This window comes from Nonomuraea sp. NPDC049714 (genome assembly GCF_044465295.1).
GTDB lineage: Bacteria > Actinomycetota > Actinomycetes > Streptosporangiales > Streptosporangiaceae > Nonomuraea.
In genome coordinates this window covers 216800-328866 of sequence record NZ_JBITLM010000001.1, presented here as the reverse complement: position 1 = coordinate 328866, position 112067 = coordinate 216800, and the positions used below count along the sequence as shown (strand labels likewise).

The window sequence follows — 112067 nt, the reverse complement described above, 5'->3', positions numbered from 1 at the left end:
CGAGGCTGTTCGACCAGGCGGGCGAGGCCCGTGAGTACGTCGCGGAGCGGCTCAGGGAGTCCCTGTGAGCTACGCGCGGCTCAAGACCGACGTCCCCGCCGACGGGGTGCTCAGGATCACCATCAGCGAGCCGCGCAAGCGCAACGCGGTCGACATGACCGGCCACCGCGAGCTGGCCGAGATCTGGCGCGACGTCGACCGCGACGACTCCGTCAGGGCCGTCGTCGTCAGGGGCGAGGGCGAGGCGTTCTCGGCGGGCGGCGACCTGTCGATGATCGAGGAGATGACCCGCGACCACGCCACCCGGCTGCGCGTTTTCGCCGAGGCCCGCGACATCGTGTACAACGTCCTCAACTGCGCCAAGCCCGTCGTCTCCGCCATCCAGGGCCCCGCCGTCGGCGCGGGCCTGGCCGTCGCCCTGCTGGCCGACATCTCCGTCGCCGGGCGCACCGCCCGCATCATCGACGGCCACACCCGGCTCGGCGTCGCCGCCGGCGACCACGCGGCCATCATCTGGCCGCTGCTGTGCGGCATGGCCAAGGCCAAATATCACCTGCTGCTCTGCGAGCCGGTCAGCGGCGAGCAGGCCGAGCGGATGGGCCTGGTCAGCCTCTGCGTCGACGACGACCAGGTGCACGACACCGCCATGGAGATCGCCGTGAAGCTCGCCGCCGGCTCCCAGGAGGCGATCAGGCTGACGAAGTACGCGCTCAACAACTGGCTGCGGATGGCGGGGCCCGCCTTCGACGCCTCGCTGGCGATGGAGTTCCTCGGCTTCACCGGCCCCGACGTGGCCGAAGGTGTGCGCGCCCTGCGCGAGAAGCGGCCTCCCACCTTCTCCTGAGCAGTGGTTTCGCCCGTGTGCCCAGGGTAGGCGCAAGCCCATGCAGGACAGAGAAGTGGCTGGTCACCAAGGGCGCCGGCACGCGCACGCAGCGGGCCTGTCAGCCGAGGTCGAGAACGCTGCCCCGGGGGACGAAGCAGCGGCCCGACGGCGCCCGGCCGGCCACCCGAACGCAGAGGAGGTCGTGCATCCCTCCACGCGGAGGTAGGTAGACCAGGCCGAGGCCGAGGAGGCGCGCGAGGGATTCCCCTCCGGCCGAGGCGTGAAGACCGGCGACGACGGGCGGCGGGCGTGCAGGGGTGACGGTCAGAAACTGCGGGGCAGGCCCAGCACCTGGGTCGCGAGGAAGTTGAGCAGCAGCTCCTCCGTCACAGGTGCGACCTTCCCGATCCGGGCGTCGGTGAGCAGTCTGGCAACGGGGTATTCCAGTGAGTACGCCATGCCACCGTGCGTCTGGAACGCCGCGTCGGCCGCCTCCCACGCCGCCTGCGAGGCCGTCAGCTTGGCGATGTTGGCCTCGGTGCCGCACGGCAGGCGCCGGTCGAACGACCACGCCGCCTTGTAGATCATCAGCCGGGCCAGCTCGATCTTGGCCTTCACCTGGGCCAGCGGGAACGCGATGGCCTGGTTCGCGCCGATCGGGCGGCCGAACACCTCGCGCTCCTTGGCGTACGCGACGCCCACCCGCAACGCCACCTCCGCCCCGCCCAGCGCGGAGGCCGCCAGCAGGATCCGCTCCGGGTTGAGGATGTCCCACAGCACCGCCGCGCCCTGGTCGACCTGCCCGACCACGCGGGAGGCGGGCACCCTCAGGTCGTCGATGAAGACCATGTTGGACGGCGTGGTGTTGGCGCCCATCTTCGGGATCGGCTGATAGGACAGCCGCCCGGCCGCCACCGCCTCCGGCACGTTGACCAGGAAGACCGTCAGCCCGCTGGTGCGCGGCTCGGCCTCGGCCGCCGGGATCGTCCTGGTGACCAGGAGCATCCAGGTGGCCCGCTGCACGCCGGTGATCCAGATCTTCTGCCCGTTGATCACATAGTCGCCGCCGTCGCGGCGGGCCGATGTGGTGATCGCCAGCGAGTTGGACCCGGCGTCCGGCTCGGTCAGCGCGAAGCAGGTCTCCACCTCGCCGGTGGCCAGCCGCGGCAGCAGCTCCGCCTGCTGCTCCGGGGTGCCGTGCCTGGCCAGGGTCAGCGCGCCGAATCCGGGCGTGAGCACGTACGTGAAAGCCGAACCGCCCGCCGCGCCCGAGGCCGCGATCGTCTCGGTGGCCACGGCGAGCTCCAGCAGCCCCTGCCCGCCGCCGCCGAACTCCTCCGGCACGGCCAGGCCCAGCCAGCCGCCCTTGCCGAGCTCCGCCCAGACCTCCTCGGGCCAGCGCTTGTCACTCTCGCAGCGCTGCCAGTAGTCCAGGTCGTATCGGGAGCAGATGTCGCCGATGCCGCGCCGCACCGCGAGGGCGCTCTCGGGGAGGGTGAAGTCCATCAGATCATCGTAGAAGCTCTGCCGCCGGTCGAGGGCGGCGCGCGTGGAAGACGAACGCCGGCGGCGCGTTCCGCCACACCGTCCGCCCGGCCACGACCTCCTCGAACCGGTCCGCCAGCAGCGCACGGAAGCGGCGGGCCCGCGCCAGCGGGATCGCGTGCACGTAGGAGAACGTGGTGAAAGCGCCCGACGGGTTCATCGCCGAGGTCACCGCGCCCAGCAGCCCGCGCTGCAACTCACTGGGGAAGGCCGCCCACGGCAGGCCGCTGACCACCACGTCCGCCTGGCGCAGTCCCCGCTCCGCGAGCAGCTTGGTCAGCTCGGCGGCGTCCCCGTGCACCACGTCCACCTTGGGGAACCGCTCGGCCAGGATCTTCGCCATCGGCTCGTTGAGCTCCACCGCCAGGTGATGACCACGGCCGGCCAGCCTGCGCTGGATCTCCTGCGTGAACGGGCCTGTGCCGGGCCCGAGCTCGACCACGGTCGGCTCACCGCGCTCGGGCAACGGCGCGCAGACGGCCGCCGCCAGACGTTGGGAGCTGGGGGCGATGGCGCCGATGCTGGCCGGCGCCCGCAGGAACTGGCCGAGGAACAGTGCGCTGTCGTTCGACATGTCATTGACGGTATGGGTAAAGATCTGATGCTGCGTCCATCTTAGGGGCGGAGATCCGGCCACAAGGAGGAGGCGGCATCCACCGCACGGAGGACTGTCCCGGGTCTTGACCTGGATACCTTTACCCCATGAGTTGGCGTTGGCGCGGCGTGCCTTTCGACCTGCTCCTCGCCGCGGCCGGTGTCAGCCTGGACCTGCTGATGTCCGCTGAGGCGCGGACAGGAGACCTGCCGCCGCATCTCACGGTCCTGCCGCTGGCCCTGCTGGTCGGCGCGCCCATGGGCTTCGTACGGCGCCGGCCGCTGCCGACCGCGCTGTGGCTGTCGGCGGCCCTGGTCCTCACCGACCAGATCGAGGCGTTCAGCTCCAACACGGCGCAGATGCTGCTGCTCGTGGCCGTCGGCGTCACCGCCTACGGCGGGGGCCGGCGCTCGATCGCGGTCGCCATGGGAGCGAGCGGAATCGCCACCGGGATCAACCTGGCCGATCCCGCCTTCGCCACCAACGTGTGGCTGTACGCCGCCGGCATCACCCTGTTCCCCGCGATCGTCGGGGGCTACCTGCGCGGATCGGTGGGCGAGCTGAAGCACCGCGACGTCACCCCGGACGTGCTCCTGGCCGCGGGCGGCGTCGCGCACACCGTGCTCAGCACCTGGACCAGCTGGCACAGCGGAGGCCAGCCCGCCTGGGTCATCGGGCTGCTCGCCGTGGCGGCCGGCCTGTCGCTCGGCGTCGCCAGGCGGCTGCCCGGGCTGGTCTTCCTGTTCCAGGCCATCCTGCTGGTAACCGCCGACGGCTACCTCAACGAGGTGGTCAGCACCTGCCTGGTCCTGACCCTCATCGCGCTCGGCGTCTTCGCCATGCGGATCGCCTCCTGGATCTGGACGTCCATCGCCTACCTCGCCACCTGCCTGCTCGCCGCCCTCGCGGTCGTCGGGCCCGGCACCGAGGTCACCGCGTTCGGCGCCGCCGTGCTGTGCGCCCTGGTGATCACGCCGGTCGCGATCGGCCGCTACCTGGGCGTCAAGCAGACCGCCACCGCGGCCGAACGGCTGCGGGCGAGCGAGTCGACCAGGCTCACCGTGGCGCAGCTCCGCGCCGATCAGCTCGCCGAGCGCGAGCGCATCGCCCGCGACGTGCACGACATCGTCGCCCACCACGTCGGCGCCATGGTGCTGCGGGCCAGCGCCGCCCGCTACACCGCGCCGGACGGCCCGGTCGCCGACGCGCTGACCGACATCCGCGAGACCGGCCACCAGGTGCTGCAGGACCTGCGCGGGCTGATCGACCTGCTGCGCGACCCCGACCGCCAGCCCGGCCTGCTCGCCGACCCCGCCGACGTGGTGCGCGAGTCCGCCGAGCGGATGGCGGCCGCCGGACTCGTGGTGGACTTGACCCTCGATCCTGACACCGACCACGCCTCGCTCATCGCCCGGACCTCCGCGGCCCGCATCGTCCAGGAAGGCCTCACGAACGTGCTCAAACACGCAGGACCAGGGACGAAGGTCCGCGTCTGCGTCTGCTCCGACGGCGACGGCCTGGCCGTCGAGATCCGTAACGGCCGCCCGCCCACCACCATCGAGCGCCTGCCCTCCTCAGGCCGCGGCCTGGCGGGCATGCGCGAGCGGGTCAGAGCGCTCGGCGGCACCCTCACCGCCGGCCCCGACGAGGACGGCGGCTGGCTGCTGGCCGCAACCCTGCCTGCCACCCTGCCGGCCACGCATCCCACCACGCATCCCACCACGCGGGCCACCAGGGGCACCGCGTGATCCGCGTGCTCATCGCCGACGACCAGGTCCTGGTCCGGGCGGGCGTGCGGATGCTGCTGCAGGCCAACAGCGACATGGAGGTGGTCGGCGAGGCCGACGACGGCGCCGAGGCGGTGCGGCTGGCCGAGCGGCACCTGCCCGACGTCATCCTGATGGACCTGCGTATGCCCAGGGTCGACGGCCTGGAGGCGATCCGGCGCGTGCTCGCCGCCCGGCCCGGCACCAGGATCGTGGTGCTGACCACGTTCGCCGAGGACGCCAACGTGTACGCGGCCCTGCGCGCCGGCGCCGTCGGCTTCCTGGTCAAGGATGACGAGCCGGAGCGCATGGTCGACGCCGTGCGCCGGGCCCACGCCGGTGAGCAGCTGCTGGCGCCCTCCGTGCTGCGCCGCGTCGTCGAGCGCTTCCTCGACGCCGAGGAGCGGGCCGCCGTGCCCGGCCCCCGCGGGCTCACCGAGCGCGAGATGGAGGTGCTCGCCCTGGTCGGCACCGGCCTGTCCAACGCGGAGATCGCCGAGCGGCTGCACGTCGGCGTCACCACCGTCAAGACCCACATCGCGGCCGCGATGGAGAAACTCGGCCTGCGCAACCGCATCCAGGCGGCGGTGGTCGCGCACCGCAGCGGCCTGGTCGACGCCTCCTTCCGCCCGGTGCGTCCACCGCGTGGCGGACCGCCGAATAGCCCGCGAGGCTGACGACCCGCGGCGGGCGCGGCGACGATCCTGTTGGTCCTCATCGCGAGATCGGAAGGACCACACGATGTACGACACCGCCCCGCAGGCCGCCCGGCCCGAGACCGCCCCCGCCAAGCCGGTGTCCGCCGGCCTGCTGTACACCCTGCGCGTCGTCATCGTCGCCCAGGCGGTGACCCTCGTGGTGACGGCCTCGCTGGCCGGCCAGTCGGTGGCCACCGACGGCGCGATGGGCGAGGCGCACGTGATGGCCGGGATGCTCGTCCACCTCGTCGCGCTGGTGCAGATCGTCTGCGCCGTGCTCTTCTGGCGGCCCGGCCGCGGCGCCGGCTGGCCCGCCCTGGTCAGTTTCGGCCTGTTCGTCGTCGGGATGGCCCAGCACTTCACCTGGGACCTGCTCAGCGCCCACGTGCCCAACGGCGTCATCCTGTTCGGCCTCATCACCGCGATGCTGCTGTGGGCCTGGTCGCCGGGGGCTTCCCGGCGCCGCTAGGGTCGAGGCTGTGTACGTGAAGATCTGCGGGCTGAGCGAGCCCGAGCACGTGGCCGCCGCCGTCGAGGCGGGCGCCGACGCCATCGGGTTCGTGCTGACGGCGAGCCCCCGCAAGGTGAGCCCGGAGCGCGCGGCCGAGCTGGCGGCCCTGGTCCCCGACCGCGTGCTGACCGTCGGCGTCTTCCGCGGCGAGGAGCCCGCCACCGTGCGGGCCGCCGCCCTCACCGCCGGGGTGCGCGGCATTCAGCTGCACGGCAAGCACCCGCACGGCGACTTCACCGCGCTCAAGGACCTCGGCCGGACCCTCGTCAGAGCCGTCGACGCGAGCGCCGACCTGCGCTGCGGCGCCTTCGACGAGAGCCTGCTGATCGTCGACGCGCCGCGCCCCGGCTCGGGGGAGCCCTGGGACTGGGCGGCGGTGCGCGGCCGCCCCACCGGCCGATGGCTGCTGGCGGGCGGCCTCGACCCGGACAACGTGACCGAGGCCGTCGCCGCGGCCGGTCCGTGGGGGGTCGACGTGTCCAGCGGGGTCGAGACCGCGCCGGGGGTCAAGGACCCCGCCCTCATCGCCCGCTTCCTCAAGGCGGCCCGCGATGCCGCCGCCTGATACGCGCTCATGTCACGGCGGCTCATGGTGTCGCCTGAGCTGACGCGAGCGCTCGCTTTCCAGTGGGGGTTCGCCCGCCGCAGGGCGCCCAGGGCCGTGGACGTGCCCGGAGGCTTCGCCGTGTTCGACGACCGCTACCCGGGCTCCCACGACGACAACAAGCTCATCCTCTGGGACGCCGGCGATCCCGCCACGGTGCTGCGGACGGCCGACGAGGTCCTGGCCGGGTGCGCGCACCGTCTCGTCCACGTGGACGACGACGAGCTCGGCGCGGCCCTGACGCCCGCGTTCACCGCGGCCGGCTACCAGCCCGCCGTCAACCTCGTCATGGCCTTCCGCGGCGACCCGCCCGTGGGCGAGCCCGCGGCCGAGCACCTCGACCTGGAGACGCTGCTGCCCGTACTGCGCCGGCACTGGCGCGAGAGCCTGCCGGACGCCCCGGACCGGACGGTCGAGCAGCTCGCCCGCCGGGTCGAGACCCGGCTGCGCGGCGCCGACCTGGTCGGCTTCCGCGGCGTGCGCGCCCCTGGCGGTGAGCTCGCCGCCAGAGCCGACCTGTACGTGCACGACGGTGTCGCCCAGATCGAGGACGTCTACACCGCTCCCCGCCACCGGGGCCAGGGCCATGCCCGCGCGCTCCTGAGATCGCTGCTGGCGGAGGCGGCGGGTGCGGAGCTGGTCTTCCTGGTCGCCGATGCCGCCGACTGGCCCAGGGAGTTCTACGCCCGGCACGGATTCGCCGACCTCGGCCGCACCCACTCCTTCCTCCGGACCTGAGCCGCCCCCACCTGCTTCTTCCTTCGGACATCAGCTACGTGCTCCCCCCTCCTGGCCTGAATGGTCTGATCGGGAGGGGGACGTGAAAGTTCCGCTCGGGGCGTGGGCGTACCGGAAAGGGGCGGGCCCGGTGGCTCGGGGCGGGCGTGGGTGTACCTGAGAAGGTTCGGTCGGGGAGGGCCGGTGGGTCGGTGGCGGGCGGGCATGAAGGGTCCCTTCGGTGAGGGGGAGGACCTGATGGGCTCCGGTAGGGGGAGGGGTGGGGCCGGCGGGCCGGGGTCGGGGAGGGTGGGGGCGGAAGGCGGGGTCGCGGGGATCGCCTTTCTGGGAGGCCGGGAGTGCTGATCGTGGGGTGGTCGGATCGGGCGGATACAGGGCCGCTGCGCTGGAAGTTCACGCAGTAGGGTCTGCTGCGTGACTGAAACTTCCGCCGAGGACCGAATCTGGACGGTTCCGAACCTGCTGAGCTTCCTGCGACTCCTCGGCGTACCCGTGTTCCTCTGGCTGGTTCTGGGCCCGAGGGCGGACGGGTGGGCCATCGCCGTGCTGGCGGTCGCCGGGTTCACCGACTGGCTCGACGGCAAGATCGCCAGGGCGTTCAATCAGGTCAGCAAGCTCGGGCGGATCATCGATCCGGCGGCGGACAAGCTCTACGTGTTCGCCACGATCGCGGCGCTGCTGGTGCGGGAGGTCATCCCGTGGTGGCTGGCGGCGATCATCCTGGGCCGGGAACTCTTCGTCGCGTGTTTCATCCCCGTACTTCGCAAACACGGATATAGGGCGCTTCAGGTGCATTTCCTGGGCAAGGCCGCCATGTTCAACCTCATGTACGCCTTCCCCCTGCTCTTCCTTGCCTCCCACTCGGGGTGGTATGCCGATATAGCGCGCATTGTCGGGTGGGCTTTCGCGCTCTGGGGAACAGGCCTGTACTGGTGGGCGGGTGCGCTGTACGTGATACAGGTGCGCCGGCTCACCGCCGCGACCACGAAGGAGTGACCGGTGAAGGCGGTCGTCATGGCGGGCGGTGAGGGCACTCGGCTGCGTCCGATGACGGCCAACCAGCCCAAACCCCTGCTCCCCGTGGTCAACCGTCCGATCATGGAGCACGTCCTGCGCCTGCTCAAGCGGCACGGGATCACCGAGACCGTGGTGACCGTCCAGTTCCTGGCCGCGCTGGTGCGCAACTACTTCGGCGACGGCGACGAGCTGGGCATGCGCCTGGAGTACGCCACCGAGGACATCCCGCTGGGCACGGCGGGCAGCGTGAAGAACGCCGCCGCCCGCCTGCACGACGCCCCCTTCCTGGTCATCTCAGGCGACGCTCTGACGGATATCGATTTATCGGACATGATCCGGTTCCATCAGGAAAATTCGGCTCTTGTCACCATTGGTCTGAAGCGGGTTCCCAACCCGCTCGAATTCGGCATCATCATCGTCGACGAACTCGGCCGGGTGCAGCGCTTCCTGGAGAAGCCCACCTGGGGCCAGGTCTTCTCCGACACCGTCAACACCGGCATCTACATCATGGAGCCGGAGGTGCTGGACGAGGTGGCCGCCGGAGAGTCCGTCGACTGGGCCTCCGACGTCTTCCCCGCCCTCCTCGAACGCGGGGCCCCCATCTACGGCTACGTCGCCGACGGCTACTGGGAGGACGTCGGCACCCACGAGAGCTACCGCAAGGCCCAGGCCGACGCCCTGTCCGGCCAGGTCAGGCTGGACATCGGCGGCTTCGAGCTGTCACCCGGCGTCTGGGTGGCCGGGTCGGCCTCCGTCGAGCCGGACGCGGTGCTCAAGGGCCCGCTGTTCATCGGCGAGTACGCCAAGGTCGAGGGCGGCGCCGAGCTGCGCGAATACACCGTCCTGGGCAACAACGCCGTGGTCCGCGAGGGCGCCTTCCTGCACCGCGCGATCGTCCACAGCAACGTCTACCTCGGCCCCGGCACCCACCTGCGCGGTTGTGTGATCGGCAAGAGCACCGACGTGATGCGCGGCGCCCGTATCGAGGAGAACGCCGTCATCGGCGACGAATGCGTCATCGAGGCGGAGGCGTACGTCTCCAGCGGCGTGCGGGTCTACCCGTTCAAGACCATCGAGGCGGGCGCCGTCGTCAACACCAGCGTCATCTGGGAGTCGCGCGGCCAGCGCAGCCTGTTCGGCAGGCGGGGCGTCAGCGGACTGGTCAACGTGGAGATCACCCCCGAGCTGTGCGTACGGCTGGCCAGCGCCTACGCCACCACCCTGAAGAAGGGCGAGCGCGTCGTCACCTCCCGTGACGCCTCCCTGGCCGCCAGGGCGCTGAAGCGGGCCGTGATCAGCGCGCTCACCGCCAGCGCCATCAACGTGCTCGACCTGGAGGCCGCGCCGCTGCCGGTGGCCCGCTTCCACTCCTCGCGGGGGACGGCCGCGGGCGGCATCGCGCTGCGCACGACCGCCGGGGACCCGCAGAGCGTCGACATCGTCATCATGGACGACCGGGGCGCTGACCTGTCGCCGGCCGCCCAGCGCAAGCTGGAACGCGTCTTCTCGCGCCAGGAGTTCCGGCGCGCCTTCCCCGGCGAGATCGCCGAGCTCACCTACCCGTCCAGAGCCGTCGAGGACTACACCCACGAGCTGCTGCGCCGGGTGGACATGACCGGCGTCAGGGACATGAAGGTCGTGGTGGACTGCGCGGGCGGCACCTCCTCGCTGGTGCTGCCCAGGCTGCTCGGCCGGGTGGGCATCGAGGTGCTCACCGTCAACGCCGTCCTGGACGACCTGTCGCCCACGGAGACGCTCGCCGAGCGCCGCCGCGACCTGCAGCGGCTGTCGGAGCTGGTCAGCTCCTCACGCGCGGCCTTCGGCGTCCGCTTCGACCCGGTCGGCGAGCGGGTGGCGCTGGTGGACGAGATGGGGCAGTTCATCAGCGAGGAACGCGCCCTGCTCGTGGTGCTCGACCTGGTGGCCGCCGAGCGCCGGGCCGGCCGGGTGGCGCTGCCGATCACCACCACCAGGGTCGCCGAGCAGGTCTGCCGCTTCCACGGCGTGCAGGTGCAGTGGACCTCCACGGCGGTCGACGCCCTCACCTCCGCCGCCGCCGGACCGGGCATGATCTTCGCCGGTGACGGCAGGGGCGGCTTCGTGGTGCCCGAGTTCAGCCCCGCGCTCGACGGTCCCGCCGCGTTCATGCGCCTGCTGGGGCTGGTCGCCCGCACCCGGCTCTCGCTCAGTCAGATCGACGCCAGGATCCCCGAGGCGAAGCTGCTCAAGCGGGCGATCCCGACGCAGTGGAAGGCCAAGGGCGCGGTGATGCGCTCGGTCATCGAGGCGGCCGAGTCCGCCCCCGAGGGCTACCACATCGACACCACCGACGGGGTCCGGGTGGTGGGGGAGGACGGCAGCTGGGTGCTCATCCTGCCCGCCGCGACCGAGCCCGTCACCGACCTGTGGGCCGAGGCCTCCGACGTCGACACCGCCCAGCTCCTGCTGGAGCGGTGGGCCACCGTGGTCGAGCAGGCCGCCATGTGACCGCCCGGGACCGCGCCACGACCTCGGGGCGACGGTGATTTGTCGTATGGGGTGCAAGATCGTAATGTTAGAAGGCGCGGCGGCATGGACCTTCAGGCAGGGGCGGCGGTAACTTTGTCAGCGTCCGAACCTGTCGTCCAGCGCCCCGCCTTGACCTTTGCCGCTGATCAGCGTAAGTTGCGGCATTCGCAAACTTGAGAGCGAAGCGAGGCGCGCCCCGAGCACCGTTGCCGCGTCTTCGCGGTAGGAGGCCGAGCCGATCGATGCCGAGCGTCTACTGCACGCAGTGCGGGCACGCCAACCCCGAGGATGCCCGTTTCTGTTCTCGCTGTGGGTCACCGTTGACCAGACCGGAGGTCTCAGGGGACACCACTTCGACGATCTCCGTCGCGGGAATCGAGGCGTACGAGGCAGAGACCGGTGACATGCTGCTGGCCGAACGGGCGCTGGTCGAACAGCTCCCGCCGGGCGCGGCGTTGCTGACCGTGACCAGGGGGCCCAACCAGGGCAGCCGTTTCCGGCTCGACAAGGACCTCACCACCACCGGGCGCCATCCGGAGAGTGACATCTTCCTCGACGACATCACCGTCTCCCGCCGGCACGTCGAGTTCTACCGCCAGCGCGGCGGCCTGTTCTCCGTGCGTGACGTGGGCAGCCTCAACGGCACCTACGTCAACAGGGAGCGCATCGAGGAGGTCCCGCTGCACTCCGGCGACGAGGTGCAGATCGGAAAGTTCCGGCTGCTGTTCCTGATGCGGACACCCGCCGGCACATGACCTCGCAGGCGGCACGCTCGCACATGAGCATCGGGGAGGTGCTCGCCCTTCTGCAGGGCGAGTTCCCCGATGTCACCGTCTCCAAGATCCGTTTCTTGGAGGGGGAGGGGCTCATCGAGCCGGAGCGCACCCCGTCGGGCTTTCGCAAGTTCACCCACCTGCACGTCCAGCAGCTCCGCTACATCCTCACCGAGCAACGGGACCATTACCTGCCGCTGAGGGTGATCAAGGACAAGATGGCGGAGAGCTTCGCCCGCCCCCGCGCCGTGCAGGACAAGCAGGAGGTGCGCCTCAGCCGTGCCGAGCTGCTGGAGGCGGCCGGGCTCGACGAGGAGACGCTCACCGAGCTGGAGGACTACGGCCTGCTCGCGCCCAAGGCCAGGCGTTATGACGAGGACGCGCTCAAGGTGGCGCGCAGCGTCGGCGCGCTGGCCCGCTTCGGGCTGCACGCCCGCCACCTGCGGGCGGTCAAGGCGGCGGCCGAACGGGAGGCCGGTCTGGTCGAGCAGACCGTGGCGCCGATCCTGAAACGGCGGGCGCCAGGCGCGATCGGCGAGGCCGACGAGACGGCCAGGGAGCTGTCCACGCTCCTGCTCGACCTGCACGAGGCCCTGCTGCGTACGGGCGTGCGGAGCGTTCTCGGGCGATGAGCGGCCCGAGGGACATTCAGGGCCCCCCGGGTGTTACGTTGAATTGCAGAAGCGGACCAGCAATGAGCTGTGCCGGGTCGCCGGCCAGTCGAATATGGAGCAGCCCGTGTTGCAGATGGAGGTCGTGGGTGTTCGCGTAGAAATGCCCACAAATCAGCCGATCGTCTTGCTCAAGGAGGCACACGGGGAACGGTTCCTGCCCATCTGGATCGGCATGACCGAAGCGACGGCCATCGCCCTGGCCCAGGCGGAGGAGCCGCCGCCCAGGCCGCTCACGCACGACCTGTTCCGGGACGTGCTGAGCGCCCTCGGCGTGGGCCTGCGTGCCGTCAACATCGTCGCCCTCCGTGACGGGATCTTCTTCGCCGACCTGGTGTTCTCCAACGGCGTGGAGGTGAGCGCCAGGCCGTCCGACTCCATCGCGCTGGCGCTGCGCACCGGGGCACGCATCTTCGCCAGTGAGGAGGTCGTCCAAGAGGCCGGAGTGATCATCCCCGACGACCAGGAGGACGAGGTGGAGAAGTTCAGGGAGTTCCTTGACACGATCTCTCCCGAAGACTTTGGCAGGGCGGGGTAGGTATTTCAGTGCATTTACGCTTCACGACGCGCCGAGCCGGATCGTTGACTGAGCATGGTCACGGTCCTACGGTGCAAGTGAAACCCGTGGCCGCCTTTTTACGAACCCCCAGATCAGGCCGCGGGATGAGAGAAAGCCGGAGGTCCGCGTGGCGGTCAGCAGCGGCGAGGGAAAGACGGCCGGCCAGGAAGATCCGGTACGGCGTGAGAGCGCGCGGCAGCGTGCCGGAGAGCAGGGCCTGCTCTTCGACGAGCAGCCCGCGACGGTGCCGGACGACATCGGATACCGTGGCCCGACGGCGTGCGCGGCAGCCGGCATCACCTACAGGCAGCTGGACTACTGGGCGCGCACCGGCCTGGTCGAGCCCACGATAAGAGCAGCGCAAGGTTCGGGTTCCCAACGGCTCTACTGTTTCCGCGACATCCTGGTGCTCAAGGTCGTCAAGCGACTGCTCGACACCGGGGTCTCCCTCCAGCAGATCCGCACGGCCGTACAGCATCTGCGTGATCGCGGGGTGGCCGACCTCGCGCAGATCACGCTGATGAGCGACGGTGTGAGCGTTTACGAATGCACCTCGGCGGACGAGGTGATAGACCTTCTCCAGGGTGGTCAGGGCGTGTTCGGCATCGCGCTCGGCCGGGTCTGGCGCGAGGTCGAGGGATCCCTCGCGGAGCTGCCGGGGGAACGGGCGGCGGTCGCGGACACCGTCCCGGCCGACCATCCCGCTGACGAACTGGCCCAACGGCGACGGGCGCGCCGAATTGGGTAGTAATCTAGGACATGTCGACGACCCCGTGCGGGAGAGTCCCCGGCTGGACCGGGGCGCCGAAGGAGCAACCTCCCCGGAATCTCTCAGGCAACCGGTACCGCTCGGGTGAGGCAACTCTGGAAAGCAGGCGCGCTCGCCAGGCGCGCTTCACCGACGGTGCAAGCCCCGCGGGGTGAAGCTCTCAGGTCGCGTAGACAGCGGTGACAGAGGGGGAGACCTGGCATACGCCCGCGCTCTGCGCCGGTCTCCATCGCCTCGGGAGGCATCTCCATGACCGACCTGTCACCACCGCCGTTCTCCGCCCGGCACATCGGGCCGTCGCAGAGCCAGCAGCAGCGCATGCTCGAGGCCGTGGGCTTCGAGTCCGTGGCGGATCTGGTGGCCGTGGCCGTCCCCGAGGCGATCAGGAGCAAGGACCGCCTCAAGCTGCCCGCCGCCGCGACCGAGGCCGAGGCCATCGCCGAGCTGCGGGCCCTGGCTGACCGCAACCAGGTGCTCACCTCCATGATCGGCCTGGGCTACCACGACACCGTCACGCCCGCGGTGATCCGCCGCAACCTGCTGGAGAACCCGGGCTGGTACACCGCCTACACGCCGTACCAGCCGGAGATCTCGCAGGGCCGCCTGGAGGCGCTGCTCAACTTCCAGACCGTGGTGTCCGACCTCACCGCCCTGCCCGTGGCGGGCGCGTCCCTGCTGGACGAGAGCACCGCCGCGGCCGAGGCCATGACGCTGGCCCGGCGGACCGGCAAGAGCAAGAGCGACGTGTTCGTGATCGACGCCGACACGCTGCCCCAGACGAAGGCGGTGCTGGCCACCCGCGCCGAGCCGCTCGGCATCACGCTCGTGGAGAGCGACCTGGCGGGCGGGCTGCCGGCGTGCTTCGGCGTGCTCGTGCAGTATCCGGGCGCCTCCGGCCGGCTGCGTGACTTCCGTGACGTCGCCGAGCGGGCGCACGCCGCCGGCGCGCTCGTCGTGGCCGCCGCCGACCTGCTCGCGCTCACACTGGTCGCCGCCCCCGGCGAGCTCGGCGCCGACATCGCCATCGGCTCCTCGCAGCGGTTCGGCGTGCCGTTCGGCTTCGGCGGCCCGCACGCCGCCTACATGTCCGTACGTGAGGGCCTGCAGCGGCAGATGCCCGGGCGCCTCGTGGGCGTGTCCGTGGACGTCGACGGCGACCCCGCCTACCGGCTGGCCCTGCAGACCCGCGAGCAGCACATCCGCCGCGAGAAGGCCACCAGCAACATCTGCACCGCCCAGGTCCTGCTGGCCGTGATCGCCGGCATGTACGCCGTCTACCACGGGCCCGAAGGGCTGCGCCGGATCGCCGCCCGCGTGCACCGGCACGCCGTGGTCCTGGCCGACGGCCTGCGACAGGGCGGCGTCGAGGTCGTACACCAGGAGTTCTTCGACACCGTGCTGGCCCGTGTGCCCGGCCGCGCGGCCGGGATCGTCGCCGCAGCCGCCGAGCGGGGCGTCAACCTCTGGCAGGCCGACGCCGACCACGTCTCCGTCGCCTGCGACGAGAAGACCGGCGCCGCCGAGGTCGCCAAGGTGTGGGCCGCGTTCGGCGTCGAGCGCGACGGCGTCACCCTCGACGACCCGCGGGTGCACGACGTGGTGCCCGCCTCGCTGGTGCGCGAGTCCGGCTACCTGACCCACCCGGTCTTCCACGACCACCACTCCGAGACCGCGATGCTGCGCTACCTGCGCAGGCTCCAGGACAGGGACATCGCGCTCGACCGTTCCATGATCCCGCTCGGCTCCTGCACGATGAAGCTGAACGCGACCACCGAGATGGAGCCCATCACCTGGCCCGAGTTCGCCGCCATCCACCCCTACGCCCCCGAGGCGCAGGCGGCCGGCTACGTCGACCTCATCGAGACGCTGGAAGGCTGGCTGGCCGAGGTCACCGGCTACGACGCCGTCTCCATCCAGCCGAACGCCGGCTCCCAGGGCGAGTTCGCCGGGCTGCTCGCCATCCGCGCCTACCACCGCGAGCGCGGCGAAGGCGAGCGCGACGTCTGCCTCATCCCCTCCTCGGCGCACGGCACCAACGCGGCCAGCGCCGTCATGGCGGGCATGCGGGTCGTGGTCGTGGCCTGCGACACCGGCGGCAACGTGGACCTGGCCGACCTCGACGCCAAGATCGACAAGCACCGCGACCGGCTCGCCGCCATCATGATCACCTACCCCTCCACGCACGGGGTCTACGAGGAGACCATCACCGAGATCTGCGCCAAGGTGCACGGCGCCGGCGGCCAGGTGTACGTCGACGGGGCCAACCTCAACGCGCTCGTCGGCCTGGCCAAGCCGGGCGAGTTCGGCGCCGACGTGTCCCACCTGAACCTGCACAAGACGTTCTGCATCCCGCACGGCGGCGGCGGCCCCGGCGTCGGGCCCGTCGCGGTCCGCGCGCACCTCGCCGCCTACCTGCCGGGCCACCCGCTGCGGGACGGCACCCCCGTCGGTCCCGTCTCGGCCGCCCCGTACGGCTCCGCCGGGATCCTGCCGATCTCCTGGGCGTACATCAGGATGATGGGCGCCGACGGCCTCACCGCGGCCACCGAGCAGGCCATCCTGTCGGCCAACTACCTCGCGCGCCGCCTGGCTCCGCACTACCCGGTCCTGTACACCGGGCGGGGCGGGCTCGTCGCCCACGAGTGCATCATCGACCTGCGGCAGATCACCAAGGAGACCGGCGTCACCGTCGACGACGTGGCCAAGCGGCTCATCGACTACGGCTTCCACGCGCCGACCATGTCGTTCCCGGTCGCGGGCACGCTCATGATCGAGCCTACGGAGAGCGAGGACCTGGCCGAACTGGACCGGTTCGCCGACGCGATGATCGCCATCCGCGGCGAGATCGCCAAGGTGGGCTCCGGCGACTACGACAAGACGGACAACCCCCTGCGGAACGCCCCGCACACCGCCGAGGCGCTCACCGCCGACGAGTGGCCCCACCCGTACACCCGCACCGAGGCGGCCTACCCGGTGCCCTCGCTGCGCGACGACAAGTACTGGGTGCCGGTGCGCCGCATCGACCAGGCGTACGGGGACCGCAACCTGGTCTGCTCCTGCCCGCCGCTGGAGGCGTACGAGGACTGACCCGGGCCCCCACCCGGGCCGCACCACGGCCCTACCCTGATCCCACCCCGATCCCATCCCGGCCCGCCACCCGGCGGGCCGGGGGCGTCCGACGTCAGCGACCCGAGGGCCGCGCTCGGAGCCCTTCGGGACCGCGACGGCGGCCTTCCACGCAGAACCGGTTGCCCTCGGGATCGGCGAGCACCACGAACGCGGGGACTTCCGGCCGCGGGTTCTCGGGATGGCGAGACCGGTCGACACGTCGCGCACCCAGGGCGGCCGGCCGGTCGGCCTCATCGTCGAGATCGCGATCCTCCGCGCTGAGGTCGAGATGTGTCCGGGGGAAATCCTCGGCGCGAGTCTCGCTCACGTCCATCGCGGGCGCGAGGCCGGCCCTGCCGGGCGGGGGCTCCAGGACGATCCAGTCATCGCCCTCGAACCGTGGCGGCCGCCGCACGTATCCGAGCGCCCGGCGCCAGAACTCCCCGGCCCGGACATCGTCCGTGACGCCCAACGAGATCTGCCCGATCGTGGTCATCCGCCGAAGCCACAAGCCGTCGTCCCGCGACCACGATCATGCCGCGTCATCCCGGACCTGGCCCTTATCCCGCCGCTCGCGCCCTCGGGGTGCCCGCTCCAGCGCCGGCCGGACGGGGGCGCATGTTGGTGTCGAGCCGCCGCGAACTGCCTGAATCAGCTGAAATGTGCACCTGCCATGCCTACGGTCGCAAGTGAGCAGACATGATCGCCAGAAGTCGTTAGGCTCGGTGCGATCGTCGCCGAAGGAGCTCTCTTGACGTCCTCAGAGCTGGAGACCCCGCCGCTGGACATCGCCCGCCGCCTGGCCGAGGACGGTGATCTCGATGGTGCGGCCGCCATACTCGCGGAGCTCGCCTCCACCCCCGGCGGCCCCGACGTGGCCCAGGCCGCCGTCGGCCTCGCCGTGGTCCTCGACCAGCGTGGCGACGTCGACGGAGCCCGTGCCGCCGCCAGGGCCGCGCTCGCGACCGGGCACCCCGAGTTCGCCGCCCAGGCCGCCTGCCACCTGGCCCAGGGGTTCGAACGCGAGGGCCGCTACGGGCAGGCGAGGGGCGCCTGGCAGGCGGTGCTGGGGGTCGGCACCCCGGCCTACGTCCCGCTCGCCCACCTCGCGCTCGCCAGGCTCGCCGTGGAGACCGGAGAGTACGACGAGGCGGAAACCGAGCTCCGCGCCGCCATCGACACCGGCCACGCGCCCCCGACCGGCCAAGGCGCCGCCGACAACGCACCCGCGACCGGCGGTCGCCACGTCCCCGATGACGCGCAGGCGCGTGCGGGCGGGGCGATGGGCACCGCGAACGGCGGGCGAAACGGCGCCCCCGGCCACGCCGACGGCACGGGCGCGGCAGAGGACGCGCGTGGGCCCGGCCACGCGGCGGGAGACACAGGCGCGTACGGCCACGCGGCGGGGGGTGCGGGTGGGCATGGGGGTGCGGATGTGCGGGTGCACGCGAGCCAGCAGCTTGCCGACCTGCTCATGGAGCGTGGCGAGCCGGGGGAGGCGGCGGAGGTGCTGCTCGACGCCCTGGAGGACGCCTCGGGTGACGACGCGGCCCGGCTGCGCGTGCAGCTCGGCATCGCACACCTGGAGCTGGCCTGCGCCGAGTTCGCCGGTGCCGTGGAGGACGGCGGCGAGGGCCAGACCACCGCCCTCGCGATCGAGCTGCTGGCCCGCACGCTCCCCCTGCGGGGACGCGCCGACGATGCCGACCATGTGTGGGCGTACGGCCTAAATCATGACGATGAGACGCTCGCGTCCGAGGTGCGCCTGCGCTACGACCGTGACTGACCGCGCGCGGCGACCTGCCAGCGATCGGAGGGCAGGCTCCAAGGCGCGCGTGACCTGGTCGTGCGCCCCTCGCCGTCTCGTCGTACAACGCTGTACCGGGGGCTGAAGGGGAGATCGGCGGAGCTGGTCGTGGTGGAGTGGCGGGACGGTGGCCGGTGTCCGGGTCGACGCGGACCCGGAGGCCGGGCTGGACAGCCTGCGGCTGGACGAGATCATGCCGCATGAGCATGGCTGCGGCCACGAGTCGGTGTTTCTCACCGGCACGGTGCGGGTGGTCTGCTCCGACCTTGAGGCGATCTGGGAACCGGCCCGTCCCGGAAACGCGGGCTGAGGCACGGCTGCTCCTCCGGCCCGCACCGGCCGCGCGCCTACGCCGTGTGCGCGGCTTGGCCGCCGGGTCAGGGGCGGCGCATGATGACCACCGCGGACGCCACGTTGATCACCACGATGGCCATCCAGGCCGCCAGGAGTCCCACCAGGCCGACGCTGCTGGCAATGGCCGTGAGCGGGATGCCGATCCCCATCGAGCCCAAGGCGATGGGGATCATGGCCGAGCCACTGGCGCGCTGCTTGGGGGACCGCACGCCGCGCAGGTGGAGCTCGGCGTCGACCCGGGCGGCGATGGTGGCGTCCAGGCGCTCGACCAGCGAGTCGACCAGAGCGGGCTCGTACTCGGGACCGAGGTCGCGACGGGCGTCCAGCGTCGCCTGCAGGTCCTCGCGCAAGGGTCTCGTGTCTCGCATAGGGGTAATCCTGCATCCCCGAAGGGCGCGCCGTCATCACACCTGAGAGCGATGTCGAACTCATCCCCAGGTACGGTGCTGCCATGGAGATCATGACCCCTCGGGGCCCTGCGCTGGTCGAGGTCGACGAGGTGGAGCGGGCCCGGATGCTGCTGGTGCTGACGCACGGGTCGGCCGGGGGAGTGGACGCGCCCGATCTCCTGGCGGTGCGCGACGCGGCGCTCGGCGTGGGGGCGAGCGTGGCCAGGGTGACGCAGGCGTTCCGGGTGGCCGGCGCGCGAGCGCCGGGGACGCCGGCCCGGCAGGACGAGGCGTGGCAGGTCGTGCTGGGCGAGCTGCGTACGCGGTGGCCCGAGGTGCCGTTGGTGCAGGGCGGTCGGAGCAACGGCGCGCGGGTGGCCTGCCGGACCGCCAAGGCGGTGGGGGCGGCCTCGGTGGTGGCGCTCGCCTTCCCGCTGCATCCGCCGGGCAGGCCGGAACGGTCCAGGGCCGACGAGCTGCGCGGGGCCGGGGTGGACGTGCTGGTGGTCAGCGGGGACAGGGACCCGTTCGGGCTCCCGGATCCGGCGGACGCGACGCGGATGGTGGTGCTGCCGGGGGAGGGCCATGACCTGAAGAAGAACCCGGCCCGCGTGGGCGAGGTGGTGGCCGAGTGGCTCGAACGCCACTGGAGCTGACGGCCGGCGATCCAGCGGGACGGCGGGCGCCTGTTTCAGGAGACCGCCCGGTGGAGGGGATGCTGGTCCCGCAACCTGCTGGAGGTTGCGGGGTCGCCGCCTGGGCCGGTCGGCTGTGCTGCGGCCCTTCGGTCGCTGGGTCCGTCCTGGCGGTCGAGGCTTCGCCGTCCCGCCGACTTCACGGGCGGGACGTGGGTGACCGGCCCGCGTTCGCTGCGGGCGGCCGGGTGTGGGTCAGGCCGCGCCGACCAAGGGGTCGGGGCGGTGCGGGGCGATGGCGGTGCCGCCGGGCAGAAGCTCCCCGGTGTCCTCGAACAGGACTACGCCGTTGCACAGCAGGCTCCACCCCTGTTCGGGGTGGCAGGCCAGGGTGCGTGCGGCCTCGCGGTCGGGCGCCTCGGCAGACGGACAGACCGGGTCGTGCGGGCACATCGGCGTGCCTCCGATATCTCGTGGGTGCTCCCGGAAGAGGGGTGGGAGCGCTCGGGTTTTCGTTTGCAGCAAGTGTGCGTTGTGTGTCACACGTTCCGACATAGCCCGTTAGGACTGTTAGAGGAGGATGCCCCGATCGTGTGACCTTCGACACAGCGTGCCTTATGCAGGATAACGGGCCAAGCTCGACACGCACACTAGATTTGGAGCCCTCGGAGCAAAGCTTCGAGTCCGCGCTCGAAGTCCGCGTCGGCCCGTTCGTCGCGCCGGGTCCACTCGTCCACCTCAGGGTCGGCCCATCCCGACTGCTGGACCTCGACGGCGACGCTGCCGAAGACGAACGCCCGCAGCGACCGTACGGCGTCGGCCGCGTCCGGCAGGCCACCGTCGGTGAGCTGTTCGACCTGCTCGCCGATGGCCAGGGCGGTGCCGCCCTTCGGCGGCTTGGTGAGGGCGAGCGCGAGCACGCCGGGGTGGTCGCGCAGCACCTCGCGGCTGGCCCGGCACCAGGCCCTGGCGGTCTCCTGCCAGGTGGCCGCCTGCTCCACGCGGACGGCGGTGACGTGCTCGGCCAGCGCGTCCATCAGCGCCTCCTTGCCCCGGGGCAGGTGGTGGTAGATGGCCATGGCCTCCACCTCCAGGGCGTCGCCCAGCCTGCGCATCGTGAGCCTGCGCAGGCCCTGGCTGTCGGCGATGTGCAGCGCGGCCTCGATGATGCGCTCGCGGGACAGGGGGACGGGCGGTCGCTTGGCGGGCATGCAAAAGATCTTACTATGTAAAGGCGTCGGGCGCGTGGATCCGGTTACTGGGCGTGGCGCGTCACCGCGTACCCTGGTCGCTGGTAAGAGCCGACAGTTCGAAGGGCAGAGTCGATGGCGTTTTTCCGTCCGCGGGTGAGCCGCGAGGCCGAGGTCCGCTTCCACGCGGATCAGGAGATCTCCAAGAGCTTCCCCGAGCTGCTGGACAAGGCGAGGATGGCCGAGCGGACGCTGCGCGAGCTGCGCGCCGCCAGCGCCGACGACATCGAGCTGCGGGCCGCGGGAGTGGCGTTCGACAAGGCGCTGACCGAGGCGCTGCGCGCGGCCGAGGCGGGGCAGCGGGCCACGTTCGGCGTCAAGGCCTACGACGACCGCATCGCCCGGCGCAAGGCGAAGGCCACGCCCGCGGGCGTCATGTGGACCGCCGAGGTGGACCGGCTGCGCACGCTGCGCGAGGACAACCGGATGTGGGGCATCCCGCGCACGCCGCGCCCGGTGCCCGCCGCCCGCTGAGGGTGCTGACCGAAGACGCCCTGGTCCGGGAGATCTTCCGGACCAGGGCGTCCGCGCGCTCGGCGGGGGAGAGGCGTGACCTGCCTGCCTCTGAGGCGCGCTCGTACGGGCCTCAGAGCCCCGGAGGGCTCAGCTGGCCCAGTCGAGCAGGGGGCGGGTGTTGCTCGGGTGGCGCAGCTTGGACAGCGACTCCTTCTCGAGCTGGCGGATGCGCTCACGGGTGAGTCCCATGTGCTTGCCGATCTCGTCGAGGGTGTGCGGCTTGCCGTCCACCAGGCCGAACCGCAGCGCCATGATCTTGGCCTCCCTCGGTGAGAGGTTGCGCAGCACGCCCCGCAGCTGGTCGCCCAGCAGCTGACGGTCGACGATCTCCGACGCCTCCGGCGAGTCGACGTCCTCGATTAGGTCGCCGATCGTGGTCTCGCCGTCCTCGCCGATCGTCGCGTTCAGCGAGATGGGCTGCCGGCTGGTGCGCAGCAGCTCCTCGATCTGGTCGGGGGTCTTGTCCAGCTCGACGGCCAGCTCCTCGGGCGTGGGCTCGCGGCCCAGCCGCTGGTGCATGTCGCGCTCGATGCGCGACAGCTTCGACAACATCTCCAGTACGTGGACCGGCAGCCGGATGGTGCGGGCCGAGTCGGCGAAGCCGCGCTGGATGGCCTGGCGGATCCACCACATGGCGTAGGTGGAGAACTTGAAGCCCTTGGTGTAGTCGAACTTCTCCACGGCCCTGATCAGGCCCAGGTTGCCCTCCTGGACGACGTCCAGCAGGGACATGCCGCGGTCGGTGTACTTCTTGGCGACCGACACGACCAGCCGGAGGTTGGCCTCCAGCATGTGGTCCTTGGCCGCCTTGCCGTCCTGCGCCACGAGCATCAGGTCGGCGCGCCGGGCCGCGGTCAGGTCGGGCGTGCTCTCCAGCTTGTACTCCGCGTACAGGCCGGCCTCGATGCGCCTGGCCAGCTCGACCTCCTGCGCCGCGGTGAGCAGCGTGCGGCGGCCGATGGACTTGAGGTAGGTGTGGACGGAGTCGCCCATCACGGACTGGTTGTCGTCCAGGTCGAGCGGCTCGTTCTCGGCGTCGACCTCCTCCGCGACCTCGGCGGAGATCTCCAGCGCCAGGTCGTCGGGGCCGTCCTCGTCGTCAGCCTTCGTGGTCTTGTTTTTTGCTTTCGCGGCCTTCGAGTCGGTAGTCTCGGTACTCGAAGCCTTCCTGGTGGGGCGCTTGGTCTTCTTGGCGGACCTGGCCAGTGCGGGCTCGTCCTCGGCGGCCAGGCTCACGCCGGCGTCGCTGAGTTCGCGCAAGATGGATCGGCCCTGGGCCGGGCTGATGCCGGCCTGGGCGAATGCGTCACGCAGCTCTGCCAGAGAAAGGTGACCTTGGTTTCGCCCTCGGTCAATGAGCTGCTCGAGGTCTGCGGGCGGGGTCGCGGTCGCCACGGCGGTTCGGGGCATGAGGACACCTCCTCCATACGGAGCGGAAACGATCTAGGCGGGTTTCATGGTGGGGCGGCCCGTCCGGCCGCGCGACTCACCAGTATCCATAACGCCGTCGGCCGTTATTTGTTCCCGTGAGGTGGAAAAAAGGGCGGAACCCCCCATGCGGCCCGCCCTGACGGTCCTACTCGGGCAGGACGAGCTCGCCCGGCTTCACCTCGGGCATCGGCATCGGCTGCGCCTCCTGCAGACGGTCGTCCGTCCAGTAGCCGACGACTCCGTCCGGGTCGGACTCGAGCTGCTCGGAGACCACGATGCCGTCCTCGACGCGGTCGGTGGCGTCCGGGGTCGGCGGCGGGCTGAACGTGGGGTCCTCCTGCACCACGGCCCTGGTCTCCCGGGCCTGGTCGAGCCTGCCCGCCGAGGCGGCCGCCGCGACCGAGACGCCGCCGACGAGGATCACGCCGACAACCGCCGCAGAGGCCCACGTCTTGCGGGACTGGTTCATGAGGCTCCCTCCTTCTCCCCACTATGACGCATCCAACAAGTCATCAGGTTCCGGACTTTAGCCGCATGAGATCTGTTTTCCCATTTGCCAGCAAGGGCAAGCGGGGCATCAGGCGCAACTCCCGTGGCGCGGCGAAGGGCGGCAGCCGATCGGCGCAGTAGGCCCGGAGCTGGGACAACGTGGGCGGATTGGCCGGGTCGGCGGGGACCGCGACGGCCACCACGGCCTCGCCCCACTCGGGGTCCGGCCGGCCCACCACCGCCACCTCGGCGATCCCGGGGTGGGCGCCGAGCACGGCCGCCACGGTGGCGGCCACCACCTTCTCGCCGCCGGTGTTGATGACGTCGTCGGCCCTGCCGAGGACGCGGAGCCTGCCGCCGGACAGTTCGCCGAGGTCGGAGGTGACGAACCAGCCGCCGTCCAGGGGCGGCTCGCCGCCGAAGCGGTAGCCGGAGAACAGCACGGGCCCGGCCAGGCGGATCCTGCCGTCGTCGCCGATTTTGCAATCTACATTGTAAAGGGGGCGGCCGTCGTACACGCACCCGCCGCTGGTCTCGCTCATCCCGTACGTCGTGACCACCCGGGCACCGAGCGCCGCGGCCTCCGCCAGCAGCCCCGGCCGGGGCGCCGCGCCGCCGAGCAGGACGGTGCGGAACCGCGACAGGTCCGCCCGGAGCCCGACCAGCCGGTGCAACTGCGTCGGGACCAGCGAGACGTGCGCGGCGCCCGACTCCAGCACCGCCTCGGGATCGAAGCGCTCGTGCATCACCGGCTCGCTCTCGCTGAGCAGCGATCGGACCAGCACCTGCAGGCCGGACACGTGGGAGACGGGCAGGCAGCACAGCCACCGCTCGCCCTTGGCCGCCTCCACCCGGCGCAGCGAAGCGGCCGCGGAGGCGCGCAGGGCGCTCGCCGAGAGCATCACGCCCTTGGGGGTGCCCGTGCTGCCGCTGGTGGCGATGACGACCGCCACGTCACCGGGCACGCCGGCACCGTCCGCCCGTCGTACACCGTCCACGTGGGTGGGGCGCAGCGCCGCGAGCGCGGCGCCCTCCTGACCGGGGGTCAGAGGCAGCACGGCGGGTCCGTCGCCGGACAGCGCGTCGCGGATCGCGGCGAACAACCGGGGGCCCGCCGGCTGCACCACGGCGTGCAGCGGACGGTCCGGATGCGACGGGTTCCTCCACATGCTCGTAAGGTTAATGGCGTCAGATCGGGCAGCGGCGCAGGGAGGGTCGTGACGCGTTCTCCCGTGGTTTTCCGGATTCCGATGCGCACCAGGTTCCGGGGACAGACCTTCAGAGAAGGGGTGCTGCTGCACGGGCCGGCGGGATGGGGCGAGTTCTCGCCGTTCCCCGAGTACGGGCCGCGCGAATGCGCCCGGTGGCTCGCGTGCGCGCGCGAGGCCGCCTTCGAGGGATGGCCCGCGCCGGTCCGCGACGCGGTCCCGGTCAACGCCACCGTGCCCGCCGTCGGGCCCGAGCAGGCCCACGAGATCGTCCGGCGCTCCGGCTGCGGCACGGCCAAGGTCAAGGTGGCCGAGCGCGGGCAGGGTTTCGCCGAGGACCTGGCCAGGGTGGAGGCCGTGCGTGACGCGCTCGGCCCGTCCGGCAGGCTGCGCGTGGACGTCAACGGCGCCTGGGAGGTGGACGAGGCGGTCCGGCGGCTCAAGGAGCTCGACCGGTTCGACCTGGAGTACGTCGAGCAGCCCTGCGCCACGCTGGCGGAGCTGGCGGCGGTGCGGCGGGCCTGCGACGTGCCCGTGGCGGCCGACGAGTCCATCCGGCGGGCCGAGGATCCGCTGCGGGTGCGGGCCGCCGAGGCGGCCGACATCGCGGTGGTCAAGGTGCAGCCGCTGGGCGGCGTGCGGGCGGCGCTGCGGGTGGTGGAGGCGTGCGGGCTGCCGGCCGTGGTGTCGAGCGCCGTGGAGACCTCCGTGGGGCTGGCGGCGGGGCTGGCGCTGGCCGCCGCGCTGCCGGAGCTGCCGTACGCGTGCGGGCTCGCGACGATGGCGCTGTTGTCGGGCGATGTGGTGGAGGATTCGCTGGTGCCCCTGGACGGGATGCTCGCCGTACGTCATCCTGAGGTGAATTTTCAGCATTTGTCGGATATGTCGAGATTTGAGATTGATTCTCCGTCGTGGCTACGCCGGATGCAGGAGGCGTCACTGTGAATCCCGCTACCGCGCTGGCCACGGTCCTGGTCGACGAGCTGGTGCGCTGCGGCCTCACCGACGTCGTGATCGCGCCCGGCTCCCGCTCCGCCCCCCTGGCGCTGGCGCTGCACGCCGAGTCACGGGTGCGGCTGCACGTCCGGATCGACGAGCGCTCGGCGTCCTTCCTGGCGCTCGGGCTGGCCAGGCGGGCGGAGCGGCCCGTCGCGCTGATCTGCTCCTCCGGCACCGCCGCCGCCAACTTCCACCCCGCCGTCATCGAGGCGAGCGAGTCCGGCGTGCCGCTGCTCGTGCTCACCGCCGACCGCCCGCCCGAGCTGCGCGGCACCGGCGCCAACCAGACGATCGACCAGCTCAAGCTGTACGGCTCGACGGTCCGCTGGTTCGCCGAGATCGGCACGCCCGAGGACCGGCCCGGCCAGGTGGCCTACTGGCGATCGCTGGCCTGCCGCGCCTACCAGCGCGCCGTCGGCCCCGACGATCCGGGCCCGGTGCACCTGAACGTGCCCTTCAGGGAGCCGCTGATCCCCGACGGTGACCTCTCGTGGTGCGAGCCGCTGGACGGCCGCGCCGGCGGGCCGTGGGTCCGCTCCCGGGTCGCGCCGCCGCCCATCGCCCTGCACATCCCGGCCACCCGGCGCGGCGTGCTCGTGGTCGGCGACGGCGCGCCGAACGTACGCCGGTACGTCGCCGCGGCCGGCATGGCGGGCTGGCCGGTGCTGTCGGAGCCGAACGGCGGCGCCCGTTACGGCGACCACGCCATCTCCACCTACCACCACCTGCTAGGCGTACCGGACTTCGCCGGCGCCTACCGGCCGGACGTGGTGGTCACCCTGGGCCGTCCCGGCCTGTCCCGGCCGTTGCTGTCCTGGCTGGAGCGTGCCGACGAGCACATCGTGGTCGCTCCCGACCTGGACCGCTGGCCCGACCCGACCCGCTCGGCCAGCCAGGTGGCGCAGGCGGTGGAGATCCCGGTGGCCTCGGGCGACGACAGCTGGCTGCACTCCTGGCGGCAGGCCGACGCGGCCGCCAGGGCGGCGCTGGACGAGGTGCTGGACACCTCGGGGCTGAGCGAGCCCCGGCTGGCCCGCGACCTGGTGGACATGCTGCCCAACAACGCCTTGCTGTTCTGCGGCTCCTCGATGCCGATCAGGGACCTGGACCAGGCGATGCGGCCCCGGCGCGGGCTCAAGCTGCTGGCCAACCGCGGCGCCTCCGGCATCGACGGGCTGGTGTCCACGGCCATGGGCGCGGCGCTGGCGCACAACGGGCCCGCCTACGCGCTCATGGGCGACCTGTCGTTCCTGCACGACCAGAACGGCCTGATCCTCGGCCCCCGGGAGCCCCGGCCGGACCTGTGCCTGGTGGTGGTCAACAACGACGGGGGCGGCATCTTCTCGCTGCTGCCCCAGGCGGCGCTGCGCGACCCGTTCGAGCGCGTCTTCGGCACGCCGCACGGCGTGGACCTCGGTTACGCCACCGCCGCGACCGGCACCCCGTACACGCAGGTGCAGGACCCGTCCGAGCTGTCCAAGGCGCTGCGCGGCGAGGGGCCGAGAGTGGTGGAGGTGCGCACCGACCGCGCGGCGAACGCGGTGGTGCACGCGCGGCTGCGCGACGCCACCGAGGCGGCGATCACGGCCTTCCTTCAGGACTCCCGGGACTCTGCCGCCTCAGGGTGAGGAAGTGGCCGTCCAGGCCGGTGATCCGCAGCAGCCGCGCCATCGGCGCGGGGACGCCGGCCAGGAGCAGTTCCGTGCGGTGCAGCCGGGCCTGCCCGCGCAGGGCGACCAGCGCGCCGAGCCCGGCCGCGTCGATGAACGACAGCCCGCTCAGCTCCAGCACCACCTCGCCGCCGGCCCGTTCGAGGACCTGGAGCAGGTGGGTGCGCAGCACGTCGACGGTGGCGATGTCGAGCTCGCCGGCGACCGAGACGGTCACGGTGCCGACCGCCGTGGCAGCCGCAGTGTCCGCCACGGTGTCAGCGTGGTCCCTGGTCGTCAGGTGAAGTGGTGCCATAGCCCGGATGCCGTCCCCAAAGCCGTAAGAAGCGCCGGTCCCGGGCGCGCCACACCGTGCCCCCACGGGCGTGGCGGATCCGAGCGGTCGGCGCGAGGAATGTGTGACGCGGGGTTCGGGCGGCACGGTGAAGCCATCTGCGACTGCTTGCTTCCAAGCTGGAGTGTAGCCGGACAGACCGTCGGTTCGCCGGAAGATACGGGAGTCTCGTTCCCGGCGGGTCAGCGCTCGATGAGGGTGACCTCCAGGGAGTAGTGGGAGGCCCGGTAGATGTGCGAGCCGTGCTCGACGGCCCGGCCCTGGTCGTCGTAGGTGGTGCGGATCATGGTCAGCAGGGGGGCACCGCGCCGCTCCTCCAGCAGTTTCGCCTCGGTCTGGGTGGCGGCTCGGGCGCCGATGCGCTGATTGGCGACGCGCATCCGCACGCCGGAGCCGCGCAGCAGCTCGTACAGGCCACGGCCTTCGAGGTCGGCGGCGGTGAGCTGGGCCAGCCCCAGCGGCAGCCAGTTGTGCAGCACGGCCAGCGGCTCGCCCGCGGCGAAGCGCAGCCGTTCCAGGTAGAGGACGTCGGTGCCGGGCTCGACGCCGAGGATCGCGGCGATCGCCTCCTCGACCTGGCGCGGCTCCAGCGTGAGCACCTGGGTGGCCGGCTCCTGGCCGGAGCGGCGCAGGTCGTCGTAGAGGCTGGTCAGCTCCACCGAGCGTTTGACCTGCCCGTGCACCACCTGGGTGCCGACGCCGCGCTTGCGGACCAGCAGGCCCTTGTCGACGAGGTATTGGATCGCCTGGCGAATCGTGGGCCTGGACAGCCCCAGTTTGTCGGCGAGCAGGATCTCGTTGTCCAGCCGGGAGCCGGGGGTCAGGTCGCCGCGCCGGATGGCTTCGGCGATCTGCTCGGCCACCTGGAAGTAGAGCGGCACGGGGCTGGATCGGTCCAGGTCGATCGCCAGATTCGCGGTCATGCTGATCAGATTATCCGAGGTCAGAATGTCCTGACAAATAGCACTTGTTAAGCTTCAGGTCGTGTCGCTTGTTCATCCTGAGGTAACTATGTCCTGTCATAGTCATCCCGGATGAAGGGCCGCCGGCGAGCTCACTGGGGGAACGCATGGACATGACCGGACTGCTGGACACCGCCACCGAAGCGGCCAGGGCCGTGGGCCCCCGGCTGCGCGAGGCCTTCAGGTCCCGGCCGCAGATCACCACCAAACGTGACTTCCACGACCCGGTGACCGAGCACGACCGGGCCGCGGAGGAGACCATCCGCGCCGTCATCACCGCGCGGTGGCCCGACAGCGCCATCGTGGGGGAGGAGGGCGGCGAGACCGGCTCGGGCGACCTGTGCTGGTACGTCGACCCGATCGACGGCACCGCCAACTTCGCCGCCGGCCTGCCGTTCTTCTGCGTCTCCATCGCCGCCGCCGTGCGCGGCGAACTGGTCGCGGGCGTGGTGTACGACCCGGTACGCGAGGACGAGTTCACCGCCTCCACCGAGGGGGCCTGGTGCAACGGCAGCCCGATCCGCAGCAAGGGGGCCGCCCGTGACCGTGAGGCCATGCTGCTGTCCAGCTATCCGACGCCGCTCGACCTGGAGGCCGAGGGGGAGGAGGCGCTGCGCCGCTACGGCCGCTTCGTCGACTCCTTCTCCGCCGTGCGCCGGCCCGGCAGTGCCGCGCTGAAGCTCGCCCACGTCGCCGCCGGGTGGTCGGACGCCGCCTACGGCACCCGCTCCCACCCGTGGGACGTGGCGGCCGGGGCCCTGCTGGTGCGGCAGGCCGGCGGCGTCTATCGGGGCGACCCGCTGGTCAAGGGCGATTACCTGGCCCACGTGGGCGGCTTCGACCTGCAGGGATCGGCACTGGCCGAGGTGCTGCCCGGCTGATTCCGGCCGGTGCTCAGGCGCGGCCGACCAGCGGGGGGAGCTCGGCCAGGGTGGTGATCCTCGGGAAGCCCGGTGGAGCGGCCTCGACGCCGAGCCTGTCCAGCCAGACCGAGCGCATCCCGGCGGCGGCCGGACCGGTGACGTCCTTGTCCACGTCGTCGCCCACCAGCAGCACCTCCCCGGGAGTCAGCCCGAGAGCGGCGGCCGCGCCGGTGTAGCAGGCGGGGACCGGTTTGTAGCAGCCGTCCAGCACCTCGCCCGTCAGCACGGGGCCGACCAGCCCGGCCAGCCCGATCGCGCGTACCTTCGCCTCCTGCATCTCCTGGATGCCGTTGGTGAGCACGCCCAGCCGGAACCCGCCGAGGGCGGCCACGGCGTCCGCCGCGTCGGGAAAGGCGGTCCACCCGTCGCGGTAGTGGGCGGCGAACGCGGCGAAGGCGGCGTCCAGGTCGCCGGGCGTCTCCAGCGCCAGCTCCCGGCAGAGCGCCCGCATGCGGCGGCGGCGCTGCTCCTCCCACGAGCACTCGCCCGCGTGCCACGCCTCCAGGTGCGGCCCTTCCAGCGCGGCCCAGAGCCCGGCCGCCTCGCCGAGCCGGGGGTGGCCCGGCGCGCGGGCCGACACCCAGGCGGTGATCCCGGCGTCGGCGGCGGCGCGGTGATCGAGCAGGGTGCCGTCGAGGTCGAACAGGATGCCCTTGATCATGAGGTCATCCTGCCAGCGGGTCCGTGCTGCTTGCGATAGTCGCCGGCCTGCCGGACGTGCTCGATCATCAGCAGCTCGGCCCGCGTGCCGTCGCCTCCGGCCAGGGCGGCCAGGATCCCCGCGTGCGCGTCGAGCTGCCGTCGGACCTGGGCCGGGTCCAGCCACAGCGACGCGGCGGCGGGCACCGGGAAGCTGTTGCGCACCGCCCTGGCGTGCTGGCCGAGGAAGGCGGGCCCGCCGATGTCGGCGATGCGCAGGTGGAAGTGCCTGCTCTGCTCGCCGAGCCGGTCGTTGCCGCCCTCCTCGGCGTCGCGGACCATCGCGGCGTGCAGCTCGTGCAGCCGGGCCAGCTCCTCGCCGGTGATCCGGGCCGCCGCCAGCCGCGCGCCGAGGCCCTCGACCACCGCGCGCAGCCCGTAGAACTCCTCCAGCGCGTCGTCGCCGAGGTCGACCACGGTCGCGCCGTGGTGGGCCTCGTAACTGATCAGCCGGTCCTTCTCCAGCCTGCGCAGCGCCTCGCGCACCGGGGTGACCGAGACGCCCAGCCGCCGGGCGACGGCTCCGGCGCGCAGGGCGGTGCCGCCGGGGATCTGGGCCGTGCGGATCTCGTCCAGCAGGACGCTGTAGACGTACTCGGCCTTGCTCATGGGCGGCCGCGGCTGGCTGGTCATGACTCCTAGTGTCTCCCAAAGTTGACCTATGACATATTTCTTATAAGTTGCATAACTATGACAAGCCTCGCCGACCTCAGGGTCATCGACGCCGCGACGCTGTTCGCCGGACCCTCGGCCGCGATGATGCTCGGCGACTTCGGCGCCGACGTGATCAAGATCGAACACCCCCGGCGCGGCGACCCGTCACGCGGGCACGGCGCCTCGGTGGACGGCGTGGGGCTGTGGTGGAAGTCGCTGTCGCGCAACAAGCGCGCGGCGGCCGTCGACCTGTCGCGCGAGGAGGGGCAGGAGATCCTGCGCCTCTTGGCGGAGCGGTCCGACGTGCTCGTGGAGAACTTCCGCCCCGGCACGCTGGAGCGCTGGGGCCTGGCGCCCGCCGACCTGATGGAGCTCAACCCGCGGCTGATCGTGGCGCGGATGACCGGTTTCGGGCAGTCCGGCCCGATGGCGAGGCAGCCCGGATTCGGCACCCTCGCCGAGGCGATGAGCGGGTTCGCCGCGATGACCGGCCAGCCGGACGGGCCGCCGACGCTGCCGCCGCTGGCCCTGGCCGACGGCATCGCCGGCCTGGCCATGTCCTACGCCGTCATGGTCGCCCTGCACGCCCGTGAGCGGACCGGGCGCGGCCAGGTCATCGACATGGCGATCATCGAGCCCATCGTCGGCCTGCTCGGCCCGCAGATGACCGCGTACAAGGCCCTCGGCGTGGTGCCGGAGCGCACCGGCAACCGCTCCAGCAGCAACGCGCCGCGCAACACCTACCGCACCCGTGACGGCCGCTGGCTGGCCGTCTCCACCAGCGCCCAGCCCATCGCCGAGCGGGTGGTCACCCTGGTGGGCCGCGCCGACCTGGTCGAGCAGCCCTGGTTCAGCAGTGGCAGCGGCCGGGTGCGGCACGCCGACGAGCTGGACGAGGCCGTCGCCGCCTGGATCGCCGAACGGGACGCCGAGGAGGTCATCGCCCGCTTCGTGGAGGTGCAGGCCGCCGTCGCCCCCATCTACGACGTGACCGACATCGCGCGGGATCCGCAGTACGCGGCCCTCGGCACCTTCGTCGAGGTGCCCGACGAGGAGCTCGGCTCGGTCACCATGCAGAACGTGCTGTTCCGCCTGTCGGAGACGCCGGGTGAGGTCCGCTGGTCCGGGCGGGTCCTCGGCCGCGACACCGACGAGGTGCTCGGCGAGCTGACCTACACCCCCGAGCGGATCGCCGCGCTGCGCGACAGCGGGGTGATCGCGTGAACCTCCCCGTCACCTGGCTGTACGTGCCCGGCGACCGGCCCGAGCGGTTCGCCAAGGCGGTCGGCTCCGGCGCCGACGTGGTCATCATCGACCTTGAGGACGCGGTCGCGCCCGCCCGCAAGGAGGAGGCCCGCGAGCACGCCGCCGCCTTCCTGCGCGAACGGCCGGCGGCGGCCCGTGAGCGGACGCCCGTCCACGTGCGGGTCAACGATGTGGCCACCCAGCGCGGGCTGGACGACCTGGACGCGCTCGGCGCGCTGGCCGACGCCGTACGACTGCCCAAGGTCGAGTCGGCCGGCACGCTGGACCTGCTGGAGAGGTTCGGCGTGCGGGCGTACGCGCTGCTGGAGTCGGCCGCCGGGATCATGGACGCGCGGGCCATCGCCGCCCACCCGTGTGTCGACGGGATCGCGCTCGGCGAGCAGGACCTGGCCGCCGAGCTGTCCATCACCGGCGAGAGCGCCGTGACCCACCTCAGGCTGCAGGCCGTGCTCGCCGCCGCGGCGGCGGGACTGCCGCCGGTGCCCATGGCCGTCTACCCTGACCTGCGGGACGAGACCGGGCTGATGGCCTCGTGCGCGGCGGGCCGGGCGCTGGGCATGTTCGGCAGGACCGCCATCCATCCGCGGCAGATCCCGCTGATCAGGGCGGCCTTCCGGCCGACGGAGGAGGAGGCGGTCAAGGCCGCGGAGATCGTCCAGGCGGCGGAGGTCGCGGGAGCGGGCGCCCTCGCCCTGCCGGACGGCAGGTTCGTGGACGCCCCGATCGTGGCCAGGGCACGCCGTACGCTGGCCCTGTTCACGCGACTGGCCGACGGCGCCTAACTCCCGGGGGTCCAGCGGCCCGACAGCTCCACGTCCTCCGGAGCGGGGCCCGGCAGCGGGCGGTGGGCGGGCGGCTGCCGCAGGGAGTCGAGCATCAGCGCCAGGTAACGGTGGCGGAGCTCACCGGTCCGCTGCTCGTCGCCCAGCCGCATCGAGGCGAGCTGCTCGAACATCAGGGCTATGTCGGCGGTCGTGACGTCCGGCCGGAGCACGCCCGCCTCGACCGCCCGCGCGTGGAGCCGGGTCGCCAGCTCGGAGGCCCTGGTGGCGTACTGGTAGAGCTCCTGCGTGGGATGGAAGGTGCCCGCCAGCTTGATCGTGAGCGAGTTGGTGTCGGCGTCGACGATCCCGCGCATGTAGCCGGCGAACTCCTCCCACGGGTCGTCATGGTCCCGCATCGCCTGCTCCGAGACGGCGATGTAGAGCTGGAGCCCGTCGCCGCAGAGCTTCTGCAGCAGGGCCTCCTTACTGGGGTAACGCCGGTAGAGGGCGCTGATCCCGACGCCCGCCCGCTCGGCCACGGCCGCGATGGGGGCGCCCGGGTCGGCGGTGAAGACGGCGCGCGCCGCCGCGAGGATCAACTCGTCGTTCCGCGCGGCCTGGGCCTTGCGGCCGCTCATGGGTGCAGTGGTCATGGTCACAGCATACGGGAACGTATAATTCCGTTCTACTAGGAACAGGCGAGCTCCTGCCGGTAGGCCTTGAGGATCAGGCCATGAAAATGGTGGACCGCATGCTCCGACAGCCCGGACCCGTCCGAGTCGTAAACGATCTTGCCCTGGGTGAACGCGGGGGCGGGCCAGGGGTGGCCCCCCTGGGCCATGTGGCTGGATTGAACTCCTCTCCGGCCGGAAGGCCGGAGATTCTCCCGTCGCGTCGCGGGTTAGGCGGCGCGCGGGGGTTGACGCTTCGCGGACCGGGTAGCCCCGTGGTCTCCACGTCCTGACACCGCAGTTCCTGCGGCGTTGCGTATGTTGATCGCGGCGTTGGTGTCGGCATGGCCGATCCACCCGCACGCCAGGTCGGTGCACGAGAACCGGGTGCCGTCACGGGCGGCCGGATCCCGGTGCCCGCACCGGTGGCAGGTCTGCGAGGTGCCCGCCGGGGAAACCTTCGCCACCTGCCCGCCGCGGTCACGGGTCTTGTACTCCAGCAGGGTGACCGTGCGGCCCCACGCCTGGCCGGTGATGGCACGGTTCAGCCCGGCCTTCTGCCGCACGTTGCGGCCAGGTCGTTCGATCGTGCCCTTGGCGGAGCGGACCATGTTGATGATCTTCAGGTCTTCCACCACGATCATGCTGAAGGTGGCGGCGAGTTCGGTGGTGGTCTGGTGCTGCCAGTCGACGGCTCGGCGCTTGGCTGTCGCGCGGAGCCTGGCCATCTGGTCATAGGTGCGGGCCAGCCGATGAGAGGTCGGCTGTCCGTGGGTGTGGGTGGCGCGCTGGCGGGCGGATTTCTTCTCCAGGCGGCGCAGGTGTTCGCGCTCACCGCCGCTCAGCCAGGGGCCGTGCTCGCGTGTGGTCTGGTCCGACAGCGCCAAGGCGACGGTGATGCCCCGGTCGATCCCCACAGGCGGACCGGGATGGGTACCGGCGATCGGGACGGCCTTGGTGATCTCGGTGCGGAACACGATCTGCCAGCCGAAGGCGTCCTTGACCAGCCGGGCTCCGGTGATCCGCCCGGCCGGGCCGCCCTGGGTGACGCCGGGCAGGTCCCTGGTCCAGCGGAACCGCACCCGCCCGGCCTTGGGCAGGTTGACCGCGCCCCACCGCCGGTTGATGCGCTTGATCTGCAGGTCGCGGGCCTGGGGCACATCGACGGCCGGGCGGGATCGGAGCCGGGCCTTGAACGTCGGACGGCCAGCGGGATGGTCAGGGTTGAAGAAGTTCGCCCACGCCTGCCGGTAGGTCTTCAGCACCGCCTGAGCCGCCTGGGCGGGCAGTTGGCGCATCCAGTCGATCTCACGCCGGGCGGTCCGGATCGCGTCGTCGCATTGCTTCAGGGTCGCGAGGCGGCCCTGCCGGAAGGTGACGTACGCGTGCAGCAGGTTCCACAGCGCGCGGGCGGTGTGCGCCTGGCCCTCCAGCACCGCCGCCTGGGCCGCGCTCAACTCCAGACGGGCCACCTGCGCCCGCGCTTGCTTCACCTTCTGCACACCGTGATCATATCATTTGGTTCATGTCACCGAGATGGGAACCGAACCCCGACGTCCGCGCCGGACGACACGTCGAATGCCACCTTCATGCCCATTTGGTATTCCTCACCAAATACTGGCGGGGAGCCCTCACCGGCCCGATGCTGTCCCGCTGCGAGGAGATCATGCGCGAGGTGTGCGCCGACTTCGAGGTCGTACTCCGCGAGTTCAACGGCGAGGACGACCACGTCCACCTGCTGGTCCACTATCCGCCCAAAGTCGCCCTGTCCAAACTGGTCAACTCACTGAAGGGGGTATCGGCTCGGATGCTCCGCAAAGAGTTCGGCGCCCACGTCCGCGACCACCAGACGGGTGACCGTTTCTGGTCTGGCTCCTACTTCGCCGCCTCGGTCGGCGGCCCCCCGCTGACCGTACTCAAGCAGTACATCGAGCAACAGAAACGACCGTTCTGATCGAGGCGGACACCGGTTCACCTGGCAGCGAATCGGCTGTTCTTTTACGGGACACGATGCCGCGCCGGGCCTCAGAGCCGGACAGAAGTTCGTGCGCCCGGTGCTTGCACACGTTGTAGAACGCCCGCAGAACGCCGGTCTGTCCCGTACAGCGATCCGGCTGAGATGTGGGCGAACGAGTCGGGTGTCACCGTGCCTCCTATGCCCGGCCGACCTGTGAGAGGGGATGGGGCTTTCCATGAGCCTCATCCGCAACCTCCGCCAGGTGCGTGACGTCGTCATTAGTCCGCATGTCTATACATACAGATGATATTGAGGTACAACCGGGGGCAGCCCGTTGCTCTTGGAGGTGTCGGATGAGACGAATTCCGGTGGTGCTGGCCATGATGAGCGTCCTGGCGTTGGGCGGGTGCTCCTCCCCGGGCGAACAGACCCCGCAGAGTGCCCCCGCGGAGGGCTCGGCCCCGGCCGCGACGGGCGCCGGCACCTACGCCGTGATCACCCACGGCGCGCCGGGCGACTCCTTCTGGGACGTCGTCAAGAACGGCGCCGAGGCCGCGGGCACGGAGTACGGCGCGCAGGTCACCTACCAGGGCGACGGCGACCCCGCCAAGCAGTCGCAGCTCATCGACCAGGCGGTCTCCAGCAAGGTCGACGGCATCGTGGTCTCCATGGCCAACCCCGACGCGCTGCGCGAGGCCATCGGCAAGGCCGTCGCCGCGAAGATCCCCGTCGTCACCATCAACTCCGGCGCCGATTCCGCCAAGGAGCTCGGCGCGATCACGCACGTCGGCCAGTCCGAGGACGTGGCCGGACGCGGCGCGGGCGAGCAGCTCAAGGCGGCCGGCGTCACCAAGCTGCTGTGCGTCATCCACGAGGCCGGCAACATCGGCCTCGACCAGCGCTGCAAGGGCGCCGAGGAGACGCTCGGCGGCACCGTCGAGCGGCTGCAGGTGGACGTGAGCAACCTGGCCGACGTGAGCTCCAAAGTCACCGCGAAGCTCCAGACCGACAAGGCCGTCAACGGCGTGCTCGCGCTCAACCCCGCGGTCGCGGTCGCCGCCAGGGACGCCATCGCCGACGCCGGCTCACAGGCCAAGCTGGCCACCTTCGACCTGTCGGCCGACGTGGTCACCGCCATCCAGGGCGACGAGATCCTGTTCGCCGTCGACCAGCAGCAGTATCTGCAGGGCTACCTGCCCATCACCTTCCTCCACCTGTACAAGAACAACCTCAACACCGTCGGCGGCGGCCTGCCCGTCAACACCGGGCCCGGCTTCGTCACCAAGGACAACGCCGAGCAGGTCGCCAAGATGGCCGAGGCGGGCACGCGATGAGCGGGGAGGCGCCGTGATGAGCAGGGAGGCACCGTGACGGCCGCCGCCGCCGACGAGCGGCTCGCGCGGGTGGGGCTGCTGCGCCGCCTGCTGATCCGGCCCGAACTGGGCGCGGTCGTCGGGGCGGTGGTGGTTTTCACCTTCTTCGCGACCCAGTCGGCGGTGTTCAGGTCATCCGAGGGCATCGCGAACTGGCTGGACCCGGCCGCCACCCTCGGCATCATGGCGGTGGCCATCGCCCTGCTGATGATCGGCGGCGAGTTCGACCTGTCGGCGGGTGTGCTGACCGGCACGACCGGGCTCATCCTGGTCACCCTGGCCACCCGCTACGGCCTGAACGTGTGGCTGGCCATGTTCGTCAGCCTCGTCGTGGCGCTCGGCGTCGGGCTGCTCAACGGCCTGATCGTGACCAGGACGCGGCTGCCCAGCTTCATCGTGACGCTCGGCACCTTCCTCATGCTGCAGGGTGTCAACCTCGGTGTCACCAAGGCGCTGACCGGCACCGTACAGGTCAGCGGGCTGCGCAGGTCGGAGGGCTTCGAGGCGGCGCGGACCGTCTTCGCGGGCACGATCCAGATCGGCGGCACCTCCTTCCGGGTGGCGATCCTGTGGTGGCTGCTGGTCACCGCGCTGGCCACCTGGGTGCTGATGCGCTCACGGGTGGGCAACTGGATCTTCGCGGTCGGCGGCAGCGAGCCGGCCGCGCGGGCGGTCGGGGTGCCGGCCGCCCGGACGAAGATCGCGCTGTTCATGACGACGGCGGTCGCGGCCTGGCTGGTCGGCTCGATCATGGCGCTGCGCTACACGTCCGTGCAGGCCAACATCGGCATCGGGCAGGAGTTCATCTACATCATCGCCGCCGTGATCGGCGGCTGCCTGCTCACGGGCGGGTACGGCTCCGCGATCGGCGCGGCCATCGGCGCGGTGATCTTCGGCATGGCCGACAAGGGCATCGTCTTCCTGGGCTGGGACGCCGACTGGTTCAAGTTCTTCCTGGGGGCCATGCTGCTGCTGGCCACGCTGGCCAATCGCCTGGTCAGGCGCTATGCCGAGGAGGTGAAGCATTGATACTCGAGACCCGGGACATCGGCAAGTCGTTCGGCTCGGTGCTGGCGTTGCGCGAGGTGTCGATGGGGGTGGAGGCGGGCCGGGTCACCTGCGTGCTCGGTGACAACGGCGCGGGCAAGTCCACCCTCATCAAGATCCTCGCGGGCGTGCACCAGCATGACACCGGGACCCTGCTCGTGGACGGCGCGGAGGTCCGGCTGAGCAGTCCCAGGGACGCGCTCGACCGCGGCATCGCCACCGTCTACCAGGACCTGGCGATGATCCCGCTGATGTCGGTCTGGCGGAACTTCTTCCTCGGCTCGGAGCCGCGCAAGGGCCTGCTCGCCGCCGCCTTCGACGTGCGCACCGCCAAGCGGGTCGCCGGCGAGGAACTGCGCGCCATGGGCATCGACATCCGGGACGTGGACCAGCCGGTCGGCACCCTGTCGGGCGGTGAGCGGCAGTCGGTGGCGATCGCCAGGGCGGTCTACTTCGGTGCCCGCGTGCTCATCCTGGACGAGCCGACCTCGGCCCTCGGCGTCAAGCAGGCCGGGGTGGTGCTGCGCTACATCGCCCGAGCCCGCGACCGAGGGCTCGGCGTGGTGTTCATCACGCACAACCCGCACCACGCCTACCCCGTGGGCGACCGGTTCCTGCTGCTGAACCGGGGGACGAGCATGGGCGAGTACGCCAAGGCCGACATCACCCGCGAGAAGCTCACCTCCCTGATGGCCGGCGACGCGGAACTGGAGGAACTCGCCCACGAGCTGGAACGAGAGTGAGGACCCGCCCCCCTACGGGGTCGATCGGACGGGGTGGCAGGGTCAGCGGCCGGTGAAGAAGGCGCGGACGTCGGTGACGAACGCCTCCGGCTCCTCCAGCGCCGCGAACGTGCCGCCGCGCTCGTGCTCCACCCAGCCGACGATGTTGTTGTCCCGTTCGGCGAAGCGGCGGATGGGGCGCAGGATGTCCTTGGGGAAGACGGAGATCGAGGTCGGCACGGTGGCCGCCGTGAGCTCCCACTCGACGCTGGTGTCCTGGTCGGTGTCGGGCGTCTCGACGAAGGAGCGGGCGGCCGAGCCGGCGGTGCCGGTCAGCCAGTAGAGCATCGTGGTGGTGAGCAGGCGGTCGGGGTCGATCTCCCTGTCGCTCCATTCGTGATAGACGCTCGCGAACCAGGACAGCAGGGCCACGGGGGAGTCGGTCATGCCGTAGGCGAAGGTCTGCGGCCTGGCCGACTGGATGAGCTTGTAGCCGTACTGCTCGGTCAGATAGGCGTCGCGGAAGGCCAGGCGCTCCTGCTCGGTCTCGGTCAGGCCGTCGAGCTCGCCGGAGGCCCCGATGGGGAAGCAGATGATGCCGTTGCCGTGCATCCCGGCGACCCGCTCGGGGGCGAGCACGCCGACCTCGCGGGAGATCCAGCTGCCCCAGTCGCCGCCCTGCACGCCGAAGCGGTCGTAGCCGAGCCTGGTCATGAGCTCCAGCCACGCCTTGGCGATGCGGGTGGAGCCCCAGCCCGTCTCCGTGGTGGGGCCGGACAGGCCGTAGCCGGGCAGGGACGGGATGACGAGGTGGAAGTCGCGGCTGAGCGGCTCGATCACGTCGAGGTACTCCACCGGGCTGCTCGGCCAGCCGTGCGTGATCAGCAGCGGAAGCGCGTCCTGATTCGCTGAGCGCACGTGCAGGAGATGCACCCGCTGGCCGTCGATCTCGGTCACGAACTGGTCGTGCCGGTTGAGCTCGGCCTCGGCGCGCCGCCAGTCGTAGCCGTCGCGCCAGTGGCCGACGAGCCGTTTCATGTGCGGGAGCGGAACTCCGTACCGCCAGCCGAGGCCGGGGACCTCGTCGGGCCAGCGCACCCGGTCGAGCCGCGTGCGCAGGTCGTCCAGGTCGGCCTGGGCGATTTCGAGCCGGAAGGGCCGGACGTCGTTCAAACTGGTCCTCCATCATGGTCAGTACGCCGTACCGTACGCCATACGGTTGGGCGGGCGCAACTCCGGCAGGCGCTAGCCTGATGCGGTGTCAGCGCCGTACCTCACCCTGAAGACCCCCGTCGAGCACGAGACCGAGGCCCGCCGCTCGCGCTTCGTCAGCGCGCTGGCACCCGTGCAGAGCGCGGAGGAGGCCGCCGCGTTCATCGCCGAGCGCCGCCGCCTGCACGCCTCGGCCAGCCACAACTGCACCGCCTACGTCGTCGCCGGGCTGCAGAAGGGCGACGACGACGGCGAGCCGGGCGGCACCGCGGGCACCCCCATGGTGCAGGCGCTGGTCGGCCGGGGCTTCGACCACGTGGTCGCGGTGGTGACCCGCTACTTCGGCGGCATCCTGCTGGGCGCGGGCGGCCTGGTGCGCGCCTACGGCTCGGCGGTGACCGAGACGCTGGACCGGGTGGAGCCGGTCAGGATGGTGCCCGCCAGGCTGGTGCACGTGGCGGTGGCCCACGACCAGGCCGGACGGGTGGAGAACGACCTCAGAGCCTCCCGCTACGCGGTGCGCGAGGTCGGCTACGGCTCGGCGGTCGACTTCGTGGTGGCGGTGGGCGTGGACGAGGTGGACGCCTTCCGGGACTGGGCGGCCGCGTTGACGGCGGGACGGGCCAGGGTCGAGCTGGGCCGCGACGTACACGTACCGCAATGAGACCGGCTCAGCCACCCGCAGCCGGCCGCGTGGGGGTGAGCCGCCGGTCGGTCACCGTGCGGTCGGCCGCTCGGGGGCGAGCGGCCGTCAGCCCTCCAGCGCGTACTGCATGACGCGGAACTTCGCCTGTGCCTCCGCGAGCTCGGAGGCGGGGTCGGAGTCGCCCATGATGCCGCCCCCGGCGAACAGGCGGGCCCGGCGGCCTTCCACGATGCCGGATCTGAGCGCGATGCCCCATTCGCCGTCGCCGTGGGCGTCGATCCAGCCGACCGGGCCGGCGTAACCCGCGCGGTCCATGCCTTCGAGCTCGCGGATGACGTCGATGGCCTTGTGGGTCGGGGTGCCGCCGACGGCCGCGGTGGGATGCATGGCGGCCACCACGTCGAGGACCGAGGCGCCGTCGGCGAGCCGGCCGCTGACGTGGCTGGCGAGGTGCTGGACGTTGGGCAGGACGAGCAGCTCCGGCTCGTCGGGGGTGTGCAACTGGGCGCAGAGCGGCGCGAGGGTGTGCCGGACGGAGGCGATGGCGCACTCGTGCTCGTGCCGGTCCTTCGCGGAGGCGAGCAGGGCGGCGCCGCGTCTGAGGTCGTCGGCGGGGCCGGTGCCCCGGGGGGTGGTGCCCGCCAGGACGAGGGACTGGATCTCCTGGCCGGTGCGGCGGATGAGGAGCTCGGGGGTGGCTCCGACGAGGCCGGCGACGGAGAAGGTGTAGCACTCGGGATAGCGGCGGGCCAGGCGCAGGAGCAGCAGCCGGATGTCGATGGGGTGCTCGGCGGTGGCGAGCAGGTCACGGGCTAGGACCACCTTCTCCAGCTCGCCGCGGCGGATGCGGCGGGCGGCGCGGGCCACGACGTGCTCCCAGGCGGGGGCGGTCAGGCTGCCGTCGCCGTAGCTGATGTGCCCCGGGTCGACCAGCGGGGTGAAGGTCTCGTGCGGGGCGTCGCCGATGGTGGTGAGCCAGGCGCGGCCGTTCCTGCGGGCGAGGATGGTCTGGGGGACGACGAGGGTGGAGCCGGCGGAGTTCTCGTCGAAGGTGAACGTGCCGAAGGCGACGGGGCCGCTGCCGGGGATCTGGACGGTGTCGTCGTCGTGGGCGTCGGCGAACACCGCGGCGAGCCACTCACGGGCCCAGGCGAAGCGGTCCGGGCCTGGGGGAATGTCCGCACGGGCGGCCTGGCCCCAGCCGACGAGGCCTTCGCCGTGCCTGATCCAGGCGTACGGCGCGGTCCGGGGGAGGGATGCCAGCAGATTACCGGGGTCGCGGATGGGGGTGGTGCGAACCGGTAGCGGGCGGGTTGTTCCGAGCGCGACACTCACCCGAGACACTCTATGCGGGAACTGAACACGTTCGACTGGGACCCCCGTGTCTGACCGGTTGTGGTTCATGCTTCCGGATAAGGACGGATATTGCGCTGCTTTTGGTGCAACCCGATCGGCTGGGGCTCGTCAAGTGGCGATATGAAGTCGGTCCTGAGATGGCAGACGTTGCCCCGAGGTCACGGTGGGGCGGCGACGCGCTCCCTACCTTTGGGCCATGATCGCTCGCCGTCTGGGGCCCCTCATGGCCGCCGTCGTTGTCCTCGCCGGTTCCGGCACTGCTCAGGCCGCCGCTCCGGAGCCGGTGCCGGAGGTCATGGCGGCGCTCGGAGACTCGATCTCGTCGGGATTCAACAGCTGCGGCTGGTACGTGTCCTGCCCGTCACGGTCATGGTCCGCCGGAGATCGCGCGAGCGTGAACAGTCACTACCTGCGGCTGCTGCGGCTGGGGTCGCCGATCGAGGGGCACAACCGTGCCTTCGCGGTGCCGGGCGCGACGAGCGCGGACCTGCTGGACCAGGTGCGGCAGGCGGTCGGGGCCAAGGCGGACTACGTGACGATTCTCATAGGGGCCCAGGACGCCTGCAAGCTCGAGGAGCGGCAGATGACCCCGGTGGAGGTCTACCGGCGGCGGCTGGACCAGGCGCTGTCGGAGCTGCGGGCCGGGTTGCCGCAGGCCCGGGTGTTCGTGTCGAGCATCCCCGACCTGCACCGGCTCTGGCAGGTGGGCAAGGGCAACCCGCTGGCGCGGACATTCTGGACGGTGGGCCGGATCTGCCAGACGATGCTCGCCCGGCCGTCGTCGGTGAAGCCGGCCGACAGGCAGCGGCGGGCCCGGGTGCGGGAACGGGTGATGGCCTACAACCGGGAGGCGGCGCGGGCCTGCGCGGCGCTCGGAACGTCGTGCCGCACCGACGCGGGCGCGGTCTTCGCCTACCCGTTCACGCTGGCACATGTGAGCCGGTGGGACTACTTCCACCCGAACGAGGCCGGGCAGCGGGTGCTCGCGGAGCGGACCTTCCGCAACGGCTTCGAGTGGGTCGATCCGCGCTGAGCCGTCATCGGCACTGGGTGAGCATGGCCTTCCTGTCGGCTCGGGTGACCGGCAGCCCGTACTTCGTGGCGACCTGGGCGAAGCGGGTGACGTAGGCACAGCGGATGCGGCGTTGCGGGGGGAGCCAGCCGGACGGGCCGGAGGCGTCCTTCTGCTCGTTGGCGCGGCCGAGCACGGGCAGCAGGTTGAGCGGGTCGTTGGCGAAGTCGACGCGTTTGGTCATGCTCCAGCGCCGGGTGCCCATGCGCCAGCCGTAGGCGAGCGGGACGACATGGTCGACCTGGACCTCGTCGGCGTCGCTCTTGTGCCAGTCGATGATCTGGCCGGTGTAGGGGTCGTGCAGGTCCATGGCGACGACCTCGCAGGTGGAGCCCTTGCGGTAGCGGATGTTGCGCCCGTCGCGGGCGAGGAGGTCGTCGCGGGTACGGCAGCCGTTGCGCGCGTACGGGACCCCGGTGGCGCTGTCGGCCCAGTTGTCGCCGTAGCGGGTGCGTCTGTAGCCGGCGCTGGAGCCGCGGGCGGCGACGCGCAGGTCCTTGATGAGCGCGCGGGCGGCTTTCCTGTCGGGTCCGGTGGTGACGGGGGCCAGGCCGGGCAGGGTGCCGCTGGCGTTGCCGAGCGGGCTGGCGGCTTCGGCGGCGGTGGTGGGCCTGGTGCCGTTGACCAGGGCGGCGAGGACAGCGGCTGCTGCGAGGATGGCGACGGCGTCCTTTGCGCTCAAGCACGCCTCCCGGGTGCCGTTCGGGGGTTCTCTAGAGAGATTCCCGCAGTGGGCGATGTTGACACGGTAAGGGGTATGAAGCGGTTCCGTGAGAGGTTCATGGCCGGCCGTCCTGTTGATCCGGGTGGCGGGTCATGGCCGTCAGCCGGCGCCGAGGCAGGTGAACGACCACCCGGTGGCGGTGGCGACGGGATCGCCGGCCGTGTCCAGGCGGGCGTCCCGCAGCGCGGTAGCCAGGCCCGCGCCGGTACGGAGCCGCCGGTGAAGCGCGACCATGAGCGGGACCGCGGCGAGGTCGTTGACCAGCACCACACCGGCGACGATGGCGGTGGTGCCGAGCTGGATGAGCGAGCTGGCCAGGCCGAGGAGCTCGTCCGCGCCGGTGGCGGCGGTCAGGCCGGAGTCGCAGCTCGACAGGATGACCTGGTGGGGCGCCCGGGTGAGCCGTTCGAGGTCGTAGACCGTGAGGGGGCCGTCGTCGACGCGCAGGGCGGAGAACAGCGGGCTGTCGGCGCGGAAGGTGCCGTGCGCGGCGACGTGGGTGAGGCGGGCGCCGTCCATGGCGCGCAGGATGCGGCCGACGGTCGCGCTGCCTTCGCCGAGGACGACGGGAGCGGCGTACCCTGCGGTCACCTCCCGCACCTCCGCGCCCTGCGAGGCCAGGCCGGGGCCGCGGACCAGGACGACGCGGCCGTGGGCGGGGGCGCCGGCGCGGCGGGCGCGCAACCAGGATCTGGCCGACGGGGCGACGCTGACGGCACGGTGACGTAGCGAGGGGAGCAGCGCCCAGGGGACGGCGTGCAGGCGGCCCGGCGGGACGATGGCGACGTGCCGGTCGCCGAGATGCTGGGCGGCGTCGCCGAGCAGGACGCGCTGGAGGGTGTGGCCGATGGTCTCCAGCTGGGCGAGGAGTTCGGCGGGTGACAGGGTGGAGCGGCCGTGGGCGAGCCGGGACAGGCTGAAGCGGGCCAGGTCGACGTGGCGGGCCGCCTCCTCGGTGCGTCCCGCGCGATGGCGGCGGACGGTGCCCGAGCCGCAGACCAGGACGTGCAGGTGGCCGTCGACGTCCACGAGTTCGAGCAGCCGGTCGTCCGCGACCTCGTCGAGGAGGGCGTCGATGTCGACGCCGGGGGCGGCCGCGTCCTCGTGAGCGTGGGCGTGGTGATGCCTGTGATCGTGGCCGTGGGCGTGCAGGGCCCTGGCGCGGGCGGCCCGCTCCAGGCGGAGCTGTTCGGCCGACAGGTGCGCGGTGGGCAGGCCCTTGGCGCGGGCCTGGGCCAGGCGGCTGGTCAGGGCGCGGATGGCGGCCAGCTCCGCCTGGAGGCGTTCGTCGTCGGGCGGGCGGACGGCGGGGACCGCCAGGGCGGTGGCGCGCCAGCGTTCGCTCCACGACAGCAGCAGCCGGGGCCGGTCGAGGCGCAGGGCGTGCCGCTGGCCGAGCGCGGCGAGCTCGGCGCCGTGCGCGCTGGCCTGGGCGCGCAGCTCGCTGGAGCCGAGGGTGGCGCGGTGCTGGTCGAGGACACGCAGGCCACGGCGGCAGGCCCGCATGAGCCGGGCGGAGTCGTGGCCGGCCTCGGCGCGCAGGGCTTCGGCGAGCCAGGCGGCGGCACGGGAGAGCGCGGGGCCGCGGCGGCGACCGCGTGCGGCGGTGGCGAGGTGACCGCTGGCGCGTGCGGTGTCGCCGAGGGCGAGGGCGAGCCGGCCGGCGATGAGGTGGCCGAGTGACAGGTCGGGCGAGGAGAGGGCGGCCAGTTCGCGGGCGCACTCCTCGGCTTCCCGCAGCAGGGCGGCGTCGGTGGTGCCGGTGGCGAGCTGGGCGCGTACCTTGACCAGGCGGGCGTGCGCCCGCCACCAGTGGCGGTGCTGGCGGCCGAAGAGGTCGGTGGCGTCGGCGGCGTGGTCGAGCGCGTCGGCCGGCCGGCGGGCGGCCAGGGCGCAGTTGGCGGCGGTGAGCAGCAGCTCGGCCTTCTTGACGGGCTGGCCGTGGATGCGGTCGAGCCGGTCGAGGGCGGCGTGGGCCTCGGTGAGGGCGTCCTGGGGCAGGCCGGCGGCCAGGAGCGCGGCGCAGCGCTCGATGCTGAGACTGGGATCGGGGGTGCCGAGCCGGTCGAAACGTTCGGCGGCCTGGTCGAAGCAGAGCAGCGAGGCGGGCAGGTCGCCGATGCGCAGGGCCAGGACGCCGCGGTGCACGATGGCGTCGGCCGACTCGAGCTCCTGACCGGTGGCGTTGAAGAGTTCCTCGGCGCGGGCCAGGTCGGTGGCCGCCTTGGTGATGGAGCCGAGCGCCAGGTTGCAGGTGGCGCGTTCGCTGCGGGCGCGGGCCTCCCAGATGGCGTCACCGGCGGCGCGCAGGGCGGTGACGGCGTTGTTGAGGTCGGCCAGGGCGTCGTGATGGTGGCCCAGGATGAGCAGCACGCCGCCTCTGCGCAGCAGGATGCGCCCGTTCAGCGGCCCGGTGGACCGCTGGACGGCGGCGTCGAGCGCGGCGCGGCCCGCCGTGGTGCGACCGGCGAAGGCGAGGGCTACCCCGAGCGTCGCCTGGACGTCGGCTTCGCGCTCGGCGCAGCCGGCCTGGTGGGCGAGGCGGCCCGCGGCTTCGAGCTCCGCCACGGCGGCGTCGATGTCGCCGAACTCGCGCAGCACGATGCCGATCGCCTGCCTGGCCATGGACGCGGCCAGCGGCGGCGGGTCGCCGGCGAGCAGGTCACGGGCCCTGTCGAGGGCCTCGTGAGGGCGCGACAGGGCCAAGGGGAGCAACTCCGCCGTGGCGGTCGAGGAGGGTACGGGGTCCGCCGGCATGTACCGAGCGTTGACGATCGGCTGTAGCGCCCGCAACCCCATGTCGATATAGGTGTGAAAAGTGTGATCATTCGCTACGCCAGGGAGAGGAATCCATGGACGCGGTGTTCGACGCTCAGTTCCGGATCGTCAAGAACGCGTTTGCGGCGCGGGGGATCCGGGTGGAGGTGGCCTACACCCCGGCGGGCGAGGTCGACTACCTGTACGAGGCGGGCCGCCTGCTGACCCTGAACCGGGGGGAGAACGTCCAGCGGATCGAGGCCGCGCTGCCGGGCGCACGCCGCCTGGAGACCCGGGGGCGGGGTGATCTGGTGGTGCTGTCGCTGGACGCCGGGGCGGATGCCGGGGTGGACGCCGGGGCGGACGGCGCGCTGACGGTGCCGGAGGCGCTGGAGCTCATCGAGCGGCGGGTGCCACGCCGGCGGGAGGACGACCCGCGGCTGCCGCTGGCCTCGCCCGTGCACGTCCTGCACGTGAGCAGGCTGTGCCCCGGCACGGAGCCGGAGGTGCCCGCCGGGTCGCCGGATCGGCCCTGGCCGCCGCCGTGCCCGGAGGGCGACGTGGTGCGCGAGGCGCGGATCGGCGTCAGCGACACCGGCTGGCTCGGGCTGGACCCGGCCGCCTACCCGTGGCTGGGCGGGGTGGACGGCGACCTGGAGCCCCTGGACCCGCCGTCGCCGGTGAGCGGGCTGCCGCGGATCCCGCCCTTCGCCGGGCACGGCACGTTCGTCGCCGGGATCGCCAAGTGCATGGCGCCGTCGGCCGAGTTGGTGGTCGTCGACCACTTCTCCGCCTCTGGCGCGGAGCTGGAGGACGTGATGATCGCCAAGCTGGAGGAGCTGGTCGGGCGGACGCCCGCGCCGGACGTGGTCAACCTGTCGGCGGGCACCTACACGCGCGGCAACTGGTCCTCGCTCGGCTTCGAGGCGTTCCAGGGGGCGCACCCGGACGTGGTGCTGGTGGCGGCGGCCGGCAACGACGCCACGGACCGGCCGTTCTACCCGGCCGCCTACGACTGGGTGGTGTCGGTCGGGGCGCTCGGTCCCGACCAGGCACACCGGGCGTGGTTCAGCAACCACGGCGACTGGGTGCGGGTGTACGCCCTCGGCGAGGGGCACGTCAACGCCTACGCCACCGGCGAGTACACCTACCGGGAGCCGCCCAAGATGCCCGCGGTGCAGAACTTCTCCGGGATGGCCAGATGGGCCGGCACGTCGTTCGCGGCGCCGCTGGTGGCGGGGCTGATCGCGGCCCGGATGGCGCGCACGGGGGAGTCGGCCCAGGACGCGAAGGAGGCGGTGCTGGCCTCGGCAAGGGAGGTGGACGGCGTGGGCATGGTCCTGTCCCCGTGCGGCGAGAGCTGACGCCTCGCCGGGTGAGGTATCAGGGCGCGATCCGGCCGCTCCGTCCGGGTGACCATCGTCACCGAGCAGTGAAGAGACGACATGGCCCAGCCGCCGCCTGTTCGTACGCTGAAGCGTCCTGCCTGGACGCACCGCGTATCCGCGTTCACTCTTGCTGGGTGGGCCGTGCCGGGAAGGGAGCACACGGACATGCGTGACGATCCATCGGTCGTCGCCTTGGTGGTGCGGGCGAGGGGCGGTGACAGGGACGCCTGGGACGAGATCGTCGAGCGGTACGCGTCGCTGGTCTGGTCGATCTGCAAGGCCTTCCGGCTGAGCCGGGCCGATGCCGACGACGTGGGGCAGTCGGTGTGGCTGTCGCTGGTGGAGCAGTTGCCCCGGCTGCGTGAGCCGGCGGCGCTGCCGGGCTGGCTGGCGACGGCGACCAGGCGCGAGTGTCTCCGGTGTGCCCAGGCGGCCGAGCGTCAGCAGCGCCTCAGACTGCAGGTGGACGCCGACGTGCTGGTGGACGTGCGGGCGCCGGCGCCGGATCAGGGCCTGATCGACGCCGAGCGGAACGCGGCGCTGGCCGCGGGGTTCCGGCAGCTGGACGGGCGCTGCCAGGAGCTGCTGTCGATGCTGATGTGCCAGCCGCCCGTGCCGTACACCGACATCAGCGCGAAGCTGTCCATGCCGGTGGGCGCGATCGGGCCGACGCGGGCGCGGTGCCTGGAGAAGCTGCGCCGCACGCCGGCCGTGGCCGCTCTGATCAGGTCCGAACGGGACGACCAGGGGAGAGGGTGACGGGGTATGGACACGCCGTGGTGGAGTGACGACGACCGGTTCCTGGCCGCTGTACGGCAGGCGCGCGCGGCGGCGCGGGAGGTGCCGGAGGAGTTCGTGGCGGCCGGCAAGGCGCTGTTCGCCTGGCATGACATCGACGCCGAGCTGGCGGCGCTCACCTATGACTCGGCGGTGGACGAGGCGGGGGCGGCGACGCGGGGCGCCGAGCACGCGACGTTGCGGGCGCTGATCTTCGCGACGCCGGAGCTGACGATCGAGCTGGAGGTGGGCCCCGAGGCGCTGCTGGGCCAGGTGGTGCCGGCCCGGCCGGGGACGGCGTACACGCATCTGGTGACGGGGGATGTGGTCACGTCGGTGATCGACGAGTCGGGGTGCTTCGTGTTCAGACCGGCGCCGGCGCAGGCGTTCAGGCTGCAGTGCCGGCCGAGCAGCGGCGGCAACGTGGTGACGGACTGGATCGCGCTGTGACGCGTTATGGAGTAATGATGTAAGCATCCCCTTCGAGGAGGCTCTCACATGGACTCCTACTCGCAGATCGTCTCCTCCGTCGCGGCCGAGCTGCAGCCCAAGGTCGCCGGTGTGCGGGCCGGGCGGGGCAGCGGGTCGGCGGTGGTGTTCACCGCCGACGGCTTCCTGCTGACGAACGCGCACGTCATCGGCTCCGCCAGGTCGGGCACGCTGGCGTTCGCCGACGGCTCCTCCGGCGGGTTCACCGTCGTCGGCCGCGACCCGCTGTCGGACCTGGCGGTGATCAGGTCACAGGTGCCCACCCCCGAGCCCGCCGTGCTCGGCGACAGCGACGACCTCGTGGTGGGCCAGCTCGTGGTGGCCGTCGGCAACCCGCTCGGCCTGGCCGGGTCGGTGACGGCCGGGGTGGTGTCGGGGCTGGGCCGGTCGCTGCCCGCGCGCAGCGGCTCCGCCGTACGGCTGATCGAGGACGTGATCCAGACCGACGCGGCGCTGAATCCCGGCAACTCCGGCGGGGCGCTGGCGGACTCGCGGGCGCGGGTGGTCGGGGTCAACACGGCGGTGGCCGGGGTGGGAGTGGGCCTCGCCGTGCCGGTGAACGGTACGACCAGGGGCATCATCGCGGCGCTGATCAGGGACGGCAGGGTGCGGCGGGCGTTCCTGGGGCTGGTCACCTCGCCCGCGCCGCTGGCCGGGGCGCTGCGGCAGCGCACCGGGCGGACCGGCGCGCTGCGGGTGGTGGAGGTGATCCCCGGCTCGCCCGCGGCACGGGCCGGACTGCGGGCCGGTGATCTGGTGCTGAGCGCCGGCCGCGCCCCGGTGGACGACGCGCAGAGCCTGCAGCGGCTGATGTTCGCCGACGCGATCGGGCGGCCGCTGCCGATCACCGTCTACCGCAACGGCGCGCTGGTCGACGTCATCGCGGAGCCGGTGGAGCTGACGGGGTCGGAGGTGTGAGCGGGACGGCCCGCGCTTCGGCCGCCTGCGGGGTGCGGCGGGCGAGCAGGCCGTCGAGGAGGGTGTCCCAGCGGGCGCCGATGGTGGCGACGTCGTAGGCGCGGACGGTCTGCAGCCCTCCGGCGGCCAGGCGGTGGCGCAGCGGCTCGTCCTCGATCACCCGCAGGATGGCCGCGGCCAGGTTGTCGTTGGTGCGCGGCTTGACGAGCAGCGCGTCGACCTCGTCGGTGAGCATCTCCTTGGGGCCGTGCGGGCTGTTGAAGCTGACGATGGCCAGCCCCTTGGCCATGGCCTCCAGGATGGTCATGGAGAAGCCCTCATGACGGGAGCTGAGGACGTACAAGGAGGCATTCTCCAGCTCCGCGCCCACGTCGGCGGTGGGGCCCGGCAGCACCACCGTGCCGTCGAGACCCGCCTCGCTGATCTGGGCGCGCAGCGCCTCCTCCTGAGGGCCCGCGCCGATGATGCGCAGCGTCCAGTCGGGATGCGCCTCGGCCACCTGCTGCCAGGCGGTGATCAGCCGGTGGAAGCCCTTGATGCGGGTCAGCCTGCCGACGGCGACGGCGACCTTCGCGTCCAGCTTGGCGACCTCGCCGCTCATGGGCGGCACCGCGTTGGGGATCCGCACCAGCTTGCCGGGCTTCTTGGGCAGGGCGTCACGGTAGTCCTGCAGATCGGCCTTGGTGAGGGTGACGAGGGCGTCCAGCCGGCGGTAGCGCCACTTGATCAGCTTCTGGACCGGCTCCGGCTGGGTGCGCAGGGCGACGTGCTCCTGGCCGATGGTGATGACGCTGGGCAGCGCTAACTGGGCCGCGGTGAGAACCAGGCCGGGGCGAGTGGCGATGAGCACCCCGGTGTTCATCGAGCGGATGAACCGGGCCAGCTTCAGGTCGGTCCACAGGTTGAAGCGGTGGTAGGCCGTCTCCTCCTTGGGGATGAGCTTGCTGGGCAGCTTCGACAGCATCGCCCGTATCGGGTCGGCGCCGGGGTTGAGCCGGTCGTCCAGATAGCGGAACCGCACGCGCGGGTCGATCGGGAAGAACGGCTCCTCGGCCTCCTTCAGGATGCTGACGATCTCCACGTCATGCCGGTCGGCCAGGTGACCGGCGAGGTTGAACACGGTTCTGATCGTGCCGCCCATGCCGTTGGCGTGCAGCAGCAGGATCTTCACCTGGTGGGTGGAGGCCGGTGGTGCCTGCCTGGCTTTGCGCCGGTTGTATCCCCGGTACAGCCGGACCACCGCTGACTTGCCCCTACGCGTCAGTGCCCGCACCTGAAAGATCCCCCTGCCGTCTGGATGACCATGACAAGCAGCCGGTGGTGAGAGGACTTTCTCACCACCGGCGTGCCGTGGAGCTTGGAGTGGTGTGCGCCGTCCATCCCCGTGGCGCTATCCACTTCTATGATCTTTAGACGCCTTAGAGGTAACTAAGGTTGCATGCGCGGCCTATGCGAAAGATCGGGAGTATGTACGGGTTTGCTGCCTAGCAGGTCAAGCGCCACCTCGATCGCCTTCTCCAACTGCGCGTCCACGCCGGAGGCGTAGTCCTGCGGGGTGATGTCGACCTCGATGTCGGGATCGGTGCCGTAGTTCTCCACCTGCCAGCCGACATCGTCGAAGGCGAAGGAGAACTCCGGCTGCGTCGTCACCGTGCCGTCGGCCAGCCGGTGGCGCGGCCAGATGCCGATCACGCCGCCCCAGGTGCGCCTGCCCACCAGCGGGCCGAGCTTCAGCACCTTGAAGGTGTGGCTGAAGATGTCACCGTCGGAGCCCGCCCACTCGTTGGTGATCGCCACCAGCGGCCCGCGCGGCGACTCGGGAGGATACGGCTCCGGGGCGCCCCAGCGCGGGTAGTCGTAGCCCAGCCGGCGGCGGGCCAGCTTCTCCAGCAGCAGCGCCGAGACGTTGCCGCCGCCGTTGAAGCGCACGTCCACGATCAGCGCGTGCCGGTCGTACTCGGCCAGGAAACCCCGATGGAACTCCGCGAACCCCTCCGGCCCCATGTCGGGAATGTGCAGATAGCCGATCCGGCCCGCCGAACGCTGGTGGCACAGGGCGCGGTTGAGGTTCACCCAGTCGCGGTAGCGGCCCGGCGCCTCGTCGGCGATCGTCCGCACCGTGACGGCGAACACCCGCCCCTCCCGGCGCAGCGTCAGCTCCACCTCCTCACCCGCCTGGTTCACCAGCCGCTCGTTCGGGGTGGCAGCGGCCCCGATCTGCGCGCCGTTGATCGCCAGCACCGCGTCGCCCGGCCGCACGTCCAGGCCCAGCCGGTTCAGCGGTGAGGTGGCCCGCGGATCCCACGGGTCGCCGTGGACGATCGCGCCGACGTGGTAGACGCCGTCGCGGTACTCCCAGTCGACGCCCAGCTTGCCCTGGGTGTAGTCGGGGCCCGGCCGGTATTCGCCGCCGCTCTCGTACGCGTGGCTCGTGGCGAGCTCGCCGTGCAGCTCCCACAGCAGGTCGGAGAACTCGCCCCGGGTGGTGACCCGCTCCACCAGCGGCCGGTAGCGGTCGTAGACGGCGGGCCAGTCGACGCCCGCCATGTCCTCGGTCCAGAAGTGCTCCCGCTGCAGCCGCCACGCCTCCCGGAACATCTGCCGCCACTCCGTCTCCGGGCACACCGACACCTTGACCCGCGACAGGTCGATCCAGCCGCTGTCACGCCCCGGCGGATCGTCGCCACCGTCCGGCGGCTCGCCGGCCTTCACCACCCGCAGCCGGTCGCCGGCGCGGTAGAGGAGTGTTCGGCCGTCCCGGCCGAGCTCGAAGTCGGTGACCCGCTCGGCGAAGGTGTCGTCGTCGCCCTTGGCGAAGTCGAACAGGCGCAGGGTGCTCTCCCCCTCCAGCGGGCTGGCCAGGATGAGCGCCTTGCCCTTCAGCCCGGCGACCCGCTCGTAGCGGCCCTCCGGCAGGGGGAAGGCGGTGATGCGGCGGATCAGGCCCGCCTCGTCGACCCGCACCGGCTCCGGCTCGCCGTCGTCGTCCTCCTCGTCCTTGTCGTGCACGGGGCGCTGCCGGGGGACGAACGGGTCCGGGACGTCGGCGCGCAGCGCGACGGCGTACGGGCGGGTACCGAGCGGGAAGCACAGGTCGAACTGGAGCTGGTCGTAGGCGGGGGAGAAGACCCGCTGGCCGATGAAGTACAGGTAGCGGCCCTGCGGGTCGAAGGCCGGGCGGGCGTCGCGCAGGAGGGGCTCGGTGGCGGCCACGGTCCGGCTCGTCCCGGGGTGGTGGAGCTTGATGGCGGTGGTCCGGGAGTTGAGCGGGCTCGCGTAGGCGAGCCACTGTCCGTCGTGCGACCAGGCGGGGTCTTCGGGCGAGTCGTACGGGTTCGCCTCGACGAGCACGGCCTGACCGGTGGACAGATCGACGAGGTGCAGCTCGTGGCGGTGGTTGGTGACGGCCACCCGATCATGGGCCGGATCCGGCACCAGCGCCGTGATCCGCCCCAGCCGCGCCACCACCTGCACCTTCCCGACACCCTCCACCCCAGGGCCGTCACCCTCGGTGCTCTCACGCCGGGGGTTGTCAGCCTGGGGGTTATCAGGCTGGGGGTTGTCCGTATTGGGGGTGTCACCCTGGGGGCTGTCAGCTCCGGAGGCGTCGTTCTCCGGGCTGGGTCTCTGGCAGCCGTGCAGGATGACCAAGGACTCCTCGTCGTCGTCGCCCGAGGCTGCGGCGATCAGCCGGCGGCCGTCGTTCAGCCAGGTCAGCAAGCGGTAGCGGACGCCGTCAGGGGCGCCGTACTGGCGGACCGGCCCCTCCCACCCCGCCATGCCGTACGCCTTGCCCCGGGCGGTGATGGCCAGCGCGCTGCCGTCAGGGCTGAGCGTGGCGCTGTCGAGGTAGTCGTCGGCGTCCACGAACCGGCGGTTGCGCTGCGTGCGCGAGCTGGCCAGCCGGACCTCCAGCTTGCGCGGCCGCTCGCCGGGATCCAGCAGGTAGAGGTCCGCGCCGGCGTGGTAGACCAGCCGGTGGCCGTCACCGGACAGGTTGCGCGCGTAGTAGTCGTCGTGGTGGGTGTGCCGGCGCAGGTCGTCGCCGTCCGGCGTGCAGGAGTAGACGTTGCCGACACCCTCGTGGTCGGACAGGAAGCACACCCGCCCGCCGCTCCAGCAGGGCGAGGCCAGATTGCCCGGCAGCCGCAGGAGCCGCCGGAACTCGCCGCCGCCCTCGCGATCGATCCACAGGTCGCCGACCGTGCCGCCCCGATACCGCTTCCACCGCGCCGGGTCGGCGGTGTTGCGCCCCAGCACGATCATGCCCTCGGGCCCGTAGGCGATGGAGTTCGCGGGCCCGTACGGCAGCCGTTCCGGCACTTTTCCCGGCTCCACCCGATGCAGCCACTTGCGTCCCTCGAACGGCTGCGACTCGTCGCTCGCGTACAGGATGCGCCCCGCTGGATCCCACCCGGTGACGGTGCACCGGGCGCCGTGGAACGTGACCCGCCGGGCGGCGCCCCCGTCCGCCGGCATCACGTACACCTCTTCCGGCCCCTCGTCACGCCCGACGAACGCGAGCTGATCGCCGCGCGGCGAGATGCGCGGATAGCCCGCCTCCGCGACTCCCGCCGTCAGCCGGAACGCACGCCCTCCCTGCGCGGACACCATCCATAGATCGTCCTCTGCGGCGAACACCACAACATCCCGGAACACGGCGGGGAAGCGCAGGTAACCCGACATGGGCCCTCCACGATCGACCAGACAGCCGGGGACCTGCCCTCGGCTGTCTGATCATGTCACCCGGCTACGCCTCTTCGGGTTTCGTGGTGGTCTCCTTCTTGCTCTCCTTGGCCTGCCGGTTGGACTTGATGGCCTGCTTCTTCGCCTTGCCGGACTTGCTGCCGGGTTTCTTCTTCGTGTCAGCCATTGGTCTCTCCCCCTGTGCGGACAGATGTGCCAGATTGGCGCACCAAGGCCCTTAATACCCATCTGTCACCAAAACCCGACATAGCGTTATCTGTGCACGTCATGGACGGCCGGACTTCCGGTGCCGCCGGGGTCTCGGGTGGGTGCCGTTCGCGGGAGGGAGCGGTCAGAGCAAGGTCAGCTGCTCGGGGGCCTCCTGTCCCGGAGCGGGTGGCGGCGGGAGGCGGCGGGCCATGGCGGGCGTGGCGCGGCCGACGCCGTGACGGGCGGCCAGCTCCCTGACCTGTGCGGCGATGCGCTGCTGGTAGGGCTTGGGAGCGTAGGCGCCTCTGCCGTACAGCTCCAGATAGCGCGGCACGAGCCGCGGGTGCTCGCGCGACAGCCACGCCAGCCACCACTCCCGCGCCCCGGGCCGCAGGTGCAGGACGATGGGGGTCAGGTGGGTGGCGCCCGCCTGGGCGATCTCCCGCACGGTGCGGTCGAGCTCGGCGGGGGAGTCGGTGAGGTAGGGGAGGATGGGCGCCATCAGCACGCCGCAGGCGATGCCGTTGTCGTTGAGGGTGGCGCAGGTCTCCAGGCGTCTGCGCGGGTCGGGGGTGCCGGGCTCGACCGAGCGCCACACGCCGGAGTCGACGAAGCCCACCGACACGGCCGCGCTCACCTCCGCGCGGTCGGCGGCCTCGGTGAGCAGGTCGAGGTCGCGCAGGATCAAGGTGCCCTTGGTGAGGATCGAGAACGGGTTGGCCGCGTCGCGCAGCGCCGCGAGGATGCCGCGCATGAGCCGATAGCGGCCCTCGGCCCGCTGGTAGCAGTCGACGTTGGTGCCCATGGCCACGTGGTGGCCGCGCCAGCCCGGTGCGGCGAGCTCCTTGCGGGCCAGCTCCGCGGCGTTGACCTTGACCACGATCTTGGAGTCGAAATCCGCGCCGGAGTCCAGGTCAAGGTACTGATGTGTCTTTCGGGCGAAGCAGTAGACGCAGCGGTGGCCGCAGCCCCGATAGGGGTTGATCGTGTATTCGAACGGCACCCGGCTGGCGGCCGGCACCCGGTTGATGATCGATCGGGCCTGGATCTCGTAGAAGGTCATCCCCCGGAACTCGGGGGTGTCGAACGTGCGGGTGACCGCGTCGCGGGCGAACAGCGGCACGGCCGGATCGTCCCGGCCGGCGTCGGCCAGGCGCAGGTTGTCCCAGCGCATGCCTTGATTAGAACAAAGGTTCGACGATGATCGCAAACCGAAAGACGTCGCAATTACATGGTCAGCTGGAGGCTAATGATCTTCATGGTTGGGCAGGAAACCCCGCACAGAGCTTGCGTTCCGGAGGTGCAACCATGGCCTGGTCGCAGGATGAGGAGCGAATGCTGGCCCAGATCGAGCAGCACCTCGTCGACGACGATCCGAGACTCGTCTCCCGGCTTGAGTCGTTCAACGAGCGGGTGCGCCGCAGCGAGGCGAGAGCCGGCGGTGAGTCGGTCGGTGGTCGCAGGTTCCAACGTTCTACGGTCATCATCCTGATCAGCTGGCTGCTCATCGCCACACTGGTCGCCGCCCTTTTGATCATGGTCCTCCAACACGAAACCGCCGCCGCCCTCGCCCTGGCCGCCGCCTTCTGACCCCGGCCCTTTCCCGCTGACTGCCGCCTTCGGCTCGACCGGTCGCGCATCTCAGCCGGTCGACGGCTTCGCCATGCCGGCAACCCGCACGGAGTGCGGCCCGCCGCCGGTTCTCCCCGTGAGGCAGGACACGGGCGGCTCTCGTTGCGGCGGAACGGGCGGCGCGTCCTGGTGGGGCGTACGGGCGGCGCGTGAGGACGGCGTGCGTGTCGCGTCGTGGTGGGGTGGCGTGGCGGGCGTGGCGGGCGTGGCGGGCGTGGCCTCCGGTCGTTCGAGCGCGTTCCTCTCAGCCGTTCGCGTGGGGCGCTGTGACGTGCGGTTCGTGGCGTACGGGGAAGTTGACCGAACTGGCGATGAAGCAGGCCGTGTGGGCGTCGGCGTGCAGGCGGGTGGCGGCCTCCACCATGTCCGGCGACCCCACCGTGACCCGCGGCCGCAGCACCACCTCGGTGAAGTGGCCGCCGCCGGCGGTCTCGGCCATGGTGCCCCCGGCGTGGTCCACGTACTCGGTGACCACGATCCCGGCGACGGCGCACAGATGCAGGTACGACAGCATGTGGCACTCCGAGAGCGAGCCCACCAGCAACAGCTCCGGATTCCACCGCGCGGCGTCCCCGCGGAAGGCGGGGTCCGAACTCGCCAGGATGGCCTCGCGTCCGTCAGCGGTCAGCGTGTGGCCGCGGGCGTAGTCGCGGTATCCGCTCGTGCCGGTGCCCTGGTTGCCGGTCCAGGTCGTGGTCGTGGCGTAGGTGTGCAGGCGTGACATGTCAGGCTTCCTTACTCGTGATCATGGAGCGGCGCTGAGGCGAGGGGTGTGGTCACCGCTGTTCGCCTGGCTGTTGTGCGGTGGTGCGGGTGTCGAGGACGTGGCGGCGGGCGATCCGGCCCGCGTCCTCCGCCCGCCCGTCGGTGATCGCCGTGAGGAGGTCGTCGTGCTGCGCGGAGACGTGCGCGTGGCGGACCACCGGCTTGAGCGAGCGCAGGGTGGACACCTGGATCTGGTCCCAGACCCGGTCCAGCGTCTGCGACGCGATCCGGTTGCCGGCCAGTTCGGCGATCCGCCGGTGGAAGCGGCGGTTGAGCTCGACGGCCTCCATCAGGCGGCCCTCGCTCGTGGCCGCGGCGGTGACGTCGGCCAGGGCCCGCAGGGCCGCCAGGTCCGCGGGCGCGATGCGGCCGTCACGCTGGCGGGTGGCGGCGGTCTCGGCGGTGAGCGCTTCGAGCGCGGCCCGTACCTGGTAGGCGTCCTCCAGGTCGCCCGGATCGAGGGCGACCACGACGACGCCCCGCCCGGTGGCGCGGACCAGCCCGTCGGCGGCCAGCGCGCGTAGCGCCTCGCGCACCGGCGTCCGGCTCATCTCCAGCGCCGCCGCCGCGTCCACCTCGGTGAGCCGCACTCCCGGCGCGTACGTCCCGTCCAGGATCAGCTCCCGCAGCCGCCGATGTGCCACATCGTTCTGCATGACGGCGATCGTATCCATTGCATACATTGCATGCAAGAAGGCGGTGGGCGGACACCCCAGCCCACTCTCGCTCAGCGGGGTGTACGGACCCTCATTCCGCCCGGTAGTCCCCGAGCTCCCGCAGGAAGTCCGCGCCGATCGGGGCCGCCACCTTGCCGCCCCCGCCGCCGCCTTCCACCACCACGGCGAAGGCCACGTCGTCCTTGAACCCGATGAACCAGGCATGCGAGTCCAGCTTCGGCCCCGTGCCGTACTCGGCGGTGCCGGTCTTGCCGCGGGTGCCCGAGGGGAGCCCGGCGGCCTTGGCGGTGCCCTTGGTCACGACGGCCGCCATCATCGCGTGCAGTTCGGACGTGACGCCGCTGGGCAGCTTCTGCTCGGTGGCCTTCTGCTCGTGGTCGGGGACCAGGGTGGGCGGGCGCCAGGTGCCGTCCGCCATGGCGGCGGTGGCGGAGGCCATGGACAACGGGCTGGCGGTGATCCGGCCCTGGCCGAACGATTCGGCGGCGAGTTCGGCGTCGGACTCGGCCTTGGGGAAGCTGGCCTTGGTGGCGGGGACGCCGATGGTGAGCGGCTGGTTGAAGCCGACGCTCTCGGCGGTGCTCAGCAGCTTGTGGGCGCCCAGGTGCTGCTTGGCCAGCGGGGCGAAGGTGGTGTTGCAGGAATGGGCGAAGGAGTCCTGGAAGGACACCGACCCGAAGGACGACTCGTCGGAGTTGCGGATCCGGAGACCGCCCACCGTGACGTACTTGGGGCATGTCACGGTCTGCTTGGGGGAGATCCCCTCGGCCAGCAGGCCGATCGCGGTGACGGCCTTGAACGTCGAGCCGGGCGCGTAGCGGCCGTCGAGGGCGCGGTTGAAGCCGCCCCGGTTGTTGACGACGGACAGGATCTCGCCCGAGCCGGCCTCGATGGCGACCAGCGAGGCGGGCTTCTTGACGTCCTTGACGGCGGCGACGGCGGCGTCCTGGACACGCGGGTCGAGCGTGGTGCGCAGGCTCTCGCCCTCGGTGCCCTCGATCGTCTCCAGGGTCTTGCCGCCCGCCTGGATCTCGGTCGTGGGCGTGCCCGCGAGCCGCTTCTGGAACGTCGCCTGCAGCCCGCTCGCGCCGATGGTCTGCCCGACCTTGTAGGCGCTGCCGAGCCGCTCCACGTCCTTCTTGGTGGCCTTGTCGAGGTAGCCGACGAGCTGCTGCACCGAGCCGCCGACGGCGCCGGTGTCGATGCGCTCGCCGGAGGCGTCGGTGATCTCGGCCCGGTCCGGCCATTCGGTCTTGAGCTCGAAGGCGGCGCCGGCGGTCAGGGACGGGTGCAGCGTCTTGGGGGTCCAGTCGACCTTCCAGTGGCGTTCGGCCACCTTGAGGTCGATGGTGCCCTCGTAGGTCCACTCGCCGAGGTTCTTCAGCCGGTGCGTGGCGGTGTAGGGGACTTTGGCGCGGCCGTCGGTCTCGCTGGGGCGGCCGAGCCGTACCGTGGTCGACTCCACCCCGAGAGCGGTGCGCAACTGACCGTAGGGGTCGAGTTTCGCGGGTGTGGCCAGTTCGGCGCTCATCCGGGCCTGGTCGCCGGTCTGCCAGGCGGCGACGAAGCGCTGCGCGGTCTCGGCGGGGGTGCCGCGGGTGTGCAGCAGGTAGTAGGCGCCCCCGCCGGCGGCTGCCAGCACGAGAACGGTGGCGCCGGAGATGATCGCGATCGTTCGGCCACGCGGCACGGGTCAGCCTCCAGTTCGTCGGTTCTTCGCAGGCGGCTCGGCCACGCCGTTGGACGCCTTGTGGCTGGCGGCGTACGTGGGTACGTACTCCTGCCCGGAGAGCCGCTGGATCGCGGCCATGATGTCGTCGGTGACCTGCCGGCGGTCACGTGCGTTGGCGTGGTCGCCGGCGAACTTCAGCGGCTCGCCGATCGTGATGCCGATCTTGGCGGGACGGGGGAACCGGGAGCCGACGGGGAGCACCTTCTCGGTGCCGCTGAGGGCCACGGGGAGCACGGGCGCGCCGGTCTTGAGGGCGAGCCAGGCGACGCCGATCTTGCCGCGGTAGAGGCGGCCGTCGGGGGAGCGGGTGCCCTCGGGGTGGATGCCGAACAGCTCGCCGCGCTCCAGCAGGTCGGCCGCGGCGTCGAGCATGGCCTGCGCCGCGTGGGCGCTCTCGCGGTCGATGGGCAGGCTGCCCCCGAGGCGCATGAACCAGCCGGAGACCGGGTTGCCGGAGAAGTACTCGTTCTTGGCGGCGAAGGTGACGTGTCGTGGCAGCAGCGCGGGCAGCAGGAACGAGTCGAGGACAGACAGGTGGTTGGCGGCCAGGATCGCCGGGCCCGTCCTCGGCACGTGCGAGGCGCCGGAGACGTGTGGGCGGCACATCGCGTGAGCGACCGGTGCGGCGGCGAACTTGACCACTTGATACAGCAACTGGCTCTCCTGGACGATCGTCGGTTCGGCCACCCACCATAAAGCAGGCGCCCCGTCCTCGGACGGGGCGCCTGATACATGTTTAAGGCCGATGTGGCGGTCGCCTCCTCGGCGAGGTGCACAACACGGCTCCAGCCGAACGGTATTCCGTGAAGGCGGTAATTTGCGGCCCGGGGGACACAGACCACATCGGCCATTCGATGCTAACCGACATCCGGCAGGTCGTATTCCATCGGGCCCCAAGATTCGGTCAGGATCGGGTCCAGCGGGGCTGGGTCACGTTGAAGACCCGCAGCTCACGGCCGCGCAGCGCGACCTCGGCGAACTGCCACAAAATCGCCCCGGTCGGCGCGTGGATCACGATCTCGGGGCCCAGCGGCATCTGCAGCAGCCCGTCGCGCCAGCGCGGCACCCCCGGCGCCATGAACCGCTCCAGCGGCACCGCGTGCACCGAGGCCACCTCCCGGGGGTCGCCCACCGGCTGCTGCCGGCCGCCGAAGGCCACCACCGGCGTGATGACGAACCCCGAGTCGGTGACGAAGTCGTCGAGCAGCCCCGCCACCCGGACGCCGCGCACGGCGACCTCCTCGTCCAGCTCCCGCAGCGCCGCCTCGACGGGCTCCTCGCCGTCGTCCAGCCGCCCGCCGGGCAGCGCCCACTGCCCCGGGTTGCGGCCGTGCGGGGCCCTCCTGATGAGGACGGTGTACGGGGTCCGCTCGGCGTCCTGGAGCACGCACACGGTGACGGCGGCCCTGCGCACCCCCTCGGCGGGAGGAACCTGGCGGCGGTCGAAGGCCGCCAGGTTGGCCGTGATCAGGTCGCGTAGCTCGTCGAACGGGGGCAGCACCCGCTCAGGATGACATGGGTCAGCTCATCGAGGTCAGCACCAGATAGCCGAGGACCATGCCGGCGATCATGGTGACGGCGGAGGCGATGGCCGCCCACTTGCCCAGCGTCTCGCCACGGGTGTGGCCGACGATGCCGAGGACGATCCCGGCGATGCCGAACAGGAGCGGGATGAACAGCAGGGCGACCGCCGCGCAGATGAACCCGATGATCGACAGGACGGGGGTGGACTGCGCCTGCGGCTGGGGGTAGGGGGGCTGCTGCTGCGACCACTGCCCCTGCTGGGTGTAGCGGTCGTCGCCTGGGGGTGGGTCGTGCGGGGAGGTCATCGATCGTGCTCCTCTCGAGAACGCACCTGGCGGCGGCCCGCCCGTCTCGTGACGTGAGAAACATCACACACCGAAGTGGGCGGCCTGTCGAGCGAACCTGCCGGACTCGTCTCAGCGGAGGGGCTCCCGGGAGAGCTGCGGCGGCAGGGGCCGGGCGTGCACCACGTCCAGCCGCGACACCGCCCGGGTCAGCGCCACGTACAGCCGGTTGAGGCCGCGCGCCTCCGCCTCGGCGATGGCGGCGGGCTCGCACACCACCACGTGGTCGTACTCCAGGCCCTTGGCCAGTGAGGCGGGCAGCACGCCGAGCCGCCCGGCCACGTCGAGGCCGCCGTCCCACAGCGCGGCCGTCAGCGCGTCGACCTGGTCGTCGGCGGCGATCACCCCGACGGACCCCTCGAACTCCAGTGCCTGCCGCGCCGCCTCCACGACGCCGTGCCGCAGTTCGGGAACGCTGATCAGGCGGACCCGGCCGTCGGCGCGGTGCGAGCGGGTGACGGGCACATCCACCTCCAGCGCGGGCAGCAGCCGTCCGGCCAGCTCCGCCACCTCGGCCGGCACCCGGAACCCCTCGGTCAGCGCGACCAGCCGGCCGTCCGGCTTGCCGAGCAGCTCCAGGTGCGGCGGCCAGGACCGGGCGGCCCACGGCGTGGTGCCCTGGGCCAGGTCGCCGAGCACGGTGATGGAGCCGTGCTCGCTGCGCCTGGCGACGGCTCTGCACTGCATGGGCGACAGGTCCTGCGCCTCGTCCACGATGACGTGGCCGTAGCCGCGCGGCCGCTCCAGCAGCCCGGCGAGCTCGTCGAGCAGCACCAGGTCCGCGGCGGTCCAGCGGGCGCTCCGGTGGCCGCGCGGCGGCCGGGCCCAGGTGATGGCCCGGCGTTCTGCGGGGGTGAGCGCGTCGGCGGGCGCCCGGCCGCTCAGCACCTCCAGCAGCACCTCCTCCGGCCGTACGGCGGGCCAGACGGCGTCCAGGAACGGCGTGACGGCCCTGCCCACCATGCGGGTCCAGGCCGCGGTCGCCGTCCGCCCGCGCGCCTCGGCCTGCCGCCGCACCAGCTCCACCAGCCGGGCGCGCACCCGCTCGCGGCCTGTCGTGTACGGCAGGGCGTCGCGGCGGGTGTCATCGACCAGGCGGCGCAGCACGTCCTCGCGGACCCGCCAGCGGGCCGAGCCGTCCGCCACCTCGACCGGCTCGGCGGGCTTGCGGATGCGTGCGTACAGCGCCTCGCGCAGCACCACGGCCATCCGCGGGTCGTGCTTGACGGCCGCCGCCGCGGGGCTGTCCTCCGCCCGCACCGGCACCGTGGCCAGGAGCTGCTCCAGGGTGGTCTGCTCGACGTCGACCTCGCCCAGCGTGGGCAGCACGGCCGAGATGTGGCCGAGGAAGGCCCGGTTGGGCCCGAGCACGAGCACGCCGCCGCGCCGCAGCCGCTCCCGGTGCGCGTACAGCAGGTAGGCGGCCCGGTGCAGGCCGACGGCGGTCTTGCCGGTGCCGGGCGCGCCCTGCACGCAGATCGACTCCGCGAGCCCGGCCCGTACGAGATCGTCCTGCTCGGGCTGGATGGTCGCGACGATGTCGCGCATCGGGCCGACGCGGGGCCGCTCGATCTCGGCCGCCAGCAGGCGGCCGGTGCGGTCCTCCTCGCCCGCTTCGAGCCGTTCGTCCTCGAACGAGGTCAGCGTGCGGCCGGACCAGCCGAAGCGGCGGCGCACCGCGACCCCCTGCGGATCCCGGGCGCCCGCGCGGTAGAAGGCGCGGGAGACGGGCGCGCGCCAGTCGATCACCAGGGGCGGGCCGCCGCGCTCGCCGCCGATGTGCCGCCGGCCGATGTGGTAGCTGCGCCCCCGGTGCTCGGCCGAGCTCTGCCCGAAGTCGAGCCGGCCGAAGAACGGCGGCCCGTCCGGCTCCTCGCTCAGCTCCTTGGCCAGGCTCTTGAGGTGGCGGCCGAGCCGCTCGGCGCTGTACCGGTCACCGGCCACGCTCTCGCCGACCACGACGTTCTCGCGCGCGTCGCGCAGCATCCGGCTCAGCCCGGCCACACAGCGCTGGACGTACCGCCTCTCCTCGCTGAGTCTCTCCTCGGTGAGCGCGGACATGGCACCTCCCATTAACTCAGTCAATAATTTAACCAGGTTAACACTTTGCTAGAGTGTGCTCATGACGGGACTTCGACAGCTGCAACGGCAGCGCGTGCGGGAGGCCATCTCCGCGGCGGCCATCAGGCTCTTCCTGGAGCGCGGCTTCGACGAGGTGCCGGTCACCGAGGTCGCCGCCGCCGCGCAGGTCTCCAAGCCCACGCTGTTCAAGTACTTCCCGACCAAGGAGGACCTCGTCCTGCACCGCATCGCCGACCATCAGGGCGAGCAGGCCCGCGTGGTGCGGGCGCGCGAGCCCGGCCAGTCGCCGGTGGAGGCGCTGCGCCGCCACTTCCTCGACGGCCTGGCCCGCCACGACCCGGTCACCGGGCTGAACGACCACCCGGAGGTCCTGGACTTCCACCGGATGGTGTTCGGCACGCCCAGCCTGGCCACCCGGGTGTTCCACTACATGGCCCAGGATGAGAAGGCGCTCGCCGAAGCGCTCGCCGAGACCCTCGACGAGCTGACCGCCGGCCTGCTGGCCGCGCAGGTGCTGGCCGTGCAGCGCGTCCTGGCCCGCCGCAACTGGCAGGCCCTCGCCGACGGCGTCCCCCTCGCCGACCTGCGGCCCGACGCCCTGCGCGCCGCCGACCGCGCCTTCTCCCTCCTGCGGACCTGATCTCGTACGGTCTCCGCGCGGGAATGACGGCTGCGGTCCGGACATCCTCAAATTTCGGCCACCCGACCCTATTCGCCCCCGGTACGGGTAGGGCGGCATCGAGACGACGACGGAGCGGACGTAGAGAGGGAGGAACGAGCATGCCGGTACGCGAGATGATCGAGACCTACCCGGCGGACATCAACCTCGACCGGGAGCGCATCGCCGCCACCGTGGGGGCGCTGATCGACTGCGCCCAGGCCTGTACGGCCTGCGCCGACGCGTGCCTGAGCGAGGGCGACGTCGACGACCTGCGCAAGTGCATCCGTACCAACCTCGACTGCGCGGACATCTGCGACACCACGGCGCGCGTGCTGTCCCGGCACACCGGCTACGATGCCAACATCTCCCGCGCCCAGCTGCAGGCCTGCGTCCAGGCGTGCGCGTCGTGCGCCGAGGAGTGCGGCCGGCACGCGCGCGCGCACGAGCACTGCCGCGTCTGCGCGGACCAGTGCCGCGCCTGCGAGCAGGCCTGCCGCGACCTGCTCGCGGTCATGAGCTGAGGAGGAGCCCATGGTGGCTCATGCGGGGGAGAAGGCCCAGAAGACCGGCGTGTTCCACTGCGCCAAGTGCGGTGAGAAGGTGTCGGCGAAGGAAGGGGAGAAGATCCCCAAATGCCCGAACGGCCACACCGAGTTCGACAGCCGCACCCAGGAGCCGGGCAACAATTGACCTCTCCCCGCCATGAATGACGGGGATTCTCCCGCATCGCTGCGGGAGGTTACTGGTTCTGTCCTATGCCGCTTGCGCGGTGAGGGTTTCGAGGGCTGCCCCACGAGACGGTGCCCGTGCTACCTTCCAGCCGCAGCACGGGCACAGCTGGGAGGACGGAAACCAGCGGTCGATCTTTATGACCGTCCGCCCGGACCGCTGGGCTTTGTATTCCAGCATCGCGAGGAAAGCGCCCCATCCGGCGTCGTTGACGCTCTTGGCCAGCATCCCCTTGGCGAGGGCTCCCACCGGCAGGTCCTCCACGTAGATCGCTTGGTTGTCGCGGATCAACGCGGTGGACAGCTGATGGTGGAAGTCTCGGCGGGCGTCAGCGACCTTGGCGTGCTGGCGGGCGACCTTGAGCCGGGCCTTGGCCCGGTTCGCGGACCCCTTCTCCTTCTCCGCGTGCTCGCGCTGGAGTTTCCCCAGTTTGCGCTCCCGGCGGCGCAACCAGCGCGGATTGTCGATTTTCGTGCCGTCGGGCAGGACCGCATACGCGGTCAACCCCACATCGATGCTGCTCTCGTCCTCGGTCTGTGGAAGCGGGATGTCGATGCTCTCCACGACGAACGACGCGAAATAACGCCCGGCCGCATCCTTGATGATCGTGACCGAGCCTGGATCGGACGGCATGGCGCGCGACCAGCGGACTTCGACCTCTCCGATTTTCGGCAGGACCAGACCCCGGTCGGCGACCTTGAACCGGGCGTTCTTGGTGAACCGGATCGTCTGGCGGTGGTCTTTGCCCGAGCCAGCGCATTGCGCTGCCCAGCGTCCGGATACACCCGGTAGTTGTAACGAAGCCGCATGAGGCAGAATCTCACCTCGGATACATTTGGTTTCTGGCCGAATACGATGACATCCGGACCGGAAGGCACTGGGCTTTCGTCCTGCACGCCTATTTGGTTCTCGTGACAAAATGCCGACACAAGGTCTTCACCGAAACCCACCTACGACGCATGGAAGAAATCATGCGAGACGTGTGCACGGACTTCGAGGTCGAGCTGCACGAGTTCAACGGCGAGGACAAACACGTCCACCTCCTGGTGAAATTCCCGCCCAAGGCTGCCCGGTCCGAACTCGTCAACTCACTCAAGAGCGTCGCCTTACGGCGGATGCGCCAGGAGTTCCCCGGACTGGCCCGCCACTACTACCGGGCGAACAAGCTGTGGTTGGCGCAAAACCGGCCGGTCTGAGCCGGACAGACGTCGATTCGCCTGACGGCGAATCGACTGCTCCTGCCCCGCTACGCGGGACGGTCTCCTTCACCCCCGGCCTGAAGGCCGGAGCACTACGGACAATTCCGGTAGCCGTCTGATTCGGTCGGGGCCGTGGGATACGATGCCCGGCCATGATCGAACCGGACTTCGTGCGTACCACCCGTGACTCCTACGACGCGGTCGCCGCCCAGTATGCCGAGGCGTTCAGCGCGACCCTGGAGACCGCGCCGCTGCAGCGGGCGATGCTCGACGCCTTCGCCGCGCTCGTCCGGGGCGGCGGGCCGGTCGCCGACGTCGGGTGCGGCCCCGGGTATGCGACGGGTCACCTGCACGCCCTCGGCGTGGACGCGTTCGGCGTCGACCTGGCCCCGGAGATGATCGCGCTGGCTCGTCAGGCGTACCCGGGGCTGCGGTTCGAGGTGGGGACGATGGCCGCGCTGGACGTGCCGGACGGCGCTCTCGGTGGGGTCCTCTCGCGGTACTCGATCATCCACACCCCGCCGGAGCGGCTGCCGGAGATCATCGCGGAGTTCTCGCGGGTGCTCGCTCCAGGTGGTCATCTGATGCTCAGTTTCGTCGCACATGACGAGCCTGCCGAGCCGGCGGAGGCGTACGACCACCGGGTGGCGCTCGCCTACCGATGGTCACCCGACCGGGTCGCCGGCCTGCTGGGTGAGCACGGGCTGGACGAGGTGGCCAGACTGGTGTACGCCCCGGGGGAGGACACCGTGCGCGGGTTCCCGGCCGTCGACCTGCTGACCCGCAAACCGGCTCAGGCGATCGCGGCGGCGGGCGAGGCCGGTGAGGCGGGCGGGATGTTGTGCGTGACGCCGAACGCGTTGAAGGGGTCGTAGCGGCGTTTGACGGTGGTCAGCCGTCGGTGGTCGGCCTCGGTGTAGGCCTCCGCGGTCCGGGTGGGGTCGTGCAGGAAGTTCAGGAACGCGCCGCCGCTGGTGTGCGGGCGCAGGGCGTCGGCCAGGGCCGGGGACGCGGTGTCGGCGATCACTGACAGCCGGGTGGCGCGGTGGCCGGCCGGGCCGGCGCCGGGGCCTGGGCGGCCCATGATTCCGCCCCAGTGCCGGATCTCCACGGCCGGTCCGTCGTCCGGCCCGGCGACCCGCATGATCGCCGCGATCGCCTCGTCCGGCAGCTCCTTGAGCAGCTCGACCTGGGCGGGGGCGGTGCCGCCCAGGGACGCCTCGGCGTACGGCATGGTGCGGAATTCCTCGGTGAGAGCCGGGCCCGCGGTCCGCCACAGCGGTCGTAGCAGCCGCCGGGCCTGGCCGGCGTCGCCCGCGTACATCGCCTTGAGCTGCAGGACGCGGCGGCCGCGCACCGGAGCGGGCAGCTGAGGATCGTCGGGCATCGAGGTCAGCACCAGCGCGGTGCTGAGCTCGTCGGGCAGGCCGGCGAGCAGGTCGCGGTAGCGGGTCACGATCTCGCCGGCGCGTTCGGCCGGGAAACAGGCGGTGCCCGCGACGACCCGGGCCACCGGGTGCAGCCGGAACTCCAGCGAGGTCACCACGCCGAAGTTGCCGCCGCCGCCGCGCAGCGCCCAGTGCAGATCGGGGTGGCTGTCAGGAGTGGCGGTCACGAGCCGTCCGTCGGCCGTGACGACCTGGGCGCGCAGCACGCTGTCGGCGGCGAAGCCGAACGCGCGCGACAGCCAGCTCAGTCCCCCGCCAAGGGTGTAGCCGGTCACGCCGACGTCGGCGTGCGACCCCGACAGCGGGGCCAGGCCGAACGGCTGGGCGGCCGTGATGACCTGGCCCCATCGGGCGCCGGGGCCGACGCGGGCGACGCGCCGGCGCGGATCGAGGAACCCCCGGTCCATCCGGGAGGTGCGCAGCAGCAGGCCGCCGTCGCAGGGCGCGTGGGTGCCGTGCCCGGTCGCCTGCACGGCCAGCGGCAGGCCGGCGTCCCTGGCCGCCACCACCGCGGCCTGTACGTCCTGGACGCCGCTCGCCTCGGCCACCAGCGCGGGTCGTGGGTCGACCGGCGTGAACGCCGAGCGCCGGAGCCGGTCGTATCCGGCGTCGCCGGGGAGGTGTAAGGCGCCGTCGAAGCGTGCGCGCAGCCGGCGCTCGGCGGTGGAGGTGCTCCCTGATCCGGTCATGATGGGGCTCCCTGTCGGATGGTCGGGTGTGCCGGGGTGTTGAAACTCACGATATACTCACGATCATTGATAGTCAATGATCGTGACTAAATTTCGGAGGATCCCCATGGGCGTCACCGACGAAGGCCCGGACCTGGGCATGCTCACAGGTCAGCTGATGCGCGCGATCCAAGAGGAGCTCTTCCGCGCCCTCGCCGAACAGGGACACCCCGAGGTGAGCCCGCGGCACGGATCCGTCCTGGCCTTCCTCGACCCGGGCGGCATCCGCGCGACCGACCTGTCGGCCAGGTCCGGCCAGCACAAGCAGATCGTCGGCACCATCACCGACGAGCTCACCCGCCTCGGCTACGTCACCCGGCGGCCCGACCCCGCCGACCGCCGCGCCAAGCTCATCGTTCCGACCGACCGCGCCCTGGACGAGATCGCCAAGGTCCGCGCCATCATCGCCGCCATCGAACAGCGCTACGCGGAGGCTCTCGGCGCCGACCGGTACGCCGCCTTCAAGGCCACCCTCCAGCAGCTCACCCGCCACCAACGCGCCAGGAACAAGGCCGCCACGCCACCTGCGGCGACCTGACCGGCCTACGGCGCGGCAGCGCGCAGGCCGGCACCGGCGATCCACTCGACGACGGAGTGGTGCCGGGGACTCCAGCCGAGAAGATCGCGTGCGCGGGCGCCGCGCACGCGGCTGTTGGAGCCCAGGGCGTGCGCGGCGAATCCCGGGTCCCAGAGGTTGCCGGGGGAGGAGGGGTCCCAGGGCCGCGGGGCGGGCATGCCGAGGGCGCCGGCCAGGGCCGAGGCCATCGCACCGAAGGACTCCTCACCGCTCTCGACGAAGTAGAACGTGCCGGCAGGGGACTTCTCCAGGGCGAGGGCGTACAGGTCGGCCAGGTCGTCGACGTGGACGTTGGACCAGATGTTGCGGCCCGCGCCGACGTGGCGGACGACGCCGTCCGAGTGCGCCTGGCGGATCAGCGCGTCGATCAGCACGCTCTGGCGGCCCGGAACCCTGCCCTGCCCGTAGACGAGGCTGTTGCAGAGCACGACCGAGCGCACGTCCTGCTCGGCGGCGGCCAGCACCAGCCGGTCGATGGCGACGCGTGCCGCGCGGACCGGATGGTCCGGCACCCAGCCGGCGAGGGCGTCCTCGCCGAACACGTCCTCCGATCGTTCGCCGGTCGTGCCGGTGGCGACGAAGCCGGAGCCGCTGGTGTGGAGCAGGGGCTTGCCCGAGCCGGCCAGGGCGGTGACGAGGGTTTCGACGGCGCCGCGATGATCGCTGTCGGCGGCGTTGACGACGGCGTCCGCGCGGCGGGCCAGCCGGGCGAGCGACTCCGCGTCGTCCAGGGTGCCCACCACCGGCTCGATGCCCAGGCCGCTGAGGGCCCCGGCCCTGGACTCGTCGCGGATCAGGCCGGTGACGGCATGGCCGGATTCGATCAGCCGCGCGGCGACGGTGCCGCCGATGAGGCCGCTCGCGCCGGTGACGAAAATGTTCAAGGAAGGTCCTGTTCGCCGGTTCGGGTGTAAGACGAGGAGATCCTCACCCCGGCTTCCCTCAGGGGGCAAACCCTGTTGCCGAACCGGCAAAGGCGGGCTGCTCAGGCGACGTGGGTGGCGAGGTGGTGCAGGGCGCGGGCGGTCGGGGTGTCCGGGTCGGCGGTCATGAACACCACCTGCTGGTCGTCGTCCGGAACCGTGAGGATGTCGCAGTTGATGTGGAGCCGGCCGAGCTCGGGATGCGTCATCGTCTTCGTCCGATGGCCGGGCGCGCGCACCGGGTTGGTGGCCCAGATCTCGTCGAACTCCGCGCTGCCCGTCCGGAGCTCGGCCAGCAGGACGGCGAGGGCCCTGTCGCGGGGATAACGGTCGGCGGCGGCCCGCAGCCGTGCCACCGCGATCTCGCCGAAGTCCTCATGGCCCGTGGTCAGCACCTCATCGCGGTCCAGGAAGCGCCGCCGGGCCAGGTTGGGCCGGCTGCGGAGGTCGCCGAGCAGCGCTTCGGCGAGCGGGTTCCAGGCGATCACGTCGTAGCCGGCCGCGGTGACGACGACCGCGGTGCCCGGGATGCGGTGCAGCAGGCCCGCCACGTACGGCTGGACCTCCCGCGGCGGTCCGGCGGGCGGCTCCGGAGCCACGCCGGCCAGCCGGAACAGGTGCGTCCGCTCGGCGGGCGCCAGCCGGAGCGCGCCCGCCAGAGACTGCAGGATGCGCGGCGACGGGCGCGGCGGCACCCTCGACGGCATGGACAACTCGATCGCATTGGTCACCGGCGCCAACAAGGGCATCGGCAAGGAGATCGCGCGCCAACTCGCCGGCGCGGGCCTCACCGTCTACGTCGGCTCGCGCGACGCCGGGCGCGGCGAGCGCGCCGCCGAGGAGATCGGCGGCGACGTCCGGCCGCTCGTCATCGACGTCACGGACGCGGCCGGCGTCGCCGACGCCGCCCGGCAGGTCGACACGCTGGACATCCTGGTCAACAACGCCGGAATCTCCGGCGCTGACCAGACCCCGGACCACGAGGACCTCGACACCCTCCGCCGCGTCTACGAGACGAACGTCTTCGGGGTCCTCACGGTGACCAACGCCTTCCTGCCCGCGCTGCGCCGGTCCGCGCACCCCCGGATCGTGAACGTCTCCAGCGGCACCGGCTCGCTGACCTGGAGCACCGGGCCGCAGTTCCCGCATCAGGGCGCCTACGCCGCCTACCGGTCGTCCAAGGCGGCGCTGAACGCCCTGACGGTGTACTACGCCCACACCCTGGCGGACGAGGGCGTCAAGGCCAACGTGCTCGCTCCGGGCCTGCGCCGGACCGACCTCAACGCCCGTGCCGCCGCCGGCGGCGGCGACCCGGCCGAGGCCGCGGCGGGCGCGGTCCGGCTCGCGCTGCTGCCTGACGACGGGCCCTCCGGCGAGTTCTTCTCCTGGGACGGCACGCCCGTCCCGTGGTAGGGGACGCCGCGCCCGCTAACGGCGGACCCGGTAGAGCAGGTGCAGCACCCGGTCGCCCTGGATCACCACGTGCGGGTCCTCCAGCAGGTGCTGGGCGTCGACCGACCCGAAGTAGCGCTTGCCCGAGCCGAAGACCACGGGCACGACGTCCATCGCCACCTCGTCCACCAGGCCGAGACCGAAGGCCTGACCGCCGACCTCGCCCGCCGCCACGGCGACGGTGCGCTCTCCCGCGAGCTCCCTGGCCTTGGCGATCGCCTGGGTCACGTCGTCGACGAAGTGGTAGGACGCCTCAGGGTGCCATCCATCGGGCTTGGGCCGGTGGGACACCACGACGACGTGCTCGCCCGTAGGCGGCGACCCGTCCCAGCCGTTGGTCATGTCGAACAGGTGACGCCCGATCACCATCGACCCGATATTCGCCCACAACGGCCGGACGTAGTCGGCCGAGGTCCGTGAGACCTTTATCCCGCCGCCGTCGACGAGGTCGACGTCGCCGTTGAAGTACCAGTCGAACAGCGGGCCGATCTCATCGTTCGCGTCGGCGATGAAGCCGTCCACCGACACGACGTTGTGCATCACTACGGTGCTCATCACATCTCCTCCGTGCTCCTTGCCTGTCCTTTCACCCATGCGTCGATCGCGCGCCGCCGGAATCGACACGGCTCCGGGGAATTTCTTCCTCATGTGCCCGGCCTCATAGCGGGCCGCCGGAATATGTGCCGGAGTCACCTGGTCCATTGGCCCGGATGACACCTAGCGTTCACGGTTACGGCGGCCCGGGCGCGGCTCAGGTCCCGCCTGACGCGCGAGGAGGGCGCATGGGAGTAGATCCGACGGGGAGCGGGCACGGTGTCGCCCCGGGCGGATCCGTCCCCGCTCAGCCCGTCCCCGCTCAGGCCGTTCCCGGTCAGTCCGGACCCATTCTGAAGGTGCGTGGGCTGAGCAGGGAGTTCCGCGGCTTCCTGGCCGTGGACGGCGTGGACCTGGACGTGGCCGAGGGCGGCGTGCACGCGCTGGTGGGTCCCAACGGGGCCGGCAAGACCACCCTGTTCAACCTGCTGACCGGCTTCCTCAAGCCGACCGCGGGCAGCGTGGTCCTGGCGGCGCGCGGAGAGCTGGCCGGGCGGAGCCCCGAGGCGATCACCCGGCTGGGCGTGGCGCGCTCGTTCCAGATCACCAGCCTGTTCGCCGAGCTGACCCCGCGCCAGCACGTGGAGCTGGCGCTGGCCAGCGGCACCGGCCTGGGCTGGCGGTTCTGGCGCTCGGACCGGGCGCTGGCCCGCTTCACCGGACGCGCGGAGGAACTGCTCGACGAGGTCGGGCTGGCCGGCCACGGCGAGGTCCAGGCGGGCTCGCTGCCGTACGGGAGGAAGCGCGCGCTGGAGCTGGCGCTCGCCCTGGCGCTGGAGCCCCGGGTGCTGCTGCTCGACGAGCCGACCGCCGGGATGGGCGTGGAGGACGTGGACCGCACCATCGAGCTCATCCGCAAGATCCGCGCGGGCCGCACCGTGGTCCTGGTCGAGCACAACATGAGCGTGGTCGCCAGCCTCGCCGACCGGGTGACCGTCCTGCAGCACGGCAAGGTGCTGGCCGAGGGTCCGTACGCCGAGATCCGCCACGACCCGCGGGTCATCACCGCCTACCTCGGAGACTCCCATGTTGATCGTTGACCGGCTGTCGGCGTGGTACGGCGAGGCGCAGGCGCTGCGCGAGGTGTCGATGCGGGTCGACGAGGGCGAGATCGTCACGCTGGTCGGCCGCAACGGCGCCGGCAAGACGACGCTGCTGCGCTGCCTGATGGGACTGCACGGCTCGTACGGCAGGACGACGGGCACGATCTCGCTGTCCGGGGAGGACGTCACCGGCCTCGGCCCCCACCGCAGAGCCCGGCGCGGCCTGGGCTTCGTCCCGGACGACCGGGGCATCTACGCCACCTTGTCGGTGGAGGAGAACCTGCTGCTGCCGCCCGTCAACAAGACCGGCTCGGAGCCGTGGCCGCTGAAGCGGGTGTACGAGACGTTCCCGGCGCTGCGCGAGCGGCGGCGCTTCCCCGGGACGAAGCTGTCGGGCGGCGAGCAGCAGATGCTCGCGCTCGCCCGGGTGCTGCGCACGGGCGCCCGGCTGCTGCTGTGCGACGAGCCCACCGAGGGCCTGTCGCCGCTGATCGTCCAGCAGATCGGCGAGATCCTGCGCGAGGTCAAGGCGGCCGGGGTGACCGTCCTGCTCATCGAGCAGAACGTGCACTTCGCCGCGACCGTCGCCGACCGCCACTACCTGCTGGCCGAGGGCCGGATCGTCGAATCGCTGGACAACGAGCAGGTCCGCGAACGCGAGCACGAGCTGCTCGATTACCTCGGAATCTGACGACGGCCATGATCGTGGAAATAGAGGAGATGCCTGAATGAGAGTCACGGGCTGGAGCGGCTGCCTGGCCGCCACGGGGTTGCTGCTGACCGGGTGCGCGGGCGGGCCGGGAGGCGGCGGCGGGAAGATCAGTGACGACAAGGTGGTGCTGGCCGTGCTGAACGACCAGTCGGGCATCTACTCCGCGACCTCCGGCAAGGAGACGATCGAGTCCGTCAAGATGGCGGCGGACGACTATCGGGCCAAGCACGGTGACAAGGCGGTGGCCAAGGAGATCGTGGTGGAGGCCGCCGACCACCAGAACAAGCCGGAGATCGCCAACTCCAAGGCGCAGGAGCTCTACGACCGGCAGCAGGCCGACGTCATCCTGGACGTGCCGACCTCCTCGGCCGCGCTCGCCGTCGCCACCGTCGCCAAGAACAAGAAGAAGGTCTTCATCGACGTCGGCGCCGCCAGCACCGAGCTGGAAGGCAAGTCGTGCAACAAGTACACCTTCCACTACAGCTACAACAGCTACATGCTGGCCCACGGCACCGGCACCGAGGTCACCAAGGACGGCGCGAAGAACTGGTACATCGTCTACCCCGACTACGCGTTCGGGCAGGACATGCAGAAGACCTTCGGCGAGGCGATCAAGGCGGCCGGCGGCAGCGTGGTCGAGTCCGACCCGACGCCGTTCCCCAACGACAACTTCGCCACGTTCCTGCTCAAGGCGTCGAACCTGGACCCCAAGCCCCAGGTGCTCGGCACCATGCAGGCCGGCGGTGACCTGGTCAACCTGGTGAAGCAGTACAACGAGTACAAGCTGCGCGACAAGGGCGTGGGTCTCGCGATCGGGCTGCTGGGCCTCACCGACATCCACTCACTCGGCCCGGACGCGCTGGCGGGCACCCGCTACACCGACTCGTGGTACTGGAACACCGACGACAAGAGCCGCGCCTGGGCCGACAGGTTCCAGGCCAAGACCGGCAAGCGGCCCACCGCCAACCACGCCGCCAACTACTCGGCCGCCCTGCAGTACCTGGAGGCCGTCCAGCGCGCCGGCACCGACAACTCCGACGAGGTGGTCAAGCAGCTCGAGGGCTACAAGGTGGAGGACATGTTCGCCCGCAACGGCACCATCCGCGCCCAGGACCACCTGCTGCTGCACGACGCCTACCTGGCGGAGGTGAAGCCGTCCGCCGAGGTCAAGGAGCCGTGGGACTACGTCAAGATCCTCAAGACCATCCCGGCGGCGGAGGCGTTCCAGCCGCAGCCCGACCCCGCCTGCAAGCTGTAGGCGGCCGGCGTGCTCCAGCAGGCGTTCAACGGGTTGGTGGGCGGGGCGTTCTACGCCCTGCTCGCCCTCGGCCTGGCGGTCATCTTCGGGATGCTCGGCGTGGTCAACCTGGCTCATGGCGCGTTCTACATGCTGGGCGCCTTCGGGGCGTTCATCGCGCTCGACTCCTTCGGCCTGAACTTCTGGGCGGCCCTGCTGCTGGTGCCGCCGCTGCTGGGCCTGGCCGGGGTCGTCCTGGAACGGTTGTTCATCCGCCGGCTGACCCCGCTGGACCCCCTCTACGGCTTCCTGTTCACCTTCGGGCTGGCGCTCATCCTGCAGGACCTGGTGAAGCGGGAGTACGGGGTGAGCTCCCAGCCGTACCCACGGCCGCCGGAGCTGGGCGGCACGATCGACCTGGGGCTGTTCACCTACCCCGCCTACCAGGTGTTCGTACTGGCGGTGTCGGCGCTGGTGTGCGTCGCGGTGTGGGTGGTCCTCACCCGTACCCGCGTCGGGATGATCGTCCGGGCCGCGACCGAGCGGCCCGAGCTGACGCGGGCGCTGGGCATCGACGTGGGCCGGTGGGTGACCCCCGTGTTCGGCTTCGGGGTCGCGCTGGCCGCGTTCGCCGGGGTGCTGGCCGCGCCGATGCGGGCGGTCAACCCGCTGATGGGCGCCGACCTGATCATCACCGTCTTCGCGGTGGTGGTGATCGGCGGTCTGGGCTCGGTGTTCGGCTCGGTCGCCGCCGGGTTCGCCGTCGGGCTGGTGTCGGCCCTGGGGAACCTGTACGTGCCCGCGCTCTCCCAGACCATGGTGTTCATCCTCATGGCCGCGGTGCTGCTGTGGCGCCCGGCCGGGCTGTTCGGACAGCAGGAGGCGTTCCGGTGATCATGTCCAGGCTGGCCCGATCGGGCCGAGGCGGGCTGCTGCTCCTGGTCGCCGGGCTGTTCGCGGCCCTCGTCCTGCCCTGGATGATCTATCCGCCGGTGGCGCTGGACATCGCCTGCTGGGCGCTGTTCGCCGCGGCGGTGGACCTGCTGCTGGGCTTCACCGGGCTGCTGTCGTTCGGGCACGCCGCGTTCTGGGGCGGATCGGCCTACTGCACCGGCCTGATCGCGCTGCACACCGGGCTGCCGTTCCCGGTTGCGATCCTCGGCGGCGCGGCGTTCGCGGCACTGCTGGCGCTGCCGATCGGCTATCTGTCGGTACGGCTCAGCGGCATCTACTTCGCCATGGTCACCCTGGCCTTCGCCCAGATGACGTACTTCATCGCCAACCAGTGGCGGGACGTGACCGGCGGGGAGAACGGCCTGCAGGGCATCCCCCGGGAGCTGTTCGGACTCGACCTGTCCGACTCGTTCTTCTTCTACTACGCGGGCCTGCCGTTCGTGCTGGCCGGGCTGTTCGCCGCCTGGCGCATCGTACGCTCGCCGTTCGGCCGGGTGCTGGTGTCCATCCGCGCCAACCCGGACCGGGCGCGCGCCCTCGGCTACCCCGTCGACCGCTACCGGCTCCTGGCCTTCGTCCTGTCCGCCGCGCTCTCCGGGATGGCCGGGGGAGTCTTCGCCATCGGCCACGGCTTCGCCTCACTCGAGGGCGTCTACTGGACCACCTCCGGGCAGGCCGTGATGATGGTCATCCTCGGCGGGATCGGCACGCTGTGGGGCGGCGCCATCGGCGCGGCCCTGGTCGTTCAGCTCCAGGACTTCCTGGCCACCGCCGGGTTCGCGGAGACCGGGATCATCACGGGCTCGATCTTCATCGTGGTCGTGCTGCTGTTCCGCCGGGGCATCTGGGGAACGGCCCGGCACCTGCTGGCCTCCCGGCGGGCGGCCGCCGAATCCGGAGAGGTGGCCGCCGAACCCAGGAAGTCCGTCGACACCCCTGCCTGACCGTCGAGCCGTCCGCTCGCCGCCGCCTGGATTCGCGCTCCCCAGGGTCTTGACTATTGCTCACTGTGGGTGCGCGAATGCTACAACGATGGACAAAGTCATCGATCACGCGGCGGTCGAACGGCGTCCGCATCATCGGACGAGTCCTGCGGACGAGCCCGCGTGGACGGGAGCAAGGGTTGTGAACAGGCGCAGTTTCCTCCAGCTTCTCGTCGACGAGGCACCGCTGCCCCACTACGACGAGGTCCTGCACGACGCGGTCGCGAACGCCGCCTCACCCGCCGAGGTGGCGGACCTGCACGCCGAGCACACGCTCGCTCTCCAACTCCGCGACACGCTGGAGAAACGGCGCAGCCGGCAGGAACAGCAGCGGGCGCTGGTCGAGTGCGCGAAGGAGCTGGCCGAGGACCGCAGCGACCCCGACACGATCCTGAGCCTGATCGTGAGTCAGGCGCAGCGGCTGCTCGGCTGCGACATGGCGTACCTGAGCCTGAACGACAACGCGGCCCGGGTGACCTGCATGCAGGTGATGGTCGGTGCGACCTCCTCGGCCTGGAGGGACGTGCGGATCCCGTTCGGGATCGGCATCGGCGGCCGGGTCGCCGCCACCGGCACGCCCTTCTCCACGCCCGACTACTTCAGCGACGAACGGCTGACGCACGATCCGGTCGTCGACGCCTCGGTCAGGGCGGAGCGGCAGCTGTCGATCGTCGGCGTACCGTTGCGCACCAGCGCCGTCATCGGGGTCCTGTTCGCCGCCAACCGCACGCCGGGCTGGTTCTCCCACGACGCCATCGCGCTCCTGGGCTCCTTCGCCGCCCTCGCCGCGACCGCCATCGAGCAGGCGCGGTCGAGGTATGACCGGGATCAGACCCTGACGGCCCTGCGGCAGGCGAACGAGGCTCTCCGGCAGCGTACGGTCGACCAGGAGAGGGCGGTCGCGGCGCACGACCAGAGCATGGCCATCGTGCTGCGGGGCGGCGGCGTGCAGGAGGTCGTGACCGCGGCGGGTGATCAACTCGGCGGCGTGCTCGCCATCTTCGACGAGTTCGAGACGCCCGTCGCCTGGACCCCCCGGGCGCCCGAGGAGGTCCTGAAGGCGATGTCCGTCGCGGCGGGCGGCGCGCACGACGGGGCGTACTGGGTCACCGGCCTGGTGGCCGGCACCGAGAATCTCGGCACCCTGGTCTGGGAGCCACCGGTCGCGTCCACCGAGGTCGGCGACCTGGACAGGCGGCTGCTCGCCCGCGCGGCGGTCGTCGCCTCGCTGCTCCAGCTGTTCAGCCGCAACCTCGCCGCCGCGGAGGCCAGGGTGCGCGGCGAGCTGCTCGACGACCTCCTCACGCCCACCCCGCGCACGTACTCCTCGCTGGCCGAGCGCGCCCTGCGGATCGGCTACCAGCCCCAGAAGCGGCATGCCGTCGTCGTCGCGCACATCCGGGCGGAGAACCGGCAGAGCCTCGCCTCCGTGGCGTCCGATCTCGCCGCCGCGAGCGACGGCCTGAGCACGGTACGGGACGGTCAGGCGATCCTGGTCATCCCCTCCGACGATCCGTCGCTGACGGGCCGCCGGACAGCCCGCTCGATGACCATGCGGCTGGGGTCGCCGGTCACGGTCGGCGCGGCGGGACCGGTCGACGATCCGGCCGACCTGCCCGCCGCCTACGCGGAGGCGCTGGCGTGCGCGCAGGCCCTGCTCCGGCTCGAACGGGTGGGCGTCGCCGCCACGGCCGCCGACCTCGGGTACGCCGGACTGCTGCTGGGCGACGGCGCGTCCGCGGTCCGGTTCGTGGCGCGGACGCTGGGACCGGTCATCCGGCACGACGAACAGCGCTCGACCGCGCTGATGGAGACGCTCGAAGCCTACTTCGCCACCGGGCAGAGCCTCGTCGCCAGCGCCAAGCGGCTGCACATCCACCCGAACACCGTCACCCAGCGCCTCGACCGGGTCCGGCGCCTGCTCGGCATGGACTGGAACAGCCCGGATCACACCCTGGAGGTGCAGCTGGCGCTCAGGCTGCACCGGCTCGGCCGCGAACTCGACGACTGACGACTCGACGCCCGGGGCGATGAGTGTCGTGTTCGTTGACGATCGATGACATAAATGTCTATTGTTCTGGGGGTGGCGTGCCCCTGCGCCGCGCCTTGCCGACACGCCGAAAGGGAGTCGTGATGACCGCGCCCCACCAGGACGCCGCCCCGGATCGCGAGCTCACGCACGACTTCGACCCGCGCGCCCCCGAGACCTTCACCAGCGCCCACGCGCTCTACAAGGAGATGCGCACGAGCTGCCCGGTGGCGCACAGCGACACCTACGACGGCGGCTTCTGGGCGCTGTTCCGGCACGAGGACGTCAAGCACGTCCTGGAGAGCCGCGACGTGTTCACCACGTCGGTGCAGAACACGGTGCCGAAGTTCGCCTTCACCGGCAGACGTCCGCCCCTGCACTTCGACCCGCCGGAGCACACCGCCTACCGCAAGGTGATCAACCGCTTCTTCACCAGGGAGAAGATGGCCGCGATCGAGCCGCGGGTCCGGCAGTACGCGGTTCAGCTCCTGGAGCCCCTCGTCGAGGCCGGCGAGGGGGACGTCTCGGTGGACTATGCGCAGAAGTTCCCGGCGCACGTGTTCGCCGCGTTCTTCAACCTGCCGACGGAACTGTCCGCGCTGATCAAGGAGATCAGTGCCGAATATGTGGCGGCTATCCAGATCGTCGACACAGAAAACGTCGTACGTCTGAGCCGGAGACTGTACCAGATCGCCCAGGCCGTCATCGACGAGCGCGCCGGCAGCCCGATGGACCCTCGCGACGACCTGACCAGCGCCCTCATGGCGGCCGGGTACGAAGGGCGGCCGCTGCCCGCCGACATGATCCTGGGCTGTGTCCGGCAACTGCTGGTCACCGGCATGGTGGCGCCCAGCGTCTTCATCGGCAACATGTTCGTGCACCTCGCCGGCGACCCGGAGCTCGCGGACCTGCTGCGCGCCCGCCCCGAGCGGATCCCGGCGGCGGTCGAGGAGTTCCTGCGCCTGTACGGCCCCTATCGCGGCATGGCCAGAACGGCCCGCCAGGACGTCGAGATCGGCGGCCGGCTCATCAAGGCCGGCGAGCCGATCGCCCTGGTCTACACCTCGGCCAACCGGGACGAACGGGTCTTCCCCGACGGCGAGAGCTTCCGATTCGACCGGCCGAACCTGGCCCGGCACCTGGCGTTCGGCGGCGGCGTCCACACCTGCCCGGGGGCGCCCCTGGCGCGCATGATGCTCATCACGACGCTGGAGGAGGCGCTGGCCAGGACGGCGTCGTTCGAGGTCGGCGGGGAGATCGTGATGGCCCGCTGGGCGGAGTGGGGAACGAACTCCGTTCCGCTGCGGTTCACGCCCGCCGCCTGAGATTCCGGCTCTGACGAAGGAAGGTCATGACGCAGGACGACTTCGACCCGTTCGAGGCGGAAACGGCCGGCGAGAGCCTCGACATGTACGCGCGGCTGCGGCGGACGTGCCCGGTGGCGCACAGCAGTGGCTACGGCGGGTTCTGGGCGCTCACCCGGCACGCCGACGTGGCGGCCGCCGCGAGCGACCCGGTGACGTTCATCTCCTCGGTTCGCGCCGTCGTGCCCAGCGACCCGCGCGGCCTGCGCCGCCCGCCGCTGAACTACGACGCGCCGGCGCACACGCCGTACCGCAGGGCGCTCGACCGCACCCTGCAGCGGGCCCGGATCGAGCGGCTGGAGCCGAGGCTGCGCGCGCACGCGGCGCGTGAGCTGACCCCGCTGATCGAGCGCGGCGGCGGTGACATCGCGCAGGAGTTCGGCGCGCAGTTCCCCGCCTGGGTCACCACCGAGTGGCTCAACCTCGACCCGGAGATCGCCCCCGAGCTGGCCACGACGGCGGCCCGGTGGGTGCGGGCCTGGCGGTCCATGGACGGCCCGGTGGTCAACGAGGCGAGCGAACGCATGTACGGCATCGCCCGTGACCTCGTACGGGACCGGCGTGCCGAGCCGCGGCCGGTGGAGGAGGACCCGGCCAGCTCGCTGCTGGCAGAGCGGCCCGACGGGCGGCCCCTGGAGGACGAGCACATCGTCGGGGCGCTGCGCCAGTGCCTGGTCGTGGGCATGGTGGCGCCGCCGATCCTGCTCGGCTCCATCTGCCGGCACCTGTCGCAGGACCAGGCGTTGCAGGCGCGGCTGCGCGAGCGGCCCGAGCTGCTGCCCGCGGCTCTGGAGGAGTTCCTGCGGCTGTTCACGCCGTACCGCGGCTTCGCCAGGACCGTCTCCCGGGAGATCGAGCTGCACGGCCGGCGCATCCGGCCCGGCGAGCCCGTCACGCTCGTGTACGCCTCGGCGAACCGCGACGAGGAGGTCTTCCCCGACCCGGACGCGTTCGTCCTGGATCGCCCGAACATCACCGCGCACCTGGCCTTCGGGCGCGGGCGGCACGCCTGCGCGGGGATGCCGCTGGCGCGGCTGTCGATGCGCGTCGCGCTGGCGGAGCTGCTGCGCCGTACGTCCAGGTTCGAGGTGAACGGACCCGTCGAGAACGCGCGGATGCCGGAGATCGGCGCCGTGTCCGTCCCGATCCGGCTGGAGCCGGCCCCGAACGAGGAGTGATCGACGCATGCGCAACCAAGGCATCGGGGCCTGGCCGCGGCGCCGCGCCCGCAGGACCCCCGGGAAGGCGGCGGTCGTCCACGACGGCCGGACCTGGACGTACCGGGAGCTGGACGATCGGGTCACCAGGCTCGCCCACGTGCTGCGCGGGATGGGGGCCGGGCCCGGTGACCGGGTGGCCTACCTGGGGGACAACCATCCGGCCTTCCTGGAGTCACTGTTCGCCGCCGCCGCGCTCGGGGCCGTGTTCGTGCCGCTGAACACGAGGCTGTCGGCCGAGGAGCTGGCGTACATGCTGGCCGACTCCGGCGCGGCCGTCCTCGTCAGCGGGCGGGCGGACGACTTCGGCCTGCCCACGCTCCGGGTGGGCGAGGACTACGAGCGTCTCCTGGAGTCGGCCGACGGCACGCCGCTGGACGAGCCGGTCGCACCGGCGGACCCGTGCATCGTCATGTACACCTCCGGCACCACGGGTCGGCCGAAAGGGGCCGTGCTCACTCACGGCAACATCATCTGGAACTCGCTCAACGTGCTGGTCGACGTCGACCTGACGGCCGACGAGGTCACGCTGGTGACCGCGCCGCTGTTCCACACGGCGGCGCTGAACATGACCTGCCTGCCCACGCTGCTCAAGGGCGGCCAGGTGCTGGTGGAGGCGGCCTTCCGGCCGGAGCGGGCGCTGGAGCTCATCCAGCGGCACCGGGTGACGCTCCTGTTCGGGGTGCCGGCCATGTTCGACTCGCTCGCCGCCGCCGATGGCTGGCGGGAGGCCGACCTGTCATCGGTGCGCACCCTGCTGTGCGGCGGCGCGCCCGCGCCGGAGGCGCTGATCCGCACCTACCTGGCCCGCGGGCTCGCCTTCGTGCAGGGGTACGGGATGACGGAGGCGGCGCCGGGTACCCTCTGCCTGGACCGGGCGATGAGCCACCGCAAGGTGGGTTCGGCGGGCGTGCCGCACTTCTTCACCGACGTCCGGATCGTCCGGCCGGACGGGACCGACGTGGAGCAGGGCGAGCCCGGCGAGGTGATCGTCCACGGGCCGAACGTCATGGCGGGCTACTGGGGACGGCCGGAGGAGACCCGGGCCGTGCTGACGGACGACGGCTGGTTCAGCTCGGGCGACGTGGCGGTGGTGGACGAGGACGGCTACGCGTTCGTGGTGGACCGGATCAAGGACATGATCATCTCCGGCGGGGAGAACATCTACCCCGCCGAGGTCGAGAACGTGCTCTACGAGCATCCCGACGTGGCCGAGTGCGCGGTGATCGGGGTGCCGGACGAGAAGTGGGGCGAGGTGGGCAAGGCCGTCGTGGTGCTCAAGGAGCGTGCCACACCGGACGCGGCCGCGTTACTGGCTTACCTGGCCGGACGGCTCGGCAGGTACAAGGTGCCCAAGAGCGTCGAGTTCGCTCCGGCGCTGCCTCGGGGCGCATCGGGGAAGGTGCTCAAGCCCCAGCTCCGTCGTGAGTACGCCTCCGGCGCGTAGCATGGTTAAATCGTTCGCTCGCGACGAATCGATAACGCACGTAGACAGAACCGTCATACGTATACTTCATCTGTGACTGACGGTGAATGGCCAGAGCCAGGGGATGTCGACCTTCCGCGCTTCCAGGTGGGCGCGCCTCCGCAACATCTCATCACGACACTGCTCGGCGACTACTGGTTCCGCCGGGCCGACCAACTGCCCTCCGCCGCGCTGGTGCGGCTGACCGAGGAGTTCGGCGTCTCGGCGGTGGCGGCGCGGGCGGCGCTCAGCCGCCTGGCCAGACGGGATCTGCTGGAGTCGTCCAAGGTGGGGCGGCGCACCTACTACCGGCTGACCGACCGGGCGTCGGCGGTGCTGTCGGAGGGACGGCACCGCATCATGTCCTTCGGCCTGGACCGGGGCGCCTGGGACGGCACGTGGGTGCTGGCGGCCTTCTCGATCGCGGAGGAGCAGCGGGACCTGCGCCACTCCCTGCGGACGAAGTTGCGCTGGCTGGGGTTCGCGCCGCTGTACGACGGGCTGTGGGTGTCGCCGACGGCGGACGCCGGCACGGCGGCGGCGGAGCTCACCGAGCTGGGGGTCGCCACCTCCACGGTGTTCCTGGCGGGCGCGCCGCAGGTGCCCGGGCTGCGGGCGCCACAGGAGGCGTGGGACTTCGGCCTGCTGCGGCGCAACTATGAGGAGTTCGTCGCGCGTTACGCGCCGCTGCTCGTCCGGGTGCGCAACGGCGCCGTGGGGGCGTCCGAGGCGCTGGTGGCGCGCACGGGGATCATGGACACCTGGCGGACGTTCCCCAACCTCGACCCCGGCCTGCCGGTGGAGCTGCTGCCGGCCGACTGGCCACGGGCCGCCGCCCGCGACGTCTTCGTCGAGATCTACGACACTCTCGGGCCGCTCGCCGAGATCCGCGTCAAGCAGATCGTGGCGGAGTTCGAGCCCCGGCTGGCCGAACTGGTCGCGCACCACCGCACCAGCACGATCTTGGCGGCCACTGAGTCAGCATAAAACGATACATATCATTGACGATCGACATCAGATTGCCCTACATTGGCGCTGGAGAGAGCGTGAGAGAGGGCTGTCGATGGAGAGTGCGGGAATCACCGGCAAGGTGGCGGTCGTCACCGGAAGCGGGCGCGGCCTGGGGCTGGCCTACGCCAAGGCGCTGGCGGCCTCCGGGGCCGCGGTCGTGGTCAACGATGTGGATCCGGCCGCGGCCGAGGCGGCGGTCAAGGAGATCGTCGCGGCGGGCGGCAGCGCGGTGGCCGAGGTGGCCGCGGTGGGTGACACCGAGGCGGCCGAGCGGCTGGTGGACCGGGCGGTCTCGGAGTTCGGCCGGCTGGACGTGATGTGCACCAACGCCGGCATCCTGCGCGACCGCGTGCTGTGGAAGATGTCCGACGACGACTTCGACGACGTCGTCCGGGTGCATCTGCGCGGCACGTTCACCTGTGTGCGGGCCGCCGTGCGGCACATGCGCGAGCGCGAGGGCGGCGGCCGGGTGATCGTCGCCGGCTCGCCCGCGGGTCAGCGCGGCAACTTCGGCCAGACGAACTACGCCGCCGCCAAGGCGGGCATCGCGGCCATGGTCCGCACCTGGGCGATGGAGTGCGCCAAGGCGGGCGTGACCGTCAACGCGGTGATCCCGAACGCCGCCACCGAGATGACCAAGAGCATCCCGGCGTTCGCCCCGCACATCGAGGCGCTGGAGAAGGACGGCGTGCCGCTGCCCGACTCGCTGCGCAAGGGCATCGGCTTCGGCACCGCCGAGGACGTCGCCGGCCTGGTCGTCTATCTGGCGAGCGACGCCTCGGCCCAGGTGACCGGCCAGTGCGTCGGGATCGGCGGCGACCGGCTGTCGCTGTGGTCCCACCCGCAGGAGATCAGCGTCGCCTACCGCGACGGCGGCTGGCCCGCCGCCGACATCGCCCGGGTGTGGGCCACCTCCGTGGGCGCCCGCCCGGAAACCTATGGCATCCCCGTGCCGGACCTGGACTGAAGGAGCATCCCATGCCTCACACCGTCAACGGCATCGACGAGATCAGGGCCCTGGCCGGCGTGGACCTCGGCGCCACGGAGTGGATGGAGATCACCCAGGATCGGGTGAACACCTTCGCCGACGCCACGGACGACCATCAGTGGATCCATGTCGACCCGGCCCGTGCCGCCGACGGCCCGTTCAAGGGTCCGATCGCGCACGGCTACCTCACTCTGTCGCTGCTCATCCCGCTCTTCGGCCAGTTGCTGGAGATCGAGGGCATCGGCATGGCCGTGAACTACGGGCTGAACAAGGTCCGTTTCCCCGCGCCCGTCCCCGTCGGCGCGAAGATCCGCCTCACCGGCCGGGTCGCCGGGGTCGAGGACGTCAAGGGCGGTGTTCAGGCGACGCTGGACTTCACGGTCGAGGTCGAGGGCTCGGGCAAGCCCGCCTGCGTGGCCCAGACCGTCTACCGGTTCCTGTCGTGAACCCTTCGCCGGGAAAACGGACCCTCTTGTATATATCGCCCATACGTGCCTAGGGTGCTGTGCGGTTCTCACGGTCGCCCCTTGACAGGCGTGCAGCCCAAGATGTGACATTACCCATAACGATCGAAATGTAATTGCAGCACTAACAAGTCGGCGGAGGACCACCATGAGTATGCCCAGGACGGCTTTCACGGCCGCTGCGGCACTAGTCCTTCTCGCCGCGTCGGCCTGCGGGGGCGGGGAAGACGGCGCGGCGGGGCAAGGGGCACCCGGCAAGACCGCCTTGTATGAAACCCTGCCTGACGCTGTCAAGGAAGCGGGCGTCATCCGGTTCGCAGGCGACTCGCATCCACCCTACAGGATCGTCGCCAACGACGGTAAAACTGTCACGGGTGTCGACAAGGAGATCCAGGAGGCACTCGCCAAGGCGCTCGGTGTCAAAAGCGAGATCGCGATCGTGAGCGGACTGCCCGCGGCCCTGTCCGGCATGCTGTCGTCGCGCTACGACGCCTTCAACGGCCCGGTGAAGGACACGGCCGAGCGGGAGAAGCAGTTCGACGCCATCGTCTGGATGGTCAGCCGGACCTCCTACCTCATCCCCAAGTCGGCGTCCGCCAAGGTCGGGAGCTCCGGCGACCTGTGCGGCAAGCGCATCTCCGGCACCGCCGGCAGCGTCGTGGAGGACCAGGTCAAGCTCCTGACCCAGTGGTGCGCCAAGCAGGGCAAGGCGGCGATCACCTTCCTCCCGCTGGCCGACACCAATGGAACGATCCTGGCCGCCAAGTCCGGCCGCGCCGACGCCGCCGGCATGACCGAGAGCGCCGCGATCGACGCCATGGCCAAGGAGAAGGACGCCTTCACCTACGTCACCCAGACCGACGAGCAGGGCGCCGGCGTCGATCAGCTCGCCATGCTCGTGCCCAAGTCCAGTGGCCTGGGCCCGGTCATGTTCGAGGCATTCAAGGAGATCTTCAAGAACGGCGCGTACAAGAAGATCGTCGACAAGTACGGCCTGGAGAACGTGGCGGTCGACGCGCCCAAGCTGAACACCGCGGCCGGGCGATGAGCACCCAGGTCCAGCACGCCGCCGGCGACACCGCCGGCGACACCGCCGTCGATGTGGCGACCGCCCGCCCCCGGCTGCGTCCCGCACGGTGGCTGGCCGGGGCGGTGCTGCTCGTGCTCGCCGTGCAGCTCGGCTGGTTCCTCGTCACCAACCCCCGGTTCGAGTGGGGCGTGGTCGCGGAGTACGTGTTCGACCCGAACATCCTGGGCGGGCTCGGCATGTCGCTGCTGCTGACGGTCATCGCGATGGTGCTGGGCAGCCTGCTCGGCATGCTCGTCGCGGCCGGCAGGCTCAGCGACTTCAAGCCGGTCAGCTGGGCCTGCGCCGTCTACGTGGGCGTCTTCCGCGGGATACCCCCGCTGGTGCAGCTCATCTTCTGGTTCAATCTGGGCTACCTGCTGCCGCGGCTGTCGCTCGGCGTGCCGTTCGGCCCCACGTTCGCCTCGTGGCCGACCAACGCCGTGATCAGCTCACTGACGGCCGCCATCATCGGGCTCACCCTGCACGAAGCCGCCTACATGGCGGAGATCGTCCGGGCGGGGATCATGTCCGTGGACGGCGGCCAGCGCGACGCGGCCCGCGCCATGGGCTTCACCGCCCCCCAGAGCTTCGTCAAGGTGGTGCTCCCGCAGGCCATGCGGGTGATCATCCCGCCGACCGGCTCGCAGTTCATCAGCCTGCTCAAGGGCACCTCGCTGGTCAGCGTGATCGCGATGGCAGACCTGCTCTACTCGGTCCAGGTGATCTACAACCGGACGTACCAGATCGTGCCGCTGCTGATCGTCGCGTGCGTCTGGTACCTCACCGTGGTGACCGTGCTGTCGCTCGGTCAGCAACGCCTGGAACGGCACTTCGGAAAGGGGCAGCGGTGACCGACACACCGGTCATGGTCGTACGCGACCTCCGCAAGCGCTTCGGCGACCACCAGGCGCTCGACGGCGTGAGCCTTGAGGTGGGCGAAGGCGAGGTCGTCGCCGTCATCGGCCCGTCCGGGTCCGGGAAGTCGACCCTCGTCCGCTGCATGCACCAGCTGGAGAGCATCGACGGGGGCGCCATGTACCTCGACGGGGAACTGCTCGGCTACGCGGCGCACCGCGGCCACCTGCGCCCCCTGCCCGACCGCCGCGTCGCCGCCCAGCGCCGCCGCATGGGCATGGTCTTCCAGCAGTTCAACCTGTTCCCGCACTGGAGCGTGCTGCGCAATCTCACCGAGGCGCAGGTCGCCGTGCACGGCCGCCCTTCCGGGGAGGCGCGCGAGGAGGCCATGCGCCTGCTGGAGCGCGTCGGGCTCGCCGAGAAGGCCCACGAGCATCCCCGGAGGCTCTCGGGAGGCCAGCAGCAGCGCGTCGCCATCGCCAGAGCCCTCGTCACCCGGCCGCGCATCATGCTGTTCGACGAGCCGACCAGCGCCCTGGACCCCGAGCTGGTCGACGAGGTGCTCAGCGTCGTACGCGACCTCGCCCACGGCGGCATGACGATGATCATCGTCACGCACGAGATGAGCTTCGCCCGCGAGGTGGCCGGCCGGTGCGTCTTCATGGAGAAGGGCCGCGTCGTCGAGAGCGGCCCGGCCAGGGATCTCTTCGACCATCCCACGTCCCCCCGCCTGCAGGCGTTCCTGTCGCGCTTCAACCGGGACGACGTGCACGAACGCCCGCTGGAGAAGGAGAGCATGCCATGAGCGTGACCGTGATGTCGGTCGGCGACCTCGTCGTGGACGAGCCGGACCCGGCGTCGTTCTTCGCCCCGGCCGCCGGCACGCTCCGCCGCGGCGACGTGGTGATCGGGCATGTGGAGGTGCCGCACAGCACCACCACCGCCCAGGTCAGCACCGATGTCCCCGCGCCGCCCGCCGATCCGGCCGCGCTGGTGGCCGTCGCCGAGGCCGGATTCCACATCGTGACCCTCGCCGGCAACCACGTCTACGACGCCGGCGACGAGGGAGTGGCCGACACCATCAAGTACGCGCAGGAGGCCGGGCTGGCCACCGCCGGCGCGGGCCTGACCCTCGACGAGGCCCGCCGCCCCGCCGTCGTGGAGCGCGACGGGCTGCGCGTCGGCGTGCTCAGCTACAACTGCGTCGGCCCTCGCGAATCCTGGGCCACCAGCAGGAAGCCCGGCTGCGCGCACGTCAAGGTGCTCACCCACTACGAGCTCGACCACGCCAGCCCCGGCGGCCCGCCCGCCGTCTACACCTTCGCCGACCCCGCCCACCTGGAGCGGATGGCCGACGACGTCGCCGCGCTCGCCGAGCGGGCGGACATCGTCCTGGTGTCCCTGCACAAGGGCGTCGGCCACACCCCCGCCGTCCTGGCGATGTACGAGCGGCCCGTCGCCCGGGCGGCGATCGACGCGGGCGCGCACGCGGTGTTCGCCCACCACGCCCACATCATGCGCGGCATCGAGGTCTACCGTGACAGGCCCATCTACCACGGCCTCGGCAACTTCGTCACCGTGACCCACGCCCTGACGCCCGCCGGCGGCGACGGCGACAGCGCCGAGCGGGCCGCGTGGGCACGCCGCAGGATCGAGTTGTACGGTTTCGCCCCGGACTCGGCGATGCCGTTCTACCCCTTCCACCCCGAGAGCCGGAACACCGCCATCGCGGTCTGCCGGTTCGACCGGGAAGGGCTGGTCTCGGCCGGATTCGTGCCGTGCTGGATCGACGACGCGGGCCGGCCGGTGCCCCTGGGCGACGGTGAGGAAGGCCGGCGCGTCGCGGGATACATCGAGCGGATCACCCGCCAGGCGGGCCTGGACACCGCCTTCGCGTGGGACGGAGACGAAGTGATGGTGCGTCGTGGCTGAGCGTCCCCTGGCCGGCCGCACCGTGATCGACCTGACCACGGCGCTCGCCGGACCGTACGCGACCCTGCTCCTGGGCGGGCTCGGCGCCCGCGTGATCAAGGTGGAGAACCCGCTGACCGGCGGCGACAGCTCCCGTAACAACTCGCCCTACGTCGGCGCGGACGGCCTGACCCCCACCCGGCACGCGCCCGGCGACATGTCGGTGTCGATGCTCCTGCGCGGGCGCAACAAGCGCGGCGTCACCCTCAACCTCAAGCACCCGAAGGCCCGCGACGTCCTCGGCGACCTGGTCCGCGAGGCGGACATCATGGTCGACAACTACAGCGCGGGCGTCACGGCCCGGCTCGGCATCGGACACGACTGGGCCGGCGCGATCAACCCGCGCATCGTGTGCACGTCCATCAGCGGATTCGGCGCCCAGGGCGGGCCCGGCTCCGGCAAGGCCATGGACACCATCGTGCAGGCGCTCAGCGGCGTGATGATGACCGCGGGCGCCCCCGGCGAGCCGCCCGTCCGCTTCGGCCTGCCCGTGGGCGACCTGCTCGCGCCGCTCTACGCGGTGATCGGCACCCTCGCCGCGGTGCTGCAGGCCGACGCCACCGGGCGCGGGCAGCACGTCGACGTGTCCATGCTGGGCGCGCTGACCTCCCTCGTCGCCTGCGAGCCGTTCGACGCCTACGAGCAGCTCGGCCTGCCCCTGCGCACCGGCGCGACCGTGCCCAGGCTGGCGCCGTTCGGCACCTTCCCGGCCGCCGACGGCTGGTTCGCGCTGTGCGGCCCCACCGACGCGTTCGCCCATGGCGTCTTCGCCGCGCTCGGCCGCGACGACCTGGCGGCCGACCCCCGGTACGCCACCCGGGACGCACGCGTCGCGCACGCGGGCGAGCTGCACGACCTGATCGCCACGTGGGCGGCCGGCCTGCCGCTCGCCGAGGTCATCGACCGGTTCGAGCGCAACGGGGTGCCCGCCGCCCCGGTGCGCGAGCCGATCAGCGCCGTACGCGACCCGCTCGTGCTGGCCCGTGGCGAGGTCGTGCCGCTGGAGCATCCCGTGCACGGCCGCACCGCCGACCTGTACGGGACCGGCGTGCCCATCCGCTTCTCGGGCACCGAGGCGACGCTCGACGAGCCGGCTCCCGCCCTCGGCGAGCACAACGCCGAGATCTACGGCGGACTGCTCGGCTACACCGACGACGAGATCAAGGCGCTGGCCGACGACGGGGTGATCTGAGCATGACCCCCGCGCTCGCGGCGCTGGAAGACGCGTACACAGGCCAGGGCCCGCGCCCGTCGCGCGGCCCGGTGATCGGATACGTCGGCGCGGACGTGCCCGTCGAGCTGGTGACAGCCGCGGGGGCCCACGCGGTGCGCCTCACCGGAGACCCGGCGCTCGACCCCGCGCCCGGCACCCTGTACCTGGGCACCGGCGTCGACCAGATGGCCCGCTCGATCCTCACCCGGCTGCTCGCCGGCGCGTACGGCCACCTGGACCGGGTCGTCGTCGCACACGACCGCGAGGCGTCGCTGCGGCTGTTCTACGCCCTGCGCGAGCTGCGCCGGGTCAGCCCACAGCTGGACCTGCCCGAAACGTACCTGGTGGACATCCTGCACCTGCCGCACCGCACCACCGCCCGCTACAACCGGCGCAGGATCGGCGAGTTCGCCGGCCGGCTCGCCGCCTGGACCGGTCGTCCCGCCGGCGGCGAGGGTCTCGGCCGCGCGGTGGCGGCGCACGACCGGCGGCGCCGGCTGCTGGCCGAGGTCGCCGAGCTGCGCCGGGCCGTCCCCGCCCGCCTGACCGGGCGGCAGTTCCTCGCCGCGGCCAACGCCGGGCTGCCCGTGGACGAGCACATCACGATGCTGGAGCGGCTGCTGGCCGAGGCGCCCGGGCTGCCCGCACAGCCGGGGCGGCGCGTCCTGCTGAGCGGCAGCGAGCACGACACCCCGCACGTTTACGAGGCCATCGAGGCGCAGGGGTACGTGATCGTGGGGGAGGACCACTCCTTCGGCGACCTGGCGTTCGAGCGGCAGGTGGGGGAGGGCGGCCTGGACGCGCTGGCCGAGCATTACCACCACAACGGCCCGGCCGCGCCGCGCGCCACCGTTGCCGAGCGCGCCGCGCACACCGCGATGGCCGCCGCGCGCTGTCATGCCGAGCTGCTCGTCAGCTACGCCAGAGCCGGCGACGACGCCCCCGCGTGGGACTTCCCCGCGCAGCGGGCCGCGCTCGAGATCCCCGCCGTGCTGCTCGACCGGCAGGAGTACGGGCGCGTCGACCTGGCGGCCCTGCGGAAGGAAGACCCATGCGCAGCGTGAAATCCCTCGCCACCGCCGCCGAGGCGGGCCGGCACCAGCGCGAATGGTTCGCCGACCTGCGACGGCGGGTGGCCGCCGGGGAGCCGTTCGCCGTCGTCAACGCCGACGTGCCCCACGAGATCTTCCGCGCGATGGACATCCCCTACGTGGTCAGCCAGTGGTGGGCGTCCGTGGTCGCCGCCAAGCAGCGCTCCGGCCACTACCTGGAGCTGGTCCGGCAGCGCGGCTACCCCGACTACTCCGAGCAGTACAACTCGGTCGCGCTCGGCTCCGCCTTCGATCCCGAGCCCGGCAGCGGACCGTGGGGCGGCCTGCCCAGGCCGACCCTCGTCGTCGGAGACGCCTCCGGCGACGTCACCCGCAAGATCTTCGACATCTGGGGCAGCGAGCCCGGCGTCACCTTCTACCCCTTGGAGAGCGCCGCCGAGAACGAGGTGCCGGCCAACTGGTGGGACCTGATGCCGCACCGCTGGGAGGAGGCCGTCGGGCCCGCCCGGCTCGACCTGCTCACCGCCGAGATGGAGAACCTCGTCAGGTTCCTGGAGACCACCACCGGCAGGACGTTCCGCGAGTCCCGCTTCCGCGAGGTCATGGCCCTGGTCAACGAGCAGGAGGAGTGGAACAGGAAGGCGCGCGACCTCATCGCCCGCACCCGTCCGGCCCCGCTCGGCGTCTCCGACAGCATCCCCAGCGTCATGCTGCCGCAGTGGCACCGCGGCACCGAGTGGGCGCGCGACGCGGCCAGGAACTTCTACGAGGAGGTCCGCGAACGCGTCGGCACCGGCCAGGCCGCCTGCCCCGGCGAGCGGGCCAGGCTGATGTGGATCGGCCGCGGCCTCTGGTACGACATGGGCTTCTACCAGCGCTTCCAGGAGCGGTACGGGGCGGTGTTCGTCTGGTCGATGTACCTGGCCATCGCCGCCGACGGCTACATCCGCTACGGCGACGATCCCATGCGCGCGCTCGCCGCCCGTTTCGCCGCCTTCACCGACCAGCTGTACACGCCCCCGTGGTCCAGTGAGTGGTACGTCAAGGAAGCCCGCCTGCACGGCATCGACGGCGTGGTCCACCTGGTGTCCGACGACCCGCGCGGCAGCTACTTCACCGCGCGGGCGCTGGAGTCGGCCGGGTTCCCCGTCATCGAGATCAGGGCCGACAACGTCGACACCCGCACCTACGACGACGACGCGGTCGCGGCGCGCATCGGACGCTGGCTGGAGCAGGACGTCCTGCGCTGACGTCCTGCTCCGATCGTCCTGACCTGACTCCCGGTCGGTTCATCCGGCCGGTTCGCCCGGCCGGTTCGTCAGGCCGGGAGTATCAGCAGCCGCTCGGGCGCCACACCGATCCACACCTCGTCGGCGGCGGCCTCGCCGGACGACCAGAGCCGGCAGGAGACGTCCTCCGCGTCCAGGTGGTGCTCGACGTGCGGGCCCGCGAACATGGAGAGCCGCCGGCGCGCCCGCCACCTGTTGGGCTCCGGCGGCTCGCTCGCGCTCATCAGGCCGTGCTCGGGACGCCAGACCGCCACGGCCCGCTCGCCGTCCTTCACCCCCGGCCCGCACACGCCGGTGAGGAGCCCGTACGGGGTCCGGATCGTGGCCGTGTCCGCCCCGGCGCCCGTCACCGTGCCGGGGATCTCGTTGGCGACGCCGACGAAGTTGGCCACGTACCGGGTGGCGGGGCGGTCGTAGATCTCGCGGGGCGCGCCGAGTTGTTCCACGCGGCCCGCGCGCATGACGGCGATGCGGGTCGCCAGCTCCATCGCCTCCGTCTGGTCGTGCGTGACGTAGACGGCCGCGAAGCCGAGCCTGCGCTGCATGGCCAGCAGTTCCACCCGGAGCCGCTCGCGTACCTTGGCGTCCACGTTCGACAGCGGCTCGTCGAACAGCACCAGCCCGTCACCGGCGACCAGCGCCCGGGCCAGCGCCACGCGCTGCTGCTGACCGCCGCTCATCTCGCCGGGATACTGCCGGACCAGCTCGGGGATCCCCACCAGCTCCAGCACCTCGCTCACCCGGCGGGCCACCCCGGCCTTGTCCGGCCGGGCACCCCGCCGGCTCAGCAGGGGATAGGCCACGTTGTCGAAGACGGACATGTGCGGCCACAGCGCGTACGACTGGAACATCATGCTCAGGCCGCGCCGCTCGGGCGGCAGGTCGAGGCCCGTGGCGCTGTCGAACACCGTCCGGCCGCCGATCCGGACCGTGCCCTCGTCGGGCCGTTCCAGACCGGCGATCGAGCGCAGCAGCGTGGTCTTGCCGCAGCCGCTCGGTCCCAGCAGGACCAGGATCTCCGACGGCGCCACCTCCAGGGCGACCCCGTCCACGGCCGGGGTGGGGGTGCCGTCGACCCGCCGGAAGTTCTTGCGCACGCCGGTGAGCCGGACGACGGGCTCGGGCCGCTCGTCGCCGGGAGCGTCCTGGCTCGTTGTCGTGGAGTCCATGGCCTGCATCGGGATACCGCCTCCGCGGATCAAAGGTGTGCGTGGGGAAGAAGAGGATCAGGGGTGTGCGCCGGGGAAGGGGGAGGAGCCGCCGCGCCCGCGCCTGCGCGCGTACCAGGTGACCGGCAGCACCACCAGCGAGGTGGCCAGCGTCAGCATGATCGAGATGGCGCCGAGCATGGCGTAGTCGCCGTTGGCGAACACCTCCAGGATGCGGAAGCCCACCACCTCGTTGCCGGTGCCCGCCAGGATCGCCGACGCGCTGATGTCCCCCGCGATGGTGACGAACAGCAGCGCCCAGCCGGCCAGCAGGCCGGGCGCCATCAACGGCAGCGTGACGCGCCGGAACGTGCGCGCCTGCCCGGCGCCGCTGACGCGCGACGCGTCGGTCAGCTCGGGCGCGACCTGGCTGATCGCCGCGTCCGACGCGGTCGTGGCCTGCGGCATGTGCAGCGAGACGTACGCCAGCAGCAGGATCCACAGGGTGCCCCCCAGATGGAAGGGGGCGCCGCTGAACGCCAGCACGAACCCGACCGCGATGACCAGGTGCGACAGCGTCGGCGGGAACTTGATCGTGGCGTCCACCAGCATCCCGGTGCCGCGCCCCGACCTGCGGACGAGGACCGACACCACGGCGGCGGCGAGCACGCCGACGGTCGCGCCGGCCACGCCGAGCATGAGGCTGTTGACGAGCGCCTCCTGCGTGACGGTGTCGGTCAGCGTGCGGACCACCGCGTCGAGGTTGAGCCTGGTCCAGTCGACGGAGTTGCTCCAGTAGCCGGTCAGCGACACCAGGGCCAGCCCGCCGAGCGGCAGGATCGAGGTCAGGGCCAGGTACGCCACGATCAGCGCCCGGATCGGGGTCCGCGAGCGGCCCAGCCGGATCGGCCGGGGCCGGGCGCCCTTGCCGCCGATGCCCGCGTTGCGGCTGCTGCGCAGCATCCGCGTCTGGGCGTACCAGACGAGCGTGACGACCAGCATGACGACGAGGTTGAGGCTCACCGCCACGCCCGTCTCCGGCGGGTACGTGAACGACAGGAGCTGCACCACCCGCACCGACAGGATGTCCAGGCCGGCCTGCGGCGCGAGAATGGCCGGGATGGAGAACAGGCCGAACCCGGTCCACACCATGAGCAGCGCGGCCGCGCCCAGGCTCGGCCGCACGGCGGGCAGCGAGACACGCCGCAGCGTCCTGAACGGTCCCGCGCCGCTCGTGCGCGACTGCTCCTCCATCGCGGGATCGGTGTTGCGCAACCCGGCCGACACGATCATGAACACGTACGGCACCTGGTAGATCGTGTAGACGAAGATGATGCCGTACCAGGAATGGATGTCGATCGGGCCGCGCGCGCCCTCGATCCCCAGCAGCGGGCGCAAGGCGAGGTTGAGGTAGCCCGAGCGCTCCGAGGCCAGCAGCGACCAGCCGATCGCGCCCGCGATCGGCGGCAGCAGGAACGGCACCAGCGGCACCACATCGGTGAGCAGCCCCATGCGGGCGTCGGTCCGCTCGTTGAGCCAGGCGAGCCCCGAGCCGATGACCATCGCCGCCACGCCGCTCGCGCCCACCACCACCGCCGTGTGCCACAGCAGCGTGACCAGGTCGGGCTGGGCCAGCATGTCCCGGACGGGCGCCAGGTCGAGCCGCCCGCCGGTGAAGAACGGGCGGATCACCACGAGCGCGAGCGGATAGACGGCCAGCGCGCCGAGCAGCAGCGCCAGCAGGGTGCCGGTGATCTGGAAGGGGGTGAGCGCGGCGGTCCACGTCCGCATCCGGCCGCCGGCGGACGTCACGACGTTTCCTCCGCCAGGCCCAGCAAGGCGTGGACGCGCTCGGCGGGCGTGCCGGTCAGCTCACGGTTGAAGGCGTAGCGCGCCGGCAGCGACGACGGGTCCAGCGGCGATCCCGAGCCGGGCAGCGCGTTGAGTCTCTTGTTGCCCTCCTGGCTCATCAGGTAGTGGACGAACAGGCGGGCGGCGTTCGGGTGGGCCGCCTTGGCCGCCAGGCCGGGCACGATCTCCGGCCCGGTCGACGCGGGCGGCTGCACGTAGGCGACGGGTGCGCCCTTGCTCTTGAGGTCCTCGGCGATGGACTGCACGGCCGGCATGACGATGGCCGCCTCGCCCGCCGCGAGCTGCTGCGTGGCCGGGGCCGCGCCGGACGCCACGATCGGCTGCTGCGCCTTGAGCTTGGTGAGGAACTCCTCGCCGTGCTCCTTGACGATCAGGTTCCAGAACGGCGTGTACGCCGCCGACGTGCGCGGGTCCACCAGGATGATCTTGCCCTTCCACTTCGGGTCGAGCAGGTCCGGCCAGTCCTTGATCGCGTCGCCCGCCTGCTGGCTGTTCACCGCGATCCCGGTGGGCTGGATCTGGATCACCGCGGTCCCGTCGTCGGGCAGCAGGTACGTGCCGGGGAATCCGTTCGGGTAGCCGGGGATCCGGGCGTCGGCGAGCTTCACGGTCCAGCCCTTGCTCAGTGCCTGGGCGACGAACGGCGTGTAGGAGCCCACGAACAGGTCGGCGGCGGGCTTGCCGCTCTCGGCTTCGGCGGCGAAGCGCTGCGCCAGGTCGCTGGAGGTCAGCCGGATGAACTTGACCTGGATGCCGTACTTCTTGGCGAAGTCGTCCGAGACGGACTTGGCGATGTTCTCGGCGGGCACGCTGTACCAGGTGAGCTCGCCCTCCTTCTGCGCCGCCTCGATGAGCGTGCGCAGGGCGGGCGGGGCGTCGGCGGGCACGGCCGGCGCGCCGGCCCCGCCGCCGTCCGCGCCGCACCCGGCCGTCAGGAGCAGCGCGGCGCCGGCGACCGCCGCCACGGTACGAAGACGAGAGATCATGATTCCTCCAGGGGGTCCGTACGGACGATCACGGCGCCCCCGGCCGGATCGAAGTGAGTGGTGAGTCCTTGGCCGGCGCCGACGTCGCGCAGGTAGCCGACGACCTCCCCGAAGCGGGGATCGTCGCCGGTCAGGAACTCCGGGCGGGACGAGCGGTCGATGTACGCGGGCAGGAAGGCCACCTCCTCGATGCCGCCGGGGGAGATCCGGCAGCGCACCGCGATCGTCTTGCGGGAGTCGTGCGGGAAGTTGTAGGTGCTGCCGAGGTCCGGTTCCCAGCCCGGATGCAGCTTCAGCAGCTCACGGAAGCCCGGACTGGCCGCGTGCTCGGCGGTCATCGGCAGGTCCATCGCGAAGTTGCCGAGGCTGTAGAAGATCGCCTTGCCCCGGTAGACCTCGATGCCCTTGAGGATGTGGGCGTGGTGGCCGAGGATGAGGTCGGCTCCGGCGTCGATGGCCGCGTGCGCGACGTCTCGCTGGTAGTCGGCCAGCGTCGCCGGCACGAAGTGGATGCCCCAGTGCAGGGAGACGATGACGACGTCGGCCAGCTGCCGGGCGCGGGCGATGTCGCCGGTCAGCGCCGCCAGGTCGCCCCGGTGCGGATAGGTGATGATCCGGCAGGGGGTGCCCGGCTGGTCCGGTTCGGTGGGCTCGTACACGGTGTGGGCGCGCATGGGCGCGCACCCGGGCCGCCGTTCGGTCGCCCAGTAGTCAGCGGGCAGGATGCTGCAGTAGGCCAGGAAGGCGATCCGCGTGCCGGCGCGTTCCACGACGCGCACCTCGCGGGCGGCGGCGAGGTCGGCGCCGACCCCGAGCACGGTGATGTCCTCACGTCGCAGGGCGTCGATGGTGTCGAAGAACCCGTCGGGGCCCCAATCCATGCAGTGGTTGCCCGCCCAGGAGACGACGTCGAAGCCGGCCCGCCGCAGCGATCCGGCCGTGGCCGGGGTGGCGCGCGCGGTGTGCCGGACCTGCGGCAGCCGGGTGCCGCGGTCGGTCAGGTTCATCTCCAGCTGGCAGAAGGCGAGGTCGCCGCCGCTCAGCGTGCCGCGCACACCGGTGAACAGGGTGTCGGGATCGGCGCGTTCCGGGCCCACGTCCCCCACGGCGTACAGGGTCACGGCGTCGCTCATGCGTACTCCTCACGTAGGGGTGCCAGCACTGCCGAGACCGGCGCGTCGTCCGCCAGCGCCAGGACGGCGTCGCGGACGGCGCCGGCGGCGCGGTCACCTGTCACTTCGGCGGCGAGGCCGAGGAACTTGGCCTCGATCTGCTCGCCGGTCATCGGGGCGTTCGGGCTGCCCGGGGCCTCCGCACGGCGCTCCAGCCGGCCGCCGTCGCGCAGGCGGACCCGCACCCGCGCCAGCAGCCGGCGGGGGAAGGCGGCCTCCGCCTCGGCGTCGGTCTCCAGCCGGACCCGTCCGGCGAGGGCGGACACCTCGGGCAGGTCGAACCCGGCGGCTTCGAGCCGCGCGTACTCCGCGGCGCCGCTGCCGCCCAGCACGAGGTGCATGGCCACCGCGTGCCTGGCGCTGAACTGCGCCTCGGTCATGTCGCGCGGTCGCGCTCCGACGGCGCCCACGTGGGCGAGGGTGACGGGGTCGACGCCCACGGCGATCTCCTCGACGTCGGCGGCGCGCAGCCCGTCGCGGCGAAGCCCGGCCATGGCCTCCAGCGGCGCCTGGATGCCGGCGCAGACGCAGTACCGCTTGAGCGCCAGCCCGTGCAGGTCCCACCGCTCGCCGAGGCCGTCGGTCAGCAGGACGGGGCGGGCGTGGGCGACGAAGGCGCGCAGCAGCCCGCGCGGCCCCTCGACCGCGGTGCGCGGGCCGGTGAACCCGTCGCCGGCCAGCGTGACGGCACGGATGCCCGCCATGGCGGCCAGCCCGGCGTGCAGCCGCTTCACCTCGCCTCCGGACCGGGTGTACTCGGTCACGCCGCCCGCCTGGCTGGCGGCCAGACCGTACGCCGACGCGGCGGTGTCCGGATCGAGCCCGTACAGGCCGCACGCGACCGCCGCGGCCCCGAAGACCCCGTGCACGCCGGTGACGTGGAACCCCCGGTCGGAGGTGAGGGAAGGCGTCGTGGCCAGTCCGAACCGCACGACGGTCTCGAACCCGGCCGCGGCGGCGGCGAGCACGGCGTGCCCGCGCGCCCCGGTTGCCTCCCCGATCGCCAGCGCGGTGGGCACCACCACGCAGCCCGGATGGGCCAGCGCGGGCAGGGCGTAGTCGTCGATCTCGAAGCCGTGCCCCGCTGTGGCGTTGGCCAGCGCCGCCCATTCGGGGCGGCCCGTCGTGCCGGTGCCGTACAGCACGCAGCGGCCGGGCGCGGTCTCCCGCTCGGCGTAGCGGCGGACCACGGCGTTCCACGGCTTGGCGGACCCGGCGAGCCCGGCGCCGATGTTGTCCAGGACGTGCCACAGGACGCGGTCCACCACTCCGGGCGGCAGCTCGGCGAAGGTGAGCCGGGAGGCGAAGCCCGCGAGCGCGGTGGTGGCCGGCGTCACGGCCGCCCGCCTTGGGGGAATGCAGGGGATTCGGGGGATTCGGGGGAGAAGTGGCACGCCACCTGGTGGTCGTCGCCGATCTCGCGCAGCTCGGGCATTCGCTCGGCGCAGAGCGGCCGCGCCATCGGGCAGCGGGTGCGGAAACGGCAGCCCGACGGCGGGTTCAGCGGCGACGGCACCTCGCCGGTCAGGGGCGGTCCGGGGGCGGGGGCCAGTGGGTCGGGCACCGGCACCGAGTCCAGCAGCGCCCGCGTGTACGGGTGGGCCGGAGCGCCGTAGACGCTGGACACGTCGCCGATCTCGACGATCCGGCCCAGGTACATGACCGCGACCCGGTCGCTGACGTTGTGCACTACCCCGAGATCGTGCGAGATGAACAGCAGCGAGAGCCCGTGACGCGCCTTGACGTCCTCCAGCAGGTTGAGGACCTGTGCCTGGACGGAGACGTCCAGCGACGCGACGGGCTCGTCGCAGATCAGCAGCTCCGGCCCCAGGACCAGGGCGCGGGCGATGGCGACGCGCTGGCACTGGCCGCCGGAGAACTCGTGCGGGCGCCGGTCGGCCACGACGGCCGGGTCCAGCCCGACCTCGGTCAGCGCGGCGTCCACGCGCTCGCCGATCTCGGCGCGGGGCCGGCCCGCGATCACCAGCCCCTCGGCGACCACGTCGCGGACGCGCCGGCCGGGGTTCAGGGCCGAGCGGGGATCCTGCCAGACGATCTGCAGGCGGCGCCGGACCTCGCGCAGGTCGTGCCGCGACAGGGAGGTCAACTCCGCGCCGTCGAACCGGACGGTGCCCTCGTCCGGCGGTGGCAGCTGCAGCACGGCCCGTCCGGTGGTGGACTTGCCGCAGCCCGACTCGCCGACCAGGCCGAGCGTCTGGCCGCGCCGCAGGGTGAAGCCGACCCCGGACACCGCCTCGACGACACCGCCGGGCACCCGGAACCGCTTGACCATGTTCTCCACCCGCAGCAGAGGGGGCTCGCTCGTCATCTCGTCTCACCTTCCGCGGGGTAGAAGCAAGCGTGCGCGTGGCCTTCGGTCTCCTCGCCTCCGGTCTCCTCGCGGAGCCGGGGCGGCTCGCCCGCGCAGCGCTCGCGCGCCGCCGGGCAGCGCGCGGCGAAGGGGCAGCCGGGCATCGCCGCGGTCAGGTCCGGGGGCGCGCCGGGGATCGTCCGCAGGCGGGTGTGCGGGGGTACGCCGAGCCGTGGGATCGCGCCGAGCAGGGCGTCGGTGTAGCGGTGACGAGGCCGGGCGAACACGTCGCGGGTGGTGCCGTGCTCGACGATGCGGCCCGCGTACATCACGGCCGTCTCGTCGGCTCGCCCGGCGATCACGCCGAGGTCGTGGCTGACCAGGATCAGCCCCATGCCGCGGTCCCGGGCGAGGCCGGTCAGCAGGTCGAGGATCTGCCGCTGCACGGTCACGTCCAGCGCGGTGGTGGCCTCGTCGGCGATCAGCAGGTCCGGGTCGCAGGACAGCGCCATGGCGATGGTGATCCGCTGGCGCAGGCCGCCGGAGAACTGGTGCGGGTAGTGCCGCAGCCTGCGGCCCGGGTCGGGCACGCCGACCTGTTCGAGCAGTTCGGCCGCGCGGTCACGGGCCGCCGCCCGCGACAGCCCGAGGTGGTGGCGGACGGCCTCGCCGATCTGCCGGCCGACGGGCACGACCGGGTTGAGCGCGGCCATCGGGTCCTGGAAGACCATGCCGACGTGCCGTCCCACGAACCGGCGCCGCGCCTCGCCGGGCATGGCCGTCAGCTCGGCGCCCGCGACGGTCACGGTCCCGGAGACCGCAGCGCGGGCGGCGGACGCGCCGACCAGCGCCCTGGCCAGGGTCGACTTGCCGCAGCCCGACTCGCCGACCAGGCCGAGGACCTGCCCGCGCGCCAGGGTGAGCGAGACGCCGTCGACGGCGCGTACGGTGCCGCGCGCGGTGGGGATGTGGCAGCTCAGGTCGTCGACCACGAGCAGCGGGCCTCCCGGGTCACCTGTGTGGCCGGTGTGGCCGGTGCCGTCGTGCCGTGCGGTGACGGGCCGGGTGGCGCCGTTCATGCGTCCTCCCCGCGCGCCCGCAGCCGCTCCCCGGCCGTGTTGAAGGACAGGACGGTGAGGAACATGGCCGCGCACGGCACCAGGACGAGCTGCGGCGCGACGGCCAGGAAGTCCTTGCCGGCGGCGATCATCGCGCCCCAGCTCGGTGCGGGCGGCGGGATGCCGACGCCCAGGAAGCTCAACGCCCCTTCCACCATGATCATGAGGGCGGCCATCACGACGGCGTAGGACGCCACCGGCGCCACGCAGCCGGGAAGCAGCTCCCGGAACAGCAGCCGGCCGTGCCCGGCCCCCAGCGCCCGGGCCGCGGTGAAGTACTCCCGGCTGAGCCGTGACAGCGCGGCCGCCTTGGCCAGCCGGGCGAACGGGGGCACGAACAGCAGGCCGAGGCTCGCCACCAGCGTCCCGACGCCGGGCCGGACGACCGCGGCCAGGGCGAGCAGCAGGAGCAGCGGCGGGAAGGCGAGGACGGTGTCGAGGAGCACGCCGATGGCCGACTCCGCCGGCCCGCGCAGGTAGGCGGCCAGCACGCCGAGCAGCCCGCCGGCCACGGCGGCCAGGAGTGTCGCCCCGATGCTGACGGTCAGCGAGATGCGCGCCCCGTGCACGAGCCTGGACAGCACCGAACGGCCGATGCCGTCGGTGCCGAGGAACTCGGGGAAGGCGGCGAACGGCGGCAGGTTCGGCGCACCCGCCGGCGCGTCGGGGGCGGCCAGCGGCAGCAGCTCCACGAAGAGGGCGAGCAGGGCCAGCAGGCCGAGCCAGCCGGTGGCGAGCCAGAAGGCGGCCCCGCGCCGCTTCTGCCGGGGCGTGACGGCCGGATCCGGGGACGTGCCGGCGGTGGTGATCGTGGCTGTCATCGGGACCGGGTCCTCGGGTCGAGTGTCGAGTAGCCCAGGTCGACGACCATGTTCACCATCACGTACGTGACGGCGACCAGGACGACCAGCCCCTGGATGACCGGGATGTCCTTGGCCGGGATGGACTGAAGGGCGAGGCCGCCCAGGCCGGGCAGTGCGAACAGGCTCTCCACCACCACCGAGCCGGCCAGCAGCCTCCCGAACACCACCGCGGCCATCGTCACCAGCGGCAGGGCGGACGGCCGGAGCACGTGCCGGAACAGGATGTAGCGCCGCGGCAGCCCTCGCGTGGCGGCGGTGCGGACGAAGTCCTCCCTGAGCGTGGCGATCACGTCGCCGCGCAGCAGGCGCAGGAGCGCGGGCGTCTCGCCCACCGCCAGTGCCACGGCGGGCAGGAACGCGTGGTGCAGGTTGGCGCCGACGCCGTCCTGCAGGGGCGACCAGCCCGAGACGGGGAACCAGCCGGTCGTCATGGCCAGCAGGTAGATGAGCACCACGCCGGCGACGAACACCGGGATCGACATCAGCGCCGACGCCGCGCCCGTGACGAGACGGTCGAGCGGGCCGCCGACCCGGGCCCCGGTGTACACGCCCAGGGGGACGGCGATCAGCAGGGAGATCGCCACCGCGAGGACGGCGATCTCCAGCGTCACCGGCAGGCGCTCCACGATCGTGTCCAGCACCGGCCGGCCGGACTGGATGGACCGGCCGAGGTCACCGGTGAGCAGGCCGCCGACCCAGCCGGTGTAGCGGGTCAGGAACGGCTGGTCGAAGCCGTACTCCGCATCGAGCTCCGCGAGCTGTTGCGGCGTCGCGGTCGGGCCGAGGATCGCCGCTGACGGTGAGCCGGGGATGAGGTCGACGAGTGCCGCCGCCGCCAGGGTGACCAGCAGGAGCACCGCGAACAGGTGGGCGGCCCGCCGCGCGACCCGCCCGAGCGGGACGCGCGGCGTGGTCAGGAGGGTGCCTGCGGCCATGGCTCAGCTCCCGCCCAGCCCGAGACGCTCGTAGAGGAGGGAGCCGTCGCCCTGCAGGGTCAGACCGGTCAGCTTGTCGCTGTGCACGGTGTAGGCGACCTGGGACCGGAAGGGCAGGACCGGCAGGTCGGCCATGACGAGCTTCTCGACCGTCGCGTACGCCTCCCGCCGCACGGCCTCGTCGGCGCTGTGGCGTCCCTTGTCGAGCGCGGCGTCCACCTCGGGGTTGTCGTAGCCCATGTGGTTGGTCTGGCCGTCGCTGTGCAGCAGCTTGTACAGGTTCGGCTCGGGGTCGGCGATCGGGACGATCTGGGCCGACACCGCGAAGTCGCGGTTGGTGAACACCTTGCGGTCCAGCGAGGCGTTGTCCAGCACCTCGATCTCCACCTGGATGTTCTTGAGCTGGCTGAGCCGGCTCTGCAGGTATTCGGCGGTGCGCCGGAAGAACCCGCTGGCGGGCATGGAGATGGTGAACTTCAGGGGTTCGCCGGCGGCGGCCAGCTCGTCGAGCAGTTTCTGCGCTCCGGCGCCGTCGTGCGCGGGCACCGTGCCGGCGGCCGGGTGGAACGGCGAGGACGCGCCGAACAGGCTGTCGGGCGCGGTGGCGCCGGGGTCGACGACCTGCGCCATCTGCTGGGTGTCGAGCGCCAGGACCACCGCCCTGCGGGCCTTGACGTCGTCGAACGGCGGCTTGGCGGTGTTGAACATCAGCATCGGCCCGCCGCCTGTGGCGGCCTGCGTGACCTGGAGGCCGGAGCCCTTGGCGCGCGCCATGAACGACAGGTCGGAGCCGGGCACCGCGGCCTGCGCCTGCCCGCTGGCGACCGCGTTGATCCGCTGCGCGGGATCGGCGATCACCTTGAAGGTGAGGGTCTCCAGCAGCGGCTTGCCCTGCTCGTGGTAGCCGGGGTTGCGGGTCAGCGTCATGTGGTCGTCGCGCACCCACTCCTTCAGCATGTACGGCCCGGCGCCCACGGGGTTCTGGGCGAACGCGGCGGCGTCCTTCTCGATGGCCGTGGGCGAGCCGATGAAGGCCAGGTTGGTGGCGATCACCTGGTCGAAGGCCATGTTGGCATCGGGCAGCTTGATGACCAGCGTCCGCTCGCCGGAGACGGCGAACGTCACGTCCTCGAGGAGCGTGGCCAGCGGTGACCTGGTCTTCGGATCGGCGATGCGCTCGTAGTTGAACTTCACCGCCTCGGCGTCCAGCGGGGTGCCGTCACTGAACTTCACCCCGGCGCGGAGCTTCATGGTCCACTCCTTGCCGTCGGCGGAGGCCGTCAGGCTCTCCCCGATCCCCGGGCTCACCTTGCCGGTGCTCGTGTCGGACCAGAAGAGCAGGCCGAAGACGGCCGAGAGCCGGTTGGCGTCGCCGGACGGCGTCAGGTTGAACAGCTGGGCGGGATCGAGCCCGCGGACGGCCTCGACGCCCAGGACGATGGTGGCGGCGGCCTTGCCGGGCTCCTGGGCGGGCTCTTGTGTCCGGGGGCCAGAGGAGCAGGCGGCGGAGAGAAAGATCAATGCGCTGGCGGCTAGGGCCGCGGCTTTGTTCGGCACGGGTCACCCCACGGGAGTGCTCGGGAAGAAGGCGGCCCCGGTATCAGGGGCCGCGTTCGAAGGTGGTCATATGTGTAACATATCTTTAATCGACCGTAAATAGATTGCCTCATATAGCTGCGCCTGCCGCCTGCTGGCCCGTGGTGCTCTCGCGCGTGCGGTCGAGGCTTTGAGGGTGGTCCAGTGCCCGCAGCGTCGGCTTCGGCTGCGAAGGGTTCCCTGATGGATGTTGATCGCCAGGACAAATGCCGCTCATCCGGGGAGAGGGCGCATGCTTCGGTGCGACCTGAAGCGCATTCCCGCTGTCTAGTAGGGCGAAATGTTACAGTTGATGGTCAATAGGGGAGGTATCTGCAGGTCATCATCGGCAGCTGGATGCGAACCAGCTGGATAGAGTCCCCGAAGCCATGGCCCTCCCTGGCGAGGCTCGCCTACAAAGACGACAGACATTTGACGATCGACGATGTAACTGTCTAATGTAGTGCCTGTCGGCGAGATGGAGGTGTGTGGTGCCCTGCTCGGATACCAGGACGAGGGAGCGGCGATGAGCCTGCGGCCGCTGTTCAGCCCCTTGAGTGTGGCGGTCGTCGGAGCCTCGGCCGCGCCCGGCAAAGCGGGCAACGCGATGATGCGCTCGCTGGCGGGCCTGCCCGGCAGGCTCTACCCGGTCAACCCGCGCGGCGGACAGATCGCCGGGCACGACTCCTACCCGTCGATCGCGCGAATCCCGGAAGCGGTCGAGCTGGCCGTGATCGCCGTGCCCCCGGCCGCCGTGCCCGGCGCCCTGGAGGAGTGCGGGCGGGCCGGGGTGCGCGCCGCCGTCATCTGCTCCGGCGGCTTCGCCGAGACCGGGCCCGACGGGCAGGCGCTGCAGGATCGTGTCCGCGCCATCGCCCGAGCCCACGCCATCCGCGTGCTCGGCCCCAACACCTCGGGTTTCATGAACCCCCCGGCGGGCGTGCTGGCGAACTTCCTGCCCGGCGTGCACGAGTTGCGGCCCGGCCCGGCCGCCATCGTCGCCCAGAGCGGCGGCGTCAACCTCGCCCTGTCCTTCCTCGCCGCGGCCGACGGGCTCGGCCTCCGGCTCGGCGTCGGCCTCGGCAACGCCGTCGACGTGGACTTTCACCACGTCCTCGATCACCTCGCGGACGACGACGAGACCCGCGTGGTCGGCCTGCACATCGAGGGGGCGACCGCGGGCCGCGAACTGTGCGAGGCCGTCGGCCGGCTCAGCGCCCGCAAGCCCGTGGTGGCGCTCAAGGTCGGACGCGCCGACGTCGGCGACTTCGCGCGGTCCCACACCGGAGCGCTGACCGGCGGCTACGCGCTCACCCGCGCCGCCCTGGTCCAGTCGGGCGCCGTCGTGGTCGACGACCCGACGGAGCTGGTCGACGCCATGCGCGCACTCGCCGTACGGCGGATGCGCCCACGGCGGCGGCCCGGTGTCGGCGTGGTCACCGGCCAGGCCGGGCCCGGGCTCATCATCGCCGACACCCTGCGCGGCAGCGGCGTGGCGCTCCCCGAGCTCGCCGGGCACACCACCCGGCGGCTGGCTGAGCTGCTGCCGCCGCTGACGTACCAGCGCAATCCCGTCGACACCGGCCGGCCGTCCGGTACGTTCGAGGCAGTGCTGTCGGCCGTCGCCGCGGATCCGGGCGTGGACGCCCTCCTGGTCTACGCCCTCGACGAGCCGGACGCCCTCGACCCGGTCGCCGCACTGAAGGCGGTGACCCCGGCCGGATCCGGCACCGAACCACTGCCCGACGCCGGGCCTGACGCCGGGCCTGACACTGTGCTTGACACTGTGCCCGTGCTGTTCGCCTGCGGCGGCCCCGCCGCCGCGCTGGACGCGCGCCAAGCCGAACTCACGGTCCCCATGTACCGCTCTCCCGACCGGGCGGCGAAGGCCGCACGGGCGCTCGCGGCCGACGCCGCCGCCCGCCACCGCATCGCGAGCTCGGCCGACGAGCCGCAGCCCGGAAGCGGAAACGCACCCGCCGGGCGGGACGGGACGCTCGGCGGGCAGGCGCTCGACGAGCATGAGGCCAAGGCGCTGGTGGCCACGGCCGGGATCCGGATACCCGAGGGGCGCGCCTGCGCCGGTCGGCAGGAGGCCGAGCACGCTTTTGCCGAGCTGGGCGCCCTGGTCGTGGTGAAGATCCTGGACGCCACCGTCCTGCACAAATCCGACCAGGGCGGCGTACACCCCGGCATCCGCGACGTCACCGGTCTGAGGCGGGCGCTCGACGCCGTGGACGCGCTCGCCGCGGAGCTGGGCAGACCGGCCCGCTACCTGGTCGAACGCCAGGCGCCCGCCGGGACCGAGCTGATCGTCGGCGCCATCCGCGACCAGGCGTTCGGGCCGGTGATGCTGCTCGCCCTCGGCGGTGTCGGCGTCGAGCTCGCGCCGGAGCCGATCCTCCGCCTGGCCCCGCTGTCCCGCGCCGACGCCCTGGACATGGTCCACGCGCTGCCCCCGGCCTTGCTCACCGGCTACCGAGGCGCGCCCCCCGTCGACGCCGACGCCGTGGCGGGCGTCCTGCTCGCCGCCGCCTCGATCCTCCTCACCCACACCGACATCGCCGAACTCGACATCAACCCGCTGCGGCTCGCCCCCGAAGGCCCGGTGGCCCTGGACGCCCTCGTCGTCAGCAGCCGGCGGGCCCAGCCTGAATCCGCGCCCGAATCAGCGCCCGAATCCGCCAAGGAAGGTCCCAGATGACTGAAAGCGCAGCCTGCCCGAACCGCCGACCGGTGATCGTGGTCGGCGCCGGCCCGGTGGGGCTCAGTGCGGCGCTGGCGTTGCGCGCGCTCGGCCGTCCCGTCACGGTGATGGAGGCAGGAGAGCAGGACAGGCTCCGGCCCGGCAGCCGCGCCATCTTCGTGCACCGGGCCACGCTGGAGATCCTCGACCGCTCCCACCCGGGACTGGCGCACGACCTGGCGGCCCAGGGGCTCCTCTGGCACACCAAGCGCACCTTCTACGCCGGCCGCGAGGTCTTCTCCCGCAGCTACACCCCGCCGCCGCCCGGTGAGCTGCCGCACTTCAGCAGCCTGCCGCAGGTGGAGACGGAGCGGCTGCTGCTGCAGGCGTGCAAGGAAGCGGGCGTCGAGTTCGCCTGGAACCAGGAGGTCGCCACGGCGGCCACCTCCGGGGACGGCGTCCTCCTCGCCACCACCGGCGGAACCCGCTGGCACGCCGACTACGTGATCGCGGCCGACGGCGCGCGCTCGGCCGTGCGCGACTCGCTCGGCATCCCGCTGCAGGGCAGCCGCTCGGACGGCTGGTACGTCGTCGTGGACGCCGAGGAGGACCCCGGCGATCCGCTCCCGGTGGAGCGGATCTTCCACTACGCCCATCCCGCAGTGGACGGGCGCAACGTGCTGCTGGTGCCGTTCGCCGGCGGGTGGCGGGTGGACCTGCAACTGCACGACGATGACGACCCCGAGGAGCTCAGCACGGGCGAGGGCCTGCGCGGATGGCTGCGCGCCGTGCTGCCCGCGCCGTACGCCGAGCGGGTGACCTGGTCGTCCACCTACAGGTTCCTGCAGGTGATCGCCGAGGACTTCGCCGACGAGCACCGCCGGGTGCTGCTGGCCGGCGAGGCCGCGCACCTGTTCGCGCCCTTCGGCGCCCGCGGCATGAACTCCGGCGTCCCCGACGCCGAGGCCGCCGCGAACGCGGTGCACCTGGCCATGTCCGCCTCCGGCCCGGCCCGCGCCGAGGCGGCGGTGACGGAGTACGCCCTCTCGCGCAGGCGCTCGGCCGTGTACAACTGCGACGCCGCCGGCGCCGCCCTGACCCACCTGCGCCCCGGCCCCGAGGAACGTGCCCGCCTGGAGTCCGCGGCCGAGAACGCCGAACGTGATCCGAGCATGGGCCACTGGCTCGACATCGCCCCCTACGGTCCACGCGAGGCGGCCCCCGGCAACACCATCTACAAGTACTGACGACCTCGGAGGCACCATGAAACTGGACAAGGCGGCCATCCCACTGGGACTTGCCTGGTCATCACCGTTCGCTCGCTGGCAGGGCCCGCTGGCCGAGATGAGCAGCCTCGATCTCGCCGTCGACGTCACCGCGCGCCGGCTGGCGACCGCCGGGCTCGACACCGGCCGGATCGACGGGCTGGTCCTGGGCATGACGGTGCCGCAGCCCACGTCCTTCTACGGCGCGCCCACCGTGGCCGCCCGCCTCGGCCTGGACGCCGTGACCGGCCCCATGATCGCCCAGGCGTGCGCGACCTCCGCCGCCATCGTGCAGGCCGCCGCCGTCCAGATCGAGAGCGGCGCCCAGGAGGTGACGCTGGCCGTGGCCGCCGACCGGACGAGCAACGGCCCTCTGCTGATCTACCCGTCGGCGTCCCGGCCGGGCGGCGCGCCCGTGACCGAGCACTGGGTGCTCGATCCGATGCGCCAGGACCCGGCCACCGGCCAGTCCATGCTCGACACCGGCGAGAACGTCGCCGCCGACGAGGGCTACACGCGCCAGGAGATCGACGAGGTCACGCTGCTCCGCTACGAGCAGTACCGCGCCGCGCTCGCCGGCGACCGCGCCTTCCAGCGCCGCTACCTGGTGGAGGCGCACGTGCCGGGACGCCGGGGAGCGGTGACCGTGGTCGCCGAGGACCACGGCGTGTACGACACCAGCGCGGAGGGCCTGGCCAAGCTGGCGCCCGCCTCCCCGGACGGAGTGATCACCTACGGGTCCCAGACCCACCCGGCGGACGGCACGGCCGGCATGGTCGTGACCAGCGCCGCTCTGGCCCGGGAGATGAGCGGGGGAGCGGGCGTGGCCCGGCTGCTGGCCGTCGCCTTCGCGCGGGTGGAGCCGGCGCGCATGCCCAAGGCCCCGGTGCCCGCCGCGCGTGCCGCGCTCGACGACGCCGGGCTGGACATCACCGACATCGACCTGGTGACCACGCACAATCCGTTCGCGGTCAACGACCTGTACTTCGCCCGCCGGACGGGCTTCCCGCTGGAGCGGATGAACCCGTACGGCTCCAGCCTGATTTACGGCCACCCGCAGGGGCCCACGGGAGCCCGCGCGATCGCCGAGCTGATCGAGGCGCTGCGCGAGCGAGGCGGCGGCCGCGGCCTGTTCACCGGCTGCGCCGCCGGGGACAGCGCGGGCGCGGTGGTCGTGGAGGTCACCGACTGATGAGTGAGCCGAAGGAGCCAGACATGACCGAGACCGCGAACTCGCCGGTTCGTCTCACCGTGGTCGACTCGCCGGACCAGCCGACGCCGTCAGCGGCGTTGGAGGAGCTGTATCGCGGCTTCGAGCAGGAGCTGCTGGTCCCGCTGTGGACCGAGATCGGTGACCTGATGCCGCCGCACCCACGTTCCAGGGCGGTCCCGCACCTGTGGCGGTGGGAGAGCCTGCTCGCTCTGGCGGGCCGGGCGGGGCGCCTGGTGCCCGTCGGCCGGGGCGGGGAGCGGCGGGCGATCGCGCTGGCGAACCCGGCGCTGGCCGGCCGGCCGTTCGCGACGCCGACGCTGTGGGCGGCGATCCAGTACCTGATGCCGGGCGAGGACGCCCCGGAGCACCGGCACACCCAGCACGCGTTCCGGTTCGTCGTCGAGGGCGAGGGCGTCTGGACCGTGGTCGGCCGCGATCCGGTGCCGATGCGCCGCGGGGACTTCCTGCCCCAGGCGGGATGGAACTGGCACGCCCACCACAACGCCACCGGCGAGCCGATGGCGTGGATCGACGGCCTGGACATCCCCTTCCAGTACGCCACCGACGCCCAGTTCTTCGAGTTCGGCCGGGAGGAGATCAGCGCGGCCGAACGCACCACCCCCGAACGGTCCCGATCGGAGCGGCTGTGGGGCCATCCCGGCCTGCGCCCGGTCTCGGTCACCGGATCCCAGCCCGGCACCCCGTTGCTGGCCTACCGGTGGGCCGACACCGACCGCGCGCTGACGGACCAGCTCGACCTCGAGGCCGAAGGCCATGCCGGGACCGTGGAGCCCGGCCACGCGGCGGTGCGCTACACCAATCCCACCACGGGCGGCGACGTGCTGCCGACCATCCGGGTGGAGATGCACCGGATCCGGAGCGGCGCGGAGACCGCGCCTCGCCAGGAGGTCGGCTCCTCGGTGTACCAGGTCTTCGACGGCAGCGGGCGGGTCACGGTCGGCGACGTGTCCTGGTCGGTCACCCGGGGCGATCTGTTCGTCGTCCCGTCCTGGACGTCGTTCTCGGCCAGGTCCGAGGCCTCGGCGTCCGACTCCGACGCGGGCGCCCTCGATCTCTTCAGATTCAGTGACGGGCCGATCTTCGAGGCGCTGCACCTCGACCGCGCCCACGTGGAAGGACGGAACGCATGAAGCTCGCCACCATCCGCACCGCCGGCGGCGCCACCCGGGCCGTGCGCGTCGAAGGGGAGACCCTGGTAGACCTCGGCCTCAACGACGTCGGCGAGCTGCTCGCCCAGCCGGACTGGGCCGCGCGAGCCGCGCGGGCGACGGGAAGCACAGTGGCGAGCGTCGGTTACGCGCCGGTCGTCCCCCGCCCCGGCAAGATCGTCTGTGTCGGCCTGAACTACCGCAACCACATCCTCGAAATGGGCCGGGAGCTGCCGCGCCACCCCACGTTGTTCGCCAAGTACGCCGAGGCGCTCATCGGGGCCGACGACGAGATCCGGCTCCCGCCGGAATCCGGGCAGGTGGACTGGGAGGCCGAGCTCGCGGTCGTCATCGGGAAGACCGTGCGGCGCGCCGGCGAGACCGACGCCGTCGCGGCCATCGCCGGGTTCGCCCTGTTCAACGACGTCACCATGCGCGACTGGCAGTACCGCTCGGCGATGTGGCTGCAGGGCAAGACCTGGGAAGGCAGCACGCCGTTCGGCCCGTACCTGGTCACCCCCGACGAGCTGCCCGGCGGCACCCGGCCGTCGCTCACCCTGACCGGATCCGTCGACGGCGAGACCGTGCAGCGAGCCGACACCTCGGACCTCGTGTTCGACCCCGTCGACCTGGTGCGCTACGTCTCCACGATCGTCACGCTCAACCCGGGTGACGTCATCGCCACCGGCACCCCCGGCGGGGTCGGGCACGCCCGGAAGCCCGCCCGG

General features: G+C 71.9%; 111 protein-coding genes and 1 riboswitch (2 of these 112 running past the window's edge). Of the genes, 65 read left to right on the top strand and 46 right to left on the bottom strand.

From position 1 onward, the window contains the following. Nucleotides 1-68, top strand: the 3' end of a protein-coding gene (locus tag ACIBQX_RS01695) for an alpha/beta hydrolase (RefSeq protein WP_396999460.1). It extends 847 nt beyond the left edge of the window; 68 of the gene's 915 nt are visible here — the last part of the coding sequence; its start codon lies beyond the left edge, outside the window; its stop codon occupies nt 66-68. Then, complete coding sequence (locus tag ACIBQX_RS01690; protein ID WP_396999458.1) at nt 65-844, top strand: enoyl-CoA hydratase/isomerase family protein; 780 nt, start codon at nt 65-67, stop codon at nt 842-844. The genes ACIBQX_RS01695 and ACIBQX_RS01690 overlap by 4 nt, the downstream gene beginning before the upstream one ends. A 306-nt stretch (nt 845-1150) precedes the next feature. On the opposite strand, the gene ACIBQX_RS01685 is transcribed toward ACIBQX_RS01690, so the two are convergent. Both ACIBQX_RS01685 and ACIBQX_RS01680 read right to left on the bottom strand, forming a co-directional pair. Then, on the bottom strand, nt 1151-2332 hold the full coding sequence (locus ACIBQX_RS01685) for an acyl-CoA dehydrogenase family protein (RefSeq protein WP_396999456.1): 1182 nt from the start codon (nt 2330-2332) through the stop codon (nt 1151-1153). A gap of 4 nt (nt 2333-2336) precedes the next feature. Further along, nucleotides 2337-2945, bottom strand: coding sequence for a class I SAM-dependent methyltransferase (locus tag ACIBQX_RS01680; protein ID WP_396999454.1), 609 nt, complete (start codon nt 2943-2945; stop codon nt 2337-2339). A 128-nt stretch (nt 2946-3073) separates the two neighbouring features. Here ACIBQX_RS01680 and ACIBQX_RS01675 point away from each other — a divergent pair, with 128 nt between their 5' ends. The 12 genes from ACIBQX_RS01675 (at nt 3074) to gcvP (ending at nt 16667) form a co-directional block, all read left to right on the top strand. Next, the gene (locus ACIBQX_RS01675) at nt 3074-4714 is read left to right on the top strand and encodes a sensor histidine kinase (RefSeq protein ID WP_396999452.1); all 1641 of its coding nucleotides are present in this window, start codon (nt 3074-3076) and stop codon (nt 4712-4714) included. Beyond that, on the top strand, nt 4711-5409 hold the full coding sequence (locus ACIBQX_RS01670) for a response regulator (RefSeq protein ID WP_396999450.1): 699 nt from the start codon (nt 4711-4713) through the stop codon (nt 5407-5409). The genes ACIBQX_RS01675 and ACIBQX_RS01670 overlap by 4 nt, the downstream gene beginning before the upstream one ends. A 64-nt stretch (nt 5410-5473) precedes the next feature. Beyond that, a complete protein-coding gene (locus tag ACIBQX_RS01665; RefSeq protein WP_396999448.1) occupies nt 5474-5899 on the top strand; it encodes a hypothetical protein in 426 nt (141 codons plus the stop codon). 10 nt (nt 5900-5909) lie between these two features. Then, nucleotides 5910-6506, top strand: coding sequence for a phosphoribosylanthranilate isomerase (locus ACIBQX_RS01660; protein WP_396999446.1), 597 nt, complete (start codon nt 5910-5912; stop codon nt 6504-6506). A gap of 9 nt (nt 6507-6515) precedes the next feature. Beyond that, entirely contained in the window at nt 6516-7283 is a 768-nt protein-coding gene (locus ACIBQX_RS01655) for a GNAT family N-acetyltransferase (RefSeq protein ID WP_396999444.1), read from the top strand. 414 nt (nt 7284-7697) lie between these two features. Beyond that, nucleotides 7698-8279: a CDP-alcohol phosphatidyltransferase family protein gene (locus ACIBQX_RS01650; RefSeq protein ID WP_396999442.1), complete on the top strand. Its 582-nt coding sequence runs from the start codon at nt 7698-7700 to the stop codon at nt 8277-8279. Nucleotides 8280-8282: 3 nt separating this feature from the next. Next, complete coding sequence (locus ACIBQX_RS01645; protein WP_396999440.1) at nt 8283-10787, top strand: sugar phosphate nucleotidyltransferase; 2505 nt, start codon at nt 8283-8285, stop codon at nt 10785-10787. Nucleotides 10788-11050: 263 nt separating this feature from the next. Further along, on the top strand, nt 11051-11563 hold the full coding sequence (locus tag ACIBQX_RS01640; RefSeq protein ID WP_396999438.1) for an FHA domain-containing protein: 513 nt from the start codon (nt 11051-11053) through the stop codon (nt 11561-11563). 23 nt (nt 11564-11586) lie between these two features. After that, nucleotides 11587-12213, top strand: coding sequence for a MerR family transcriptional regulator (locus ACIBQX_RS01635; protein WP_396999436.1), 627 nt, complete (start codon nt 11587-11589; stop codon nt 12211-12213). A gap of 106 nt (nt 12214-12319) precedes the next feature. Next, nucleotides 12320-12790, top strand: a complete 471-nt coding sequence (locus ACIBQX_RS01630) for a bifunctional nuclease family protein (protein WP_082310546.1) — start codon at nt 12320-12322, stop codon at nt 12788-12790. A 148-nt stretch (nt 12791-12938) separates the two neighbouring features. Beyond that, nucleotides 12939-13559 (top strand): MerR family transcriptional regulator, encoded by a 621-nt coding sequence (locus ACIBQX_RS01625; RefSeq protein WP_396999434.1) that lies wholly within the window; start codon nt 12939-12941, stop codon nt 13557-13559. 18 nt (nt 13560-13577) lie between these two features. Then, nucleotides 13578-13669, top strand: a riboswitch (glycine riboswitch). Nucleotides 13670-13829: 160 nt separating this feature from the next. Then, nucleotides 13830-16667: an aminomethyl-transferring glycine dehydrogenase gene (gcvP, locus tag ACIBQX_RS01620; protein ID WP_396999432.1), complete on the top strand. Its 2838-nt coding sequence runs from the start codon at nt 13830-13832 to the stop codon at nt 16665-16667. Between the two features lie 94 nt (nt 16668-16761). Here gcvP and ACIBQX_RS01615 read toward each other — a convergent pair whose 3' ends face one another. After that, on the bottom strand, nt 16762-17184 hold the full coding sequence (locus ACIBQX_RS01615; protein WP_396999430.1) for a VOC family protein: 423 nt from the start codon (nt 17182-17184) through the stop codon (nt 16762-16764). Nucleotides 17185-17439: 255 nt separating this feature from the next. Between ACIBQX_RS01615 and ACIBQX_RS01610 the strand changes: the two genes are divergently transcribed. Together ACIBQX_RS01610 and ACIBQX_RS01605 are read left to right on the top strand one after the other, a co-directional pair. After that, on the top strand, nt 17440-18474 hold the full coding sequence (locus ACIBQX_RS01610; protein WP_396999428.1) for a tetratricopeptide repeat protein: 1035 nt from the start codon (nt 17440-17442) through the stop codon (nt 18472-18474). Between the two features lie 148 nt (nt 18475-18622). Continuing rightward, the gene (locus tag ACIBQX_RS01605; RefSeq protein WP_396999426.1) at nt 18623-18805 is read left to right on the top strand and encodes a hypothetical protein; all 183 of its coding nucleotides are present in this window, start codon (nt 18623-18625) and stop codon (nt 18803-18805) included. Between the two features lie 67 nt (nt 18806-18872). Here the strand turns inward: ACIBQX_RS01605 and ACIBQX_RS01600 are convergent, their stop codons facing one another. Further along, a complete protein-coding gene (locus tag ACIBQX_RS01600) occupies nt 18873-19217 on the bottom strand; it encodes a hypothetical protein (protein ID WP_396999424.1) in 345 nt (114 codons plus the stop codon). A gap of 83 nt (nt 19218-19300) precedes the next feature. Here ACIBQX_RS01600 and ACIBQX_RS01595 point away from each other — a divergent pair, with 83 nt between their 5' ends. Beyond that, nucleotides 19301-19894, top strand: a complete 594-nt coding sequence (locus tag ACIBQX_RS01595; protein ID WP_396999422.1) for an alpha/beta family hydrolase — start codon at nt 19301-19303, stop codon at nt 19892-19894. Between the two features lie 234 nt (nt 19895-20128). On the opposite strand, the gene ACIBQX_RS01590 is transcribed toward ACIBQX_RS01595, so the two are convergent. Next, nucleotides 20129-20326, bottom strand: a complete 198-nt coding sequence (locus ACIBQX_RS01590) for a DUF5999 family protein (protein WP_336206534.1) — start codon at nt 20324-20326, stop codon at nt 20129-20131. A 197-nt stretch (nt 20327-20523) separates the two neighbouring features. Next, nucleotides 20524-21084, bottom strand: coding sequence for a TetR/AcrR family transcriptional regulator C-terminal domain-containing protein (locus ACIBQX_RS01585; RefSeq protein WP_396999420.1), 561 nt, complete (start codon nt 21082-21084; stop codon nt 20524-20526). Between the two features lie 114 nt (nt 21085-21198). Between ACIBQX_RS01585 and ACIBQX_RS01580 the strand changes: the two genes are divergently transcribed. Further along, nucleotides 21199-21597 (top strand): hypothetical protein, encoded by a 399-nt coding sequence (locus ACIBQX_RS01580; RefSeq protein WP_396999418.1) that lies wholly within the window; start codon nt 21199-21201, stop codon nt 21595-21597. A gap of 129 nt (nt 21598-21726) precedes the next feature. Here ACIBQX_RS01580 and ACIBQX_RS01575 read toward each other — a convergent pair whose 3' ends face one another. From ACIBQX_RS01575 to ACIBQX_RS01565, 3 genes are all read right to left on the bottom strand, one after another. Then, entirely contained in the window at nt 21727-23049 is a 1323-nt protein-coding gene (locus tag ACIBQX_RS01575; RefSeq protein ID WP_396999416.1) for an RNA polymerase sigma factor, read from the bottom strand. A 166-nt stretch (nt 23050-23215) separates the two neighbouring features. Next, nucleotides 23216-23539 (bottom strand): hypothetical protein, encoded by a 324-nt coding sequence (locus ACIBQX_RS01570; RefSeq protein ID WP_396999414.1) that lies wholly within the window; start codon nt 23537-23539, stop codon nt 23216-23218. Between the two features lie 43 nt (nt 23540-23582). Further along, nucleotides 23583-24728 (bottom strand): AMP-binding protein, encoded by a 1146-nt coding sequence (locus tag ACIBQX_RS01565; RefSeq protein WP_396999412.1) that lies wholly within the window; start codon nt 24726-24728, stop codon nt 23583-23585. 81 nt (nt 24729-24809) lie between these two features. On the opposite strand from ACIBQX_RS01565, the gene ACIBQX_RS01560 reads away from it, so the two are divergent. After that, a complete protein-coding gene (locus ACIBQX_RS01560) occupies nt 24810-25712 on the top strand; it encodes an o-succinylbenzoate synthase (RefSeq protein WP_397001508.1) in 903 nt (300 codons plus the stop codon). Continuing rightward, a complete protein-coding gene (gene menD / locus ACIBQX_RS01555; RefSeq protein WP_396999410.1) occupies nt 25709-27394 on the top strand; it encodes a 2-succinyl-5-enolpyruvyl-6-hydroxy-3-cyclohexene-1-carboxylic-acid synthase in 1686 nt (561 codons plus the stop codon). Before ACIBQX_RS01560 ends, menD begins: the two co-directional genes overlap by 4 nt. Here menD and ACIBQX_RS01550 read toward each other — a convergent pair. After that, nucleotides 27348-27689, bottom strand: a complete 342-nt coding sequence (locus tag ACIBQX_RS01550) for an STAS domain-containing protein (protein WP_396999408.1) — start codon at nt 27687-27689, stop codon at nt 27348-27350. The genes menD and ACIBQX_RS01550 overlap by 47 nt on opposite strands. Before the next feature lie 263 nt (nt 27690-27952). Then, nucleotides 27953-28693, bottom strand: a complete 741-nt coding sequence (locus ACIBQX_RS01545; protein ID WP_396999406.1) for a GntR family transcriptional regulator — start codon at nt 28691-28693, stop codon at nt 27953-27955. A 146-nt stretch (nt 28694-28839) separates the two neighbouring features. On the opposite strand from ACIBQX_RS01545, the gene ACIBQX_RS01540 reads away from it, so the two are divergent. Beyond that, nucleotides 28840-29613 carry an inositol monophosphatase family protein gene (locus ACIBQX_RS01540; RefSeq protein WP_396999404.1) on the top strand — a complete coding sequence of 258 codons (774 nt, stop codon included), beginning with the start codon at nt 28840-28842 and terminating at the stop codon, nt 29611-29613. 13 nt (nt 29614-29626) lie between these two features. Here the strand turns inward: ACIBQX_RS01540 and ACIBQX_RS01535 are convergent, their stop codons facing one another. Then, nucleotides 29627-30316 (bottom strand): HAD family hydrolase, encoded by a 690-nt coding sequence (locus ACIBQX_RS01535; protein WP_396999402.1) that lies wholly within the window; start codon nt 30314-30316, stop codon nt 29627-29629. Further along, on the bottom strand, nt 30313-30987 hold the full coding sequence (locus ACIBQX_RS01530; RefSeq protein ID WP_396999400.1) for a GntR family transcriptional regulator: 675 nt from the start codon (nt 30985-30987) through the stop codon (nt 30313-30315). Before ACIBQX_RS01530 ends, ACIBQX_RS01535 begins: the two co-directional genes overlap by 4 nt. A 57-nt stretch (nt 30988-31044) precedes the next feature. On the opposite strand from ACIBQX_RS01530, the gene ACIBQX_RS01525 reads away from it, so the two are divergent. Together ACIBQX_RS01525 and ACIBQX_RS01520 are read left to right on the top strand one after the other, a co-directional pair. Next, nucleotides 31045-32232: a CaiB/BaiF CoA transferase family protein gene (locus ACIBQX_RS01525; RefSeq protein WP_396999399.1), complete on the top strand. Its 1188-nt coding sequence runs from the start codon at nt 31045-31047 to the stop codon at nt 32230-32232. After that, nucleotides 32229-33056, top strand: a complete 828-nt coding sequence (locus tag ACIBQX_RS01520; RefSeq protein ID WP_396999398.1) for an HpcH/HpaI aldolase/citrate lyase family protein — start codon at nt 32229-32231, stop codon at nt 33054-33056. The genes ACIBQX_RS01525 and ACIBQX_RS01520 overlap by 4 nt, the downstream gene beginning before the upstream one ends. Here ACIBQX_RS01520 and ACIBQX_RS01515 read toward each other — a convergent pair. Genes ACIBQX_RS01515 through ACIBQX_RS01505 form a run of 3 tightly spaced genes read right to left on the bottom strand, consistent with a single transcriptional unit; the run spans nt 33053 to nt 35211 of the window. Beyond that, nucleotides 33053-33691: a TetR/AcrR family transcriptional regulator gene (locus tag ACIBQX_RS01515; protein WP_396999397.1), complete on the bottom strand. Its 639-nt coding sequence runs from the start codon at nt 33689-33691 to the stop codon at nt 33053-33055. The genes ACIBQX_RS01520 and ACIBQX_RS01515 overlap by 4 nt on opposite strands. Nucleotides 33692-33726: 35 nt before the next feature. Beyond that, entirely contained in the window at nt 33727-33879 is a 153-nt protein-coding gene (locus ACIBQX_RS01510) for a hypothetical protein (protein WP_396999396.1), read from the bottom strand. Between the two features lie 60 nt (nt 33880-33939). Continuing rightward, on the bottom strand, nt 33940-35211 hold the full coding sequence (locus tag ACIBQX_RS01505) for an RNA-guided endonuclease InsQ/TnpB family protein (RefSeq protein ID WP_396999395.1): 1272 nt from the start codon (nt 35209-35211) through the stop codon (nt 33940-33942). Between the two features lie 23 nt (nt 35212-35234). Here ACIBQX_RS01505 and tnpA (ACIBQX_RS01500) point away from each other — a divergent pair, with 23 nt between their 5' ends. The 4 genes from tnpA (ACIBQX_RS01500) to ACIBQX_RS01485 all read left to right on the top strand — a co-directional run bounded on the left by tnpA (ACIBQX_RS01500) (nt 35235) and on the right by ACIBQX_RS01485 (nt 38829). After that, a complete protein-coding gene (gene tnpA / locus ACIBQX_RS01500; RefSeq protein WP_396999394.1) occupies nt 35235-35663 on the top strand; it encodes an IS200/IS605 family transposase in 429 nt (142 codons plus the stop codon). Between the two features lie 356 nt (nt 35664-36019). Further along, the gene (locus tag ACIBQX_RS01495; protein ID WP_396999393.1) at nt 36020-37000 is read left to right on the top strand and encodes a substrate-binding domain-containing protein; all 981 of its coding nucleotides are present in this window, start codon (nt 36020-36022) and stop codon (nt 36998-37000) included. 33 nt (nt 37001-37033) lie between these two features. Next, nucleotides 37034-38068 (top strand): ABC transporter permease, encoded by a 1035-nt coding sequence (locus tag ACIBQX_RS01490; protein ID WP_396999392.1) that lies wholly within the window; start codon nt 37034-37036, stop codon nt 38066-38068. Beyond that, nucleotides 38065-38829 (top strand): ATP-binding cassette domain-containing protein, encoded by a 765-nt coding sequence (locus tag ACIBQX_RS01485; RefSeq protein WP_396999391.1) that lies wholly within the window; start codon nt 38065-38067, stop codon nt 38827-38829. The genes ACIBQX_RS01490 and ACIBQX_RS01485 overlap by 4 nt, the downstream gene beginning before the upstream one ends. 42 nt (nt 38830-38871) lie before the next feature. On the opposite strand, the gene ACIBQX_RS01480 is transcribed toward ACIBQX_RS01485, so the two are convergent. Further along, entirely contained in the window at nt 38872-39981 is a 1110-nt protein-coding gene (locus ACIBQX_RS01480; RefSeq protein ID WP_396999390.1) for an epoxide hydrolase family protein, read from the bottom strand. Between the two features lie 85 nt (nt 39982-40066). Here ACIBQX_RS01480 and ACIBQX_RS01475 point away from each other — a divergent pair, with 85 nt between their 5' ends. Further along, nucleotides 40067-40684: an IMPACT family protein gene (locus tag ACIBQX_RS01475; protein WP_396999389.1), complete on the top strand. Its 618-nt coding sequence runs from the start codon at nt 40067-40069 to the stop codon at nt 40682-40684. 87 nt (nt 40685-40771) lie between these two features. On the opposite strand, the gene ACIBQX_RS01470 is transcribed toward ACIBQX_RS01475, so the two are convergent. Further along, nucleotides 40772-42001 (bottom strand): isochorismate synthase MenF, encoded by a 1230-nt coding sequence (locus tag ACIBQX_RS01470; protein ID WP_396999388.1) that lies wholly within the window; start codon nt 41999-42001, stop codon nt 40772-40774. A 217-nt stretch (nt 42002-42218) separates the two neighbouring features. On the opposite strand from ACIBQX_RS01470, the gene ACIBQX_RS01465 reads away from it, so the two are divergent. Next, nucleotides 42219-43055, top strand: a complete 837-nt coding sequence (locus ACIBQX_RS01465) for an SGNH/GDSL hydrolase family protein (protein WP_396999387.1) — start codon at nt 42219-42221, stop codon at nt 43053-43055. Between the two features lie 4 nt (nt 43056-43059). Here the strand turns inward: ACIBQX_RS01465 and ACIBQX_RS01460 are convergent, their stop codons facing one another. Together ACIBQX_RS01460 and ACIBQX_RS01455 are read right to left on the bottom strand one after the other, a co-directional pair. Beyond that, nucleotides 43060-43776, bottom strand: a complete 717-nt coding sequence (locus ACIBQX_RS01460) for an HNH endonuclease family protein (protein ID WP_396999386.1) — start codon at nt 43774-43776, stop codon at nt 43060-43062. 141 nt (nt 43777-43917) lie between these two features. Further along, complete coding sequence (locus tag ACIBQX_RS01455) at nt 43918-46575, bottom strand: CHAT domain-containing protein (RefSeq protein ID WP_396999385.1); 2658 nt, start codon at nt 46573-46575, stop codon at nt 43918-43920. 95 nt (nt 46576-46670) lie between these two features. Here ACIBQX_RS01455 and ACIBQX_RS01450 point away from each other — a divergent pair, with 95 nt between their 5' ends. The 4 genes from ACIBQX_RS01450 to ACIBQX_RS01435 all read left to right on the top strand — a co-directional run bounded on the left by ACIBQX_RS01450 (nt 46671) and on the right by ACIBQX_RS01435 (nt 50147). Then, a complete protein-coding gene (locus ACIBQX_RS01450; RefSeq protein WP_396999384.1) occupies nt 46671-47939 on the top strand; it encodes a S8 family peptidase in 1269 nt (422 codons plus the stop codon). A 189-nt stretch (nt 47940-48128) separates the two neighbouring features. Then, the gene (locus tag ACIBQX_RS01445; protein ID WP_396999383.1) at nt 48129-48722 is read left to right on the top strand and encodes an RNA polymerase sigma factor; all 594 of its coding nucleotides are present in this window, start codon (nt 48129-48131) and stop codon (nt 48720-48722) included. A gap of 6 nt (nt 48723-48728) precedes the next feature. Beyond that, the gene (locus tag ACIBQX_RS01440) at nt 48729-49190 is read left to right on the top strand and encodes a hypothetical protein (RefSeq protein WP_396999382.1); all 462 of its coding nucleotides are present in this window, start codon (nt 48729-48731) and stop codon (nt 49188-49190) included. 48 nt (nt 49191-49238) lie between these two features. Next, nucleotides 49239-50147, top strand: coding sequence for a S1C family serine protease (locus ACIBQX_RS01435; RefSeq protein ID WP_396999381.1), 909 nt, complete (start codon nt 49239-49241; stop codon nt 50145-50147). Here the strand turns inward: ACIBQX_RS01435 and ACIBQX_RS01430 are convergent. The 4 genes from ACIBQX_RS01430 to ACIBQX_RS01415 form a co-directional block, all read right to left on the bottom strand. Next, on the bottom strand, nt 50107-51420 hold the full coding sequence (locus ACIBQX_RS01430; RefSeq protein ID WP_396999380.1) for a glycosyltransferase family 4 protein: 1314 nt from the start codon (nt 51418-51420) through the stop codon (nt 50107-50109). The two genes, ACIBQX_RS01435 and ACIBQX_RS01430, sit on opposite strands and share 41 nt — an antisense overlap. 155 nt (nt 51421-51575) lie before the next feature. Then, entirely contained in the window at nt 51576-54833 is a 3258-nt protein-coding gene (locus tag ACIBQX_RS01425; protein ID WP_396999379.1) for a S41 family peptidase, read from the bottom strand. A gap of 64 nt (nt 54834-54897) precedes the next feature. Beyond that, nucleotides 54898-55020 carry a hypothetical protein gene (locus ACIBQX_RS01420; protein ID WP_396999378.1) on the bottom strand — a complete coding sequence of 41 codons (123 nt, stop codon included), beginning with the start codon at nt 55018-55020 and terminating at the stop codon, nt 54898-54900. A gap of 165 nt (nt 55021-55185) precedes the next feature. Further along, the gene (locus ACIBQX_RS01415; protein WP_396999377.1) at nt 55186-56217 is read right to left on the bottom strand and encodes an Rv2578c family radical SAM protein; all 1032 of its coding nucleotides are present in this window, start codon (nt 56215-56217) and stop codon (nt 55186-55188) included. A 134-nt stretch (nt 56218-56351) separates the two neighbouring features. On the opposite strand from ACIBQX_RS01415, the gene ACIBQX_RS01410 reads away from it, so the two are divergent. Further along, nucleotides 56352-56633 (top strand): DUF3040 domain-containing protein, encoded by a 282-nt coding sequence (locus ACIBQX_RS01410; RefSeq protein WP_396999376.1) that lies wholly within the window; start codon nt 56352-56354, stop codon nt 56631-56633. Nucleotides 56634-56919: 286 nt separating this feature from the next. Here the strand turns inward: ACIBQX_RS01410 and ACIBQX_RS01405 are convergent, their stop codons facing one another. From ACIBQX_RS01405 to ACIBQX_RS01375, 7 genes are all read right to left on the bottom strand, one after another. Continuing rightward, entirely contained in the window at nt 56920-57399 is a 480-nt protein-coding gene (locus ACIBQX_RS01405) for an OsmC family protein (protein WP_396999375.1), read from the bottom strand. Nucleotides 57400-57451: 52 nt separating this feature from the next. After that, entirely contained in the window at nt 57452-58096 is a 645-nt protein-coding gene (locus tag ACIBQX_RS01400; protein WP_396999374.1) for a GntR family transcriptional regulator, read from the bottom strand. Between the two features lie 91 nt (nt 58097-58187). Continuing rightward, on the bottom strand, nt 58188-59807 hold the full coding sequence (locus tag ACIBQX_RS01395) for a penicillin-binding transpeptidase domain-containing protein (protein WP_396999373.1): 1620 nt from the start codon (nt 59805-59807) through the stop codon (nt 58188-58190). A 3-nt stretch (nt 59808-59810) separates the two neighbouring features. After that, complete coding sequence (locus tag ACIBQX_RS01390; protein ID WP_397001506.1) at nt 59811-60455, bottom strand: lysophospholipid acyltransferase family protein; 645 nt, start codon at nt 60453-60455, stop codon at nt 59811-59813. A 298-nt stretch (nt 60456-60753) separates the two neighbouring features. Further along, nucleotides 60754-61350, bottom strand: coding sequence for an NUDIX hydrolase (locus ACIBQX_RS01385; protein WP_396999372.1), 597 nt, complete (start codon nt 61348-61350; stop codon nt 60754-60756). A 19-nt stretch (nt 61351-61369) separates the two neighbouring features. After that, nucleotides 61370-61678, bottom strand: a complete 309-nt coding sequence (locus ACIBQX_RS01380; protein ID WP_396999371.1) for a hypothetical protein — start codon at nt 61676-61678, stop codon at nt 61370-61372. 111 nt (nt 61679-61789) lie between these two features. Next, complete coding sequence (locus ACIBQX_RS01375) at nt 61790-63778, bottom strand: HelD family protein (protein ID WP_396999370.1); 1989 nt, start codon at nt 63776-63778, stop codon at nt 61790-61792. Between the two features lie 61 nt (nt 63779-63839). Here ACIBQX_RS01375 and ACIBQX_RS01370 point away from each other — a divergent pair, with 61 nt between their 5' ends. The 3 genes from ACIBQX_RS01370 to ACIBQX_RS01360 all read left to right on the top strand — a co-directional run bounded on the left by ACIBQX_RS01370 (nt 63840) and on the right by ACIBQX_RS01360 (nt 65150). After that, on the top strand, nt 63840-64439 hold the full coding sequence (locus tag ACIBQX_RS01370) for a TetR family transcriptional regulator (RefSeq protein WP_396999369.1): 600 nt from the start codon (nt 63840-63842) through the stop codon (nt 64437-64439). Between the two features lie 140 nt (nt 64440-64579). Continuing rightward, nucleotides 64580-64981, top strand: coding sequence for a four-helix bundle copper-binding protein (locus tag ACIBQX_RS01365; protein WP_396999368.1), 402 nt, complete (start codon nt 64580-64582; stop codon nt 64979-64981). A gap of 10 nt (nt 64982-64991) precedes the next feature. Beyond that, nucleotides 64992-65150 carry a hypothetical protein gene (locus tag ACIBQX_RS01360; RefSeq protein ID WP_396999367.1) on the top strand — a complete coding sequence of 53 codons (159 nt, stop codon included), beginning with the start codon at nt 64992-64994 and terminating at the stop codon, nt 65148-65150. A gap of 63 nt (nt 65151-65213) precedes the next feature. Here the strand turns inward: ACIBQX_RS01360 and ACIBQX_RS01355 are convergent, their stop codons facing one another. Then, nucleotides 65214-66107 carry an RNA-guided endonuclease InsQ/TnpB family protein gene (locus tag ACIBQX_RS01355; protein ID WP_396999366.1) on the bottom strand — a complete coding sequence of 298 codons (894 nt, stop codon included), beginning with the start codon at nt 66105-66107 and terminating at the stop codon, nt 65214-65216. Between ACIBQX_RS01355 and tnpA (ACIBQX_RS01350) the strand changes: the two genes are divergently transcribed. Next, entirely contained in the window at nt 66023-66385 is a 363-nt protein-coding gene (gene tnpA / locus ACIBQX_RS01350) for an IS200/IS605 family transposase (protein ID WP_397001504.1), read from the top strand. The genes ACIBQX_RS01355 and tnpA (ACIBQX_RS01350) overlap by 85 nt on opposite strands. A 155-nt stretch (nt 66386-66540) precedes the next feature. Further along, a complete protein-coding gene (locus ACIBQX_RS01345; protein ID WP_396999365.1) occupies nt 66541-67263 on the top strand; it encodes a class I SAM-dependent DNA methyltransferase in 723 nt (240 codons plus the stop codon). Here the strand turns inward: ACIBQX_RS01345 and ACIBQX_RS01340 are convergent. Further along, the gene (locus tag ACIBQX_RS01340) at nt 67182-68525 is read right to left on the bottom strand and encodes an FAD-binding oxidoreductase (protein ID WP_396999364.1); all 1344 of its coding nucleotides are present in this window, start codon (nt 68523-68525) and stop codon (nt 67182-67184) included. The genes ACIBQX_RS01345 and ACIBQX_RS01340 overlap by 82 nt on opposite strands. Before the next feature lie 82 nt (nt 68526-68607). On the opposite strand from ACIBQX_RS01340, the gene ACIBQX_RS01335 reads away from it, so the two are divergent. After that, on the top strand, nt 68608-69102 hold the full coding sequence (locus ACIBQX_RS01335; protein WP_396999363.1) for a MarR family winged helix-turn-helix transcriptional regulator: 495 nt from the start codon (nt 68608-68610) through the stop codon (nt 69100-69102). 5 nt (nt 69103-69107) lie between these two features. Here ACIBQX_RS01335 and ACIBQX_RS01330 read toward each other — a convergent pair whose 3' ends face one another. Together ACIBQX_RS01330 and ACIBQX_RS01325 are read right to left on the bottom strand one after the other, a co-directional pair. After that, nucleotides 69108-70025, bottom strand: coding sequence for an NAD-dependent epimerase/dehydratase family protein (locus tag ACIBQX_RS01330; protein ID WP_396999362.1), 918 nt, complete (start codon nt 70023-70025; stop codon nt 69108-69110). Between the two features lie 101 nt (nt 70026-70126). Next, the gene (locus ACIBQX_RS01325) at nt 70127-70771 is read right to left on the bottom strand and encodes a transcriptional regulator (RefSeq protein ID WP_396999361.1); all 645 of its coding nucleotides are present in this window, start codon (nt 70769-70771) and stop codon (nt 70127-70129) included. Between ACIBQX_RS01325 and ACIBQX_RS01320 the strand changes: the two genes are divergently transcribed. Then, nucleotides 70770-71477, top strand: a complete 708-nt coding sequence (locus tag ACIBQX_RS01320; protein ID WP_396999360.1) for an SDR family oxidoreductase — start codon at nt 70770-70772, stop codon at nt 71475-71477. The two genes, ACIBQX_RS01325 and ACIBQX_RS01320, sit on opposite strands and share 2 nt — an antisense overlap. 15 nt (nt 71478-71492) lie before the next feature. Here ACIBQX_RS01320 and ACIBQX_RS01315 read toward each other — a convergent pair whose 3' ends face one another. Continuing rightward, nucleotides 71493-72071 (bottom strand): dihydrofolate reductase family protein, encoded by a 579-nt coding sequence (locus tag ACIBQX_RS01315; RefSeq protein WP_396999359.1) that lies wholly within the window; start codon nt 72069-72071, stop codon nt 71493-71495. Nucleotides 72072-72298: 227 nt separating this feature from the next. Between ACIBQX_RS01315 and ACIBQX_RS01310 the strand changes: the two genes are divergently transcribed. From ACIBQX_RS01310 to ACIBQX_RS01220, 19 genes are all read left to right on the top strand, one after another. Beyond that, entirely contained in the window at nt 72299-73150 is an 852-nt protein-coding gene (locus tag ACIBQX_RS01310; RefSeq protein WP_396999358.1) for an ABC transporter ATP-binding protein, read from the top strand. Beyond that, a complete protein-coding gene (locus ACIBQX_RS01305; RefSeq protein ID WP_396999357.1) occupies nt 73137-73844 on the top strand; it encodes an ABC transporter ATP-binding protein in 708 nt (235 codons plus the stop codon). Before ACIBQX_RS01310 ends, ACIBQX_RS01305 begins: the two co-directional genes overlap by 14 nt. A 37-nt stretch (nt 73845-73881) precedes the next feature. Further along, the gene (locus tag ACIBQX_RS01300) at nt 73882-75123 is read left to right on the top strand and encodes an ABC transporter substrate-binding protein (protein WP_396999356.1); all 1242 of its coding nucleotides are present in this window, start codon (nt 73882-73884) and stop codon (nt 75121-75123) included. Between the two features lie 9 nt (nt 75124-75132). Continuing rightward, on the top strand, nt 75133-75996 hold the full coding sequence (locus tag ACIBQX_RS01295) for a branched-chain amino acid ABC transporter permease (protein ID WP_396999355.1): 864 nt from the start codon (nt 75133-75135) through the stop codon (nt 75994-75996). Nucleotides 75997-75998: 2 nt separating this feature from the next. After that, nucleotides 75999-77000: a branched-chain amino acid ABC transporter permease gene (locus tag ACIBQX_RS01290; protein ID WP_397001503.1), complete on the top strand. Its 1002-nt coding sequence runs from the start codon at nt 75999-76001 to the stop codon at nt 76998-77000. Nucleotides 77001-77181: 181 nt separating this feature from the next. After that, on the top strand, nt 77182-79050 hold the full coding sequence (locus tag ACIBQX_RS01285; RefSeq protein ID WP_396999354.1) for a helix-turn-helix domain-containing protein: 1869 nt from the start codon (nt 77182-77184) through the stop codon (nt 79048-79050). A 122-nt stretch (nt 79051-79172) separates the two neighbouring features. Continuing rightward, nucleotides 79173-80393 carry a cytochrome P450 gene (locus ACIBQX_RS01280; protein ID WP_396999353.1) on the top strand — a complete coding sequence of 407 codons (1221 nt, stop codon included), beginning with the start codon at nt 79173-79175 and terminating at the stop codon, nt 80391-80393. Nucleotides 80394-80419: 26 nt separating this feature from the next. After that, nucleotides 80420-81610, top strand: coding sequence for a cytochrome P450 (locus ACIBQX_RS01275; protein WP_396999352.1), 1191 nt, complete (start codon nt 80420-80422; stop codon nt 81608-81610). Nucleotides 81611-81617: 7 nt separating this feature from the next. Next, nucleotides 81618-83096 carry a long-chain fatty acid--CoA ligase gene (locus tag ACIBQX_RS01270; RefSeq protein WP_396999351.1) on the top strand — a complete coding sequence of 493 codons (1479 nt, stop codon included), beginning with the start codon at nt 81618-81620 and terminating at the stop codon, nt 83094-83096. Between the two features lie 72 nt (nt 83097-83168). After that, nucleotides 83169-84101 carry a PaaX family transcriptional regulator C-terminal domain-containing protein gene (locus ACIBQX_RS01265; RefSeq protein ID WP_396999350.1) on the top strand — a complete coding sequence of 311 codons (933 nt, stop codon included), beginning with the start codon at nt 83169-83171 and terminating at the stop codon, nt 84099-84101. 76 nt (nt 84102-84177) lie between these two features. Continuing rightward, a complete protein-coding gene (locus tag ACIBQX_RS01260) occupies nt 84178-85092 on the top strand; it encodes an SDR family NAD(P)-dependent oxidoreductase (protein ID WP_396999349.1) in 915 nt (304 codons plus the stop codon). Nucleotides 85093-85103: 11 nt separating this feature from the next. After that, the gene (locus ACIBQX_RS01255; RefSeq protein WP_396999348.1) at nt 85104-85559 is read left to right on the top strand and encodes a MaoC family dehydratase; all 456 of its coding nucleotides are present in this window, start codon (nt 85104-85106) and stop codon (nt 85557-85559) included. A gap of 166 nt (nt 85560-85725) precedes the next feature. Beyond that, on the top strand, nt 85726-86625 hold the full coding sequence (locus ACIBQX_RS01250; RefSeq protein WP_396999347.1) for a transporter substrate-binding domain-containing protein: 900 nt from the start codon (nt 85726-85728) through the stop codon (nt 86623-86625). Next, complete coding sequence (locus ACIBQX_RS01245) at nt 86622-87497, top strand: amino acid ABC transporter permease (RefSeq protein ID WP_396999346.1); 876 nt, start codon at nt 86622-86624, stop codon at nt 87495-87497. The genes ACIBQX_RS01250 and ACIBQX_RS01245 overlap by 4 nt, the downstream gene beginning before the upstream one ends. 14 nt (nt 87498-87511) lie before the next feature. Next, entirely contained in the window at nt 87512-88306 is a 795-nt protein-coding gene (locus ACIBQX_RS01240; RefSeq protein ID WP_397001501.1) for an amino acid ABC transporter ATP-binding protein, read from the top strand. Beyond that, nucleotides 88303-89433 carry a CapA family protein gene (locus ACIBQX_RS01235; RefSeq protein WP_396999345.1) on the top strand — a complete coding sequence of 377 codons (1131 nt, stop codon included), beginning with the start codon at nt 88303-88305 and terminating at the stop codon, nt 89431-89433. Before ACIBQX_RS01240 ends, ACIBQX_RS01235 begins: the two co-directional genes overlap by 4 nt. Beyond that, on the top strand, nt 89426-90664 hold the full coding sequence (locus tag ACIBQX_RS01230; protein WP_396999344.1) for a CaiB/BaiF CoA transferase family protein: 1239 nt from the start codon (nt 89426-89428) through the stop codon (nt 90662-90664). Before ACIBQX_RS01235 ends, ACIBQX_RS01230 begins: the two co-directional genes overlap by 8 nt. Nucleotides 90665-90666: 2 nt before the next feature. Beyond that, entirely contained in the window at nt 90667-91749 is a 1083-nt protein-coding gene (locus ACIBQX_RS01225) for a 2-hydroxyacyl-CoA dehydratase (protein ID WP_396999343.1), read from the top strand. After that, entirely contained in the window at nt 91737-92987 is a 1251-nt protein-coding gene (locus ACIBQX_RS01220) for a 2-hydroxyacyl-CoA dehydratase (protein WP_396999342.1), read from the top strand. The genes ACIBQX_RS01225 and ACIBQX_RS01220 overlap by 13 nt, the downstream gene beginning before the upstream one ends. Before the next feature lie 68 nt (nt 92988-93055). On the opposite strand, the gene ACIBQX_RS01215 is transcribed toward ACIBQX_RS01220, so the two are convergent. From ACIBQX_RS01215 to ACIBQX_RS01170, 10 genes are read right to left on the bottom strand one after another with little or no spacing between them, the layout of a single operon-like run. Continuing rightward, nucleotides 93056-94195: an ABC transporter ATP-binding protein gene (locus tag ACIBQX_RS01215; protein WP_396999341.1), complete on the bottom strand. Its 1140-nt coding sequence runs from the start codon at nt 94193-94195 to the stop codon at nt 93056-93058. Nucleotides 94196-94252: 57 nt separating this feature from the next. Next, entirely contained in the window at nt 94253-95986 is a 1734-nt protein-coding gene (locus ACIBQX_RS01210; RefSeq protein WP_396999340.1) for an ABC transporter permease, read from the bottom strand. Beyond that, nucleotides 95983-97032: an ABC transporter substrate-binding protein gene (locus ACIBQX_RS01205; RefSeq protein ID WP_396999339.1), complete on the bottom strand. Its 1050-nt coding sequence runs from the start codon at nt 97030-97032 to the stop codon at nt 95983-95985. The genes ACIBQX_RS01210 and ACIBQX_RS01205 overlap by 4 nt, the downstream gene beginning before the upstream one ends. Continuing rightward, nucleotides 97029-98165 (bottom strand): CapA family protein, encoded by a 1137-nt coding sequence (locus tag ACIBQX_RS01200; protein ID WP_396999338.1) that lies wholly within the window; start codon nt 98163-98165, stop codon nt 97029-97031. The genes ACIBQX_RS01205 and ACIBQX_RS01200 overlap by 4 nt, the downstream gene beginning before the upstream one ends. Next, nucleotides 98162-99541 (bottom strand): MmgE/PrpD family protein, encoded by a 1380-nt coding sequence (locus ACIBQX_RS01195; RefSeq protein WP_396999337.1) that lies wholly within the window; start codon nt 99539-99541, stop codon nt 98162-98164. The genes ACIBQX_RS01200 and ACIBQX_RS01195 overlap by 4 nt, the downstream gene beginning before the upstream one ends. Beyond that, nucleotides 99538-100533, bottom strand: coding sequence for an ABC transporter ATP-binding protein (locus tag ACIBQX_RS01190; protein ID WP_396999336.1), 996 nt, complete (start codon nt 100531-100533; stop codon nt 99538-99540). The genes ACIBQX_RS01195 and ACIBQX_RS01190 overlap by 4 nt, the downstream gene beginning before the upstream one ends. Further along, complete coding sequence (locus tag ACIBQX_RS01185) at nt 100530-101594, bottom strand: ABC transporter ATP-binding protein (RefSeq protein WP_396999335.1); 1065 nt, start codon at nt 101592-101594, stop codon at nt 100530-100532. Before ACIBQX_RS01185 ends, ACIBQX_RS01190 begins: the two co-directional genes overlap by 4 nt. Continuing rightward, a complete protein-coding gene (locus ACIBQX_RS01180) occupies nt 101591-102454 on the bottom strand; it encodes an ABC transporter permease (RefSeq protein WP_396999334.1) in 864 nt (287 codons plus the stop codon). Before ACIBQX_RS01180 ends, ACIBQX_RS01185 begins: the two co-directional genes overlap by 4 nt. Continuing rightward, nucleotides 102451-103431, bottom strand: a complete 981-nt coding sequence (locus ACIBQX_RS01175; RefSeq protein ID WP_396999333.1) for an ABC transporter permease — start codon at nt 103429-103431, stop codon at nt 102451-102453. Before ACIBQX_RS01175 ends, ACIBQX_RS01180 begins: the two co-directional genes overlap by 4 nt. A 3-nt stretch (nt 103432-103434) precedes the next feature. Beyond that, nucleotides 103435-104988, bottom strand: a complete 1554-nt coding sequence (locus ACIBQX_RS01170; protein ID WP_396999332.1) for an ABC transporter substrate-binding protein — start codon at nt 104986-104988, stop codon at nt 103435-103437. A 544-nt stretch (nt 104989-105532) separates the two neighbouring features. Here ACIBQX_RS01170 and ACIBQX_RS01165 point away from each other — a divergent pair. The 5 genes in view from ACIBQX_RS01165 to ACIBQX_RS01145 are tightly spaced (at most 23 nt apart) and all read left to right on the top strand, a layout consistent with a single transcriptional unit that may run on beyond the window. Continuing rightward, nucleotides 105533-107710 carry an acetate--CoA ligase family protein gene (locus tag ACIBQX_RS01165; protein WP_396999331.1) on the top strand — a complete coding sequence of 726 codons (2178 nt, stop codon included), beginning with the start codon at nt 105533-105535 and terminating at the stop codon, nt 107708-107710. Beyond that, the gene (locus ACIBQX_RS01160) at nt 107707-108939 is read left to right on the top strand and encodes an FAD-dependent oxidoreductase (protein WP_396999330.1); all 1233 of its coding nucleotides are present in this window, start codon (nt 107707-107709) and stop codon (nt 108937-108939) included. The genes ACIBQX_RS01165 and ACIBQX_RS01160 overlap by 4 nt, the downstream gene beginning before the upstream one ends. A gap of 16 nt (nt 108940-108955) precedes the next feature. Continuing rightward, a complete protein-coding gene (locus ACIBQX_RS01155) occupies nt 108956-110149 on the top strand; it encodes a thiolase family protein (RefSeq protein ID WP_396999329.1) in 1194 nt (397 codons plus the stop codon). Nucleotides 110150-110172: 23 nt separating this feature from the next. After that, nucleotides 110173-111321, top strand: coding sequence for a cupin domain-containing protein (locus ACIBQX_RS01150; RefSeq protein ID WP_396999328.1), 1149 nt, complete (start codon nt 110173-110175; stop codon nt 111319-111321). Next, a protein-coding gene (locus ACIBQX_RS01145) for a fumarylacetoacetate hydrolase family protein (protein WP_396999327.1) crosses the window boundary here: on the top strand, nt 111318-112067 show its 5' portion. It continues 87 nt past the right edge of the window; only the first 750 of its 837 coding nucleotides appear in the window; its start codon is at nt 111318-111320; its stop codon lies beyond the right edge, outside the window. The genes ACIBQX_RS01150 and ACIBQX_RS01145 overlap by 4 nt, the downstream gene beginning before the upstream one ends.

Coding starts and splice junctions, on each gene's coding strand:
- ACIBQX_RS01685 (WP_396999456.1), bottom strand. CDS start 2,332: ATGGACTTCACCCTCCCCGAGAGCGCCCTCGCGGTGCGGCGCGGCATC.
- ACIBQX_RS01680 (WP_396999454.1), bottom strand. CDS start 2,945: ATGTCGAACGACAGCGCACTGTTCCTCGGCCAGTTCCTGCGGGCGCCG.
- ACIBQX_RS01675 (WP_396999452.1), top strand. CDS start 3,074: ATGAGTTGGCGTTGGCGCGGCGTGCCTTTCGACCTGCTCCTCGCCGCG.
- ACIBQX_RS01665 (WP_396999448.1), top strand. CDS start 5,474: ATGTACGACACCGCCCCGCAGGCCGCCCGGCCCGAGACCGCCCCCGCC.
- ACIBQX_RS01655 (WP_396999444.1), top strand. CDS start 6,516: ATGTCACGGCGGCTCATGGTGTCGCCTGAGCTGACGCGAGCGCTCGCT.
- ACIBQX_RS01640 (WP_396999438.1), top strand. CDS start 11,051: ATGCCGAGCGTCTACTGCACGCAGTGCGGGCACGCCAACCCCGAGGAT.
- ACIBQX_RS01635 (WP_396999436.1), top strand. CDS start 11,587: ATGAGCATCGGGGAGGTGCTCGCCCTTCTGCAGGGCGAGTTCCCCGAT.
- gcvP (WP_396999432.1), top strand. CDS start 13,830: ATGACCGACCTGTCACCACCGCCGTTCTCCGCCCGGCACATCGGGCCG.
- ACIBQX_RS01615 (WP_396999430.1), bottom strand. CDS start 17,184: ATGACCACGATCGGGCAGATCTCGTTGGGCGTCACGGACGATGTCCGG.
- ACIBQX_RS01600 (WP_396999424.1), bottom strand. CDS start 19,217: ATGCGAGACACGAGACCCTTGCGCGAGGACCTGCAGGCGACGCTGGAC.
- ACIBQX_RS01595 (WP_396999422.1), top strand. CDS start 19,301: ATGGAGATCATGACCCCTCGGGGCCCTGCGCTGGTCGAGGTCGACGAG.
- ACIBQX_RS01590 (WP_336206534.1), bottom strand. CDS start 20,326: ATGTGCCCGCACGACCCGGTCTGTCCGTCTGCCGAGGCGCCCGACCGC.
- ACIBQX_RS01585 (WP_396999420.1), bottom strand. CDS start 21,084: ATGCCCGCCAAGCGACCGCCCGTCCCCCTGTCCCGCGAGCGCATCATC.
- ACIBQX_RS01580 (WP_396999418.1), top strand. CDS start 21,199: ATGGCGTTTTTCCGTCCGCGGGTGAGCCGCGAGGCCGAGGTCCGCTTC.
- ACIBQX_RS01575 (WP_396999416.1), bottom strand. CDS start 23,049: ATGCCCCGAACCGCCGTGGCGACCGCGACCCCGCCCGCAGACCTCGAG.
- ACIBQX_RS01570 (WP_396999414.1), bottom strand. CDS start 23,539: ATGAACCAGTCCCGCAAGACGTGGGCCTCTGCGGCGGTTGTCGGCGTG.
- ACIBQX_RS01565 (WP_396999412.1), bottom strand. CDS start 24,728: ATGTGGAGGAACCCGTCGCATCCGGACCGTCCGCTGCACGCCGTGGTG.
- ACIBQX_RS01560 (WP_397001508.1), top strand. CDS start 24,810: ATGCGCACCAGGTTCCGGGGACAGACCTTCAGAGAAGGGGTGCTGCTG.
- ACIBQX_RS01545 (WP_396999406.1), bottom strand. CDS start 28,693: ATGACCGCGAATCTGGCGATCGACCTGGACCGATCCAGCCCCGTGCCG.
- ACIBQX_RS01540 (WP_396999404.1), top strand. CDS start 28,840: ATGGACATGACCGGACTGCTGGACACCGCCACCGAAGCGGCCAGGGCC.
- ACIBQX_RS01535 (WP_396999402.1), bottom strand. CDS start 30,316: ATGATCAAGGGCATCCTGTTCGACCTCGACGGCACCCTGCTCGATCAC.
- ACIBQX_RS01530 (WP_396999400.1), bottom strand. CDS start 30,987: ATGACCAGCCAGCCGCGGCCGCCCATGAGCAAGGCCGAGTACGTCTAC.
- ACIBQX_RS01525 (WP_396999399.1), top strand. CDS start 31,045: ATGACAAGCCTCGCCGACCTCAGGGTCATCGACGCCGCGACGCTGTTC.
- ACIBQX_RS01515 (WP_396999397.1), bottom strand. CDS start 33,691: ATGACCACTGCACCCATGAGCGGCCGCAAGGCCCAGGCCGCGCGGAAC.
- ACIBQX_RS01510 (WP_396999396.1), bottom strand. CDS start 33,879: ATGGCCCAGGGGGGCCACCCCTGGCCCGCCCCCGCGTTCACCCAGGGC.
- tnpA (WP_396999394.1), top strand. CDS start 35,235: ATGTCACCGAGATGGGAACCGAACCCCGACGTCCGCGCCGGACGACAC.
- ACIBQX_RS01495 (WP_396999393.1), top strand. CDS start 36,020: ATGAGACGAATTCCGGTGGTGCTGGCCATGATGAGCGTCCTGGCGTTG.
- ACIBQX_RS01465 (WP_396999387.1), top strand. CDS start 42,219: ATGATCGCTCGCCGTCTGGGGCCCCTCATGGCCGCCGTCGTTGTCCTC.
- ACIBQX_RS01455 (WP_396999385.1), bottom strand. CDS start 46,575: ATGCCGGCGGACCCCGTACCCTCCTCGACCGCCACGGCGGAGTTGCTC.
- ACIBQX_RS01450 (WP_396999384.1), top strand. CDS start 46,671: ATGGACGCGGTGTTCGACGCTCAGTTCCGGATCGTCAAGAACGCGTTT.
- ACIBQX_RS01445 (WP_396999383.1), top strand. CDS start 48,129: ATGCGTGACGATCCATCGGTCGTCGCCTTGGTGGTGCGGGCGAGGGGC.
- ACIBQX_RS01440 (WP_396999382.1), top strand. CDS start 48,729: ATGGACACGCCGTGGTGGAGTGACGACGACCGGTTCCTGGCCGCTGTA.
- ACIBQX_RS01435 (WP_396999381.1), top strand. CDS start 49,239: ATGGACTCCTACTCGCAGATCGTCTCCTCCGTCGCGGCCGAGCTGCAG.
- ACIBQX_RS01425 (WP_396999379.1), bottom strand. CDS start 54,833: ATGTCGGGTTACCTGCGCTTCCCCGCCGTGTTCCGGGATGTTGTGGTG.
- ACIBQX_RS01420 (WP_396999378.1), bottom strand. CDS start 55,020: ATGGCTGACACGAAGAAGAAACCCGGCAGCAAGTCCGGCAAGGCGAAG.
- ACIBQX_RS01415 (WP_396999377.1), bottom strand. CDS start 56,217: ATGCGCTGGGACAACCTGCGCCTGGCCGACGCCGGCCGGGACGATCCG.
- ACIBQX_RS01410 (WP_396999376.1), top strand. CDS start 56,352: ATGGCCTGGTCGCAGGATGAGGAGCGAATGCTGGCCCAGATCGAGCAG.
- ACIBQX_RS01405 (WP_396999375.1), bottom strand. CDS start 57,399: ATGTCACGCCTGCACACCTACGCCACGACCACGACCTGGACCGGCAAC.
- ACIBQX_RS01400 (WP_396999374.1), bottom strand. CDS start 58,096: ATGCAGAACGATGTGGCACATCGGCGGCTGCGGGAGCTGATCCTGGAC.
- ACIBQX_RS01390 (WP_397001506.1), bottom strand. CDS start 60,455: ATGTGCCGCCCACACGTCTCCGGCGCCTCGCACGTGCCGAGGACGGGC.
- ACIBQX_RS01380 (WP_396999371.1), bottom strand. CDS start 61,678: ATGACCTCCCCGCACGACCCACCCCCAGGCGACGACCGCTACACCCAG.
- ACIBQX_RS01375 (WP_396999370.1), bottom strand. CDS start 63,778: ATGTCCGCGCTCACCGAGGAGAGACTCAGCGAGGAGAGGCGGTACGTC.
- ACIBQX_RS01370 (WP_396999369.1), top strand. CDS start 63,840: ATGACGGGACTTCGACAGCTGCAACGGCAGCGCGTGCGGGAGGCCATC.
- ACIBQX_RS01365 (WP_396999368.1), top strand. CDS start 64,580: ATGCCGGTACGCGAGATGATCGAGACCTACCCGGCGGACATCAACCTC.
- ACIBQX_RS01360 (WP_396999367.1), top strand. CDS start 64,992: ATGGTGGCTCATGCGGGGGAGAAGGCCCAGAAGACCGGCGTGTTCCAC.
- ACIBQX_RS01345 (WP_396999365.1), top strand. CDS start 66,541: ATGATCGAACCGGACTTCGTGCGTACCACCCGTGACTCCTACGACGCG.
- ACIBQX_RS01340 (WP_396999364.1), bottom strand. CDS start 68,525: ATGACCGGATCAGGGAGCACCTCCACCGCCGAGCGCCGGCTGCGCGCA.
- ACIBQX_RS01320 (WP_396999360.1), top strand. CDS start 70,770: ATGGACAACTCGATCGCATTGGTCACCGGCGCCAACAAGGGCATCGGC.
- ACIBQX_RS01325 (WP_396999361.1), bottom strand. CDS start 70,771: ATGCCGTCGAGGGTGCCGCCGCGCCCGTCGCCGCGCATCCTGCAGTCT.
- ACIBQX_RS01315 (WP_396999359.1), bottom strand. CDS start 72,071: ATGAGCACCGTAGTGATGCACAACGTCGTGTCGGTGGACGGCTTCATC.
- ACIBQX_RS01310 (WP_396999358.1), top strand. CDS start 72,299: ATGGGAGTAGATCCGACGGGGAGCGGGCACGGTGTCGCCCCGGGCGGA.
- ACIBQX_RS01305 (WP_396999357.1), top strand. CDS start 73,137: ATGTTGATCGTTGACCGGCTGTCGGCGTGGTACGGCGAGGCGCAGGCG.
- ACIBQX_RS01300 (WP_396999356.1), top strand. CDS start 73,882: ATGAGAGTCACGGGCTGGAGCGGCTGCCTGGCCGCCACGGGGTTGCTG.
- ACIBQX_RS01290 (WP_397001503.1), top strand. CDS start 75,999: ATGTCCAGGCTGGCCCGATCGGGCCGAGGCGGGCTGCTGCTCCTGGTC.
- ACIBQX_RS01280 (WP_396999353.1), top strand. CDS start 79,173: ATGACCGCGCCCCACCAGGACGCCGCCCCGGATCGCGAGCTCACGCAC.
- ACIBQX_RS01275 (WP_396999352.1), top strand. CDS start 80,420: ATGACGCAGGACGACTTCGACCCGTTCGAGGCGGAAACGGCCGGCGAG.
- ACIBQX_RS01270 (WP_396999351.1), top strand. CDS start 81,618: ATGCGCAACCAAGGCATCGGGGCCTGGCCGCGGCGCCGCGCCCGCAGG.
- ACIBQX_RS01260 (WP_396999349.1), top strand. CDS start 84,178: ATGGAGAGTGCGGGAATCACCGGCAAGGTGGCGGTCGTCACCGGAAGC.
- ACIBQX_RS01255 (WP_396999348.1), top strand. CDS start 85,104: ATGCCTCACACCGTCAACGGCATCGACGAGATCAGGGCCCTGGCCGGC.
- ACIBQX_RS01250 (WP_396999347.1), top strand. CDS start 85,726: ATGAGTATGCCCAGGACGGCTTTCACGGCCGCTGCGGCACTAGTCCTT.
- ACIBQX_RS01245 (WP_396999346.1), top strand. CDS start 86,622: ATGAGCACCCAGGTCCAGCACGCCGCCGGCGACACCGCCGGCGACACC.
- ACIBQX_RS01240 (WP_397001501.1), top strand. CDS start 87,512: ATGGTCGTACGCGACCTCCGCAAGCGCTTCGGCGACCACCAGGCGCTC.
- ACIBQX_RS01235 (WP_396999345.1), top strand. CDS start 88,303: ATGAGCGTGACCGTGATGTCGGTCGGCGACCTCGTCGTGGACGAGCCG.
- ACIBQX_RS01225 (WP_396999343.1), top strand. CDS start 90,667: ATGACCCCCGCGCTCGCGGCGCTGGAAGACGCGTACACAGGCCAGGGC.
- ACIBQX_RS01220 (WP_396999342.1), top strand. CDS start 91,737: ATGCGCAGCGTGAAATCCCTCGCCACCGCCGCCGAGGCGGGCCGGCAC.
- ACIBQX_RS01215 (WP_396999341.1), bottom strand. CDS start 94,195: ATGGACTCCACGACAACGAGCCAGGACGCTCCCGGCGACGAGCGGCCC.
- ACIBQX_RS01205 (WP_396999339.1), bottom strand. CDS start 97,032: ATGATCTCTCGTCTTCGTACCGTGGCGGCGGTCGCCGGCGCCGCGCTG.
- ACIBQX_RS01200 (WP_396999338.1), bottom strand. CDS start 98,165: ATGAGCGACGCCGTGACCCTGTACGCCGTGGGGGACGTGGGCCCGGAA.
- ACIBQX_RS01190 (WP_396999336.1), bottom strand. CDS start 100,533: ATGACGAGCGAGCCCCCTCTGCTGCGGGTGGAGAACATGGTCAAGCGG.
- ACIBQX_RS01185 (WP_396999335.1), bottom strand. CDS start 101,594: ATGAACGGCGCCACCCGGCCCGTCACCGCACGGCACGACGGCACCGGC.
- ACIBQX_RS01180 (WP_396999334.1), bottom strand. CDS start 102,454: ATGACAGCCACGATCACCACCGCCGGCACGTCCCCGGATCCGGCCGTC.
- ACIBQX_RS01175 (WP_396999333.1), bottom strand. CDS start 103,431: ATGGCCGCAGGCACCCTCCTGACCACGCCGCGCGTCCCGCTCGGGCGG.
- ACIBQX_RS01165 (WP_396999331.1), top strand. CDS start 105,533: ATGAGCCTGCGGCCGCTGTTCAGCCCCTTGAGTGTGGCGGTCGTCGGA.
- ACIBQX_RS01160 (WP_396999330.1), top strand. CDS start 107,707: ATGACTGAAAGCGCAGCCTGCCCGAACCGCCGACCGGTGATCGTGGTC.
- ACIBQX_RS01155 (WP_396999329.1), top strand. CDS start 108,956: ATGAAACTGGACAAGGCGGCCATCCCACTGGGACTTGCCTGGTCATCA.
- ACIBQX_RS01150 (WP_396999328.1), top strand. CDS start 110,173: ATGACCGAGACCGCGAACTCGCCGGTTCGTCTCACCGTGGTCGACTCG.